This is a genomic window from Acinetobacter sp. BSP-28, assembly GCF_044130285.1.
Lineage (GTDB): Bacteria > Pseudomonadota > Gammaproteobacteria > Pseudomonadales > Moraxellaceae > Acinetobacter.
In genome coordinates, this window is the sequence record NZ_JBIQOB010000015.1 from 1 (window position 1) to 86,780 (window position 86,780).

At 42.0% G+C, this 86,780-nt stretch carries 88 protein-coding genes and 1 rRNA gene; 36 read left to right on the top strand and 53 right to left on the bottom strand.

What is annotated here, in order from left to right; translation table 11 throughout:
- The 5 genes from ACE01R_RS11660 to ACE01R_RS11680 form a co-directional block, all read right to left on the bottom strand.
- Positions 1–251, bottom strand: a 251-nt coding sequence (locus tag ACE01R_RS11660) for a GTP-binding protein (protein ID WP_395549464.1), incomplete at its 3' end; no start/stop codon positions are given.
- A gap of 96 nt (positions 252–347) precedes the next feature.
- Positions 348–2,483: an elongation factor G gene (fusA, locus tag ACE01R_RS11665; protein ID WP_395551357.1), complete on the bottom strand. Its 2,136-nt coding sequence runs from the start codon at positions 2,481–2,483 to the stop codon at positions 348–350.
- 130 nt (positions 2,484–2,613) lie between these two features.
- On the bottom strand, positions 2,614–3,084 hold the full coding sequence (gene rpsG, locus ACE01R_RS11670) for a 30S ribosomal protein S7 (protein ID WP_016657334.1): 471 nt from the start codon (positions 3,082–3,084) through the stop codon (positions 2,614–2,616).
- Between the two features lie 178 nt (positions 3,085–3,262).
- Positions 3,263–3,637 (bottom strand): 30S ribosomal protein S12, encoded by a 375-nt coding sequence (rpsL, locus tag ACE01R_RS11675; protein ID WP_004648013.1) that lies wholly within the window; start codon positions 3,635–3,637, stop codon positions 3,263–3,265.
- 178 nt (positions 3,638–3,815) lie between these two features.
- Complete coding sequence (locus ACE01R_RS11680; protein WP_395551358.1) at positions 3,816–5,243, bottom strand: EcsC family protein; 1,428 nt, start codon at positions 5,241–5,243, stop codon at positions 3,816–3,818.
- A 281-nt stretch (positions 5,244–5,524) separates the two neighbouring features.
- Between ACE01R_RS11680 and ACE01R_RS11685 the strand changes: the two genes are divergently transcribed.
- Both ACE01R_RS11685 and hemJ read left to right on the top strand, forming a co-directional pair.
- Positions 5,525–6,754: a beta-ketoacyl synthase N-terminal-like domain-containing protein gene (locus tag ACE01R_RS11685; RefSeq protein WP_395551359.1), complete on the top strand. Its 1,230-nt coding sequence runs from the start codon at positions 5,525–5,527 to the stop codon at positions 6,752–6,754.
- Between the two features lie 70 nt (positions 6,755–6,824).
- A complete protein-coding gene (gene hemJ / locus ACE01R_RS11690) occupies positions 6,825–7,277 on the top strand; it encodes a protoporphyrinogen oxidase HemJ (protein WP_395551360.1) in 453 nt (150 codons plus the stop codon).
- Between the two features lie 63 nt (positions 7,278–7,340).
- On the opposite strand, the gene ACE01R_RS11695 is transcribed toward hemJ, so the two are convergent.
- The 4 genes from ACE01R_RS11695 to ACE01R_RS11710 all read right to left on the bottom strand — a co-directional run bounded on the left by ACE01R_RS11695 (position 7,341) and on the right by ACE01R_RS11710 (position 11,741).
- Positions 7,341–8,798 (bottom strand): amino acid permease, encoded by a 1,458-nt coding sequence (locus ACE01R_RS11695; protein ID WP_395551361.1) that lies wholly within the window; start codon positions 8,796–8,798, stop codon positions 7,341–7,343.
- Between the two features lie 138 nt (positions 8,799–8,936).
- On the bottom strand, positions 8,937–9,296 hold the full coding sequence (locus tag ACE01R_RS11700) for a RidA family protein (protein ID WP_395551362.1): 360 nt from the start codon (positions 9,294–9,296) through the stop codon (positions 8,937–8,939).
- Positions 9,297–9,347: 51 nt separating this feature from the next.
- The gene (alr, locus tag ACE01R_RS11705) at positions 9,348–10,445 is read right to left on the bottom strand and encodes an alanine racemase (RefSeq protein WP_395551363.1); all 1,098 of its coding nucleotides are present in this window, start codon (positions 10,443–10,445) and stop codon (positions 9,348–9,350) included.
- 36 nt (positions 10,446–10,481) lie between these two features.
- The gene (locus ACE01R_RS11710; RefSeq protein ID WP_395551364.1) at positions 10,482–11,741 is read right to left on the bottom strand and encodes a D-amino acid dehydrogenase; all 1,260 of its coding nucleotides are present in this window, start codon (positions 11,739–11,741) and stop codon (positions 10,482–10,484) included.
- 137 nt (positions 11,742–11,878) lie between these two features.
- On the opposite strand from ACE01R_RS11710, the gene ACE01R_RS11715 reads away from it, so the two are divergent.
- Positions 11,879–12,343: an Lrp/AsnC ligand binding domain-containing protein gene (locus ACE01R_RS11715; protein WP_086197651.1), complete on the top strand. Its 465-nt coding sequence runs from the start codon at positions 11,879–11,881 to the stop codon at positions 12,341–12,343.
- A gap of 59 nt (positions 12,344–12,402) precedes the next feature.
- On the opposite strand, the gene ACE01R_RS11720 is transcribed toward ACE01R_RS11715, so the two are convergent.
- Positions 12,403–13,047 carry an HAD-IA family hydrolase gene (locus tag ACE01R_RS11720; RefSeq protein WP_395551365.1) on the bottom strand — a complete coding sequence of 215 codons (645 nt, stop codon included), beginning with the start codon at positions 13,045–13,047 and terminating at the stop codon, positions 12,403–12,405.
- A gap of 101 nt (positions 13,048–13,148) precedes the next feature.
- Between ACE01R_RS11720 and ACE01R_RS11725 the strand changes: the two genes are divergently transcribed.
- Positions 13,149–13,916, top strand: coding sequence for a hydroxymethylpyrimidine/phosphomethylpyrimidine kinase (locus tag ACE01R_RS11725; RefSeq protein WP_395551366.1), 768 nt, complete (start codon positions 13,149–13,151; stop codon positions 13,914–13,916).
- A 157-nt stretch (positions 13,917–14,073) separates the two neighbouring features.
- Here ACE01R_RS11725 and ACE01R_RS11730 read toward each other — a convergent pair whose 3' ends face one another.
- The 20 genes from ACE01R_RS11730 to acnD all read right to left on the bottom strand — a co-directional run bounded on the left by ACE01R_RS11730 (position 14,074) and on the right by acnD (position 29,282).
- Positions 14,074–14,409, bottom strand: a complete 336-nt coding sequence (locus ACE01R_RS11730) for a YegP family protein (protein WP_395551367.1) — start codon at positions 14,407–14,409, stop codon at positions 14,074–14,076.
- Between the two features lie 280 nt (positions 14,410–14,689).
- Positions 14,690–15,052, bottom strand: coding sequence for a 5-carboxymethyl-2-hydroxymuconate Delta-isomerase (locus ACE01R_RS11735; protein WP_395551368.1), 363 nt, complete (start codon positions 15,050–15,052; stop codon positions 14,690–14,692).
- Between the two features lie 192 nt (positions 15,053–15,244).
- Positions 15,245–15,586: a zinc ribbon domain-containing protein YjdM gene (locus ACE01R_RS11740; RefSeq protein ID WP_086197656.1), complete on the bottom strand. Its 342-nt coding sequence runs from the start codon at positions 15,584–15,586 to the stop codon at positions 15,245–15,247.
- 95 nt (positions 15,587–15,681) lie between these two features.
- Entirely contained in the window at positions 15,682–16,029 is a 348-nt protein-coding gene (locus ACE01R_RS11745) for a DUF488 domain-containing protein (RefSeq protein WP_395551369.1), read from the bottom strand.
- A 10-nt stretch (positions 16,030–16,039) separates the two neighbouring features.
- Positions 16,040–16,492, bottom strand: a complete 453-nt coding sequence (locus ACE01R_RS11750; protein ID WP_395551370.1) for an SRPBCC family protein — start codon at positions 16,490–16,492, stop codon at positions 16,040–16,042.
- Between the two features lie 219 nt (positions 16,493–16,711).
- Positions 16,712–17,092 carry a ribonuclease E inhibitor RraB gene (locus ACE01R_RS11755; protein WP_395551371.1) on the bottom strand — a complete coding sequence of 127 codons (381 nt, stop codon included), beginning with the start codon at positions 17,090–17,092 and terminating at the stop codon, positions 16,712–16,714.
- A 152-nt stretch (positions 17,093–17,244) separates the two neighbouring features.
- On the bottom strand, positions 17,245–18,198 hold the full coding sequence (locus ACE01R_RS11760; RefSeq protein ID WP_395551372.1) for a DUF4041 domain-containing protein: 954 nt from the start codon (positions 18,196–18,198) through the stop codon (positions 17,245–17,247).
- Positions 18,199–18,421: 223 nt separating this feature from the next.
- Positions 18,422–19,087 (bottom strand): RluA family pseudouridine synthase, encoded by a 666-nt coding sequence (locus tag ACE01R_RS11765; protein ID WP_395551373.1) that lies wholly within the window; start codon positions 19,085–19,087, stop codon positions 18,422–18,424.
- Between the two features lie 78 nt (positions 19,088–19,165).
- Positions 19,166–19,612 (bottom strand): hypothetical protein, encoded by a 447-nt coding sequence (locus ACE01R_RS11770; protein ID WP_395551378.1) that lies wholly within the window; start codon positions 19,610–19,612, stop codon positions 19,166–19,168.
- Positions 19,613–20,213: 601 nt separating this feature from the next.
- Entirely contained in the window at positions 20,214–20,927 is a 714-nt protein-coding gene (locus tag ACE01R_RS11775; protein WP_395551391.1) for an SIMPL domain-containing protein, read from the bottom strand.
- A gap of 120 nt (positions 20,928–21,047) precedes the next feature.
- Positions 21,048–21,296, bottom strand: a complete 249-nt coding sequence (locus ACE01R_RS11780) for a DUF6868 family protein (RefSeq protein ID WP_395551458.1) — start codon at positions 21,294–21,296, stop codon at positions 21,048–21,050.
- 538 nt (positions 21,297–21,834) lie between these two features.
- A complete protein-coding gene (locus ACE01R_RS11785; protein WP_395551392.1) occupies positions 21,835–22,536 on the bottom strand; it encodes a DUF1003 domain-containing protein in 702 nt (233 codons plus the stop codon).
- A gap of 277 nt (positions 22,537–22,813) precedes the next feature.
- A complete protein-coding gene (locus ACE01R_RS11790; protein WP_395551459.1) occupies positions 22,814–23,035 on the bottom strand; it encodes a hypothetical protein in 222 nt (73 codons plus the stop codon).
- 268 nt (positions 23,036–23,303) lie between these two features.
- A complete protein-coding gene (locus ACE01R_RS11795) occupies positions 23,304–23,510 on the bottom strand; it encodes a hypothetical protein (protein ID WP_395551393.1) in 207 nt (68 codons plus the stop codon).
- 191 nt (positions 23,511–23,701) lie between these two features.
- Positions 23,702–24,280 (bottom strand): DUF4126 domain-containing protein, encoded by a 579-nt coding sequence (locus tag ACE01R_RS11800; protein ID WP_395551394.1) that lies wholly within the window; start codon positions 24,278–24,280, stop codon positions 23,702–23,704.
- Positions 24,281–24,391: 111 nt separating this feature from the next.
- On the bottom strand, positions 24,392–24,991 hold the full coding sequence (locus ACE01R_RS11805; protein ID WP_395551395.1) for a hypothetical protein: 600 nt from the start codon (positions 24,989–24,991) through the stop codon (positions 24,392–24,394).
- Positions 24,992–25,140: 149 nt separating this feature from the next.
- On the bottom strand, positions 25,141–25,284 hold the full coding sequence (locus ACE01R_RS11810) for a zinc ribbon-containing protein (protein ID WP_395551396.1): 144 nt from the start codon (positions 25,282–25,284) through the stop codon (positions 25,141–25,143).
- A gap of 105 nt (positions 25,285–25,389) precedes the next feature.
- Complete coding sequence (locus ACE01R_RS11815; RefSeq protein WP_395551397.1) at positions 25,390–26,271, bottom strand: hypothetical protein; 882 nt, start codon at positions 26,269–26,271, stop codon at positions 25,390–25,392.
- A gap of 21 nt (positions 26,272–26,292) precedes the next feature.
- The gene (locus tag ACE01R_RS11820) at positions 26,293–26,511 is read right to left on the bottom strand and encodes a hypothetical protein (RefSeq protein WP_395551398.1); all 219 of its coding nucleotides are present in this window, start codon (positions 26,509–26,511) and stop codon (positions 26,293–26,295) included.
- A 152-nt stretch (positions 26,512–26,663) separates the two neighbouring features.
- The gene (acnD, locus tag ACE01R_RS11825; protein WP_395551399.1) at positions 26,664–29,282 is read right to left on the bottom strand and encodes a Fe/S-dependent 2-methylisocitrate dehydratase AcnD; all 2,619 of its coding nucleotides are present in this window, start codon (positions 29,280–29,282) and stop codon (positions 26,664–26,666) included.
- Positions 29,283–29,809: 527 nt separating this feature from the next.
- Between acnD and ACE01R_RS11830 the strand changes: the two genes are divergently transcribed.
- Together ACE01R_RS11830 and ACE01R_RS11835 are read left to right on the top strand one after the other, a co-directional pair.
- Positions 29,810–31,945, top strand: coding sequence for a multicopper oxidase family protein (locus tag ACE01R_RS11830; protein WP_395551400.1), 2,136 nt, complete (start codon positions 29,810–29,812; stop codon positions 31,943–31,945).
- 122 nt (positions 31,946–32,067) lie between these two features.
- A complete protein-coding gene (locus ACE01R_RS11835; RefSeq protein ID WP_395551401.1) occupies positions 32,068–32,793 on the top strand; it encodes a YgfZ/GcvT domain-containing protein in 726 nt (241 codons plus the stop codon).
- A 152-nt stretch (positions 32,794–32,945) separates the two neighbouring features.
- On the opposite strand, the gene ACE01R_RS11840 is transcribed toward ACE01R_RS11835, so the two are convergent.
- Entirely contained in the window at positions 32,946–33,191 is a 246-nt protein-coding gene (locus ACE01R_RS11840) for a hypothetical protein (RefSeq protein ID WP_395551402.1), read from the bottom strand.
- 342 nt (positions 33,192–33,533) lie between these two features.
- Here ACE01R_RS11840 and ACE01R_RS11845 point away from each other — a divergent pair, with 342 nt between their 5' ends.
- Positions 33,534–34,343 (top strand): tetratricopeptide repeat protein, encoded by an 810-nt coding sequence (locus ACE01R_RS11845; RefSeq protein ID WP_395551403.1) that lies wholly within the window; start codon positions 33,534–33,536, stop codon positions 34,341–34,343.
- A gap of 68 nt (positions 34,344–34,411) precedes the next feature.
- On the opposite strand, the gene ACE01R_RS11850 is transcribed toward ACE01R_RS11845, so the two are convergent.
- From ACE01R_RS11850 to ACE01R_RS11865, 4 genes are all read right to left on the bottom strand, one after another.
- The gene (locus ACE01R_RS11850) at positions 34,412–35,338 is read right to left on the bottom strand and encodes an AEC family transporter (protein WP_395551404.1); all 927 of its coding nucleotides are present in this window, start codon (positions 35,336–35,338) and stop codon (positions 34,412–34,414) included.
- A 103-nt stretch (positions 35,339–35,441) separates the two neighbouring features.
- Entirely contained in the window at positions 35,442–36,551 is a 1,110-nt protein-coding gene (locus tag ACE01R_RS11855; protein WP_395551413.1) for an NADH:flavin oxidoreductase/NADH oxidase, read from the bottom strand.
- A 16-nt stretch (positions 36,552–36,567) separates the two neighbouring features.
- On the bottom strand, positions 36,568–38,673 hold the full coding sequence (locus ACE01R_RS11860) for a TonB-dependent receptor domain-containing protein (RefSeq protein ID WP_395551414.1): 2,106 nt from the start codon (positions 38,671–38,673) through the stop codon (positions 36,568–36,570).
- Between the two features lie 26 nt (positions 38,674–38,699).
- Positions 38,700–39,959 (bottom strand): carbohydrate porin, encoded by a 1,260-nt coding sequence (locus ACE01R_RS11865; RefSeq protein ID WP_395551415.1) that lies wholly within the window; start codon positions 39,957–39,959, stop codon positions 38,700–38,702.
- A gap of 405 nt (positions 39,960–40,364) precedes the next feature.
- On the opposite strand from ACE01R_RS11865, the gene mutM reads away from it, so the two are divergent.
- On the top strand, positions 40,365–41,219 hold the full coding sequence (mutM, locus tag ACE01R_RS11870; protein WP_395551416.1) for a bifunctional DNA-formamidopyrimidine glycosylase/DNA-(apurinic or apyrimidinic site) lyase: 855 nt from the start codon (positions 40,365–40,367) through the stop codon (positions 41,217–41,219).
- The gene (locus ACE01R_RS11875) at positions 41,216–41,497 is read left to right on the top strand and encodes a peptidylprolyl isomerase (protein WP_180044018.1); all 282 of its coding nucleotides are present in this window, start codon (positions 41,216–41,218) and stop codon (positions 41,495–41,497) included. The genes mutM and ACE01R_RS11875 overlap by 4 nt, the downstream gene beginning before the upstream one ends.
- A gap of 143 nt (positions 41,498–41,640) precedes the next feature.
- On the opposite strand, the gene mscL is transcribed toward ACE01R_RS11875, so the two are convergent.
- Both mscL and typA read right to left on the bottom strand, forming a co-directional pair.
- Positions 41,641–42,078 carry a large conductance mechanosensitive channel protein MscL gene (gene mscL / locus ACE01R_RS11880; protein WP_395551417.1) on the bottom strand — a complete coding sequence of 146 codons (438 nt, stop codon included), beginning with the start codon at positions 42,076–42,078 and terminating at the stop codon, positions 41,641–41,643.
- 208 nt (positions 42,079–42,286) lie between these two features.
- Positions 42,287–44,119, bottom strand: coding sequence for a translational GTPase TypA (typA, locus tag ACE01R_RS11885; protein WP_395551418.1), 1,833 nt, complete (start codon positions 44,117–44,119; stop codon positions 42,287–42,289).
- A gap of 173 nt (positions 44,120–44,292) precedes the next feature.
- Here typA and ACE01R_RS11890 point away from each other — a divergent pair, with 173 nt between their 5' ends.
- From ACE01R_RS11890 to ACE01R_RS11900, 3 genes are all read left to right on the top strand, one after another.
- The gene (locus ACE01R_RS11890; RefSeq protein WP_395551419.1) at positions 44,293–45,663 is read left to right on the top strand and encodes a uracil-xanthine permease family protein; all 1,371 of its coding nucleotides are present in this window, start codon (positions 44,293–44,295) and stop codon (positions 45,661–45,663) included.
- 65 nt (positions 45,664–45,728) lie between these two features.
- Positions 45,729–46,754, top strand: a complete 1,026-nt coding sequence (locus ACE01R_RS11895; RefSeq protein WP_395551420.1) for a methyltransferase — start codon at positions 45,729–45,731, stop codon at positions 46,752–46,754.
- Positions 46,755–46,763: 9 nt separating this feature from the next.
- Positions 46,764–48,224, top strand: a complete 1,461-nt coding sequence (locus ACE01R_RS11900) for an amino acid permease (RefSeq protein WP_395551421.1) — start codon at positions 46,764–46,766, stop codon at positions 48,222–48,224.
- Between the two features lie 50 nt (positions 48,225–48,274).
- Here the strand turns inward: ACE01R_RS11900 and ACE01R_RS11905 are convergent, their stop codons facing one another.
- Positions 48,275–49,114, bottom strand: a complete 840-nt coding sequence (locus ACE01R_RS11905) for an alpha/beta fold hydrolase (protein ID WP_395551422.1) — start codon at positions 49,112–49,114, stop codon at positions 48,275–48,277.
- Positions 49,115–49,258: 144 nt separating this feature from the next.
- A complete protein-coding gene (gene omp38, locus ACE01R_RS11910; RefSeq protein WP_395551423.1) occupies positions 49,259–50,323 on the bottom strand; it encodes an outer membrane protein Omp38 in 1,065 nt (354 codons plus the stop codon).
- Positions 50,324–50,698: 375 nt separating this feature from the next.
- Between omp38 and ACE01R_RS11915 the strand changes: the two genes are divergently transcribed.
- The 3 genes from ACE01R_RS11915 (at position 50,699) to ACE01R_RS11925 (ending at position 53,140) form a co-directional block, all read left to right on the top strand.
- Positions 50,699–51,220 (top strand): GspH/FimT family pseudopilin, encoded by a 522-nt coding sequence (locus ACE01R_RS11915; protein ID WP_395551424.1) that lies wholly within the window; start codon positions 50,699–50,701, stop codon positions 51,218–51,220.
- A 114-nt stretch (positions 51,221–51,334) separates the two neighbouring features.
- Positions 51,335–52,510 (top strand): thiolase family protein, encoded by a 1,176-nt coding sequence (locus tag ACE01R_RS11920; protein WP_395551425.1) that lies wholly within the window; start codon positions 51,335–51,337, stop codon positions 52,508–52,510.
- Between the two features lie 180 nt (positions 52,511–52,690).
- The gene (locus ACE01R_RS11925) at positions 52,691–53,140 is read left to right on the top strand and encodes a VOC family protein (protein ID WP_395551426.1); all 450 of its coding nucleotides are present in this window, start codon (positions 52,691–52,693) and stop codon (positions 53,138–53,140) included.
- Positions 53,141–53,201: 61 nt separating this feature from the next.
- Here the strand turns inward: ACE01R_RS11925 and ACE01R_RS11930 are convergent, their stop codons facing one another.
- The 5 genes from ACE01R_RS11930 to ACE01R_RS11950 all read right to left on the bottom strand — a co-directional run bounded on the left by ACE01R_RS11930 (position 53,202) and on the right by ACE01R_RS11950 (position 60,669).
- Positions 53,202–53,687, bottom strand: a complete 486-nt coding sequence (locus ACE01R_RS11930; protein ID WP_395551427.1) for a DUF934 domain-containing protein — start codon at positions 53,685–53,687, stop codon at positions 53,202–53,204.
- A complete protein-coding gene (locus ACE01R_RS11935; RefSeq protein WP_395551428.1) occupies positions 53,680–55,323 on the bottom strand; it encodes a nitrite/sulfite reductase in 1,644 nt (547 codons plus the stop codon). The genes ACE01R_RS11930 and ACE01R_RS11935 overlap by 8 nt, the downstream gene beginning before the upstream one ends.
- A gap of 282 nt (positions 55,324–55,605) precedes the next feature.
- Positions 55,606–58,008, bottom strand: coding sequence for a glucose/quinate/shikimate family membrane-bound PQQ-dependent dehydrogenase (locus tag ACE01R_RS11940; protein ID WP_395551429.1), 2,403 nt, complete (start codon positions 58,006–58,008; stop codon positions 55,606–55,608).
- 142 nt (positions 58,009–58,150) lie between these two features.
- Positions 58,151–59,395 carry a carbohydrate porin gene (locus ACE01R_RS11945; protein ID WP_395551460.1) on the bottom strand — a complete coding sequence of 415 codons (1,245 nt, stop codon included), beginning with the start codon at positions 59,393–59,395 and terminating at the stop codon, positions 58,151–58,153.
- Positions 59,396–59,550: 155 nt separating this feature from the next.
- A complete protein-coding gene (locus ACE01R_RS11950; protein ID WP_395551430.1) occupies positions 59,551–60,669 on the bottom strand; it encodes a CaiB/BaiF CoA transferase family protein in 1,119 nt (372 codons plus the stop codon).
- A gap of 241 nt (positions 60,670–60,910) precedes the next feature.
- On the opposite strand from ACE01R_RS11950, the gene ACE01R_RS11955 reads away from it, so the two are divergent.
- The 4 genes from ACE01R_RS11955 (at position 60,911) to ACE01R_RS11970 (ending at position 65,874) form a co-directional block, all read left to right on the top strand.
- Positions 60,911–61,921 (top strand): AraC family transcriptional regulator, encoded by a 1,011-nt coding sequence (locus ACE01R_RS11955; RefSeq protein WP_395551461.1) that lies wholly within the window; start codon positions 60,911–60,913, stop codon positions 61,919–61,921.
- A 169-nt stretch (positions 61,922–62,090) separates the two neighbouring features.
- Entirely contained in the window at positions 62,091–63,296 is a 1,206-nt protein-coding gene (locus ACE01R_RS11960) for an acetyl-CoA C-acetyltransferase (RefSeq protein WP_395551431.1), read from the top strand.
- 11 nt (positions 63,297–63,307) lie between these two features.
- On the top strand, positions 63,308–65,440 hold the full coding sequence (locus ACE01R_RS11965; RefSeq protein ID WP_395551432.1) for a 3-hydroxyacyl-CoA dehydrogenase NAD-binding domain-containing protein: 2,133 nt from the start codon (positions 63,308–63,310) through the stop codon (positions 65,438–65,440).
- A 158-nt stretch (positions 65,441–65,598) separates the two neighbouring features.
- The gene (locus tag ACE01R_RS11970) at positions 65,599–65,874 is read left to right on the top strand and encodes a hypothetical protein (RefSeq protein ID WP_395551433.1); all 276 of its coding nucleotides are present in this window, start codon (positions 65,599–65,601) and stop codon (positions 65,872–65,874) included.
- 67 nt (positions 65,875–65,941) lie between these two features.
- Here ACE01R_RS11970 and ACE01R_RS11975 read toward each other — a convergent pair whose 3' ends face one another.
- The gene (locus ACE01R_RS11975) at positions 65,942–66,367 is read right to left on the bottom strand and encodes a GNAT family N-acetyltransferase (RefSeq protein ID WP_395551434.1); all 426 of its coding nucleotides are present in this window, start codon (positions 66,365–66,367) and stop codon (positions 65,942–65,944) included.
- A gap of 54 nt (positions 66,368–66,421) precedes the next feature.
- The gene (locus ACE01R_RS11980; protein ID WP_395551435.1) at positions 66,422–67,645 is read right to left on the bottom strand and encodes a class I SAM-dependent methyltransferase; all 1,224 of its coding nucleotides are present in this window, start codon (positions 67,643–67,645) and stop codon (positions 66,422–66,424) included.
- Between the two features lie 102 nt (positions 67,646–67,747).
- Between ACE01R_RS11980 and ACE01R_RS11985 the strand changes: the two genes are divergently transcribed.
- Together ACE01R_RS11985 and ACE01R_RS11990 are read left to right on the top strand one after the other, a co-directional pair.
- Positions 67,748–68,389, top strand: coding sequence for a hemolysin III family protein (locus ACE01R_RS11985; RefSeq protein WP_395551436.1), 642 nt, complete (start codon positions 67,748–67,750; stop codon positions 68,387–68,389).
- A gap of 144 nt (positions 68,390–68,533) precedes the next feature.
- Positions 68,534–69,850: an MFS transporter gene (locus ACE01R_RS11990; RefSeq protein ID WP_395551437.1), complete on the top strand. Its 1,317-nt coding sequence runs from the start codon at positions 68,534–68,536 to the stop codon at positions 69,848–69,850.
- Positions 69,851–69,900: 50 nt separating this feature from the next.
- Here the strand turns inward: ACE01R_RS11990 and ACE01R_RS11995 are convergent, their stop codons facing one another.
- Together ACE01R_RS11995 and ACE01R_RS12000 are read right to left on the bottom strand one after the other, a co-directional pair.
- Positions 69,901–70,245 (bottom strand): hypothetical protein, encoded by a 345-nt coding sequence (locus ACE01R_RS11995; protein ID WP_395551438.1) that lies wholly within the window; start codon positions 70,243–70,245, stop codon positions 69,901–69,903.
- Between the two features lie 78 nt (positions 70,246–70,323).
- Positions 70,324–71,334, bottom strand: coding sequence for a metallophosphoesterase (locus tag ACE01R_RS12000; RefSeq protein ID WP_395551439.1), 1,011 nt, complete (start codon positions 71,332–71,334; stop codon positions 70,324–70,326).
- Between the two features lie 111 nt (positions 71,335–71,445).
- On the opposite strand from ACE01R_RS12000, the gene ACE01R_RS12005 reads away from it, so the two are divergent.
- On the top strand, positions 71,446–73,080 hold the full coding sequence (locus ACE01R_RS12005) for a phospholipase D family protein (protein ID WP_395551440.1): 1,635 nt from the start codon (positions 71,446–71,448) through the stop codon (positions 73,078–73,080).
- Between the two features lie 4 nt (positions 73,081–73,084).
- On the opposite strand, the gene ACE01R_RS12010 is transcribed toward ACE01R_RS12005, so the two are convergent.
- Positions 73,085–73,918, bottom strand: coding sequence for a lysophospholipid acyltransferase family protein (locus ACE01R_RS12010; protein WP_395551441.1), 834 nt, complete (start codon positions 73,916–73,918; stop codon positions 73,085–73,087).
- Between the two features lie 375 nt (positions 73,919–74,293).
- Between ACE01R_RS12010 and hflX the strand changes: the two genes are divergently transcribed.
- From hflX to ACE01R_RS12055, 9 genes are all read left to right on the top strand, one after another.
- Positions 74,294–75,625, top strand: coding sequence for a ribosome rescue GTPase HflX (gene hflX / locus ACE01R_RS12015; RefSeq protein ID WP_395551442.1), 1,332 nt, complete (start codon positions 74,294–74,296; stop codon positions 75,623–75,625).
- 43 nt (positions 75,626–75,668) lie between these two features.
- Positions 75,669–76,040, top strand: a complete 372-nt coding sequence (locus ACE01R_RS12020; protein WP_395551443.1) for a hypothetical protein — start codon at positions 75,669–75,671, stop codon at positions 76,038–76,040.
- Between the two features lie 9 nt (positions 76,041–76,049).
- Entirely contained in the window at positions 76,050–76,724 is a 675-nt protein-coding gene (locus ACE01R_RS12025; RefSeq protein ID WP_395551444.1) for an LrgB family protein, read from the top strand.
- Positions 76,725–76,812: 88 nt separating this feature from the next.
- Entirely contained in the window at positions 76,813–77,259 is a 447-nt protein-coding gene (locus ACE01R_RS12030) for a DUF2147 domain-containing protein (RefSeq protein WP_395551445.1), read from the top strand.
- A gap of 161 nt (positions 77,260–77,420) precedes the next feature.
- Complete coding sequence (locus ACE01R_RS12035) at positions 77,421–77,867, top strand: DUF2147 domain-containing protein (protein ID WP_395551446.1); 447 nt, start codon at positions 77,421–77,423, stop codon at positions 77,865–77,867.
- A 150-nt stretch (positions 77,868–78,017) separates the two neighbouring features.
- Positions 78,018–78,467 carry a DUF2147 domain-containing protein gene (locus tag ACE01R_RS12040; protein ID WP_395551447.1) on the top strand — a complete coding sequence of 150 codons (450 nt, stop codon included), beginning with the start codon at positions 78,018–78,020 and terminating at the stop codon, positions 78,465–78,467.
- Positions 78,468–78,629: 162 nt separating this feature from the next.
- Positions 78,630–79,079, top strand: a complete 450-nt coding sequence (locus ACE01R_RS12045; RefSeq protein WP_395551448.1) for a DUF2147 domain-containing protein — start codon at positions 78,630–78,632, stop codon at positions 79,077–79,079.
- Positions 79,080–79,239: 160 nt separating this feature from the next.
- Complete coding sequence (locus tag ACE01R_RS12050) at positions 79,240–79,689, top strand: DUF2147 domain-containing protein (RefSeq protein WP_395551449.1); 450 nt, start codon at positions 79,240–79,242, stop codon at positions 79,687–79,689.
- Between the two features lie 156 nt (positions 79,690–79,845).
- The gene (locus ACE01R_RS12055) at positions 79,846–80,295 is read left to right on the top strand and encodes a DUF2147 domain-containing protein (protein WP_395551450.1); all 450 of its coding nucleotides are present in this window, start codon (positions 79,846–79,848) and stop codon (positions 80,293–80,295) included.
- Positions 80,296–80,354: 59 nt separating this feature from the next.
- Here ACE01R_RS12055 and ACE01R_RS12060 read toward each other — a convergent pair whose 3' ends face one another.
- Genes ACE01R_RS12060 through pdxA form a run of 3 tightly spaced genes read right to left on the bottom strand, consistent with a single transcriptional unit; the run spans position 80,355 to position 83,015 of the window.
- Entirely contained in the window at positions 80,355–81,203 is an 849-nt protein-coding gene (locus tag ACE01R_RS12060; protein WP_395551451.1) for a symmetrical bis(5'-nucleosyl)-tetraphosphatase, read from the bottom strand.
- A complete protein-coding gene (gene rsmA, locus ACE01R_RS12065; RefSeq protein WP_395551452.1) occupies positions 81,204–82,016 on the bottom strand; it encodes a 16S rRNA (adenine(1518)-N(6)/adenine(1519)-N(6))-dimethyltransferase RsmA in 813 nt (270 codons plus the stop codon).
- Between the two features lie 30 nt (positions 82,017–82,046).
- Complete coding sequence (pdxA, locus tag ACE01R_RS12070) at positions 82,047–83,015, bottom strand: 4-hydroxythreonine-4-phosphate dehydrogenase PdxA (RefSeq protein WP_395551453.1); 969 nt, start codon at positions 83,013–83,015, stop codon at positions 82,047–82,049.
- A gap of 478 nt (positions 83,016–83,493) precedes the next feature.
- Here pdxA and rplM point away from each other — a divergent pair, with 478 nt between their 5' ends.
- From rplM to ACE01R_RS12095, 5 genes are all read left to right on the top strand, one after another.
- Entirely contained in the window at positions 83,494–83,922 is a 429-nt protein-coding gene (rplM, locus tag ACE01R_RS12075) for a 50S ribosomal protein L13 (RefSeq protein ID WP_004811299.1), read from the top strand.
- A 12-nt stretch (positions 83,923–83,934) separates the two neighbouring features.
- Positions 83,935–84,321: a 30S ribosomal protein S9 gene (gene rpsI / locus ACE01R_RS12080; RefSeq protein ID WP_395551454.1), complete on the top strand. Its 387-nt coding sequence runs from the start codon at positions 83,935–83,937 to the stop codon at positions 84,319–84,321.
- Positions 84,322–84,660: 339 nt separating this feature from the next.
- Entirely contained in the window at positions 84,661–85,311 is a 651-nt protein-coding gene (locus ACE01R_RS12085; protein ID WP_395551455.1) for a glutathione S-transferase N-terminal domain-containing protein, read from the top strand.
- Between the two features lie 12 nt (positions 85,312–85,323).
- A complete protein-coding gene (locus ACE01R_RS12090; RefSeq protein WP_395551456.1) occupies positions 85,324–85,755 on the top strand; it encodes a ClpXP protease specificity-enhancing factor in 432 nt (143 codons plus the stop codon).
- Positions 85,756–85,774: 19 nt separating this feature from the next.
- Complete coding sequence (locus ACE01R_RS12095; protein ID WP_395551457.1) at positions 85,775–86,431, top strand: hypothetical protein; 657 nt, start codon at positions 85,775–85,777, stop codon at positions 86,429–86,431.
- A gap of 238 nt (positions 86,432–86,669) precedes the next feature.
- Here ACE01R_RS12095 and rrf read toward each other — a convergent pair.
- Positions 86,670–86,780, bottom strand: a 5S ribosomal RNA gene (gene rrf, locus ACE01R_RS12100); the annotation flags it as partial.

Consider the following 86,780-nt stretch of genomic DNA (forward strand, 5'->3'; position numbering starts at 1 on the left):
CCTGGGCAGTCTACGTGAGCGTAGTGACGAATTGGAGAATCGTATTCTACGTGTGAAGTATTAATTGTAATACCACGTGCTTTTTCTTCTGGTGCAGAGTCAATTGCTGCGTAATCTTTAGCTTCACCGCCGTAAGTTTTTGCACAGATTGTTGCAATTGCAGCAGTTAAAGTAGTTTTACCATGGTCGACGTGACCAATTGTGCCCACGTTTACGTGTGGTTTGTTACGTTCGAACTTAGCCTTAGCCATGAGATCTTCCTTATTAAAATACTTATGGAGGGTTAGCTCCATAAGTGATTTTGGTTTTTAACTATGAATTAGTTTGGGCTTATAGTAATCGAAAGATTACTCGTCGTCACCTTTTTTACCGCCAGTTTGGAACTTAGAAATGATGCCTTCAGCCACGTTACGTGGAGTCTCAGCATATTTAGAAAATTCCATAGAGTAAGTCGCACGACCTTGAGACATAGAACGCATTTGAGTCGCGTAACCAAACATCTCAGCCAATGGAACTTCAGCACGGATTGCTTTAGTACCACCAGGTAAATCGTCCATACCTTGAACCATACCACGACGACGGTTTAAGTCACCCATGATATCGCCCATGTAGTCTTCTGGAGTTTCTACTTCAACTTTCATGATTGGTTCAAGCAAGATAGGATCTGCTTTCATGAAACCATCACGGAAGGCATAAGAACCTGCCATTTTGAACGATAATTCGTCAGAATCGACATCGTGGTAAGAACCGTCGAACAATGTCGCTTTAATGCCTACAACTGGGTAACCAGCCAAGACACCATTCTTCATACGTTCTTGAATACCTTTGTCAACCGCACCAAAGAATTCTTTAGGTACTACACCGCCTACTACTTCTTCAGCGAATTCGTATTCTTTACCAGCGTCAGTATCCATCGGTTCTAAACGTACATATACGTGACCGAATTTACCTTTACCACCAGTTTGACGTACGAACTTACCTTCTTGCTCAACAGTCTTTTTGATTGTTTCGCGGTAAGCTACCATTGGTTTACCAATGTTCGCTTCAACGTTGAATTCACGTTTCATACGGTCAACAAGAATGTCAAGGTGAAGCTCACCCATACCCGCAATAATAGTTTGACCAGATTCTTCGTCTGTGCGAACACGGAACGATGGATCTTCTTTCGCCAAACGGCCTAAAGCGATAGACATTTTTTCTTGGTCAGCTTTTGTCTTAGGCTCTACAGCTAAAGAAATTACTGGCTCAGGGAATTCCATACGCTCTAGAGTGATGATGTTTTTCTCATCACAAAGTGTATCACCAGTAGTAACGTCTTTAAGACCTACACATGCAGCGATATCACCAGCGCGGATTTCTTCAACGTCTTGACGTTCGTTCGCGTGCATTTGCACGATACGGCCGATACGTTCACGTTTAGATTTAACTGGGTTATATACTGGGTCGCCTTGTTTAAGAACACCAGAGTAAACACGTACGAAAGTTAAGTTACCTACGAATTTGTCGTTCATGATTTTGAACGCAAGTGCAGAGAACGGAGCTTCGTCAGATGCTTCACGAACAGCTTTAGTTTCAGCTTTATCGTCAAGTACACCTTCAATCGCTTTAACTTCAGTCGGTGATGGTAAGAATTCAATTACAGCATCCAACATACGTTGAACACCTTTGTTTTTGAACGCAGAACCACAAAGCATTGGTTGAATTTCACAAGCCAAAGTTTGTTGACGAAGACCAGCAACGATTTGCTCTTTAGTCAAATCGCCATTGTTCAAATATTCGTCCATCAATTCTTCAGAAGCTTCAGCCGCAGCTTCAACCATGTTAGTACGCCATTCTTCAGCAGTAGCAACTAGGTCAGCAGGGATATCGCCATATTCGAATTGCATACCTTGAGATGCATCATCCCAAATGATTGCTTTCATTTCGATAAGGTCAACAACACCTTGGAAGTTATCTTCAGCACCAACTGGGATAACTACAGGTACAGGGTGTGCACCAAGGCGAGTTTTCATTTGTTCAACAACACGGAAGAAGTTTGCACCTGTACGGTCCATCTTGTTCACGAATGCTAAACGAGGTACTTCGTATTTGTTTGCTTGACGCCATACAGTTTCAGACTGAGGTTGAACACCACCTACAGCACAGTAAACCATACACGCACCGTCAAGAACACGCATAGAACGTTCAACTTCGATTGTGAAGTCTACGTGTCCCGGGGTGTCAATTACGTTAATACGGTGTTCTGGGAATTGTTTACCCATACCAGACCAGAAACAAGTTGTAGCAGCAGAAGTAATGGTAATACCACGCTCTTGCTCTTGTTCCATCCAGTCCATAGTTGCTGCACCATCATGTACTTCACCTAGTTTGTGAGATACACCTGTGTAGAACAAGATACGTTCTGAAGTGGTCGTTTTACCAGCATCGATGTGAGCTGAGATACCAATGTTACGGTAACGAGAAATTGGGGTTTGACGAGCCATGATTTCTTGCATTCCTAAATTTTGTTGTTTAAAACAGGACGCTTTAAGTTGCTAGCAACTTAAAGCGCTTTGATGAAATATTGGTGACAACCAATACGTCACCCTCCTGAGTAAGGCCTGTTTTATCCGCTTAGAAACGGTAGTGAGAGAAGGCTTTGTTGGCTTCAGCCATACGGTGCACATCTTCACGTTTTTTAATCGCTGAACCCTTACCTTCAGCTGCATCAAGCAACTCGCCAGCAAGACGTAAAGCCATTGTTTTTTCAGAACGCTTAGCAGCAGCATCTACTAACCAACGCATAGCTAGGGCAGTACGACGGGATGGGCGTACTTCCATAGGCACTTGATAAGTAGCACCACCAACACGGCGTGCTTTTACTTCAACCATAGGACGAACTTTTTCAAGAGTAGTCTCGAAAAATTCAACTGGGTCTACTTTATTTTTTTCTTGAACGCGGTCTAAAGCACCGTAAACGATACTTTCAGCAATAGATTTTTTACCATCTTGCATTACGTGGTTCATGAATTTAGCGATTGTTTGGCTGCCGAACTTAGGATCCGGAAGGATTTCACGGGCAGCGACTACGCGACGTCTTGGCATTTTAATACACCTATAAATATGACACTTCAGGTTTATCCAGCATGAGTACAAAGTGTCATGTACATTCGCTGGCCTTACTACACGTCGCTTGAATTTCACAAAATTAAATGCAGAAATCAGACAAGCGAGACGATAAAGGATTGCGGTTCTACGTTCTTAAGAAGCTAATCTAAAAAGATTATTTCTTAGGACGTTTAGTACCGTATTTAGAACGAGACTGGTTACGATCTTTAACACCAGCGCAGTCTAAAGAACCACGAACGGTATGGTAACGTACACCTGGTAAGTCTTTAACACGACCACCACGGATAAGCACAACACTGTGCTCTTGTAGGTTATGGCCTTCACCACCGATATAGCTTGATACTTCAAAACCAGAAGTTAAGCGAACACGGCAAACTTTACGCATTGCTGAGTTAGGTTTTTTAGGTGTAGTTGTGTAAACACGTGTACAAACACCACGACGTTGTGGACAAGCCTTCAACGCAGGAACTTTTGATTTTTCAATCAAAGTCGTACGACCCTTACGGATCAACTGATTTGTTGTTGCCATTTGGCAATTCTCCCGTTAATAAAAAGCCTCAAAAAAATACCACTTTTTGAGGGCACACAATTGTAAGCGAAGATAGTAAAATGGTCAATATTCGAGGCCATGTCAAATATTGACCACTTACCTGTATATTGGTCAGTAGACGCTTTTTTAAAGACGCAATTCCAGACTTTTATGCACTCTATTTTGTAACTTTTTTCTTCGTTGGTTTAGGTGCTTCATTTTGTTCGGATTGCGAAGCAGCAAGTTGCGTACGGTCTGCTTCAATTCCCTCAACATCTGCCTGCGCATATTCATCTATTTCCGATTCATCAAACGGTATGGCGGGTTTTTGCGGTTCAACCTGTGCATGAGGCTCAACCATGTGTTCAGCCAGGTACCCCAATCCTTGTTCTACCCGCTGACCTTTGCGATCGTCATCCACAATGACATCATCTGCTTTCTTTTTAATGGTCACTTTAGCAATAGTGCCATGTCCTTCCACTGGAATGTCCTGATCAAGCTTAAGCTCGCCGGAACTTAGGTCGTTTTTAGTAAAGGAGTTTAATAATCTTGGCGTTGCCTGTGCCAACAATTCCAGGGATTTTTCATAAGCCGCAATAGGAGATAATTCTACCCCTTGATGCTGCTGCAAATAACTTCTGGCATGGGAAAATATTTGCTGGGCCTTTTGGTTGACATCTTCAACCAGTTTCCAGCTATAGGCTGCACCTATACCCGCTCCGGCAATAGGCGTTAATTTACTGATCAATGAAAGGTTTGGGAGGTGATTCAACCAGTTCCATTTCATGTCGCCATTTTCATTGACCAGCCATTTTTTCAGTGGCTCGCTATCATTGCTGGAACCCAGCATGTTTTGTAATTGTGCAGTGTCATTGGTTTGCAGCATATTAGACACGATTTTCAGTGCCATCAATACACTCTGTTTTTCCGCAATCTGGCCCAAGTCGATTTGTTTAAACACAAACTGGACAATATCCTGTTCGGTGTCTTTATTCAGCTCAAAGCCATAGGCACGCCCGACCTGATAAATCATGCGTAAAGACATCAGCAGTGACAAAGGTACGTCAATCGCTGAACCGACCACGCCTGTAGCACCCGTAACAGCACCCTGTATAGAAGCAAGCCATTTATTTTGTTCAGCCAGAGCCTGGCTTAGTCGTTTGGAGCGATCGACATCTTGAGTCAGTTCTTGCAAATCTTTTGCTCCTGCCTGATCCAGCACAGTATCTACAGAACTCAGATTTGAAGTGAAATGATTTAGATGTTCAAAAAAATAGTCCGACAACTTGTCTGAAAAATCCGGCGAAACAAAAGTAGCCACACGATTCACTTTACTATACTGACGACCCAACAATTGTCTGGAGACATTGGGTAAATACTCGCGCATCATCTGTTGAGGATTATCATATTTTCTGGATTCAAATACGCTTTGAGAACGAGCACTTCCTTCAATGACATGACCATTACTCAAGGCCCCGGAAGCCTTACCAGCACGCTCGGCAGCCGCATGATTCAGTGCACTCATTCCTGTTACACTGATCTTTTTAGCCACTCCCAAAGCATTGGAAAAGAATCCACCTGAATGTTTATTATTGGTATCTGCCATTCTTTTACCCTCATCTTCTATTCTTACAATTATTGATAAATACTAGGTGTAGTCTAAGTTTATCTCAATATGAATGTGTATCTTTTAGTTAATCATTCCACATAAACATTACAGATACATACTGTCGAAATAGGCATAAAATTTGCCATAAGAATTCAAAAACCTTTCTGCTATCATGAATGCAATTCAAAGACACGAGTAATGCGCTGGATGGAGGTTTTTACTTTTCTCCCTGAATCAGCTGCCTTTACTCAAAATATCACCATATAAGGGATCTGTAGATGAAGCGTGTTGTAATCACTGGTATGGGTATCAACTCATGCATTGGTAATTCTTTAGAAGATGTCACTCATTCTTTACAAAACGGGATTTCTGGAACACGTTTTAACCCGACTTATGCAGAATTAAACTTTAAGAGCCATGTCAGTGCAGCCGCTGAACAAGAGTTTGATCACATTGACCGCAAATTGAAACGCTTCATGGGCGTTTGTGCCATGTATGCCTATAACTCAGCTTTAGCTGCAGTTGAACATGCCGGTTTAAACGTTGATGATTTAGCGGGTAACCCACGCTATGGTATTACTGGTGGTTCAGGTGGTGGTTCAACTGCCTCTGTGATTGAAATGAACGAACTATTGCACACCAAAGGTGCGCGTAAAGTCGGTCCTTTCTTTGTACCGCGCAACATGACCAACACCATTACTGCAAACGTAGGCGTTGCTTTTAAATTACAAGGTGTGGCACATACCATTACCAGTGCATGTGCAACTTCTGCCGATGCCATTGGTTATGCTTACAACCTGATCCAGTTAGGCAAACAAGATTTAATGCTTGCTGGTGGTGGTGAAGAAGATCACTGGTCACAAAGCCTGCTGTTTGATGCGATGGGCGCGCTTTGCTCTAAATACAATGACACACCAGAAACAGCTTCTCGCCCATACTCTGCTGACCGTGACGGTTTCGTAATTGCTGGTGGTGGCGGTTTCGTGGTGCTTGAATCACTTGAACATGCACAAGCACGTGGCGCAAATATTCTGGCTGAAGTTGTTGGCTATGCTGCAAACAGCGATGGTGCAGACATGGTTGCGCCAAGTGGTGAAGGTGCAACACGCTGTGTGCTTATGGCTTTAGAAGAAGCAAAACAGCACGGCGTAGATAAAATTGACTATGTCAATACGCATGGTACATCTACTCCAGCAGGTGACATCACAGAACTTAAAGCAATGGAACGCGCTTTTGGTGAAGGTCAGGTTCCTCCACTGAGCTCGACCAAGTCAATGACAGGTCACAGCCTGGGCGCTGCTGGTGTTCAGGAAGCAATTTATTCTGTCTTGATGATGCAAAATGACTTTATTGCACCAAACATCAACGTGACTGAACTGGATGAAGGCGCAAAACCATTTGATATCGTACTTGAAAAACGTGACGCAAAATTGAATACTGTGATGAGTAACAGTTTCGGTTTTGGCGGTGTAAATGCCTGTCTTGTTTTCAAAAAATGGGAAGGCTAAGCTAAGAATTGTTGATCATTCAGCAATGGATGATCAACTTCTGCCACACTGCCCTTAAAAGGGTGAATGGATGGATGCTCCTTCTGATGCTTTCTTGTGGGTAAAAGCATTACATATTATTGCAGTCGTTTGTTGGTTCGCGGCATTGTTCTACCTGCCACGTTTATATGTTTACCATGCCATGAGCGAAGATGTCGTCAGTCATCAACGTTTCGAAGTCATGGAGCGCAAATTGTACCGTGGCATCATGTGGCCAGCGATGGTCGCCACACTGATTACGGCACACTTCCTGGTCGATTGGGGTGATGCAACGCAACATTACCATGAAGCCCTCTGGTTCTACTTAAAAATCGGTTTAGTGGGACTGTTAGTAATTTATCATTTTATTTGCGGCTATTACCGCAAGAAACTGATTGGCAATGCGCATTACAAATCACATAAGTTCTGGCGCTTCTTTAATGAAATGCCAACCCTGATTCTCTTTGCAGTGGTGATTTTAGTAGTGGTTAAACCCACTTTCTAAGCATCAAAAAAAGCCCTCAATCGAGGGCTTTTTTATATCTGACAGAAACTATATGAGAGAAACTTAGTTCAACATTTCCTGATTGCGTTTTAGCATCTCTCGATGACGTTTCAGCATCCGCGGTTTATACAGTAACTGATAGGTTACTGCCAAAATAATTAACCAAATCGGACTGATCATCAGGGCACGTAAGGTATCGGCTTCCAAACTTAAAATAATCAAAGTAAAGAACAAGAACACCAATACCACATACGACATCCAGATTCCGCCCGGCATTTTAAAGTTTGACTTGGCATGCAACTCTGGGCGCAGTTTACGGTAACGGATATAGCACACCATAATGATGCTCCAGATACTGATAAACAAAATCACGCACAGTGAACTTGCCAAAGTAAAGGCTTCAACCGTATTCGGTACAAAGTATTGTAATGCTGCACCCGCCATAATAAAGGCACAAGAGAACAATAAACCTTTGGCAGGTACGGCACGCTTAGATAATTGTGCCAGGTTTTGCGGCGCCTGCCCCTCTCTCGCCAAGCCAAACAGCATGCGTGACGTTGAAAACACGCCACTGTTCATGGATGACATGACCGATGACAGCACCACCAGGTTCATGATAATGGCAGCTGCACCAATGCCTGCATGCATGAACAGCGACACAAACGGACTTTGATCCGCAGGAATCTGGTTCCAAGGCGTCACCGACATCACAATGAATAGCGACAACACATAGAACAGAATAATTCGGGTCGGAATGGCATTCACCGCTTTGGGCAAGTTCTTTTCAGGGTCTTGGGTTTCTGCCGCCATGGTTCCGATCAGTTCCACACCGACAAAAGCAAATAAGGCAATCTGGAAACCAGCCAGGAATCCGCTGCCACCTTGCGGGAACATGCCGCCATGCGACCAGACATTGCTAAAGCTGGCAAGCGAACCGCCCGGTGCATGAAAATGGTTAAACACCATAAAACCACCAATACCAATCAGCCCTAAAATGGCCAAAATCTTGATGAGGGCAAACCAGAATTCAATTTCGCCAAACAGACGTACGGCGAGCATATTAATGCCCAGCACCAGTAACACGCAGGCCACGCTAATCATGGCCTGTCCGGATGGGGTAAAGGCCATACCTTCAGGCAGCCAAAAGCTGAGATAGTTGATAATAGCAGCCAAATCCGCGATGCCGACCAGCACCCAGCCCAGCCAGTACGACCAGCCAATATAGTAACCTGCACCCGGACCAATCAGGTCATGTGCCATGTCGATAAAGGATTTGTAGTGCAGGTTGGAGAGTAAAATTTCACCCAATGCGCGCATCAGGAAAAAGAACATGGTACCAATGATCGTATAGATCAATAAAATTGAAGGGCCAGCCAGGGAGATGGTTTTGCCTGAACCCATAAACAAGCCTGTTCCAATTGCACCGCCAATAGCAATGAGTTGCAGGTGACGGTTGGACAGTTTTCGTTGTAATTCATGCGATGATGCCTTGGCATCGTCTGCTCGTGGTGTAGTGGTCATAACTGAACATCCTTTTAACATACGATTGCGTGTAAACCATGTGCTTTACATTGCCAGTCATCCCAACCAGCGACATTTACACGCTAGGCAGCAAATCGGTCGCAACCGCTTTGCTGCCATATGGGGAGATTTTTTACATTAAGGCTGTGCCGCCGTTACCGCAATTTCAATCAACCAGTCCGGATTGACTAAATCTGCCTGAATGGTGGCACGTGAAGGAGGAGTACAACCTTTCATCCAGTCAATCCAAATGGCATTGACGGTTGAAAAGTCAGGGAGATTTTTAATATAAAGCTGTGCAGACAGCAACCGGGATTTATCCGTTCCGGCCAAAGCCAGCAGTTCATCAATAGTGGCTAAAATTTCACGAGTTTGACCAGCCACATCATTATCGGTGTTTTTGGGTACTTGTCCAGAAAGATAAACCACCTGATTAAATACCGTCACGGCGCTCATGACTTCGTTGCTATTGAACTTTTCAATATCGCTATGGGACATATACATTTCCTTGTATCAATGAATTGAATAAATGATCTGATTTTCAAGAATTTAATCTTGAACAAAATTGACTCTGGCTGTGACTGCACACATCAACTCATAACCAATGGTGCCTGAACCGGCAGCGACCTCATCAATACTGAGCACAACACCTTGGGAAGATTTTCCCCACAGCACCACCTCACTGCCCACACCCGCATCATGTATAGTCGTTAAATCTACCGCAAGCATATCCATACTGACACGACCGACTAAATGGCTGCGCTGACCATTCACCAATATTGGCGTTCCGGTTTTGCTCAGACGCTGATAGCCGTCGGCATAACCGCAAGCTACGATGCCAATAGACATCTCCTGCTCAGCAACAAACCTCGAGCCATAACCTACACTATCCCCCGCTTTAAGCTGTTGAATGGCAATGATCTCACTACGCAGACTCATTGCAGGCTGCAAATTCCAGTCATCAATGCTATGTGCAGGGAAATCGGGAGAACTGCCGTACAGCATGATGCCGCTACGGATCACATCTGAATTTAAATCTGCATGGCGAAGAATGGCGGCACTGTTACATACGGAACATGCGCCCGGCAGATCCTGAATGACGGCATCGAAAATTTGACACTGATGTTCAATACCCGAACGGCCCAAACGATCCCCGTCTGCATCCGAGAAATGCATCATGTGAGTGATGCTTTGAACATTGGCCAGTTTGGATAAGTGCTGCCAAATGTCACGGTAATGTTCAGCAGCAAAACCTAAGCGATTCATACCACTGTTCATTTTTAAATAAAGATCAAACTGCGCTGCTCTGGGGAACCGTTCTAACCATTCAATTTGATATTCGCTATGAAGGGTAAAACTCAAATTCAGCTCATCACAATCAAATAGGTCTTGCTCGGAAAAAATGCCTTCGAGCAATAGGATAGGCCCTTTCCAGCCCAGTGCACGGATACGTCTGGCTTCGGCAATATCTAACAGGGCAAAACCGTCTGCTTGCTTAAATGCTTCATACACGCGTTCAATGCCATGACCATAGGCATTGGCTTTCACCACCGCATAGACTTGGCTATTCGGCATTTCGGTACGGGCAACATTTAAATTGTGCTGCAGTGACTGGCTATGAATCACCGCAGTAATGGGACGTGGCATGTTGTTCTTCCTTGAATCAATATGACCTAAAACAGATTAGGCTGCTGAAGGATAACGTTGGATCGATAGACCTTCGGTACTGATGTCTGGTTGATGATTCATGACCAGGTCGCTGATCAACTTGCCTGAACCGCAGGCCATGGTCCATCCCAGCGTGCCGTGACCGGTGTTAAGGAACAGGTTTTTGAAACGCGTTGCGCCTATAATCGGGGTAGAATCTGGCGTCATTGGACGCAAACCGGTCCAGAATGTCGCTTCTGCCAGGTTTCCACCCGGGAATAAATCTTTGGTGACCATTTCCAGAGTCGCACGGCGGTCCTGATTCAAACCATGGTTAAAACCACTCAGTTCAGCCATGCCACCCACACGGATACGCTGATCAAAACGGGTAATCGCAATCTTGTAAGTCTCATCCAGCACCGTAGACTGCGGTGCAAATGCAGGATCAACAATTGGAATAGTGAGTGAATAGCCTTTCACCGGATAAACTGGCAGGTTCAGGTTTAATGGTTTAAGGAAATCGCGTGAATAACTACCAAAGGCCAAGACATAACGGTCTGCAGTAAGGACTTGTCCATTTACCACCACGCCCTTGATGTCATCGCCTTCCACCACCAGTTTTTCAACATTTTGGTTGAACTTAAACTCTACACCCAGCTCTTTGGCCAAGTTTGCAAGCGCATTGGTAAATAGGTAGCAGTCGCCGGTTTCATCATTTGGCAGATGCAGGCCACCGACCAGTTTATCTTTGGCAAATTCCAAAGCAGGTTCCACTTTGGCCAGGTCATCTTTGAGCAAAAGTTCATGCTCGACACCACATTCTTTTAATACCTGAATGTCGCGTTGAACCATGTCTAATTGTGCTTCATTGCGGAAGACTTGCAAGGTGCCTTTAGAACGGTTTTCATAGTGAATACCAGTCTCTTTACGCAGCTCTCTGAGGCAGTCACGGCTATACTCGGCCACCCGGGTCATGCGTTCTTTATTAATCGCATAGCTTTGTGGATTACAGTTCTTGAGCATTTGCGCCATCCACTGTAATTGCCACATGCTGCCATCCATATTAATCGCTAAAGGAGCATGATGCTGAAACATCCATTTGACCGCTTTGAATGGAATACCTGGCGCCGCCCACGGAGTGGAATAACCCGGCGAAACTTGACCCGCATTGGCAAAACTGGTTTCTTCAGCAGGACCAGACTGACGGTCCAAGACAGTAACGGTTGCTCCCTGTTGTGCGAGGTAATACGCACTTGCAACACCAATGACACCACTACCCAAGACAATTACATGCATTGCTTATCCCTAACGCATACTAGTTTATTTCACTAGTATATTTTTTGATTGATAGTTTTTTTCACTGTTTTAAGCACTATAATCTAGGTAATTTGATAGTTTTGTCGCGAAAAAATTCTAAAAAAAGGAAAATCATAATGCGTAAATTAGACCGTATAGATCAGCAGATTTTGGATATTTTGCAGCGCGATGGACGGATTGCAATTAGCGAATTGGCATCTCGGGTCAACCTGTCCACCACCCCCTGTTCGGAACGGGTCAAACGTCTGGAACGCGATGGCATCATCATGGGTTATTACGCGCGGCTGAACCCGCAACTGGTCGATCGCAACTTGCTAGTGTTTTTAGAAATCAAACTTTCTGCCAAATCAGGCGATGTGTTCGATCAGGTTGCACGCGACTTGGTGGAAATTCCTGAAGTTCTGGAATGTCACCTGATTTCGGGTGAGTTTGATTATTTGGTGAAAGCACGCTTAAAGGAAATGAGTGCCTATCGACGTCTTTTAGGTGATCTACTTAAAAAGCTTCCTTCCTCCGCTTCCTCGCACAGTTACATCGTGATGGAAGAAGTGAAGGAAAGTTTTTATTTGGATCTTCGTTAAGTCTTAAAGTAGTTTCATTCAAGGTAGATCAGAGGAAGCCATCTGCTCTGGTTTAGCAGTTAAACAAATTGAAGTAATTCAGCAAAGTTTTTAATCCGTGCTTTAGGTTTTGCCTCAGTGAGCTCCGCATCAGAACCATAACCATACTCTACCGCGATGGTATCTATACCATTGCTGCGAGCGCCAAAAATGTCATGCTCACGGTCACCAACCATCACACATTCAGCCGGATTTAACTTTTCCTTTTCAAGAATATAGGCAATCAACTCGCCCTTGTTGGTACGCTCACCGTTCAGCTCACTGCCGTATGCATAGTTAAAATATTGCAGCAAATCAAAATGTTCTAAAATTTGCTTGGCATAGATTTGAGGTTTTGCCGTAGCCAAATACAAACGGAAACCTTTTTGCTGCAAGGTTTGCAAAGTTGCAGCTACATCTTCAAAAACATGATTTTCATACAAGCCGGTCACAGCAAAACGTTCCCGATAGCCCATCAAGGCCTGTTCAGCCAAAACATCATCCACTGCAACATTTAAAATTTTCGCCAAAGAAGCCTGTAAAGGTGGGCCAATAATCCAGTCAATGTTGACCTCATCGGCAATCGGATGTCCTACTTTTGTCAAACCATAACGTGCTGAGGTGGTAATCCCCACTTTCGGATCAGTTAATGTTCCATCTAAATCAATCAAAATATTCTTAATCACCAACCGACCCTTCAACCTAAATTTTTACTTAACAAATACTATCGAGACTTGGCTCAAAGTTGCCTATACTAACGCAAATTTTGTGATTTAAGGACATCATTGTGCGCCCTACTGTACTTTGCTTTTCTGGTTTAGATCCATCCGGTGGCGCTGGCTTGCAGGCAGATATTGAAGCGATAGGCCAAAGTGGTGCACATGCAGCAATTGCCTGTACTGCGCTCACCATTCAAAACTCGCAACAGGTGTTTGGCTTTGAAGCCACTTCAAAAGAATTACTGTTAGCTCAGGCGCATGCCGTGGTGGGTGACTTACCAATTAAATGTGTTAAATCAGGCATGTTAGGAACCACAGATAATATTGCAGCGCTGGCTGAATTTTTACGTGAACATCCTGAATATTTATATGTGCTCGATCCGGTACTGGTGGCCAATAGCGGTGGTTCACTTGGCGATCAGGAAACACTGGTCAAAGCCTTTGTCGAACTGATTCCGCTAGCGACTGTCCTGACGCCTAATACGGTTGAACTTCGTGCCTTAACCGGTCTTGAAGATATCGACCAGGCTACAGCAAAACTTTTTGCCATGGGTGCCAAAGCGGTTTTAGTTAAAGGCGGACATGAAGATACCCCGGACTATATCCGCAATGCCTTATATATAGATGGCAAACTGGTTTCCGAAACCCGATGTCCTCGCCTTGAAGGTGAATATCACGGTTCAGGTTGCTCATTGGCCAGTTTCATTGCCGGCCGTTTGGCACAAGGCGATGATTTAAAACAAGCGGTGAATCATGCAGAAACCTGGCTGTTTGGCGTGCTGAAAAAAGCGGAATCTCCAGTACCAAATGGGCAGCGCATTCCTAAGCGTTTTTAAATCAATATTTCGGATTAAACTGATCATCAGCTCAGTACCTGACTTGAGGATCAGTTCCCGCCCTGATTTTTTCCCTCTATTTTGATGCCGTCAGAAAAAATAAAGCATGTATCAATACATGCTTTAATCTGAACTTGAATAGCAACGTTGATCTGATTTATTCGATCAAATCTTTAATGGTGGTACTAGAACCATTATTTTTTACCGACTCAATTCCTTTCTCACGCGATTGCTCACTTGAATAAAATTGACTGGTGCCAATAATTTGATGATTCGCTGCTTTTAAATTGAAATAGGGCTTACCATTTTTCGCTTCCAGACGTTCATAGCGACTATCCTCAGGGCTATTTTTTTGCACCGATTCAATGCCATTCTGTGCAGAAGCTTTGGTCTTGTATAATTCACTGCTCAGAATTACTTCCCCATTGCCAGCTTTCAAAACAAAGCGATATTGTCCATCGCTCGCCTGACTGACTTCATACCATCCCGCCATATAAAATACTCCCTTTGTTATTGTAAAAGTTATAAAAGAATCGAATTGTAATGTTTAAAAAATATTCTATTTATATTAAATATAAATGACTTTTTGCTTTTTAAAAAGCACATTTTATGATCATTATTTAAATTTATATTTGAATGATTTATCGTCTTAAATGGCCGCTTGGCTCTTTTTATCTAAGTCCAGTTTCTTTCAAAGCGCCGAGACATACCTTCAAGAGAATAAATTGCCCATTTATTCTCCCCCACCAGTTGATTCAATAACCAGCAAAGCCCTAAACAATTTTTTTAGCGTAAGTGGCTTTCTGCATTTCCAATATTTCCACACAAATCTGTACATTTACCTGGCTTTGGGCAGGGGGGATATGCTGTTCGAGGGTATGTAGAATCACTTGAGCAATTTGCTGTTGTAACTCCACACTACGTCCGGTCAATAAAGAAACTTTTGCATGTACATACGCTTGTGTAGCATCTGCCAAACCAAGGACATAATCGTGCTGGCAAATGGCACGGCTTTTTAGCTCATTCGCAGCCCCCACATAAGCCCCTTCAACCAGAGCCTGGTTTAAAGCAAGCAATATTGGTTTTGCCTGAAAATTTTCTACATTGTCTGAATATTCAAGATGGATATGCGGCATAACAAAAATTCTTTAAGAGAAATGACTAGGGGTTATAGCATGATGCAGGTTCAATTATACAACTGACCTGTCAAGGTTGAATTAACCATGCCTGTTATAAAAGATCCATCCCAAGATAATACATATGAACATTACTTCATAAAAAAAAGCTCTGATATATAACCAGAGCTTTTTGGTTTTTACTGTAGTGAATTAAGCTTTTTTCACAAATTCAGATTTTAATTTCATTGCACCAAAGCCATCAACCTTACAGTCAAGATCATGACCATCGCTTGAGTCAGGCAATAAACGAATGTTCTTCGCCTTGGTTCCCACTTTAATCACAGATGAAGAACCTTTAATTTTCAAATCTTTAATCAGGGTAACAGTATCGCCATCCGCAAGGACATTGCCATTTGCGTCTTTAATAATTGTAGCCTGTTCAGCACTGCTTTCGCCCTCTTTCCATTCATGAGCACATTCTGGGCAAATCAGCAAATCGCCATCTTGATAAGCATATTCTGAATTACATTTGGGGCAATTTGGCAAAGACATAAAAAACCTCAAAAACTCTATTATAACATTTTATCAGCCCATCTCCTGCTAAAACCTTATTAATATTATGGAATAAAAGTGGTCAGCAGGTGATTTCAGCTTTCTTCTAAAACCTGTTTGAGTACAATTACATGGTTATAGTTCTCACTTTTTGCCGCAGTGATGAGGCTGATTTTCTCTTGTTCAGCCAACTGCCGGATTTGCTGTAGCAGCTCTGTCTGTGACTGCAGTTCAGCCCTATAACATTGCTGAAACTCTTCCCAATGTTCCGGGTCATGCGCATACCATTTTCGTAGTTCGGTCGATGGTGTGATTTCCTTGGGCCATAGATCAATTTTGGCATCTGCCTTTTTAAGGCCTCGGGGCCACAGCCGATCGACTAAAATCCTTTTGCCATCTGAAGCCAAAACTTCGGCATAGGCACGCTTGATTTGAATTTGCATTGCAAGACTGCTACTGATCTGGAATTTCAGGAGTAACCAATAAAGTCAGAAGTTGCAAGGATTCCTGCCATCCCAAATAGCATGCTTCCACAGGAATGACTTCTGGAATGCCCGATTGGGTAATATGCACTTCTGTTCCCACAGACACTGCTTTTAACTGAATAATCACTTCAATTTCACCCGGTAAATTCGGGTCATCAAACTGGTCGGTATAGCGCAAAAACTGATTTGGAATGATTTCATGATAGGTGCCACCAAAGGAGTGGCTAGAACCGGTAGAGAAATTGCTAAAGGACATTTTATAGGTTCCACCGACTTTAGCATCCAGATGATGGACCTTAGCGGTAAAACCATGTGGTGCCATCCATTTGACCAGAGCATCCGGATCAATAAATGCTTTAAATACCCGTTCTGGTGGTGCGGTAAATACTCGATGCAGTTTAACTGTATTACTTTCGCTCATTATATTTTCCTTTGCTTATTGTTGTTTTTTCCGGAATAAAATTTTAGCACCGTTCTTTTCTGCTTCGGTATAGCCTTAGTAATGACTTAATTATACTTTTTATAATGTAGCCCTAAGCGCTTACACCCTTAGGGCTACATTATCTTTCAGTCCTGCAATACAGGTTTTGCTTCAATCTGAAGGACGGCAAGATTTTTCAACAGGATTGAACTGTTTGAACTAACTTCTAATTTCGCCTTCAAAATCTTCATCATCATAAACATAGGCCATACAACCCCAGCCATCATATTCACCGCCATACTGTTCAGCAATGCTGCCAAACCACTCTTCAAGGTCGACAATGTCTGAATATTCAGGTTCCATATAGACATAAATCGTGATAATCCACTCGACCGTGTCGGCTTCTTCATCTTCAAACAGGCTAATTTTTTGTTCTTCTTTGAGCAGATAAAGTGCACATTTTTCTGCCTGTTCTTGAGTTTGAAAAGCAATGGAAAATTCAATTTCATGGGCTTCGGTCAGGTCGTCGCCATCTTCAGCCATTTGCCAAAGTACATTACCATTTTCATCATCGGGGAATTGTTCAAAATCGCGTGTCATGGAGCGTTTCCTTATTGTAATTAGGTATCAGCTATATCATGCTCTACAGATTAGCTCAAGTTTGTTTCAGTTTATCAATTTGACCACCGCAATCGTGCTGATGAACTATCCCTTTTTCTACAACTTTTTATTTTTCAGCAGATAAGCTGGTTTTAGCCTTCTACCATCTGCTCTTGCAATTCACCGACTTTAGTCTGCTGCTGTAACTTGAATGCTAATACCAGAGCTGCAAGCTTAAACTCTTCCAGACGTAACTTTAAAAATGATTCATGAATTCGCGCATGACTGAATGCTGTTCCATAATGATTAATCAGGATAAAGTCATCTTGCAGCGCCTGAACAAACGCTCCCAGAGTGTCGTGGTCTAATTGCGATAAATACAGATCGGCCTTACTGTTAAACACATGAGTAACTAAAGCGATGGCAGAAAGTCTTCGATTTTCCTCGACATAATCACATTGACCCACCGTGTTTGCTGCAATGGCATTTTTTATTTTACGGCGAACTTCTGTTAACTGCTGCACGGCATGAATTTCATCATAGCCCTCAATCAATTGATCCAAAAGTGTTTGTACGGGATATAAATATTGGATGCCATAACCATGAATCTTGTTTTCCAATGCTTTGGAAATTACCGCCAGGTTCTCTTGTTCTACCGCTTGATGATAAAAACCACCTAAGCGTTCTCTGGCTTGGGCTTCTATATTAAGCCGGCTATTTTTTTCCAGTTTTTCCAGATAATGCCGGGTGTTTTCAATCTCTACTGTCATTTTTTCCAGCAGAAACTCTGCTTCAATTTTAGTGGCTTCGACAAAGCTTTCGACCTGGTTTTTTCGCTCTGCAACGTAATGTTCAATATCTAAAACATCTTGATACTGGCTCAGCTTTTCAACCCTGTTTTTTAAATTGCCAATCTCTATACGATAGCTATTTAGTTGATGATGCAGCTCATCATTTTGCTGTTCATGCTCTGCCAGATTATTTCGCGTGCGATCCAGATTCAGCTGTAAAGATTCAAGGTTGAGCTGTTTTTTTCTTATTCGTATGATTGCCCGATAAAGCAATCCCACCAAAATGGTGGTGGTTAGGATATATAGATAAATCATTATTATTATCTCAAAGAAATGTTTCACAGTATTTATTATTAGGTTGTTTTTCAATCACTAGAAACAGGGATATTGTGTGCGACTTATCTCACTTTTTTATTATTCCAAGATTTCCATCATCATAAATCAGTTGGCTGACAAGAAGAAGATCGCCCTCCTGCCATATATGTAACTTATTATTAAAATTGTAAAATACTGAAAAGATTATTATTTAACATATTGATTAAAAAGGAACTTTTACCTTAACTTCCACATCTTCACCAGTCAATGGCTGTTTAAAAGCCAGATAGCTGGCATGTAAGGCCATACGTTTTAATGGACTTTGGTAGGGTTCCGGATGATACAGCTTATCACCCGTGATCGGATGTCCAATATATTGCATATGCACCCGCAGCTGATGTGATCGCCCTGTAATCGGTGTTAGTAATACCCGGGTGATATCTTCCGTTTCAGAATATTTCAGGGCCTGATATAGGGTCTTGGCGGGTTTTCCCAATTCAAAATGCACGATTTGACGCGGCCGGTTTTCCCAGTCGGTAATTAATGGCACTTCGACACTGCCCTCGGCTTCGAGTTTGCCTTGAACCAGAGCAATATAGTTTTTTTTGACCGTACGTGCCTGAAACATTTTACTGACTGCCACTTCCGCTTCCCGGTGTTTGGCAAACATCAAAATACCCGAGGTGGCCATATCCAAACGGTGGGTAATTTTAGCATTGGGATATTTTTCCAGTACGCGAAAATAGGCACTGTCATGGTGTTCAGGCAAACGCCCTGGAACAGACAACAACCCTGCCGGCTTTTCAATCACCACCAGATCTTCATCTTCATAGACGATGGCAAGCGGTTCCTGAGGTGGCATATAAACGAAGTTGTCGTTGATGGGCATGGCAATACGGCATGTGGGAGAATGGGCGCAAAATAACAATCTCTGCTAAAGCTGTCAATGCTGCCACATCCCGTCAAATTATGCCTGTTTCTGTTTTTCCCGGATGCTTTTATAGTTGTCCTTCAGGGTGTCTAGCTGACCGTTTAGAAAATGGTTGAGATATGCTTTAGCCTGATCGAGACTGAGCTGTTTAAAAGCCACATAATCCTTGTGCTTTAAAGTGATGAGACCAAATAGATTCTTTTGCGGAGTAACAATTTCAATATCACTTTCCAGCTTAAATGCCAGCTGATCAGAGGCCGAATAGGCATTTAAGCTGAGACGCAGGCATTGCTGGGTATCAGCATCGGTTACGGTAAACGAGGTAATGGCCCCATTCATTTCCAGTTGCGAAACCAGTTGGCGACGCCAGTTGATTGCATCGAATTGGCTTAATATTTCTGTACGTTCAAATAATCCTAAAGCTTCTGCATCCTGCTCACTCAAATGCTGTGGATGACGAATTTCCAATTCGAATTTTTTCATTTTTATTGGCTCATTTTAAAATGATCGAATTTCATTCTAGCAAGAGTTTTTTCAGCCGACTATTTTGTTTTTTTATGCAAAATCATTTTATATCAATTGATAAGTATAGTTTTAATGATGCAATGCACATTCAGCTAGGTAAAATTTGATGCAGATTAAATAAATGAAAAGAAAAAGAATTGTTATTTTTTATTGTTTGGAAAATTTTTTAGGGTGTTAGGGAAAACGTCGTGGTTTACTTCAACTATCACACTTTGTAAGTGATGACCTTATAGCCTATAAACTTATGATCTATAGCGTCCTAAGCCGAATCGAGACCTTTTGGGTAAGTACTGCACTCACGTTGTACGCAACTGGCAGCAAGCTACTCTTTTCGATCCCTTTCACACCCTTGAGATATATGTTAGCCAAAGACGGTCGGGATTAATTTCCTCAGATTTTTAATTTTCCATCATTTTTGGTAATTTTTTTCTTTAAATAGACTATTAAAAGAATTTTTTATCTTCAGGGTTAAAATACAGGTGTTTTATTGCATAAAAATCAGGATTACTGGAATTTATCTGCAAACCAGACCGTCTTTTTTCATTACGTGTTGCCCAATTTAATCCGCCAGATAATAATCCACCGTCGACACGACACGGACTTTCTTTAAATACGGGGTATTGCTGTCGCGATCTTCAATGCTAAATAGGCCCTGATTAGCTGCCTTGATTTTTCCTAAACGGCTTTTGGAATCTGCAGCAAATTTTTCTGCCACACTGCGGGCATTTTGGGTCGCCTGTTCAATCATGGCCGGTTTAATGTCATTGAGCTTGGTAAATAAATATTCGGTTCGTTGTCCCGAATCATCGCCACCAAAGGCGATGCCCTTTTTACCCAAAGCCACCAGACGGCTTTGTGCCGCCCGCACTGCATCAATTCTGTGGGTATAAACAGTAATGGTTTGATGCGCGGTATAACGTAGCGCGACATTGGCATCGCCGCCATATTGCTGTGCATATTTATCGGTTGTGACCGGAGCAGCAGTAGTAATTTCCTGCGCGCTAAAACCTTCGGCTTTTAAAAATGCCTGTATTTGCTGGGTTTGTATTTCCATAGTGTCATACAACTGGGTCAGGTCCTGACTGGCCGAGCTAAAACGGATCGGCCATACTGCCACATCGGCTTTCACCTCACGTTCAGATAGACCTTTAACCGAGACGATACGTTCATACTGCTTAATTTTGACTGCACTACTGCCCAGAATCCATCCCGCAATAATCATCCCCAGGCAAATGAAAGCACCTAAAATCAGTGCGGGTTTAAATTGATTCATGGTCCCGAATTCCTCTTTTGTCTGCTTTTCTATTAGGGTTGTACTGTTTTTATAAGTTTATAAACGGCTGTTTAAAGATGGTCTAACCACATTGAAACATTTTAAATCATTCTGTCTGGCTTAGGAATTTCGTATCAGATATAAGGCGAGAAACGGCACCAGATTAAGCAATAAAATGCCAATTTTATATATAGCCATGCCGCCATAATGAATGGCATCAAAAGTGTTATCTGAAAGCTGGAACCATTTGCCATGCACCTGTTTCATCCAGTGACGGGCAAAAATAAACACCAAAAACCAGATCATTAATATGATGTAATTAATGAGTAAAGAACAAAGTAAAAAACGACTCCAAAAATCATCATTTATCATATTTATGGCCTGCCGGATGCTCGCTTGTATTTTCTAAATTAGCAGACTTTATGAACTAAAATGAACAACTGATTTGTATCTGGTTTTTTGAATGTAAATTCGATTTTTTATATTTTTATTTGCTGGAGAATTTTTTAGGGGTCAGGGAAAACATGCTGTTTTACTTCAACAATTACAACTTTGTAAATTATAACCTTATGCCTATAAATTTGTAATCTATAGCGTCCTAAGCCGAATCAAGACCTTGTGGGTAAGTACTACACTCACGTTATACGCAACTGGCAGCAATCTACTCTTTTCGATCCCTTCACACCCTTGAGATATAGAATAGTCAAAGACATTCGGGATTAATTTCCAAAGATTTACTCATTTTTATCATTTTCAGAATATTTTCCCGCTTTATCCATATTTATAGAAATTTTTCCCAATCCACTGCAAAATATTGCTTTTTATTGCGTCAAAACCCTATAGATTGCAATTTTTTCTCCACTTCAATCCATTACAGCATTGAAGATTAGCCTTAGCTCATAGACGGCTATTTCTTCTTGGTCATTTCTGAAAGTAAATCCAGTTGTATTTCCTGAATTTTAGCCAGACGATCCCACTGATGCATTAAAAGATGATCGAGTTTTTCATGTAAATGTCGAATCTCCAGTTCAGCTTTTAAGTTGACCTGATAATCATTTTGCGAACGCAAACGGTCTTTGGCTTCCTGTCGGTTTTGGCTCATCATGATTACGGGCGCTTGAATGGCTGCCAAACATGACAACATTAAATTCAATAAAATAAATGGATATGGGTCGGCAGGATGTTTCACCATTACCACAGTATTGACCAAAATCCACAGGGCCAAGAAAATGGCAAAGCAGATCAGAAAAGTCCAACTTCCGCCAAAACTTGCAATTTTATCAGCCAGTTTTTCTCCAAAAGTCCAATTCTGATCGAGCTTGTTCTCTATATTTTTGCTGATCAGCTCATGTTGTTGCATACTGTTCAACACTTCATATTCCAGATCAGTGACTTCACCTTGTTCAGATTTCAATATGGACTGCACATACTGCATACGGTATTTGGTTAAATCGGCTTGGCAAATAAATTCGCCAGGTGACCAATCCGGAAAATCCTTTGAGATTTCCTCTGTAATGACTTTACGAATTGTTCCGATCGGGACTAGGCTTTTTTTAGGAAAGCTTTTCTTGCAGACCATACATGTTTGACATTCTGTTTTTCCATTCATGCCCCATACCCTCTGTTTAATTTATGCTTCAATATGCCGCGACGTGATGATAATTTCCACGCTCAAATGAACATTTATTCCTCATAGCATTTTGGCAGAGAAAGCTTAGTTTTAAATTAATTGCCTGAATATTTTTAGACTCATTTTAAAGTAATAACATACGCCAATTTAAAGATGAGTGTGCCCTACCCTATATGCCTATAGCAGCTAAACTATTATTTTTTAATTCAAAAACAAAGTCTTATTGAAAAACAAAAGCTGAAAATCTAGTGTCAGTTTATCGAACATAAAGTTGCTTAACATTGTGATTGATATAGGCATTTAAGCCATCGCCATATTGAGCCAGCTGTTTCATGTTTTCGATATGCTGATAGCCGGCACTGGCATAACTATAAGTATAAATTTTTGATTTTTTCTTAAATTGAACACGAATAAATTCCTTGCCAATTTCATAGTTGGCAACACCAGAGTCGTGGTTTAGATCAAGATAATGTTGCAATTGAACCATCCTAAACACGCTGAGCCTCGTATTTTAGATGGGGTTGTATTGAATAATTTTCAAACAGAACTCCATGATCAGCCTAGAGGAATAGGGAGATATGAATCCTCAGACTTGAGATTAAATCGGATTTAAAATCCCTATATTTCTAATATTCATTAAAAACTTCATTCTTGATTAAAATGTTAATCTTCAACGGCCAGATCAATAAGCAACCCAATAAAAAAACTCCACCAATCTGGCAGAGTTTTTACAGTTTAGCTTTGAGTTATTCCGTACAGCACTTACTGCAACCTTCCACCTTTTCTGTCGGCCAATTCATTCTTGCGCGTTTATAAGCCAGCTCGAAATTTGTAAAATAGCCAATCAAAATCTGGTCATCGCTTTTTGGCAGGTCTTCGCAGCCCAGTGTGGCATTATGGATGTAATGTATACCTTTAGCTGCAGGTTGTTCATCTACAATAAATTTGATCATTGATAGTTCCCCGAATAATTTTTATAAAGTTGAACCATTAATAAATCCATATAAAAGTTATGGATTTAATTCCATAATATAATTATGCCTTTATTGAGTAAAAATCAACCATTTTTTAAAACAAATTTTAGCGATTCATTTTTAAAAATATTTTCAAAAAATTACGTGAGGAACATCCAGGGAAGAAAAATTTATAAAGGAGAACGGCCTATATTATTTTGTTTCTTTAAACGTAGCCAACGCAGTACCCAAACCAATGCAATCAAGCCAACTATTACTACCAATACAGGAACAACGAACGACAAAATAGACAATACCAAAGCGCCTATCCATTCCCCTGTAGAAACTACAGGATTGGCTATTCCACCCGTAGTTGCAGTAGAAACCCCACGAACCGCCACCGTACTTAATTGAACTGCACTTGCTGTACCGCCACCAACAATAATCGCTGCCGCCCAACTGGCAAACTGTGACATTTCCCCGCTGCTGACAGCCATAGTCGCTAGCGTTCCTGCAATCATGGCGGCAGGCGTAGACACCGTGTCTAAGGCATTATCGATCCAAGGAATGTAATAGGCAGCAATTTCACAGACTGTTGCTACTGCAAGTCCGGCACATACGGCTGGCATAGCCAACCATTCAAAGCCTTTCATTGGTTCAAACCAGCCCATTAGGGAGGCAATACTCATCACCAGCAAAGGCACAAATACGCGAAAACCGCAGGCAGCACTTAGGCCCACACCGATACATAAACCAAGTATTGTTTCCATGCGCATATCCTTTTTTGGGTTGAATATATGGGGGTGCTTTAAAATGAAGGTAACAAAAGCCCTATGGATGAATAGGGCTTTTGTTAACTCATTAATGATCAATATAAAACACTAAACGATTTGCTCAACTTCAATTATATCTTTATTTGTCCAATCCCTAGGATGAGGCACAACAGCTAAAAAAACGTTTGCCTTTCCATCATCCATTAGTTTTTTAATTGTATCGGTTACCCAACTCTTCATGACGCTTTTATCACTATTGCTCATAATGAAGAGCTTATTTTCAGCTGCTCCTAGCGCAAGCTTATTTATATCTAATAGAAGTGGTCTAGATGTACCTGTTTGAAATTCACTTTCTACAAGCCATTTTGCATTCCTGATAGCTTTAAATTTAGCTTTCTTATGCGCTGATTCGAATTCAATCATCTGCGCGATTACAATATCAAATAAAAATTCGTTTAGACCAAATATTTTGCGATCTTCAAGATTCGCATTGTTGCGATAAAAAGCACAAAATTCTGGATCATTTGTCTTATTGGATTCTTTCGTAAGCTGTAATAACTGTGCAGCTAAATGTGCAATCCATTGTTTACTTCGGTCATTATGTTTTTTGCGTTCAATCATTTCAAGCTGACAGCTTTCCTCTGAATTGCATTGTTGTTTTGCATTTTTAAAAGCTATTTGTAAAATTCGTTCAAGATCTTTTATCATTCTTACAGACTATGAAATTATTATTGAAAACCAATATACCATTGAAATAATAAAACTTTATTTTTTAAATATTACTATAGATACAAAAAAGCCCTATGGAGTTATAGGGCTTATGTTCAAACAGAGGATAACTGTTTTATAGGTGCTGCTTAGGCAATTTTGTTGTTAAATTGATTGCCAAGGCATTTGGTACACGGTGGTAAACGATCAGTACCAATTTCTAAGTAGACGCGATGTCCGCATTGAACACAAAAATAGAAGCCTGTTCCGGGTTTAGAGCCAGCAGTAACCATCTTTGTTCTCCATGTGTTTTAGAAATGGTGCATCCAGTATAACCCTCTTGTGATGAATGTCTATTGGTCATTTCGACAAATGATGATGTCGTTTGGGCGAAGAAATTATCGCCGGTTATGTTCTGTTCTGATCGCAATATCAGGTATTGAATCTGCAGGGCTAATAACAGTCTGTATTTTCGCCCTATCCCCCAATCTTTTATTTAGCATATATGTAAATGATTTACCTGATTTTTTAGCTTCCATGTGTATTTCATAGAGTTCTTCTCCTGAAATTGGATTATCACTCATATCTACTATAGTAGAGAAATGATACGTTGCATCTTCTTCATTTTCTGAAGGAGATGCTAATTCAATAACTTTATCAGGATCTACACTCACTGCATCTTGCATACCAGAACCTGCAACTCCAAAATTTTGAACTACTCTAGAATTATCTCTTAATTTCAAAAGTTCTAGGTCTTCTTTTGAAAAGGGTACATGGAATTCATTAAAATTTATGAAGGGTCTTCCATCAATCCTCATCTGAAAATGGTAGTGTGGATATTCAATGTGTTTACCTTTATGCCCCTCAGCATCATTCTCTGAGCAATCAAATGTCCACTCTATATTTTTCCACCATATTGTCGATGATAGGATTTTTCGTTCTTTTTTTTCACTTTCAAGATCATTAATATTTGATAATAACTTTTCCTCATTTGCACACCATCTTAAAAAAGCAGCAATATTATGATAACCAAATTTTGTATAAATTAACTTAAAATCATTTTTCTTAAATTTACCTCGACGTAATAACCAGTGTAGACATGGCTGCTCTTTACTAATAGTTTTAAAGTCTTTACCACATAGATAACATTGTTCTTTCTTATAACCATCCTTAAAAGCAGCCACTTGGTGTATATGTTCTTCATGTTGTTTTTTATTGATTTCATCAATTTCAGTTGCTGTTAAATTATTAATCCAAGTCTCAAAGTTCCGCTTATTCATTATTCTTCTCTTATAGTAGAATTAATCATATTTAAATTTAACATTCAGATTAATATATGAATTTAACCCATCTCCTGATCTAGCTAAAATTTTCATCCTATCTACGTGAAACTTCCCAGCCTTCCTATAACTGTATTGATAAATTTTAGCCGTTCCTCTAAATTTCACCCTAATATGATTATCATCAATTTCGTAATGCGTCACGTTAGAATCATTATTAATATCTTTATAAATTTCCAAAAATCCCCCTTAATTAAATAAAAAACGCCCCAATTCACATTAGAGCGTTTTTTAAACAATATCAACAACTTTAATCCACCCCAACCCTCCTTTTAAAAAGGAGGGAGTTCCCCTCTTTTTCAAAGAGGGGCTAGGGGAGATTTTAAAAAAGATTAAGCCACATTCCCTTCCAAGAAGTCCTGTGCAAAGCGTTGCAATACACCACCCGCTTCATACACAGACACTTCTTCTTCGGTATCTAAACGGCAAGTTACAGGCACTTCTATAATCTGTTCTTTACCATCATCCGTTGAACGTTCAATCACCAAGGTCAGCGTCGAACGTGGTGCGATGTTACCAATCACGCTATACAGCTCAGTACCATCCAACTTTAAGGTTTTACGGTCTGTGCCCGGCTTAAACTCAAGCGGTAACACGCCCATACCCACAAGGTTAGTACGGTGAATACGCTCAAAACCTTCTGCAACAATCGCTTCAACACCAGCTAAACGCACACCTTTGGCAGCCCAGTCGCGGCTAGAACCCTGACCATAGTCTTTACCGGCAATGATAATTAACGGCTGTTTACGGTTCATGTAGGTTTCAATCGCTTCCCACATACGCATCACTTCGCCTTCCGGCTCCACACGCGCTTTCGAACCCTGCTTGATAGTACCATCAGCACGCACCACCATTTCATTAAACAGTTTCGGGTTGGCAAGTGTTGCACGCTGCGCAGTCAAATGGTCTCCGCGGTGAGTTGCGTATGAGTTAAAGTCTTCCTCAGGCAAGCCCATTTTGTGCAGATATTCACCCGCAGCCGAATCCATAATAATCGCATTTGATGGCGACAAATGGTCGGTAGTGATGTTATCCGGCAAGATTGCCAGTGGACGCATATTGGCCAATGTGCGCGGTGCAGCCAAAGCCCCTTCCCAATATGGCGGACGGCGGATATACGTACTTTGCGGACGCCAGTCATACAATGGACTTGCCGCTTTTTCACGCTCGCCCAAATCAAACATCGGGATATAGACTTTCTTAAACTGCTCTGGTTTTACCGCAACTTTTACCAGCGCATCAATTTCTTCATCTGAAGGCCAGATATCTTTCAGGTAAATCGGGTTGCCGTCTTTGTCCGTGCCTAGAGCATCTTTTTCGATGTCAAAACGGATGGTACCAGCAATGGCATAAGCAATGACTAATGGCGGAGAAGCCAAGAAGGCCTGTTTTGCATATGGATGGATACGACCATCGAAGTTACGGTTACCTGAAAGTACCGCAGTTGCATACAGGTCACGGTCGATAATTTCCTGCTGGATTTTTGGATCAAGCGCGCCTGACATGCCGTTACAGGTGGTACATGCATAAGCGACAATACCAAAGCCCAGTTTTTCCAGATCGTGCAATACGCCTGCTTCTTCCAAATATAAAGCCGCTGCTTTAGAACCCGGTGCAAAAGACGATTTCACCCAAGGCTTGCGGGTTAAACCCAGCTCATTGGCTTTACGTGCCAACAAACCTGCCGCTACGGTGTTACGCGGGTTAGAAGTATTGGTACAAGAGGTAATCGCCGCGATAATCACCGCACCATCTGGCATTAAGCCTTCTGCTTCTTGCGCGCGAGCGGCTTCTAAATTGCCTGCAATGCCTTTTTCTTTTAAGTCAGCAGTCGATACACGTGCATGCGGATTCGATGGCCCGGCAATGTTACGCGTCACAGTCGATAAATCGAAACGCAGTACACGTGGATATTCCGCCTGTGTCATGTCTGATGCCCAAAGACCAATTTCTTTGGCATATTGTTCAACCAGTTTCACCTGGTCTGCTTCACGACCTGTCAGCGTCAAATAATCAATGGTGTTCTGGTCAATGTAGAACATCGCCGCAGTTGCGCCATATTCTGGCGTCATGTTAGAGATGGTCGCGCGATCACCCACTGACATGCTGTCCGCACCTTCACCGAAGAATTCTAAATATGCACCCACGACACGTTCTTTACGCAAGAACTCAGTCAATGCCAACACGATATCGGTTGCAGTAATGCCCGGCTTGCGTTGACCTACAAGTTCTACACCAATGATGTCCGGCAGACGCATCCATGAAGCACGGCCCAGCATCACGTTTTCAGCTTCAAGACCACCGACACCGACAGAAATCACCCCTAAAGCATCGGTATGTGGGGTGTGTGAATCTGTACCCACACAAGTATCAGGGAATGCTACACCTTCACGTTTTTGAATCACCGGAGACATTTTTTCCAGGTTGATCTGGTGCATGATGCCGTTACCCGCAGGAATCACATCGACATTTTCAAACGCTGTTTTGGTCCATTCAATAAAATGGAAACGGTCTTCATTACGACGGTCTTCCACCGCGCGGTTTTTCTCAAATGCATCTGGATCGAAACCGCCATATTCCACGGCCAATGAGTGGTCCACGATGAGCTGGGTTGGCACAACCGGATTGACTTTAGACGGGTCACCGCCTTGGTCGGCAATCGCATCACGCAAGCCTGCAAGGTCAACCAGTGCAGTTTGCCCCAGGATGTCATGACACACCACACGTGCCGGATACCAAGGGAAATCATGATCTTGCTTACGTTCAATCAGCTGACGTAAAGACTGTTCCAGAATGGCAGGATCACAACGGCGTACCAGCTGCTCGGCAAGTACTTTTGAAGTATAGGGAAGTTTTGCATATGCACCTGGCTGAATATCTTCTACGGCTTGGCGTACGTCATAATATTCGAGCTGGGTACCCTGCAGTGGTTTACGGTAGTTGTTGTTCATAGCTTACCTGCCTCTTGAATCATTTTTTCTTTACTACGTAATTGTTGTTGCGAGTTACAATCGGTTCAACGGCATAGTACACCGCCGAAAAGCCATTTCCCAAATCTTTTATATTTCATATATTTATGTATAAAAACAGGTGTTTTAGAAACATATTGTTACATAACTTTTGGGATATTTGCTCTAATCGTGCTTTTTTTGGAAAAATAGCGGGAAATAGGCCTCATTCTTTAGTATTAGATGTGCCTAAGCGAATAAAAAACAACCTCGTACTGTTCGATTTATGTTGAAGTTACGGTATCTCTTCATCACTCAATAAATTAAGCTTTTCTAAATAATCATTTCTAAATAATTAAGCATTACAAATTACATAAACCTTACATCTAAATGCTTATATTTAATAAATATTTTGTAAACACCTTCTATTTTAGCCCTTTAGATTCTCATATAATCAAGCCTTTCTTAAAAATTTAAATGTTGTTCGATAAAAAATTCCATTACAAAAAAAAGAATGAAGGTGAAATAAAATGTTACAAATAGCCATTATTGGAGTCATAGCAGCGGTGTTAGCGCTATGGATACAAGGTTGGAATGACAATAACAATCCTTCCAACCCATCGCATCCCTCTAACCCGTCACATCCATCAGACCCATCGCATCCATCCAACCCATCACATCCATCTCACCCTAATCCCGAAGCATCTGATTCAGTGATTAGCAACCCACCCTTATTACAAAAAAATGCCAAGGGCAAACACGAACTTGTTGTTACTTATAAACTCAATAAGCTCTATAACCCCAATACGAAAGTATGGAATCCAGTTCTCTTGCGAGGCTATTTAACCAACCCCAGCTTATTGAATAAAAAACAAGAGGGTGATTACGTTAACGATCTCTTGGTGGGACCACAAATTCGTATCAAACAAGGTGAAACTCTGAATCTGAACGTAAATAACCAGCTTCCAGTCGAATCGGAAGAAACCTGTCCTCATCATGTAGAGAATATCAACAACCCAAATTGCTTCAATACCACCAACATTCATACGCATGGGTTCTGGGTCACCCCTCAAGGCAACGGTGATAATGTCTTCCTAAGAATTGCCCCACAAGAAAAATTTGATTATCAGTATAAAATTGAAAAAAACCATCCTGCTGGAACCTTTTGGTATCATGCTCACGTGCACGGCTCAACAGCGATTCAAGTTTCCAGCGGTATGGCTGGTCCACTCATTGTTGAAGGTTCAAGAGTGCCAAAATATAAACAAGGCAAAATCACCGAAACTGGAGATATGGATATTCTGTGGAAAGATAAAGCCAAAAACAGCAATTCGAATGAAAAAATCCTGTTATTTCAACAAATTCAATACAGATGCAACGATTCAGACGGTACCCTTACCAATCCCGATAATTGTGTAGGGATAGGGATACTGGAAGATTATGTTAATTCCGGTCTAAATTCTCCGGCCACGTGGGGAGCGGATAAATATCACACCTCCATCAATGGCAAAGTTTTAGGAGAGATGAAAGTAGTGCAGAATGAATTTAATCGTTGGCGCATGATTCATGGCGGTGTTCGAGATACCATCGGTTTAATGATTAAAGAACTTCCTGACTCTAAAAACTATACTGCCGAACAAACCATTCAGGCCTGTTCATCTTATCAAGAAAAAAACCAGAAAGAAGCGTTTGATCGCCTGAAAAGTTTACAGGTCAACACCATTGCTCAAGATGGTTTAACCATGAATCATGTACAAACCCGAACACTTTCTGTATTCCATCCAGGTTATCGTCAAGATGCCATGGTCGCCTTCCCGACCAGCAATAAATACTGTATTTATGACACAGTGTTAAATGTGGATGACCAAATCAATTCAGCATTACCAGACCAAATCCAGCCACAACTCGCACCGAATAACCCTTTAAACGCACAACTGATCGGATGGGTTAATGTCAAAGCCAGCAAGCAGTCAGCACAAACAGCAGCCCAGTTCCTGCAAGCACAGGCGAAAAAAATTGGTTTAAACAAAGAGATTCAAGCTCAGCTCTCACAACTGAATCTTTCAGCATTTGCGGATCATGCCTCACTGATGACCCCGGAAATCGATCAAGAGGTTGCGGCAAGACCAACTCAATTTAATTCATTTATTATCAGTGGCTTTGGCTCCCCTGGAGGCCCTAAATTTGGCTTCAGTCATGATATAAGCAACCCAACCAGGTCTCTTAGTTTTGGAGATCTGTTTGAAGGTCCGGGATCTATTAATGGCCATTATGTGCGTCAATTACAAGTTGGAGCAACAGATGAGTGGGAACTCAGAAGTATAGTCGGCGGGCATCCATTCCATATTCACGTCAACCCGTTCCAAATTGTCAAAATTTTAGATCCTGATGGTGTTGATGTCAGTGTTGCCGATAATGAGGTCAAAGATGAAACAGGTGGCGTGGTTGATGCCCAGTACCGTGGTTTAAAAGGTGTATTCAAAGACACTATCTTTGTGAAACCGGGCGGCTATCGTATCATCCTTAGATCACACTATAAAAAGTTTGAAGGTGATTTTGTTCAGCACTGCCATATTCTGGATCATGAAGATCAAGGTATGATGGAATTTGTCCGCATCTGTGGTGACAAGTTTGACTGTAATACTCCACCACCAGCACATCACTGACCTAAAGTACCCTCTTTAATCTTGCAAGCCCATAGCAATATGGGCTTTTTGTTTGCCTATCTGTCTTGCTTGCTGCAAAATATCTGCATTAATAATTTGTGAAATATAACCAGAGGCTGGTCATGGCAACGTCTACTGCTTTTACGCTATTCACTTTAAATGGTGTAGATGCGCAAAAATTCCTTCAAGGTCAGGTCACTTTAAATACTGAAGCTTTGGCAGAAAACCTGACTCGCTATACCGCGATCTGTAGTTTAAAAGGACGTATCCTGTTTGGCTTATGGCTGAAAAAAATCAATCCGGAAAGTTTCGAAATTGTGGTCACTGCCGATCAGGCCGAAGAATTCGCCAAACACATTAAAAAGTTTGGTGCTTTTTCGAAAATGAAACTGGAACAAGTCGGTCAAGTTTATCCTACCCTCAATGGCGCTAGCACTGACTTTTCCGCAAACGAAACCGATATCGCAGCTTGGCAGCTTCAAGCGATTGAAGCAGGTCAGGCCTGGATTGAAGCGAATACTTCCCAAGAATTCCAGCCGCAAGAACTGCGTTTGCATCAACGTGAAGGCGTACATTACGACAAGGGCTGTTATTTGGGTCAGGAAATTATTGCGCGTCTGTGGTTCAAGGCAAAACCAAAACACTGGTTGCATCTGGTTCAAGGTACAGGCGATGCCCCTGCTGCTGCAACCCAATTGAACAATGATGTTGAAGTGGTCAATAGTATTGCTGTGGATGGTGGCTATAAGGCATTGGTTGTGGCAAAACCTGCTGCGCTGGAAGAGTTGGGATTAAAAGTTCTAGCTTTGCCTGAAGCATTAAATGGTGACGTGGCACGTCCACAATAAATATTGAAACTTTAGTTATTTAAGCTTTAGATATTTGCTCATCATAAAGCCTCCATATTTGGAGGCTTTTATGCATTTAAAGTAATGCTGAACGGATTGAAATACTTAAACGGTGCATATCTACCAATTTGACTGGCCAGATCCGTCCAAGATTAAAAGCTATGAAACAGCTTGTTCATGTCTTTGCAAACATATTCTTTAAATGAATAATCACGCGCATGCTTGGCATCAAATTTTGCTTCAAGCTCACCTTTTTTAAAGATATAGACACGGTCATCTTTACTGACCAAATATTCAGCTCCCAGTTTCATCAGCAAAGCGTCAATTTTATCTTCTTCAGGAATATTGCTGTCCAGATTGACCCGATCATAGGCGCGTTTAATGGCTTTGATGAACATGCTTAGACTCACAAATAAATTCAGCCGCGATTTAAACAAAGATTGGCTTAAAAACAAAGTGCCGTTTCGCTACTGCATATTTTTATCTGTCTGTGCTTGATGGTTTTAAATTTTAAACTACAAAACCATTTATGCTCACATCACTTAAGGCTACTTTAATATTTTTAGTACCAAATTTATCCAGTAGTGATTATGTAAATATCTATGAAATCTTATTGCAATGCACAAATCATGTATTTACATTCACATAAATAAACTTATGATGTTGTATGAAGTGTTCCACATCCATTTTCAAACACATAAATGGAATTATGTGCATGTTTATAAAAGGTTTTTAAAAATATGAAAAAAATTATACTTGCGAGCCTTATCGCTTTGTCTTCAAATTTCGCGATGGCTGAAATGGCAACCAATTCGATTGATCCAGCATTTGCCAAAATAGAAACACTGGTCAAAGCCAACAATATGAAAGGTGCTTATCAGGAACTGGATAAATTAGCCCAAACAGGTAATGCACAGGCAATTTATAATTTGGCCTACCTGACCCAAACCGGTCAAGGAACCACCAAGGATGAGAAAAAAGCCATCAAGCTGTATCAAGAGTCGGCTAACAAAGGCTATCCGGTGGCCAATTATGTATTAGGTAAAAACTACATGACTGGTACTTTAGGTCTTTCCCAAGACACTAAAAAGGCCAAACAGTATTTAGAAAAAGCGTCTAAGCAAGGTTTTGATGATGCCAGTGTAGATTTAGCAGTGTTGTTGTTTTCTGAAGGCACACCAGCATCAGATAAACTGGCTTTGCAAAAATTAGATCCGCTGATCAAAAAAGGCAATTATCAGGCCATTCATGCCAAAGCTTTGTATGACATCAGTCTGGGTTTTAAAAACAAAAATGAAGCGCCAATTAAGCAAGGCTTAAAGAGCATTCAGGATCTGGCACAAAAAGGCTATATTCCTGCTTTAATGGCTGTGGGTAACATGTTTGCAAACGGTAAAATCGTTCCGCAAAACCTGCCTGAAGCGAAAAAGATTTTTGAGGCTTTAGCCAAAGAAAATATTCTGCAAGCGAAAGAATCTTTAGCTGTGGTGGATAAAATGATTGCTGAACAAGCCAAAAACCCGTCTAAAGCTGCTGAAAAGAAAAGCTAAAGCTTGAATATTAAAAAGGCCCCATCATCGGGGCTTTTTTGCGCTTAAGATGGCCAATATTTAAAACATCAAGCCCACCAAAGCGTAATTAAAACGCTGATCACCACAAAGCCCAAAATGGTACTCATCAACAAAGGGGTTAAAGTTTTTTCATTTAAACCATATGCTTGACCCAACATGCCAAAAATGGTCGGCATCGGTAAGGCTGCAATGATAGTTCCAGCATAGACCATTTCCTGACTGACATCGGTCAAATAAGTTAAGCCTAAAAACATCAGCAACGGCATGATCAGGTTACTGGAAATCACCAGATAAAAACTTTGTGTATTCACATATTTCAAGGTCAAGCCAACAATCCCGCCACCAATAGAAAACAGCGCCAAAGGTGAAGCGGTTTGCCCTAATAGCAACAAGACCTGATCCAGCTGTTTAGGAATGTGAATCTGGAAGATGGCACAGGCAATCCCCAGCATGACCCCCATAAACAAGGGATTTTTCAACAAAGTGACGAGTGTGCTCTGGATAATTTGGGAAAAATTGGCTTTTTGTGACGTTCCCAGTTCCGCCAAAATCAGTACAACTGGAATAAGCAGTACACTTTCAATGATCACCACCAAAGAGGTATAAGTCATCGCCTTTTGCCCCATCAGTAAGGACAATACTGCAGTACCAATCAATCCGGTATTCGACATTGCCGCACCCAGCGACAGAACCGCAGACTGCGAACGGTTATTTTTAAAATAATGGGAAACAATAAAAAATGCCGCAGCATATAAAATAAAAGTCACGCCGCTATAGACAAAAAAGTATTCGGGATACCAGATTTCATGCAAATCTTTTGCAGCCAAAGACTGGAAAAATAAAGCAGGTAGCGCAATTTTAATGACAAAAGCCCCAACAGCATTAACCTGTTCTTTGGTGAGTAGCTGGAATTTTACGGACAGATAACCTAAGGCCAAGAGGAAAAAGATAGGCACGATGACCGTAAAAACCATATTGAAATTATCCTTTGACTAAAAACCATCAAGCTAAAAAACCAAACTTGAAAGACCAAATTTGGTATCTGTTTTAAAGTTGATGGCTGAGAATGACGATTAATTAAAATGCAGTAAACAGCGCTTTTAATCCATGCGGCTGACAACGCAAATATTGCGGTGCGATTTGGATATTTTCACCCAATTCTGCTGCAGCATGCCATGGCCAACGAGGGTCGTACAGCATAGCACGGGCAAGGCCTATCGCATCTGCCTGCTCATAATGCAAAATTCCTTCGGCCTGCATCGCTTCGGTAATTAAACCCACAGCAATCACAGGAATGCTGACTACCTGCTTAACAGCATGGGCAAACGGAACCTGATAATTGGCTTCCAGATGGATATTCTGATCTTTATGTAAGCCACCACTCGACACATGAATATATGCCGCGCCGAGTTGTTCTAAAGCTTTGGACAGACCGATTGAAGACTCGATATCCCAGCTGTATTGTCCCTCCATCCAGTCCGTTGCAGAAATACGCACACCGATTGGATAACCTTCTGGTACTGCATTTTTCATGGCCTGTAACACTTCCAGCGTTAAGCGAATGCGGTTCTCGAAACTGCCACCATATTCGTCCTGACGTTGATTCGATAACGGCGACATAAATTGATGTAGCAGATAACCGTGGGCTGCATGTACTTCGATTAAATCAAAACCGGCATCCACGGCACGCTTGGCCGCTTCTGCAAAGTCTTGAATCACTGTCAGTATCTCATCCTGCGTCAATGCATGCGGTGCATGGTCTGCCGGATTAAACGGAATATCGCTTGCTGAAACGGTCTGCCAGCCCTGGGCATGATCAGGTGCCAGCTGCCCACGACCCGCCCAGGGTTTATCGGTAGAGGCTTTACGCCCGGCATGCGCCAGCTGAATCGCCATCGGCATTGGAGAGAGACTTTTTACCTTATTGAGCAAGCTCTTCATCTGATCACGCTGCGTATCATTCCACAGTCCCAAATCGGCATAACTGATCCGCCCTTCAGCTTGCACTGCTGTTGCTTCAACAATACATAAACCTGCACCGGACAAGGCATAGTTGGCCCATTGCTGCTCATGCCAGTACGTCACTTCTCCTTGTTCCGTTGCCGAATACTGGCACATTGGAGCAATCACAATTCTATTGCTCAGTTTTAATGAACCAAACTGAACTGGTTGAAATAATAACGCCACGCTTAGCTTCCCCTTATTAGAATACTTTACTCACAGTTAATCCTGCACTCCAGTTCAAACCATCCGCTGGTTCAAAGAAGCGCCCATTACCATCATTTACAATTACTGAGCCTACATAGTTTTTATCAAACAGATTATCTATCCGGGCAAAAGTCCGGACTTTCCAGTCGGCCTGTTTCCACACATAACCTGCATTGGCCGAAACGACGCTATAGCTTGGTGCAGCATCGCTATTTGCATCATCTACATAGACTTTATCCATATAGCGGACATCGACACCTGCATTAAAGCCGGTTTCCGGCTGCCAGCCTAAAGAAGCAAAAGCCTGATGTTTGCCGATGCCAGGAATCTTGCTGCCTTTCTGCACAGTACTGTCTGGAATCGCTGTGTCAAATGTAGCATCAATATAGCTGTAGCTGGCTTGCGCGCTTAAATCACGCCATAGATTTTTGTTCCAGGACAGCTCTAGCCCTTCACGCAAAGTTTTATCGGCATTTTTATAGGTCGCACGACCATCCACTGTTCCCGCAGAAACAATATCGTTTTGTGTTTTGCTTTGGAATACTGCTGCGGTGAAATTGCCCCACACATTTTGCGCTTTAACCCCCAGCTCATAATTATCACTGCTGGCAGGGCGTAGATTAAAATTCATGCCATCATTTGCAGAATAGGCCATTTCGGTAAAGGTCGGTGTTTCGAAACCTTTGGCATAGCTCACATACGCATTTAGATCAGAGCGAATCTCCCAGCTTAAAGCCGCTGAAGGCAGGACTTTGTCATAGTCGGTCTTGCCGCTATCGTCCCCATTGCCTGTGACAATATAGTGATCTTTGGACTCATAATGCACATTGCTATAACGCAGCCCCGCATCCAATGTCCAGCGTGGCACGAAATCCCAGGAAGCCTGCAAATAAGGGTCCAGATTCCACAGGATATTCTGTTCATCACGGCGTAGATTACCTTTTACGCCAAACTGCCCATTGGCATTAAAGTTTTCATACCCCTGACGGTCTTCATCCATATAGTCAAAGGCCAGACCCGCCGTTAGACGTGTATTTGGGAGCAAATCTTTGCCTGTCCAACGCAAATCTGTACCATAATAATCACGGCTAAAATCAATCACGCCGCCGGCATGACGCGGGTTATTTTGCGGTGCCCGAGGAATCGATTGATACTGGGTCACTTCACGGTGTCCCAGATAGGCCATGGCATACAGTTCATGCTGATCATTGACGGGTTTTGACCAGGTCAGACCGGTCTGGGTTTGATTAATCTCTTTACGCACATCGTATTGATTGGAAGCATCATTGACCTGTCTGGGATTGGCTTTCCACTGCTGACGGCTTAGGCCCTGCGGATCATCCGCGTTAATATCGACATGGTTCACAATCCAGTTGAGCTTGGAACCGTCATCCAGGTCCCAAATCAGTTTGGCATTACTCAAAACTTTTCGGGCAGCGCTATGGTCTCGATAACCATTAGTATCAAAGTAGGATGAGCTGACCACATAACTCGGTTCGCTGGCCTGATCTGCACCACCTTGCAACACCACATCGGCACGGCTTTTATGCTGACTGCCAGCTGAATAACCCAGTTCAATGGAATCTTTACCTTCGCCCTGTTTGGTCGTAGTCAAAATTGTACCGCCAGAGGAATTGCCATACAGGGCTGAAAATGGTCCACCCAGCACTTCAATATGATCCAGACTGCTTAAATCGATATTTGAAGTCTGGCCCTGCCCATCCGGCATGGTTGCTGGAATACCATCAACATATAAGCGGATACCACGCACACCAAAAGTTGAACGTGCGCCAAAACCGCGCATGGAAATCTGTAAATCCTGGGCGTAATTTTCGCGGTTATTCAGCTGTAAGCCCGGTACGCCTTTTAAAGTTTCAGAAAGATTTACACCGAGATTATTCGTATTGTTATTTTGTTCAATTCGATACACAGAAGCCGGTGTTTGCAACCAGTCAGTATCGGTACGTGTCGCTTCTATTTTCAGGGTAGGAAGCAAAACAGGTTCCGTAGAACCTGTTTCAGCATACAGGTTTTGGCAGATACATGCCGTTAAGCAAAGCAAACTCGTATGGAAGGACATCATAAGCTTTTTACTTTGCATGGGTCAGTACCTGCTTTTTTTTAAAGTTAGAACACTATTTTTGTTCCTAAACCCAACACAAATGCATCATCCACATTGTTGGTTGAACCGGGATTGATCACGTATTGCAAGTTTGGACGAATCATCAGCCATTTGGTTGGATTGTAGCTGTAGTTCAATTCCACATTATATTCCGCACTGGCATTAAATACAGGGTTTGTTACACGATCGTTCACATGTATACGGTTCACCGCCAGACCTAAAATATCATTCGGATGTGAATCAAACAGGCCGATATATTTCACACCCAGTTGTTGTGAATTATCCACCTTAGTGGTGGTACGGTCATGCCAGGTAAAGTTGGCAAAGCTATGCAAACCTTGCCGGCCACTGCCTGTAGAAGTTAATTGCTGTTCTACAGCCAACCAGCCACCATAGGTACGGTTTTTAGCATCAATTGTATTGGCAATATCTTTTTGATTCTTGGCATCATCTGCCGTGTTATAGATCCCACCGACACGGTAACTCCCCGGTAAGCCATTCACAAATGATTTAGGCTGCCATACCATTTCTACCGGAATGGTTACACCATCGGCATTGTCGGTATCCAGATTCCAGCCGTGACGTTCCAAAGCATTTTCAGGGTTGTATTCATAAACACCAACTTGGGTAAACACTTCAGGCGTTACCTGATATTTCACAAGGCCACCCCATTGTGAAACAGGCGTGTTCATCCACATGCTGCCTTGCCATTTGCCCATTTGCGCTGCACAAAATGCGGTGCTTTGAAAATCGCACGCCATCATGTTAAAGTCCATCCCCAGACCTAAACGACCGACTTTGACGCTCACGCCTTGCTCTTTAAAGTTCTTTTCAATCGACAGTTCACTTAAACGTGTCTTTTGATTACCACGACCATAGTTCGCTTGCACATTGGCCAACTGTGGGGCTGAACGATCCTGTAAATCATCCACAGTGGTACTTTGACCTTGACGCGCGCTCATTGCAGCACGAATCGTCACACCTTCCCAACCTGCCAGTTTTTCCATATCCAAGGTTGAACCTAACCAGAATTGGCTCGCTACAGTCGGCGCATTGCCCTCATCACGTCCACCATTGGCTAAATAGGCTGCATCAGCAGCAATATTGGCGTCAAATTTCACCCCTTTCCCAGCCAGTTCGGTACGCTTACCGTTCCAGTCCCCCAGCAAATACTGACCATTTGGGTCAAATGCTTCAGCGGCTTGAGTTTGGGTCATGGCAGCCAACATCAATGCAGGCAATAGAGCTAGACTAAATTTTTTCATGAGAGAACCAGAATATGGGAAGTTTTTAGGTAAAAATCAATTCATTAAATTGATATTATTACGTGAAAATTACCTAATTTACCCCTAGGGATGTCAGCCTTTTTTTTATTACCAATAAAATAAAAAGTTATAAATTAATATAAATGAATAACTATTAGTTTAATTAAAATTAAATATTTCATTATTTTTCAATTTATTAGACAAATTAGTTGCAAATAAAAATTAATTATTCTTAAAATTCAGTCTGAGCTAAAATTAGACCAATTGATATATTTTTACCCTATTTATAAAATTTAAACTGCTGAAATAAAAGCATCGTTTGATGCATGACAATGCCAAAGCAACACTTGTATTCCCTGACAGATAACCCGATATTAGCTCTATCTATACATTCCTGAACCCAACATGCCCGAATTACCTGAAGTCGAAACGACGAAAACAAGCTTGCTCTCCCTTTTAGAACAAACCGTGCTGAATGTTGAAGTTCGTCAATCCAGTTTGCGTTGGCCCATTCCGGACGACATTCAAAAACTCAGAGGTCAAAAATTACGGAAGCTTACACGTCGTTCCAAATATATTTTGGCTGAATTTGAACATGACAGCATGCTTTGGCATTTGGGAATGTCGGGTAGTTTCCGCTTGTGTGATCACTACACGGAATTGCGTAAGCATGATCATCTGATCATTCAATTTGAAGATATTGAACTCAGATATCACGACCCTCGCCGTTTTGGCTGTATTTTATGGCTGGATCAAAACTCGCAAAGCAAACTAATCGACACTTTAGGTCCAGAGCCTTTAAGCGAGGCATTTAATGCCGAATATCTGTTTCAGAAATTCAAAAAGAAAAATGTCGCTGCCAAAGTTGCCATTATGGACAACCATATTGTGGTAGGTGTAGGTAATATTTATGCTACTGAAAGCCTGTTCAACCTGGGCATTCACCCTGCTCAACCCGCTTCCAGTCTGAGTTTTCAGCAAATTGAACAATTGGTGGTAGAGGTCAAACGTATTTTAAAACAGGCTATTGATCTCGGTGGCTCGACCTTACGTGACTATAGCAATGCCATGGGTGAAAATGGCTATTTCCAGCAAACCCTGCTGGCCTATGGCCGTGCCGGTGAAATGTGTGTCAATTGCGAAACCACTTTGGAAAATTTAAAGCTCGGACAGCGTGCATCGGTGTTTTGTCCAGAGTGTCAGCCCTTAAAAAAAGTTAAAATAGCCCCTCAGAAAGCCATTAAAGGAAGCAAAGCATGAAATCTGCCATCGTTCGACATATCTTGGTCAAGGACAAAGTGCTTGCTGAACAGCTAAAAAAGAAAATTAAGGATGGGGCAGATTTTGCCAAAATTGCCAAACAGCATTCCACTTGCCCCTCGGGGAAAAAAGGCGGTGAACTTGGCGATATCAAAAAGGGTCAGTTAGTCGGCCCGATTGATAAAGCCGTATTTACTTTGCCTGAACGTGAACTACATGGCCCAATTAAAAGCCAGTTTGGCTGGCATTTACTGGAAATTAAGTTTCGGATGGATTAGTAGCCCTTTCGAGTTCCCTCTCCTTTTAGGAGGTGAGTAATATATTCCGCAAGGGGATCTAGCCCTCTCCTAAAAGGAGAGGGTATAAATAAGGAATAAAAAACGGCGCATTCAGCACCGTTTTTTTTATTTCAGAAAAGAAATTACAGTTGTGGGCGTTTTTTCAATTCATCACGAATTTCACGCAGCAATTCGATATCGGCCGGAGTGGTTGGTGTTTCCTCTACCGGTCCTTCCTGTTTACGCAAACGGTTCATGAATTTAACCAACAGGAATACGACCCAGGCCAAGATGAGGAAGTTAATTAAAATCGTTAAAAAGTTCCCGTAAGTCAGTACGTTCACACCCGCTTTCTGTAATTCATCTAAAGATTGCAAATTATTCGGGTTAGCACCTAATACAAAGAATTTCTGGGTAAAATCTACGCCGCCGCCAGTAATGACGGAAATTAAAGGCATAATAATGTCTTTAACCAATGAATCAATGATTTTACCAAAAGCGCCACCAATGATGACACCAATTGCTAAATCCATCATATTGCCTTTAATGGCAAATTCTTTAAATTCTTGAATAATACTCATATCTTCTCTCCAGTTTATCTTTAAAGCATTCTTTATTAATATATTTTGAGAACTGTATGATGCGGTAATGCATTTATAACAGGTCATAATTCCCTGTAATTTACTTGGAATTTAACATGTTGAACATATTGATTTTCTAATTATAAACAAAAAAAAATGCTATCACTGACGTGATAGCATTTTTTCAATTCTTAATTTAATTAAATAATTAAGAACGGTTACGTTTACGTTCGTTTTCAGTTAACCAACGCTTACGAATACGGATTGACTTAGGTGTTACTTCAACAAGCTCATCATCTTCAATGAATTCAAGCGCTTGTTCAAGCGTATATTCAATTGCAGGAACAAGAGTTAACGCATCATCAGTACCAGAAGCACGTACGTTAGTTAACTGTTTCGCTTTAGTTGGGTTAACAACCATATCGTCTGAACGAGAGTTAATACCCACGATCATACCTTCGTAAACTTCTAACTGAGGCTTAGCAAATAGACGACCACGGTCTTGCAAGCTGAACAATGCATAGCCCAGGCAAGTACCTTGAACCATAGAGATCAACACACCATTTTGACGTTTCGCAACAGTACCTTGTTTCATTGGACCGTAGTGAGAGAAGCTTGATGTCATGATCCCTGTACCAGAAGTCATGGTCAAGAACTCAGAACGGAAGCCAATCAAGCCACGTGAAGGAACAGTTGCTTCAATACGGATACGGCCTTTACCGTCAACTTCCATATTGGTCATTTCGCCTTTACGGTGACCCATTTGTTCCATTACAGCGCCTTGGTGCTGTTCTTCAACGTCAAAAGTTACGTTTTCATACGGTTCTTGCATTGCGCCATCAATCTCTTTCAAGATTACTTGCGGACGAGATACACCCATCTCGAAACCTTCACGGCGCATGTTTTCAATAAGAACTGAAAGGTGAAGTTCACCACGACCAGACACTTTGAAACGGTCAGGACTGTCAGTATCTTCAACACGAAGTGCTACGTTGTGAATCAATTCGCGGTCAAGACGTTCACGGATATTACGTGAAGTCACGAATTTACCTTCTTTACCAGCAAACGGTGAGTTGTTTACCTGGAACGTCATCGATACTGTAGGTTCATCTACAGACAATGGCGGTAAAGCTTCAACATTCTTAGGATCACAGATTGTGTCAGAGATATGAAGTTCATCAATACCCGTTACACAAACGATATCACCCGCTTGAGCAGACTCAACGTCAATACGTTCTAAACCGTGGTAACCCATGATTTTTAAGATACGACCGTTACGCGTCTTACCTTCTTTATCAATTACAGTTACAGGTGTGTTTAATTTTACTGAACCACGTTGGATACGACCAACACCGATTACACCTACGAAGCTGTTATAGTCCAAAGACGAAATTTGCATTTGGAATGGACCATCAACGTCAACTGCTGGTGGTTCAACGATGTCAACGATTGTTTGGAACAACGGAGTCATGTCTTCAGCAAGTTCTTCTGGAGAAGGACCAGCCACACCACGAAGACCAGAAGCATAAACAATTGGGAAGTCTAACTGTTCGTCAGTACCGCCTAAGTTATCAAACAAATCGAATACTTGGTCAATTACCCAATCAGGACGCGCGCTTGGCTTGTCCACTTTGTTAATAATTACGATTGGTTTCAAACCACGTGCGAACGCTTTTTGCGTTACGAAACGAGTTTGTGGCATTGGGCCTTCTTGTGAGTCAACAAGAAGAAGTACGCAGTCAACCATCGACATTACACGTTCAACTTCACCACCGAAGTCGGCGTGTCCCGGGGTGTCCACGATGTTGATACGGTATTCGGTATCAGTACGTTTATCTAACCATTTGATTGCAGTGTTTTTTGCAAGAATGGTAATACCACGTTCACTTTCAATAGCGCCTGAATCCATGACACGCTCGATCTCACCCGCGCGTTCACCCAAAGCACCTGATTGTTGTAAAAGTTTGTCGACTAGAGTCGTTTTACCATGGTCGACGTGCGCGATGATGGCAATATTACGGAGAGTTTTAATATCTGACATGTAAATTCGATACGCTTTAAATTTGAGGGCAAATTATACAGAAAAAAGTTAACTTTTAGTAGTGACAGTTTATTGACAGTTACAAGTTTTTTTGACTATTCATCCTTTTTTTGGTTTGTAAAGTCATGTAACTCGATTAGAATAACGCCAAATTGCTGCTGTACCTTTTTTACATGTCTGATTTAAAAAACTCTCCCGAACAACACGATCGTCTTGATTTGGTCTACGGATTAAACGATCGCCCTAAACCTTTTATCGCTTTCCTCGCTGCCCTGCAACATTTACTTGCGATTATTGTCCCGATTGTCACGCCCGGCCTCCTTATCTGTTTGGCTTTAGGTGTGTCAAAAGAAGACACCAATATGATTCTTTCCATGTCCTTGGTGATCTCGGGGATTGCAACCTTTTTACAATGCAAAAAAGTAGGCCCATTTGGTGCAGGCTTGCTGATTGTTCAAGGCACCAGCTTTAACTTTATTGGTCCTATTATCGGGATCGGTTCAGCCATGGTGGCTGCAGGCACGCCTGTAGAAGCAGTGATGGCGTCTATTTTTGGTGTGGTGATTGCGGGTTCATTTATTGAAATGGGCGTATCACGCATTCTGCCTTGGGTGAAAAAACTGATCACCCCACTGGTTACCGGTATTGTGGTTCTGCTGATTGGTTTAACCTTAATTAAGGAAGGTCTGATCAGTATGGGTGGCGGTTATCAGGCCATGGGCGATAAAACCTTTGCCAATGCCGATAACCTGATCATGTCATGTACGGTACTGGCGATTATTATTGTCTTGAACCGTATCCGTATTACCTGGATCAAGAGTTCAGCCATTCTGATTGCCCTGATTATTGGTTATGCCCTTGCCGGCTTTATGGGTCATCTTGATTTTTCAGGCTTAAAAGATGCGCCGATGGTTCAGATCCCAACACCAATGCATTTTGGATTAAGCTTCTCTTGGAGCCTGTTTATTCCAATGGCATTCATTTACCTGGTCACTTCTTTAGAAGCGATTGGTGATATCACCGCGACTTCGAAAATTTCCAACCAGCCAGTGGATGGTCCAGTATGGATGGAACGTATTAAAGGTGGTGTGCTTGTTAATGGTGCGAACTCTTTGCTCGCAGGCTTATTCAATACTTTCCCAAGTTCAGTGTTTGCACAAAACAATGGCGTGATTCAATTAACAGGTGTAGCCAGCCGTTATGTAGGTATCTGGATTGCAGCATTACTGGTAATTCTAGGCTTGCTGCCTGCAGTTGCTGGTGTGATTCAGGCTGTACCACAAGCTGTACTGGGTGGCGCGGTAATGGTGATGTTCGGCGCTGTGGCTGCTTCTGGTATTAATATTCTGTCAGGTATCCATCTTGACCGTCGTGCCTTGCTCATTATTGCGATTTCACTCGGCTTAGGTCTAGGTGTTGCACAAGTCCCACAAATTTTGGAACATCTTCCTGAATTATTCCGTAACATCTTTAGTTCAGGTGTGGCGACTGGCGGTATTGCCGCATTGCTCTTAAATATTATTCTTCCTGAATCGAAGAAATAATTTCATTTCAGCATCAACTCTGCCCAGCATTGTCTGGGCAGAGTTTTTCAATGGCGAGATAAAAAATGGATCCAAGAAGTGAAGTTGTCATTCGACAGCACGAATATCTTTCCGGACGTGTGCTTCTAGTCAATGCACCGACTGACGATTTGCTTTCCAATCTAGACCAAGACATCAGCCCTTGTTTGTGGACATGGAATTATAATGAATTTCAATATTTTCAGTCGCAACAGGCCAATGTCCATTTTGGCGTAGAGCTTCCTGAAAGTAATTTTGATCAGGCCATTATTTTTGTGCCGAAGTCTAAAGAACTTTTAAATTATGTCCTGCACAATGTGGTCAACCGCTTAGGTTTGGGAGCTTCAATTTTTCTGGTCGGTGAAAAGAAAGGCGGCGTTGAACGTGCTGCGAAACAGCTACAGCCTTATGGCAAAGCCATCAAACTGGATAGTGCTCGCCATTGTCAGCTCTGGCAAGTCAAGATTGAATCAACAGTTAAAGAAAAAGCGCTGGCAGATTGGGCACAACAGTATACGGTGGCAACACCTAAAGGTGATCTCACCATTTGTGCCCTGCCCGGCGTATTCAGTCAAAATCGCCTAGATGTCGGTACAGCGGTATTTTTACCGTTTTTATCACAAGTGACTTCAGGTAAAATTGCCGACTTTGGCTGTGGTGCCGGTATCATTAGTGCTTATCTGGCGAAACTGAATCCCAAGAACCGCATTTTTGCAATGGATGTCGATGCTTTTGCATTGGCCTCTACCCGCATGACTTTTGAAAAAAATAGCCTTTCTCCCGAACAGCTGGAAATTACCGCTGTGACGGGTATTGAAGATGCTCCACTTTTCTTGCATGCCATCGTCAGCAATCCGCCTTTCCATCAAGGTATTCAGACCAATTATGATGCCAGTGAAAACTTATGCAAAACTTCACGTCGTCATTTGAAATCCGGTGGTGAATTATGGATTGTGGCAAATCGCTTTTTAAATTATCCATTACTCATTGAACAAAGCTTTGGCAAATGTACAACCAAAGCAGATCAACAAGGCTTTAAAGTGCTGTTCGCTAGCACCGAAAAGAAATCTTAAGGAACAACGATGAGCGAAACTCAATCTGCACATTTAAAGCGTAAGCTGAGTGCACGTCATTTGAATATGATCGCCATTGGTGGTTCTATCGGCACAGGCTTATTCCTGGCTTCTGGTGCAACAATTGCCAATGCCGGTCCGGGCGGTGCTTTATTGGCTTACTGTCTGATCGGGATCATGATTTATTTCTTGATGACCAGTCTGGGTGAGCTTGCGACACATAATCCAACTTCGGGTGCCTTTTTTACCTATGGTACAAAATATGTAGAAGGTGGTTTTGGTTTCGCACTGGGATGGAACTATTGGTACAACTGGGCCATTACTGTAGCCTTTGAACTGGTTGCAGTTCAGTTCATTATGAAATTCTGGTTCCCCGATATTCCCGGTTTTTACTGGAGTGCCATTTTCCTTGCCATTATTTTTGCCATTAACTCACTCTCTGTAAAAGGCTTTGGTGAAAGTGAGTTTTTATTCTCCCTAGTTAAAGTTATTGCCATCATTGTCTTTATTATTATTGGTATGGTCATGATTGTAAAAATCATGATGACACCGGGCATGGTTACCTTCTCCAACTGGAGCAAAGGTGAAGCACCTTTTGTCGGCGGCTTCCAAGCGCTGATCGGGGTTGCCATGATTGCCGGATTCTCGTTCCAAGGCACCGAAATGGTCGGTGTTGCCGCAGGTGAATCCAAAAATCCCAAAAAGACCATTCCAATTGCGATTAAACAGATTTTCTGGCGAATTTTACTGTTCTATGTTGTGTGTATTTTCATTATCGGTACTTTGGTGGCCTATGATGATCCTCGCCTTTTACAAGCTGCATCGAGCGAAGACATTAGCCTGTCACCCTTTACCTTGTTATACGAACAGGCTGGATTTGCCTTTGCTGCCAGTTTGATGAATGCCGTGATTTTAACTGCCATTTTATCTGCAGGTAATTCAGGCATGTATTCTTCTACCCGTATGCTGTTTGATATGGCACGTAAAGGCAGTGCGCCAAAATTATTCGCACGTCTGGACCCACGTGGCGTACCGATGAATGCCCTCTATGCCACCACTGCAATTGCAGCACTCTGCTTCTTGACCACCTTTATAGGTGAACAACAAGTATTTAACTGGTTGTTAAATATGTCAGGCATGTGCGGCTTTATTGTCTGGCTGGGGATTGCTATTTCACACTACCGCTTCCGCAAAGGTTATCTGGTTCAAGGTTATAAACTGGAAGATTTAGCGTATACAGCCAAGTTCTTCCCGTTTGCACCTTGGTTTGCCTTCATTTTATGTACCATAGTGGTATTAGGCCAAAACTATCAGGCTGCCCTTAATGGTGACTGGTTAGGTGTACTTTCAACCTATATCAGTATTCCATTATTCCTGGTGATTTGGTTAGGATATAAGTGGAAAAACAAAACCAAGTTAGTTCCTTATCAAGACATGGATGTTAAACCCATGAATCCCAATCAGGACTAAATCTAGTATTCAAAAAAACAGCCTTCGGGCTGTTTTTTTATTTCTATTTTTTATAACAAGGAGTCTTCTGCTGCCAAAAATTGCTTTAAGGCAAAACTGACTTCATTTTTATGTGTGGTACATAAACCATGAGGAGCACCTTTAATTTGCTCTTCCACACCCCGCTGTAACAATTTTACCGCCTTCTGGCTGCAAATTTCCGGGGGAACAATTTCATCGGCAGTCCCATACAACACCAGGGTAGGAACCGTGATTTGTTTTAAATCTTCACTTAAATCTGTTTCTGAAAAAGCATGAATACAATCATAATGGGCCTTGATTGAACCTTGCATCGCAATACGCCAAAAATTTTGTATCACACCTTCCGAGGTTTTATTTAACAGTTTGTCATAGCCATAAAACTGTTTGGCAAAATCTAGATAAAAATCAGCTCTGTTATCCAGTAAATTTGCCCGCATTTCATCAAAAACATCTGGATCAACGCCATGTGGATTATCATCTCGCCAAATCAGTAAGGGAGTTACAGCCGCAATCAAGGCCAGTTTAGTGACCTGATGCTGTCCATATTTTGCCGTATACCGTGTGACGACTGCCCCACCGGTAGAATGTCCGACTAATGCAAATTTAGTTAATCGGAGGTGCTCAATGAGTTGGTGCATATCTTGTGCATATTGATCAATGTTGTGCCCTGCCCATGGCTGACTTGACCTTCCATGACCTCGTCGATCAAATGCAATCACCCGATAACCATGTTCAGCCAGAAATAACATCTGGTCTTCAAAAGCATCACTGGATAAAGGCCACCCATGGGAAAAGACTACAACGGGGCCATCGCCCCAATCCTTATAATAAATCGAGGTTCCATCTGCTGTCGTTAACATCTGTGTCATTTTTTCACCCTCTTTTTATTGTGTATATGGGTGTTTATTAGAACAAGATCAAAATAAAACTGTGTATTAAACAAGTTATGCTTATGTAGCGCATAAAAAAAGCAGCCTTACGGCTGCTTTTTCTTAAATCAGTTCAATAATAAATTATTGAGCTGCAGGAGCTTGTTCAGCTGGCTCTGCAACAACAGTACGGCTACCAGAAATAGTCGCGAATACACGACGGTTCATAGCACGGCCTTCTTTAGTGTTGTTGTCAGCAATCGGTTGATCCCAAGCGAAACCTTGAGTAGACAAACGAGCTGGATCTACATTGTATTCATTTACAAGTGAAGATTTAACAGAGTTAGCACGAGCTAAAGATAAACGTTCGTTCAATGCACGTGGACCAGTGTTATCTGTGTGACCTTCGATGCGAGCAGTAGCGTTTGGATATTCAACTAACTTCTCAGCAACTTTAGCGATTTCTGGTTTGTATTGGTCTTTGATGTTTGATTTGTTTGTATCAAAGAACACACGAAGTTCCATGTTAAGGTCTTCAGTCAACTCTTGTGGAGCTGGTTGAACTGGAGCTACAGGCTCAACTGGAGCAACTTCTACTACAGGAGCAGCAGGTTTCAAGTGACCGCCAAGAACTACGTTAAGACCAGCTAAAGCTGTATAGTTCCAGAAATCTTCGTCGATGTTATAAGTAGCACGAGCTTCAGTACGTAGAGATAAAGCATCGTTCAAGCGCCAGAAAGCACCTAGACCAGCGTTACCAAGAGTACCTTCTTCTTCAAGACCACGGGTATCGCGGCCAGCAGCGCTATCAAGCTCATATTTATAGTGACCAGCACCTAATAATACGTAAGGTTTGATTTTGCTGTCATAGTTCTTAGTGATCAAATCAGAAGTCGCATAGAAGTTACCATTGATTTGAGACTGTTTATAGTCAGCAGTACCGCCACCAACAAGATCAGAATCACCTTTCACTTGGTTGTATTCAGCTTCAAAGCCTAACCATGGAGTTAATTCAACACCAAGTGCTGCACCAACGAACAAATCGTCTTGAAGCTCTTGACCACCATTAGTTAAGTTGCCACGGCTGTTGTTGTGTTGAGTGTCTTGGAATGTATAACCAAGCATTAATGGAGTAACAGTTACGCCAGCGTTAGCAGCAGCTAAAGGTGCAGCAACGAGCATTGCTAAAGCAATACGACTCATTTTCATGGATTTATCCTCCAGAGATAACAATTGTTGTTCAAGCTTAAGCCTAGAATTTGACTATTCTGAGATAGGCTTTCTTATACCCCAGTTTTATTCTTAAGCCATTCACTGTGAATCATACAAACACTTTATTTTTTTTCCAAGTGCTTGATAATTTTAATCAAGTAAATTATTGACAAAATTACTTACAATTTCCGTTGTAATTCGGTAAATTTTTACTCAATTTATTCTTATGAATAGCTTATTGTCACTTGCAAATTATTTTAACAGCTTTCTTAAAAGTTGAGTAATAAATATTACCCGCAAAAAAAACAATTAAAAAACAAAACACTAATAACACAAATAATTTTAAAAAAATATATTACAGGATTACTTTAAATGCTTTTTCAACAAAAAAAGGGTTTTACATTAGTTGAACTCATCGTTACTTTGTCTATTTTTGCAATTCTGGCTACGATCGCTTTACCTTATTTTCAAGAAATAAAAGCCAAGCAGGAAGTCAACGCTACCACCAATAAATTGATTTCCACGATTCAATTAGCTAAATCTCAAGCTGCGCTCTATCATACCAATGTGGTGTTATGTCCAAGTCAGAATAAAGTAAATTGTCAAACAAACCAATGGACTACTGGTTTACTTGTTTTTCTCGATAGCAATAAAAATAGACAAATTGATACTGGCGAGAAAATTATCTATACAGAATCAACCAATTTAAAATATGGGCACTTAGACTGGAGAGGAACTTTGCATGTTCCCAGCTTAACGTTTCAAGCTGAAAATGGCCTTCCTATAGGTTCAAATGGTAGTTTTTATTACTGTTCAATATTTTCCGATCATCACCAGAAACTGATTCTTAGTGCCATGGGGCATATGCGGATAGAAAGCCTATCCATCTGCTGAAAACTTATCAGTCTAAAGACATAGCACAATCGCTCTTTATTCCGGCTCATTTTTTAATATACTGCTTAAGCTTGGAAAATAATTCCCTAAAAAGTAAATCTCGGAGAAAGAACAATGACAGACATCGTAATTGTAAATGGTGCACGTACTGCAATGGGCGGCTTTCAAGGTAGCTTAGCCAGCGTCACAGCCCCTGAACTTGGTGCAGCATCAATCAAAGAAGCGATTGCACGTGCAGGATTACAACCTACTGATGTCGAAGAAGTCATTATGGGCTGTGTGCTCCCTGCCGGCTTAAAACAAGGGCCAGCTCGCCAGGCAATGCGTCAAGCCGGGCTACCTGATTCCACTGGTGCAGTCACCATTAATAAGTTATGCGGTTCTGGCATGAAAGCAGTGATGCAAGCGGCTGACATGATTAAAGCGGGCTCTGCTGAAATTGTGGTTGCTGGCGGCATGGAATCGATGACCAATGCGCCTTATGTATTACCTAAAGCCCGTGGTGGTTTCCGTATGGGTCATGGTGAAATTAAAGACCATATGTTCCTGGATGGATTGGAAGATGCGGAAACCGGCCGCTTGATGGGTTCTTTTGCTCAAGACATGGCAAATACGCGTGGCTATACCCGTGAGCAAATGGATAATTTTGCGATTCGTTCCTTAGAGCGTGCACAAAAAGCGGTCAATGAAGGCTACTTTGCCGATGAAATCGTGCCAGTGACTGTCTCTACCCGTAAAGGCGATGTTGTGGTAGATAAAGATGAACAGCCTTTCAATGCGAACATTGCAAAAATCCCGTCACTCCGCCCTGCCTTTGCTAAAGACGGCACCATTACTGCTGCCAATGCCAGCTCAATTTCGGACGGTGCATCTGCACTAGTTTTAACTTCGAGTGATAATGCTGCAGCAAAAGGTCTAAAACCTCTGGCAAAAATTGTGGCCTATGCTTCAAATTCACAGCACCCTTCAGAATTTACCATTGCTCCAGTAGGTGCCATTCAGAAAGTTTTAAATAAAACTGGTTGGGATGCACAAGACGTCGATCTTTGGGAAATTAACGAAGCTTTTGCCATGGTGACCATGTGTCCTATGGATGACTTCAAACTTGATCCGGCTAAAGTCAACATCAACGGTGGTGCATGTGCACTCGGTCATCCTGTCGGTTCTACCGGTTCGCGCATTATCTTGACGCTAATCCATGCACTTAAACGCACTGGCGGCAAAAAAGGAATTGCTACCCTGTGTATTGGTGGTGGTGAAGCGACTGCTGTAGCGATTGAATTACTTTAATTTTTGAAGTCTGCCTTTGTTAAAGAGGGAGTCAGGTAATTCCCCTCTCTAACTCTCTCCCTAAGGGGAGAGAGAACAAAATCCCTCTTTTGAGGGATTTTTTATGCTTACACTTTTTCATCTTTTATTCTGCTTAAGCCTGTTAAATTAAAACCATCAAAACAACAACAAAGGCTTTCCATGCAACTCAATCATTATCTTAATTTCCAAGGTGAAACCGAAGCAGCATTTAACTTTTATCAATCTGTTTTTGGTGGTGAATTTTCAAATCTTACCCGTTATGGTGAAATGCCATCTGAAGAAGGCAACATGCTTTCTGAAGCAGATAAAAATCTTATTCTGCATGTCGCCTTACCGATTAATGCATTTACGGAATTGATGGGATCTGATACCAATGATCAATTCTGTGCGCAAAACAATACCGTTTTCACTCAAGGGAATAATCACTATATTTCAATTAATCTGAATGCTCATGAGCAAGATGAGGCTAAACGTCTGTTTAATACTTTATCTGTCAATGGACAAATAGAAATGCCCTTAGAAAAGACGTTCTGGGGTGCACTCTATGGCGCCTTTACCGATCAGTTTGGCATTAAATGGATGGTCAACTGTCAGCTTGAAACCATGTAAATATTCTAGAAAAAAAGCCTCCATATGGAGGCTTTTTTCAACTTGAGCTTAATGAATTAAATTAAGCACCAGTTTGATAATTGGCTTTTTCAACTGCAGTAGAAGCTTGATAAGGGTTGGTAAAATCGCCCAGACCTGCTGCCGCTTCCTGAATATCTTTACCTTCTTTAATCACGAAAGTATCAAAACCTGAACGCTTCATGTAGTTCAACACATCTTTGAATACATCACCAGTTGCGCGAAGTTCACCTTGGTAACCTTGACGACGAAGCAATGCTGCAAAAGAATAACCGCGGCCATCATTAAAACCAGCAAATTCAATAAAGATTGCATCTAACTGATCTAGCGGAAATTCATGGGTTTCAGGAGATGCATCTACAGTGATGTAAAGTGCTTTTTTACCTGAAATATTGGCAATCTGGTCTAACTGTTCAACCGTTAAAACTACATCACCTTGAGGTAATACACCATCTTCACCAATTAACTGGTAAGTATTGTCTGCAATCGTGCCATCTTTAGAGAGCACTTGTAGTGCGGTATTAAGCATATGCACGCTCCTTAAATGGTTGAATGCCAACACGGCGGTAAGTATCGATAAACTCTTCACCGTCGTTTCGAAGATCAAGATAGGTATTTAGAATTTCTTCAACCACATCAGGTACACGATCTGCTGCAAATGATGGCCCAAGAATGTCGCCAATTGATGCATCATGGTCTGCATTACCACCCAAAGTAATTTGGTAGAATTCAGCACCTTTTTTGTCAACACCCAAAATACCGATATTACCGACATGGTGGTGACCGCAGGCATTCATACAACCTGAAATGTTCAGATCCAGTTTACCCAGGTTGTAGATGGTATCCAGATCATCAAAACGGCGTGAAATCGCTTCTGAAATCGGAATAGATTTCGCATTGGCCAATGAACAGAAGTCACCGCCCGGACAGCAAATAATGTCAGTAATGAAACCAATATGCGCACGAGCCAGATTGTGCTGATCAAGGATCTGCCACAATTCAAACAGGTCTTTTTTCGGTACATCGACCAAAGCAATGTTTTGTTCGTGGGTGGTACGGAACTCGCCGAAGGTGTACTTGTCTGCAAGATCCGCAATCAGGTTCATCTCTTCAACAGTCATATCACCAGGAGCAATACCGGCACGTTTCAGAGAAATCGTGACGATACGATAACCTTTTACTTTATGTGCATTGGTGTTGATGTTGAACCACTGTTTGAACTTCGGATGCGCAGCAAACTGTTCAGTGAAATCTTCATCTGCATAATCTTGGTAATCAAATGGCGTGAAGTTCTCATCCATTTTCGCCAAAGTATCTGCATCAATTTTCAACGTTTTCACAGTATGCGCAAATTCAGCTTCAACTTTTTCTGCAAATACGGCTGGTGTTAACGCTTTTACTAAAATCTTGATACGGGCTTTATATTTGTTGTCACGACGACCATGCAAGTTATACACACGAAGCACTGCTTCCAAATATGCAATCAAGTCTTCACGTGGCAAGAAGTCACGAATAAAGCTACCAATCACCGGGGTACGGCCCAAGCCACCCCCCACTTTGATTTTATAGCCCATCTCGCCTGCTTCATTACGCACGATGTAAACACCGATATCGTGGAATGAAGTTGCCGCACGGTCGGTTTCTTCTAATGCAGAAACCGCGATTTTGAACTTACGTGGCAAGAAGGCAAATTCCGGGTGGAAGGTTGACCACTGACGGATCAATTCACAAGTCGGACGTGGGTCAGCCACTTCACCGGCAACCACACCTGCATACTGGTCAGTGGTAGTATTACGGATACAGTTACCAGATGTCTGGATTGCATGCATTTGTACAGATGCCAGTTCTTGCAGCATGTCCGGTACATTTTCTAGTGCAGGCCAGTTAAACTGAATGTTTTGACGTGTTGATACGTGTGCATAACCACGGTCATAGTCTTTGGCCAATTGCGCAATTTTACGCAGTTGTTTTGAATTCATCAGGCCGTAAGGGACTGCAATACGCAACATTGGCGCATAACGTTGTACATAAAGGCCGTTTTGCAGACGAAGCGGACGATATTCATCTTCCGTCAATTTACCGGCTAAATAACGTTCCGTTTGGTCACGGAATTGTGCAACACGTTCATTGACCAGTTGCTGGTCAAAATCAGTATATAAATACATGGCGTACAGCTAGTAGTTTCTATTATAACGGTGCACAGCATAACGAGATTTGATCTATCAACAAAATGCGTTTTTTACATATTTAATAGCGATTTTATTGATAAGTGTTGTTAAACTTCACTGATATAAAGACATACCCCCTATTAACACTACTTTTAAACTCATTCATCTTATTTTCACTTGTTTAGCACTTTTTCTGCTATTCCCTGCTTTTTCACAACAATTGTAGCGGCATAAAAAAGCCTGACGGATCAGGCTTTTTACTTCTAGTCTACGACCAAATCATTTTTTATCGGGTAAAGCATAAGCCACGATGGAATCACCCATCTTGGTGCCAAATGAACCATGACCACCCGCCATGATCACCACATATTGTTTACCGTTGCTTTCATAAGTCATTGGCGTTGCCTGACCACCTGCAGGTAGACGGCCTTTCCAAAGCTCATCACCATTGGTGACGTTAATGGCACGGATATAGTTATCCTGGGTCGCACCGACAAACATCAGATTACCCGCAGTAGAAATTGGACCACCCAGCATTGGTACCCCCATTTTAAATGGTGGTAATGGAATACCCGGCATACTGTCACGGATGGTACCTATACGACGTTTCCAGACCACTTCATGGGTGTTTAAATCGACACCCGCCACATAGCCCCAAGCCGGCTGTTTACACGGCAGGCCGAATGGAGAAAGGAATGCACTGATTTCAACTCCATAAGGCACACCATACATCGGTTGAACACCCTGTTCAGTACCCGCACCTTTGGCTGTTTGTTTACGGTTCGGATCTTCTGGGATCAGTTTAGACACAAATGGCAAGCCAATCGGGTTCATCACGGCAATTTGACGGTCTGGATTGACCGACATACCACCCCATTCAAACACGCCCAGGTTACCCGGGAACACCAAAGTGCCATTTTCTGAAGGCGGCGTATAAATTCCTTCATAGTTCAATTTTTTGAATGCTACACGGCAGATTAACTGGTCAAACATGGTGGCACCCCACATTTGTTTGTCGGTTAATTTTTCTTTCGGTGCCAGGTCAAAATCAGAGAACGGTTGCGTAGGAGAATAACGCTCACCTTTTGTTTGCGGACCGCGTTTCACGGTTTGTGGAACCGGTTTCTCCGTAATAGGAATGATAGCCGCACCAGTACGACGCTCCAGTACAAAGGCATTGCCTGTTTTGGTCAATACATAGATGGCAGGCACAATATTGCCTGATTTATCTTTAATGTCCACCAAAGTTGGCTGCGCTGGTACATCCATATCCCATAAGTCATGATAGGTGGTTTGGAAATTCCAGACCAGCTTCCCGGTAGAGGCGTTCAGCGCCAGTATGGAGTTGGCATAGCGTTCATCCAGTTCGGTACGGTGCCCGCCATAAATATCTGGCGTACCGACACCTGTAGGGACATACACAATATCCAGTGCAGCATCATAGGCTAAAGGTGCCCAGGCATTGGGTGAGTTATGAACAAATTTCTGACCTGGTGCAGGAATCGCATTTGGATCTTCCGCACCAGTATCGAATACCCAAAGCAGTTCACCAGTATTCACATCGTAACCACGTATCACCCCAGATGGCTCTTCAGTCGAATAGTTATCGGTGGTTGAACCGCCAATAATAATCGTTGTACCCGTAACGACCGGTGGAGATGTTGGGATATAACCGCCTGGATATGGAAATGGCATATCTTTTTGCAGATCGACTTCACCATTGTTACCAAAGTCAGTACAGACCTTACCCGTGTCAGCATTAATCGCGACAAGACGACCATCATTGACAGGCAAAATGACTTTCTTAGGGCACTCGGCTGAAGCCGTTTTATTGGCAGCCAGACTGGCTTCGAAACCTGCCGTATTGTTGGCATCGTAATAAGACACACCCCGGCAAGTTAAATGTTGATAGGTATTATCTGCTTTGAGTTTAGGATCAAAGTTCCATTTTTCTTTACCTGTAGATGGGTCTAAAGCGATTAAACGCTGGTGCATGGTACACAGATAAACATTATTCCCTACTTTAATAGGCGTTACCTGATTGGTTGTTTCACCAGAGTCATTTTCAGTTTTGCTTTCGCCAGTGTGATATTCCCAGGCAACTTGCAAGTCTTTTACGTTTTCAGAATTTATTTGTTTTAAGGGAGAATAACGCAAACCGGACTGGGTACGACCATAAGCAGGCCAGTCACCATCTGCAATGCCCGGAATGGGCTGTGATGTTGCAGGCTGTTTAGTGCTTAATTCACCGCGGATTTCCTGAGGGTCATTAAATACAGCATAGATCATGACAGCAATGGTGATTGCCAACACCCCTGTAAGAACAATTTTTGCACCTTTGCTATTTTCAAATCCTCGAGTCACTGCAGGAATAAGCAATAACAAACCAAATATACCCAGAATATCTAAACGAGGTGCCAGCGCAAAAAAGTCAGAACCAACCTCCCAAAGCCCCCAGATGACCGTACCTAATACCAGTACAGCATAAACAAGGAGCGCCGAGCTTTTTAATTTATGCAATAAAACCGCAGTAGCGATGAAGAATAGACCTGCGATGATGTAGTACCAAGACCCACCAAGCACTGCAAGATATATTCCTCCTATCAGCAGCACTAATCCGAAAATGATGGCCACAACAGCCAAAACCGTTTTTAGCCCTGAACCTGAAGATGGAGTACTCATATTGACCACCTGTTTTTAGGATTCTTTTAAAGCTCATATTGATAGTGAAATACGAGCACCTTTTTTTGTAGTTTTTGGATATTCAATACCTGAGCGGGAATAAAGCACTGCTTTATTGGGAAGATAAGGGATCAGCTAGAAACTAGAATGCTGTTTGTAGCTTAATACCGCCCACCCAGGCATTTTCGCCATTTTTATATGCGCCGACATGATGGATATATTGCACATTGGGTCGGATGGTTAGCCAGTTGGTTGCATGAATACCGTAATAAATTTCGGCATCGTATTCTTCGCTCTGTAGGCCACGAACATCTACACGATTATTAGTGATGTTCGCATCATTGACATCATCATTAATATTGATACGGGCGACACCAACCGCGATCTCATCCTGAGGACGAGAGTCCATTAAACCTTTATAAACCAAACCAATATTCTGCATGTCACTGACTGTGTTTGTGTCACTATCATGTACAGTTAAGTTTACAAAACCACTCAGGCCACGAGATACATCACCTTTATGTGCGGTCAATTGCTGTTTGGCGACAACCCAGCCGCCTTGTTTGTGGTCAGTTCGAGATGCATCTTTAATTTCTGCAGCATCCGCTGTGCTGTAGTAATAACCGGCACGGTATTCACCCGGAAGTCTTGCCGCACCGAGTTTCGGTGTCCAAACCACTTCAGCAGGAATGATTGCACCATGAGAACCATCAGTACTTAAATTAAAGCCTTTGCCTCTCTCAAGGTTTTCAGGGTTATATTCATAAGCCCCAACTTGGGCATACACTTCTGGAGTGAGGTTATATTTGACCCGTGCTGCCCATTGACTCACTGGCCAGTTGTACCACTGATCACCAACCCAGTTCCCGACTTGCGAGCCACAAAGCGCCAGATTCTGGAAATCGCAGTCAAAGCTGTTAAAGTCTTCACCTTCACCAAAGCGCCCCACTTTGATATCCAATTTTTGCTGCAGGAATTTTTTCTTGATCCAGAAGTCTGTTAAATGCCAGGTTTGACCACGGCCCCAAACTTCCTGCACCGAACTGAGATGACCATTTAACGCATCTGAAGTATTCGATAAATTACGGCCATTACGCTCAGTCACGGTTATTTGAGCTTCAGTGTCTTGCCAACCTAGAATTTTGTTTAAATCGAAGTGGACACCGATTGCAAACTGATCTGCATATTCAGTGCCATGACTGGAATGATGGTCTGAGTCCAGTAGAGTCGCCACTTCACCAGTATAATCCAGACTGAAATCATACCCTTTTTGCTGTAATGCTGTACGTTGACCGTTCCAGTCACCGAACATCCACTGGCTTTGTGAATCAAATGCATCGGCTGCATTTGCACTGTGTAATGCACCGCTTAAAGAGATCAGGCACACACTGACACCGAACGTGCTCCATAACTTCTTCACAGCTGCTCACCTTTATATTATTTTTTTCTAATATTGATGCTACTCCTGTTTTGTATTTAACATTGGGCGCAAATTGTGAATACATTGTTTTTCAATGTTAATATTTTTAATACCCCTTAAAGCTACCAGTTACCAGTGCCTAACCGCTGCCCGACATATAGATATTTTGTCTTGGAGCGAGAGAATTTAATTGGACAGGCCAGCTGTGTTTCTGTCTGTTGACTGTCTTGATCCAGCGGTACTTCAACTTTCCATTGCCGCTGTTGTGACAAAGTGGAATCTAAGGCTTCATCCAAAGTTAAAACCGGTTCTACACACACATCCTGATCAGCAAAGATCAGGTTCCATTCTGCAAAAGTTCTGGATTTAATTTTGTCCTGAATCGCCTGTTTCACCGCTTGCTGATCCGCCAGGTCAAATGAAGCGCCTTTTTCACGCAGTAAAGGAAGATCCAAAATTTGTGCCAAACCAGACATAAACTGTGGCTCTAAACTCCCAATCGATAAATAACGACCATCCTGAGTCTGATAATAGTCATAAAAGCTGCCGCCATTTAAATGCGACTGTTCCGGAAATTGTTTGGTCTTTCCTGCCAGTATTGCAGCCGCAGCCATATTGTTTAAAGTGGTTACACAATCCGTCATCGAAATATCAATATATTGTCCCAAACCACTTTGCTCACGCTCAACCACGGCGGCCAAAATCCCAATCACGGCATGTAAGGAACCTCCAGCCACATCGGCGACCTGAATCCCCAATGCCGGTGGTCCACCCGCTTGCCGCCCGCTATGTCCCGCAATTCCGGACAAAGCCAAATAGTTAATGTCATGTCCGGCTTTATCTTTATAACTTCCGGTCTGACCATAGCCAGTAATAGAGCAATAAATCAGTCGGGGGTTCAGCGCTGCAAGCGTGGCATAATCCAGACCCAGACGTTGCATCACCCCTGGCCTAAACTGCTCGACTACAATATCGTAGTCGACAATCTTCTGTTTAATCAGTTCAATGTTGTGCGGATCTTTTAAATCCAAGGCAATCGACTGCTTATTGCGATTGAGATAACTGTGCGCAGTTGCCTGACCATTGGCATAAGGCGGAAACAGCCGAATCAGGTCCGGTCGCGTAGGCGATTCAATATGGATTACTTCTGCACCGAGGTCTGCCAGATACAAAGTGGCAAATGGACCAGGAAGTAAAGTGGAGAAATCAAGTACTTTTAATCCTTGTAAAGATGTTGTCATATTCCATTTTTCTCGTTTTTAGTTGATTTTCTACCCATACTAGAAATATAAAAGCAACAAAACAATGTCATGTTCAGCCATTTACCTTGATCATTTCGGCAATTTAAGATGTAAATAAGGTAAAATAACTATTGTAAATAGCCAAGCAAACATTTTTTAGCGTCATTTAGGTCAACCAAAAGTGAATATAAAATTAGGTCAATTAGAAGTGAATAAAGAGAAAGAGACTGAAGCATTTAATATGAGTCGCGATACCATTAGTATCCACTTTGTCAATGCAGCTCTTACCGGCGTAAAACGTCTGGGTATGGACGTTGAGACTTTATTGTCACATGTGGGCATTGAAGCTGAATTATTACGTCAACCCAAAGCCCGTATTTCACCTGAACAATACACCCGATTTATTCAAATGCTGTGGATGGTGACTCAGGACGAGCATGTCGGCTTTGATATCCAGCCACGCCGTCTGGGCAGTTTCGCCATTATGTGTCAGTTGATTATTCATGCAAAAACGCTAGGCGATGCGCTTGAACTTTCTTCTCAGTTTTACAAACTGTTTGGTGATGATTGGTCGGTCGTTCTGGAACGTGACAAACATGAAGCCCGTCTGGTTCCGCTTATTCCAAAAAGTATGGATCCCGATCATTTCATTACCGAAAGCATGTTGATGATCTGGCATGGTTTGGCTTCCTGGCTGATTGAACGCCGCATTCCGCTTGAACGCGTTCATTTTGGCTACCCTCGCCCGAACCATGCCGATGAATATGATGCCCTGTTCTTTGCTCCGGTGATGCAGTTCGATGCACCACGGACTGAAATTACCTTTGCCGCAGACTATCTGGACCTTCCAATTCGTCAAAATGAAGAAACTTTGGAAGAATTCCTCAAAGCAGCGCCTGCACAGTTGCTGGTTAAATTCAAAAATACCAACTCGCTGACTTCACGTATTCGTGACGTCTTGAAGAGCCAGATTGGTGAGGAAATGCCAACCTTGAATGATGTGGCATCAATGTTATATCTATCTCCGCAAACTTTGCGTCGCCGTCTTGCTGCAGAAGGCAAAAGCTATCAGGGCGTGAAAGATGCCTTGCGCCGTGATGCGGCCATTCACCTGTTGCTTAATCCCGGTCTGACCCTGGAAGATGTCGCGCAGCAGGTCGGTTTCAGTGAAACCAGTACCTTCCACCGTGCCTTCAAAAAATGGACTGGCGTAACTCCAGGTTTATATCGTCAGTTGCATGGTTATCACTGATCATCCACTAACTCTTTTCAGTTTCTCTCTATGCCCAGATTTCGATCTGGGCTTTTTTTATTGACCAAAAACATCATCTGACCTGATCCGTTCTCGTCATTGCACTTCGAAAATTAATCATTACACTCAAAAAAGTATAAAAATTTTAAAGTCATAAAAGGGAAATGCCATGAGCGAGGCTTATATCATTGATGCCATTCGCACACCACGCGGAAAAGGAAAAAAAGATGGTTCACTGTATGAGGTGAAACCAATCACCCTACTCACCACATTGCTGAATGAATTAAAAGACCGTCATCAACTCGATACCTCTAAAGTCGATGACATTGTCCTAGGCTGTGTCACGCCAATTGGTGATCAAGGGGCCGACATTGCCAAAACGGCTGCCATTGCAGCGGGCTGGGATAATGATGTAGCCGGGGTACAGATCAACCGTTTTTGTGCATCGGGCCTGGAAGCCGTGAATCTGGCTGCGCAAAAAGTTCGCTCAGGCTGGGAAGATATTGTGGTTGCTGGTGGTGTCGAATCGATGTCCCGTGTCCCGATGGGTTCAGATGGCGGACCCTGGGCGCTGGATCCTGAAACCAATATGGCTTGTGATTTTATTCCGCAAGGCATTGGTGCCGACCTGATTGCTACCATTGATGGATACAGCCGTGCCAATGTAGATACTTTTGCAGAGCAGTCACAAAAGAAGGCCGCTGCCGCACAAGCCAATGGCTATTTCGACAAATCAGTTGTGTCGGTAAAAGATAAAGCCGGTGTGGTGATTTTGGATAAAGACGAATTCATCAAACCGACCACCACAGCAGAAAGCTTGGGCAAACTGAATCCAAGCTTCGCCATGATGGGTCAAATGGGTTTTGATGCTATTGCCCTGCAAAAATATCCAGAAGTAGGTGCTGTGAACCATGTACATCACGCAGGTAATTCATCAGGCATCGTCGATGGTGCTGCGGTGGTTCTGGTGGCTTCTGAAAAGGCGGTACGAGAACAAGGCTTAAAACCACGTGCCAAAGTATTGTCTACAGCACTGGTTGGCACTGATCCAACCATCATGTTGACCGGCCCTGCTCCGGCTGCACGTAAAGCCTTGGAAAAAGCAGGTTTAACCATTGATGACATCGACCTGTTTGAAGTGAATGAAGCCTTTGCAGCGGTGGTGATGCGTTTCATTACTGAACTCAATGTTAATCCAGCCAAGGTCAATGTCAACGGCGGTGCAATTGCAATGGGACATCCACTGGGTGCAACAGGTGCAATGATTTTGGGCACACTTTTGGATGAATTAGAACGTCAAGGTAAAAAACGTGGTCTGGCAACACTGTGTGTCGGTGGTGGTATGGGCATCGCAACGATTATTGAATTGGTATAAGGAGAAGAAAAATGAGCGCAATTCAATTTGAAAAAAATGCCGACAATATCGTCATTTTAACCTTAGATTCTCCAAACCAGTCTGCCAATACCATGAATGCAGATTTTCGTGAAGCTTTAGCCGAAACTGTAGAAAAGCTAAAAGCCGATGACAATATTGCAGGCATTATTTTCCGTTCCGCAAAAAAGACCTTCTTTGCTGGCGGTGATCTGGATGAGCTGATTCAGGCTACACCTGAACATGCCACCGAGTTCTTCAACATGATTGAAGATATGAAAGCCAAGCTGCGTTATATCGAAACCCGTGGCATTCCAGTTGTTGCAGCCTTGAATGGCACCGCACTCGGTGGCGGCTGGGAACTGGCATTGTGCTGTCATCATCGTATTGCTTTAAATGATGCCAAAGCCAAATTCGGCCTGCCTGAAGTGACGCTTGGTTTGTTACCAGGCGGTGGCGGCATTGTGCGCATGGTACGGTTACTTGGTTTGCAAAATGCACTTCCTTTGCTGATGGAAGGCAAACAGTTTGGTGTCGAGAAAGCCAAATCGTTAGGACTGATTTACGACACAGTAGATTCAGAACAGGAACTTTTAGACAAAGCCATTGCCTGGGTGAAAGCCAATCCGAAGTCTGTGCAACCTTTCGATGTGAAAGGCTACAAAATTCCAGGCGGTACACCATCTTCACCAGCCGTGGCACAAATGCTGGCGATTGCCCCTGCCATGCTGCGTGACAAGACCAAAGGCTGTTACCCTGCACCTGAAGCCATTATGGCGGCAGCGGTAGAAGGTGCTCAGGTCGATGTCGATACTGCACTGACCATTGAATCGCGTTACTTTACCTATCTCGCCACAGGTCAGATTTCCAAAAACATGATCGGTACTTTCTGGCACGGACTGAATGCGATTAAATCAGGTGCCAGTCGTCCTAAAGAGATTGCCAAATGGAAGGCCACTAAAGTCGGAGTTTTGGGTGCCGGTATGATGGGCGCAGGCATTGCCTATGCCACGGCAAGTAAAAGTATTCAAGTGATTCTAAAAGATGTCTCTCTAGAGGCTGCTGAAAAAGGCAAAGCCTATAGCCAAAAGCTTTTAGACAAGAAAGTCTCACAGGGTCGTTTAAGCACTGAGAAAAGAGATCAGGTTTTAGCACTGATTCAGGCAACGGCGGATGCAGCAGACTTACAAGGCTGTGACCTGATTATTGAAGCCGTTTTTGAAAATTCTGAGCTGAAAGCCAAAGTGACTCAGGAAGCGGAAAACTATCTGGTCAATGGTGGTGTGATGGCATCCAATACCTCAACCTTGCCTATCACAGAACTGGCTCTGGCTTCTAAAAATGCGGAGAATTTTATTGGCCTGCATTTCTTTAGTCCGGTTGATAAAATGCAGCTGGTTGAAATCATCAAAGGGCAAAATACATCCAGCGAAACCTTGGCCAAGGCCTATGATTTTGTGCAGCAAATTGGCAAAACTCCGATTGTGGTGAATGACAGCCGCGGTTTCTTTACCAGCCGTGTGTTTGGCACATTTGTTCAGGAAGGTCTGCGCCTGCTGGCTGAAGGGGTGCATCCTGCAAAAATTGAAATGGCTGCACTGAAAGCGGGTATGCCTGTTGGGCCTCTTGCTATTCAGGATGAAGTGTCTTTAACCTTATCTGAACATGTCGCCAATGAAGCGCGAAAGGCATTACAAGCCGAAGGCAAAGAGCTGCCTCACTCAGGCGTGGATGAGGTAATTCAGACCATGATTCACGAATTTAACCGCAAAGGTAAGGCTGCCGGTGCAGGTTTCTATGATTATCCGGAAGGTGACAAAAAGCATCTTTGGGATGGCCTGAAAAAATGGCAAAAAGACACGGATATTTCTGAACAGGAAATGATTGACCGCTTCCTGTTTGTACAATCGCTGGATACTTTACGCTGTTTGGAGGAAGGTGTACTGGAATCGACAGTCGATGGTAATGTCGGCTCGATTTTCGGAATTGGTTTTGCCCCTTGGACCGGTGGTGCTTTGCAATTTTTAAATCAATACGGTCTGGAAAAAACCCTGCTCCGTGCCAATACGCTTGAAGCTAAATATGGCGAACGCTTTAAGGCACCGCAGCTCTTGAAAGACAAGATTGCCCAAGGTGAAAAAATTTAAATTTCATCTTGCGAAAAAGAGAAGCGAAACGCTTCTCTTTTTTTACCTTGGAACATGCTGATTTTTTAAACGGCAGAATCTCATCTGCTTTTGCTGGCTTTTATGTTATAAAGTTACATAAGTTTTAAATTTTTTATTTATCCAGTGGGTAGCCCTTTATGACAAATAACTCTTCTCCTGAAAAATCACCTTGGGGTTGGAAAGCCGTTATTATTGTGTGTATTTTAGGTGCATTATTTATGGGCATCTTTTATCTTGCCGTGAGCAACGAACCAGACTACATGCCAAGTCAAAAACGTAATCAGACGCAGACTGCACACCCGCAGCAGCCTTCGGCTTCTGAACCTACTGCAGCTGAAATGAATATGACCGAACAAGAACATGCCAATATGGACAAAATGGATTCAGAAGCAAGTAGCACACACGGGCACTAAGCTGAACGCATAAAAAAGCGAGATTTCATATCTCGCTTTTTTACATCTAATTGAATAATTTCCTTGATTAATCCAGCTTTAAATACATATCAATATGCGCAATGCCGCAATCCAGATATTCATCACCTTCGGCAATAAAGCCCAGCCCTGCATAAAATGGCATGGCATGCACTTGTGAGGAAAGTTTTAAAAATTCACGCTTTTGTTTTTTAGCCTGCTCAATCATGTGTAGCATGATCATTTTACCCATGCCTAAACCACGATGTGATTTCAGCACGGCGACTCGTCCGACACTGTTATTTTGCAATAACCGTCCAGTCGCAACAGGCTGAGCTTGATCATAGATGACAAAATGCTGCGATATATCATCCTGATCATCCCATTCATCTACAACAGGAATATTTTGTTCCTGAATAAATACCTGCTCACGAATGAATTTGGCATCCTGTTGCAACTCATCCCAACTACCTGAACGTATCGTCAATTGTGTCATAAAAAAACAACTTCCAAAAAAGCGGTTTTAGCACCGCTTTATTCATCTCTTAAATTAGCACTTACAGCCAATATCCTGCTGATCCCACTGATCATTCAGCAGCAATTCCAGCGAGTGTTTGTGAATGCCATACATCTCTTTTAAGGCTTGAATCTGCGCCAAAACCTGCTTGTCAGGTTCGCTATAATCTTTGCGTTTGGTTGCCAGAATCATTTTATTTTTACTGGTGTGCTCCAGCGCCACAAATTCAAATACCTTGGTTTCATAACCATATGCTTTAAGCAATAAAGCTCGAATGGTATCAGTCAGCATTTCGGCTTGTTGTCCGGCATGAATGCCAAATTGCAACATCGGTTTCAGCACGTCAGGACTTTTCAGCTGTGGACGCAATTCTTTGTGACAACACGGCGCACACATAATCATTTGGGCATTCAAGCGGATACCGGTATGAATGGCAAAATCGGTTGCCACATCACAGGCATGCAGTGCAATCATCACATCCAGATGTTCCGGTTGATAGGTACGGACATCACCCTGGAAAAAATCCAGCTGTTTAAAATCCGATACGGTCGCAACCTGCTGGCAAAACTCTACCATTTTCGGATTTAACTCTACCCCAGTTACAAAAGGCAACTCTCCCTGTTTGGCCAGATAATCATATAGGGCAAAAGTCAGATAACCCTTCCCCGAACCAAAATCCACCACACGTAAGGCATGATCTTGCTTGCTCATCTGATCCAAAGCGCCAGAGAAGATTTCCACAAATTTATTAATCTGTTTCCACTTACGTGCCATGCTCGGAATAATCTGTGCTTTAGCATCCGTAATACCCAGCGGCTGTAAAAAATAACTGTCCTGATCGACATAGCGATGCTTGGCACGGTCATGACCTTGCTGGGTTTCTGCAGAATTCACTGTCGCGCTTGCCTTTTTGCTGCTGCTCAGCATGGCTTTCTTCTTGTTTTTTTTCAGTTGCAGTTCTTCACTCATGGTAAACAAATTGGCCTGTTTCGATTGCTCCAACAGTAACTGCACCAATGACACGGCTTCGGCTAAAGGGTAATTTTTAGTAACATCTTGAGTCTTATAACGATACAGACAACTAAGCACAGGCTGATTTTGTAATGAAATAACTCGCAAAGTTATTTTTTCCAAATGCTCTAGTTCACCTTTATACTGGCTAATAATCATTCGATCAAAACTATGTGTTTCAATGGCTTGCTGAAAAGCATCTAAGAATTTTTGTTCCTGAATAAAAGGAGAAGCCGGTTGAGACATACAAATCACTCGAATAAATTAAGCCATCAGTTTAAAACTTCTTACTTTAAAGGTAAAATTGCATTACTATACAAGTGTATTTTTAATTATAGAAAATAAATAATGACCACTTCTCAACTGCAGGCTTATGATCCACACGAAGAAAAAATTAATGCGATCAGTCATGCACTTGGCGCACTACTGGCGCTTATTGCCAGTATTTTTATGCTGATCAAAGGCAGCGATTTACCGCTCGGGCAATTTATCGGCTTGTGTGTTTATGCGCTGAGTATGATTTTACTCTTTTCTGCATCCAGCCTGTACCATTATGCCGAATCGCCACAACGTCGCGGCTGGTATAAAAAATTAGACCATACTGCTATTTATTATCTGATTGCAGGCACCTATACACCCTTCTTATCGATCGCCATCCCCACAGCAAAAGCTCAGTATCTTTTAATTGCATTATGGGTGATTGCAGTCATTGGTACACTATTCAAGTTAGTTTTCATTCATCGTTTCCAGAAAATTTCACTGATCGCCTATTTGGTCATGGGATGGCTGGCTTTACTGGTCATGGATGATATGCAACGCTTTTTAAGTGCCCAGGCTTTAACCTATTTGATCGTTGGCGGGCTTTCTTACACCGTTGGTGCATTGTTTTATGCTTTAAAAAGAGTAAGATATACCCACGCTATCTGGCATATTTTTGTACTGATAGGTGCAGGATCACATTTTCTGTCTATCTATCTTTACGTGATTTAACCCTCTCATTCTACATTTCAGTGACCCTGAGCAAGTTGAATAGAGAAGGTTCTTCGTTGTTTTTTTAAGAAATTACGCCTTTTTTAAAAAGATTACGCTTTTAAAACTAAGCTTTTTTTATTTTTAGTAAGTGTAAGGTCATCCATGGCGTCATCAGATTCTATTGCTGCTTCAGAAGAAGTTGCAACTAATTCAAAATTCCGCGTTCTTACTGCGAGTCTTGTAGGTACAACAATCGAGTTCTTCGATTTTTATATTTACGCTACAGCTGCAGTGATTATTTTCCCGCATCTGTTCTTTCCAGCAAGCACAGATCCAACCACTGCAACCATTCAGTCTTTAGCAACCTTTGCGATTGCCTTCATTGCGCGTCCTATTGGTGCTGCCTTGTTTGGACATTTGGGTGACCGGATTGGTCGTAAAGCAACCTTGGTCGCAGCCTTACTCACCATGGGTGTTTCGACCGTCTGTATCGGTTTACTGCCAACTTATGCACAAGTGGGTCTTGCTGCACCCTTATTGCTTGCACTTTGCCGTTTAGGTCAAGGTCTGGGCTTAGGTGGTGAATGGAGTGGTGCTGTTCTTCTTGCAACTGAAAATGCACCAGAAGGTAAACGTGCCTGGTACGGTATGTTCCCGCAACTCGGGGCACCGATCGGCTTTATCTTGGCCACAGGTTCTTTCATTACCCTTGGCGCAGTGATGTCTGAACAGGACTTTATGCAATGGGGCTGGCGTATTCCGTTTATCTCAAGTGCTTTACTGGTGATTATGGGTTTATGGATTCGCCTGAAACTCCATGAAACGCCAGCATTCCAGAAAGTATTGGACAAGCAGAAAGAAGTAAATATTCCTTTTAAAGAGGTGTTGACCAAACACTGGGGAATGCTGATTCTAGGTACCATCGCTGCCATCTGTACCTTCGTGGTGTTCTACTTGACCACAGTGTTCGCCTTAAATTGGGGTACCACTAAACTCGGTTACACACGTTCTGAATTTCTGGAACTGCAACTGGTTGCCACATTATGCTTTGCTGCATTCATTCCACTTTCTGCCGTTTTTGCAGAAAAATTTGGTCGCAAAGCCACTTCAATTGGCGTATGTATTGTTTCAGCATTGTTTGGCCTGGTGTTCTCAAGCATGCTTGAATCCGGCAGCACCTTAGTTGTGTTCTTATTCTTATGTACTGGTTTAGCGATCATGGGCTTAACTTATGGCCCGATTGGTACTGTACTGTCTGAAATTTTCCCGACTTCAGTACGTTATACCGGTTCAGCATTGACCTTTAACCTTGCAGGTATTTTTGGTGCTTCATTCGCTCCATTAATCGCAACTAAACTTGCAACCACTTATGGTTTATATGCGGTAGGTTATTACCTAACAGCTGCTTCTATTCTTTCACTGCTTGCGTTCTTAGCAATCCGTGAAACCAAAAATGATGACGTAAACAATCAGGTTTAATGTCATCAGAATAAAAAAACCAGCGTCATCACGCTGGTTTTTTTATGCCTTTACACTTGCTCATCACTTAGAATTTGTTGATAGATTTCTTCAAACTTGCTTCGCTCACCACCCGAAGTGTAATAACTCGAAATAATGGAGCTCACCAGTTGGCGGTATTTTTCCGTTCCATATAAGTGATCCAGTAAAGCTTCCACATTGTTGTCATTAAAGCCCAAATCACCAATCAGCTGCTGAAACTTTTGATAAAATCTGCTGGCAAATGCGGGTGTATTGACTACATCACTTTCAGCTTGCAAAAAGGCGTGTTGTAAAGCCATCAGACCCATTTCAAGCTGTGATGATTGCGCAGCAGTTAAATCAAAAAACTGTCCCACTTCCTGCGAAAAAGACATCTGCTTCTCCTCATTGTTGTTTTATTCATGGCTATTATTCTATCGCATGCCGAATAGAGGACAACCCATTAAGATAGTTTAAATCAGCTCAATAATGTCAATGGTGGGCGGTACGCGAAAACGAAATGGCACCCCGACCATGCCTGTGCCTACCGTCACAAAGACATCTGCATTTTCATGCTGATACAAACCTTTTTTATGTCCAAGAATGGATACTTTTTTCATGATGTAATTGGTCAGCCAAGGCAGTTCCACCTGTCCGCCATGGGTATGCCCCGAAAGCATAAGAGGACGTGTCGGTAATTGCGGTACCATATCCACCGTATCGGGGTTATGCGACAAAATCACCCAGGGTTTGTCTTGCGGCAAATCCGGCATATAACGCATATCGGTTTTTCCGGCCCATAAATCACCGACACCGAGCAATCTAAACTCATCAAATTCAACAATCTGGCCTTCAATATCAATCACGTTATTGACTTTTAACGCATGCCGCAACAGGTTTAGAATCGGCGGCCCGGGATACTGTTCATCATGATTGCCGTTTACAGAATACACTGGTGCATTGATGTTTTGCAAAATGGCCAGTTCATCGGCCAGTTTGTTTTCAGGTTCATAGGTCCAGTCCCCTGCAACCACCACCAAATCAGGATTCTGCTGATTAATTTTATCGACAATAATTTTCAGCTGACGTTCATGCCCGGAAAACAATCCAATATGTAAATCGGCAATCAAAGCCAGTTTGACCGGGCGCTGCAGGTTTTGTTCCGGATTGAGCTGGTATTGCAGGGTTTTAACCATGACATGCTGAGGTTCAATAAAGCGTGCATAAATCAGCACACAGCTTAGCAAGAAAATGAACACGGCTTGATGAATAGAGTAATAACCACTCCAGCCAGCAAACAGGCTAAAGAAAAATAAAGGGAAAAGTAAATAAGATAAATAAAAGGCCAATAAGTGTACAAAGGCTTTAAATGGATGAATGGTTTCTGTCCGCGTCTGGCTTAACCACGCCTGTGCGATGCCCCACACCGCGAGTACAGCGAAACTGATATAAAAATAAAAAGCAACTAAGTGCGAATCCCACATACTACCTTCTCTAATGATTACGATGATATTACATCATTCATCTATTCTGATATTTATCTTTTCACAGCTGACAATTATACTCAAACCAATTTTTGGTATTGTTTACACCCTATGACGCGATCCTCTCATCAGCTTACACACTTAAACAGTGGTAAATCACGTAGCGCGACTAGCTACAAAACCACAGTATTATTAAGTTGTAGTTTGCTACTCGGGATTCCGGCATGTTCTACCCTTCCCAAACAAATACCACAGCCAATTGAATATTCATTTGATACCAAAACTGAACATACCTCACTGGCTAAAATCATTTTGCCCTTAAGGGAGCAAAACCCCAATCTTACCGGTTATCATGTTTTATACGACCCGCTTGAAGCTTTGGCCGCACGTATCCATTTAATTGATAAAGCAGAAGAAACTTTAGATTTACAATACTACATTTGGGACAACGATAAAATTGGAGCGCTGGCCCTGCACTCCATCATTAAAGCAGCTGACCGAGGCGTAAAGGTCCGTTTATTGATGGATGACAACAATGCCAAAAAGATGGAAGGCATTTATCTGGCCCTTGATCAGCATCAAAATATTGATGTTCGCCTCTATAATCCTTACCGTTTTAGACATTACCGTGCCATGGACATGGTACTGGATTTAAAACGCATTAACCGTCGCATGCATAATAAAAGCTTTATTGCCGACAACCAGATTGCATTAATTGGCGGTCGCAATATGAGTAACCAGTATTATAACGTCAGTGACTATTATCAGTTTTCCGATGTCGATGTGATGCTGGTCGGCTCTGCATCCGATGAAATCATTCATTCCTTTGATGAATACTGGAATGATGATTACGCATTTCCAGTCAAGCAAATTGTCAATCCAAGACATTATTCCCTGCGTTTTGAAAGCCTGAAAAAACAACTTGAGGAACACTCGCAAAACATTACCGTACAGAATTATCTCGATTTAGCCACCCGATCGCATGCTTTTGAAAACTGGCTTAATAACAGTATTCAATTTGACTGGGTCAAAGCAGAAGTTGTCAGTGATTCACCGAGTAAAATCCGGGCAAAGGCCAAAAAAGAACAACATCTGAATTTTCAGCTGATTAATCGTTTAGAAAAACCCGAACACAGTGTCGATATTATTTCAGCTTATTTTGTCCCGGAAAAAAAAGGCGAAAAGATGCTGAGTGATCTGGCCCAGAACAATATTAACGTCCGGGTACTCACCAATTCCTTCAAAGCCAATGACGTAGCTTTGGTGCATGCTTTCTATGGCAAATATCGCAAGGATTTACTCCAGAATAATGTTCAGCTTTACGAGTTTCTGTCTGTTCCGGAAACTGAAAATTTGAATGCCAATACCAAGGAAATTGCAGAAAAAGCCAAAGTCAGCATCAAAGGTTTAAGCCGTTCCAGCCTGCATGCCAAACTGATGGCAATTGATGAAAAACAGGTTTTTATTGGTTCTTTTAATTTTGACCCGCGTTCTGCCTATTTAAATACAGAAATTGGAGTATTACTGGACAGCCCGAACCTGGCCAAAGCGGTCCACTTCACCATGGATCAGAACCTGTCTAAATATGCCTACAAACTGGTGCTAGATGCCAACAATAAAATCAACTGGCAAATTAAACGTCACGATGGCAGCATTAAAACTTATCAGAAAGAACCCAAGATGAAATGGTGGCAAAAAGCGGGGGTTAAAATGATTTCCTGGTTACCGGTAGAAGGCTTTATGTAAGCCTTCATGACTGCCTGGCTAAAAGTGTTGAAGGTGACGTCTTAAGTACTTTTTGCTGTAACCGTGCCAAACCTTCGATCATTTGCATGTGTACTTCCTGAGTTAAGCTTTCAATACTATGCCCTTGCACAGAAATCGCCGGCAATGCCATTAAATGTGCGGTGACTTTAGGCATTTCCAGCACTTTTTTGACATGATCGGTAAAGCTTATATCTCCCACGAACGGCGCTACCGTATCCAGTTGTCCATCCTGATTCACATAACAAATCAAGCAAATTTGCACCGAACGATTTGCTTCAATGGCTGCAGCTAAAATACGGCCATAGATTTTTTTAATTTTACTCCCATCCGAAGTGGTGGCTTCTGGAAAAAATAATACCGGAATATCCTGTTTTAAAAATGTGGTGATTTGCTCTTTAATTTTAATCGAATCACCAGAACCACGTTTAATAAATAATGTACCACCGCCTTTCGCCAGTTTTCCAAATAAAGGCCATTTTTCAATTTCAGCTTTGGCTAAAAAAAACACCCGGGCGCCCGAACCTAATACCGCAACATCCAGCCAGGAAATATGATTACTCACCCACAGCGCCGGTTCGCGCGGAATTACCCCATGTACCTGAATTTCAAGGTTAAATACCTTACATAACTGGCGGCAAAAATGCTGCACATATCGTGTATTACACGGATTATTCGGGTCTTTATATAAACGGTGGCGAAAAACCAGATAAAATCCTTGAATAATTGCCGCTAAACCAGCCAATAACTTTTTGCTATATAAGAAAAATTTAGCCACGCCATTTAACGATGAACTTTCAGTTACAGAGGATTGAGTCATAGATTGATCACTAATTACCAGCTACCGCGTTTAATCATTTATTTTCTGCCATTCTATACTGTTCATTTTAAACTTGCATTGATCATAAAAACCCAAATCCGCGATTCGCTTTGTAAAATCAGCAAATACAGGCAATAAATCATTTATTTTTATCACAAATAAACCGATTAAATCCTGCTCTGAAAATTAAAAACAAGACTCATATAAACATCCATTATTTGCTGCTTTTCATCACGCCCTCTTAAATATCCCCTCATAAAACACTTTATAGACTGAATATCTTGTTACGATGCTTTGCCAAGTTTTCGCTATTTTTCCCTCTCCCTGAGCTTTTTCTACTAAAATAAAATTTTAACGCAGTAGAGATCATCGTTAGTGGAATATTTTGAGCAACATCAGGGTGGTGAACGAACAATCTTAGTGAGTGTATCGGTACAGCTGTTAGATGACCTTGATGCAGAAGAATTTCGTTTACTGGCCGAATCTGCCGGTGCTGAAATTTTAGATCATATTACCGCTCAACGCATAAAACCTGATCCCAAACTGTTTATCGGCTCTGGCAAGGCAGAAGAAATTGCCGCGCTGGTACAAGAGCTTGAAGCCAGCCTGGTTATTTTCGATCATTCTCTGACACCAGCTCAAGCCCGTAATTTAGAAAAAATCATGCAGTGCCGTGTGGCGGATCGTACCGAACTGATTTTAGATATTTTTGCACAACGTGCACGCACCTATGAAGGCAAGTTACAAGTCGAATTGGCACAGTTACAGCACCTCTCCTCACGTCTAGTGCGTAGCCGCAGTAATCTCGACAGTCAAAAAGGCGGGATTGGCTTACGTGGCCCGGGTGAAACCCTGCTTGAAACAGACCGCCGCTTACTGCGTATTCGCATGGGACAACTCAAAACCAAACTGGAGAAAGTCCGCCAAACCCGTATGCAAGGTCGTGTTGCACGTCAAAAAGCCGCTGTACCGACCGTCTCTTTAGTCGGTTATACCAATGCCGGAAAATCCACTCTGTTTAATATTCTGGCCAAGAGCGATGTTTACGCGGCAGATCAGCTGTTTGCAACATTGGACCCCACACTGCGCCGTTTGGAATGGGATGGTATCGGACGTTTGGTTCTGGCGGATACAGTGGGTTTTGTGCGTAATCTCTCGCATTCTTTAGTCGAATCCTTTAAGGCAACTTTGGAAGAAACGCTGGAAGCTACATTGCTGCTGCATGTGATTGATTCCAGCAGCCCCGATATGCTGGAACAGATTGAAGCAGTAGAATCGGTACTCAAGGAAATTGGTGCCAATGTGCCAGTACTTCGCGTCTACAACAAAATTGATGTCAGCGGTGAAGATGCCAAAATTGTCTATGCCAAACCGCACATGCCCGATCGAGTGTATGTATCGGCACACTCTGGCCAGGGTTTAAACCTGCTACGTCAAGCGGTACAAGAATGTCTGATGGGGCAAATTCAAAGCTTCGAGCTGATGTTAAAGCCTGCCTATGGTAAATTGCGCACCCAACTCTATGCATTGAATGTCATTCAATCTGAAAATTATGATGATGTCGGTAATCTGCATTTGCTCGTGATCATGGCACCGCAAAAGCTTGAGCAGCTGATTAAACAGGCGCATTTGCCCATAGATGAAATTCTGGGGCACAAGGCTGCACAATTTAAACGGCCGCTTGAGGAATTTGAAATAAAAAGATAAATCGGTTAAAACGTGACAAGTGTAATTATAATTGTTGGTAAAAATGGACTGGATAAAAACAATCGACTGGCCAGCCTGGATTGGCACTGTGGCATTAATCATCTGCTTCCGTGAAGGAGCCGTATGGTTAACCACACAATTTCATCATCCTGAACTGGGTAATCTGGTGGGCTTGATCAGCCTATTGCTGACTTTATTTATCTGGAGAAATTTCAATAAATTACCAAACCGTTTAGTCGATACCAATAACAAGATCATGAAAGAAAGTGCCTTTGCCTTTTTACCAATTAGTGCTGGCTCACTGATTATGCTGACCCAGATGGGAAAAGAAATACCGGCTTTTCTGCTGGTGATGTTTATCAGTACGCTGATCCCACTCTGGATCTATGCAAAAATGTCCAAGCGCTGGTTATAGGGAAATTATATGTTCGCAGTACTCTCCGGTTTTATGATCACGCTGATCGCCTATCTTGTCGCAAAACCTGTTAATAAACGCCTGCCACAAGTTCCGGTCATTGTGATTGGGATGTTTTTGATTATTGGACTGTTGTTTATATTCGGGATTCGTTATGAATCTTATATGGCACAAGTCAATCCACTTTTTAATCGTCTTTTGGGCTATGTCACCGTTGCATTGGCCATTCCCCTAGCTGCCATGCGTTATGATGATTTGCCGCTGAAAGCCATGCTCGGAATTCTGATTTTTGCCAGTATCAGTGCGGTCGCACTACCGATGGGACTTGCCTATTTATTGCATATGACCGATTCAAGCATCATGGCATTTGCTACTCGTGCCGTGACCACACCGATTGCCATTAATATTGCCACCCTGCTCCATGCACCTATGAGTATGGTCATTCTTATTGTGATTTTATCTGGCGTGATTGGAGCAGCCTTTTCTCCATTGATCCTGCGTCATATTAACGATGAACGAGCTTCGGGTCTGGCTTTAGGTCTGGCTGCACATGCTATTGGAACAGCACAGGCATGGCAAAGAGGCAGCGTGGCAGGACGCTATGCTGCATTTGGCATGGCTGTAAATGCTGTATTTACCGCTATTTGGCTGCCAACGTTTATACTTTATTTGCAAAAAATGTGATTAATAAAGCATTAATGTTGATTTATATTGTTAAAAAATATACTGTTGGACAATGTTATTTTCTTAATTCATTAAAAGGAATTTGGTAATGAATCACATGAAAATTTTAGCGACTCTGGTTTTCTCTTCATTGACCAGTGTTGCTTTTGCAAATGATCTCAGTGGGACTTGGAAAAATATTGATGACAAAACAGGTTCATCAAAAGCCATTCTTGAAATTCGTCAGGAAAATAATGGCTCTTTTACCGCAAAAGTAGTTAAAGTGACTCCGCGTCCTGGCTATACTCCCAAAGAAATCTGTGTGAAATGCCCTGCACCTTATACCAATCAACCTATTCTTGGTATGGATGTTTTGAAGGGTTTAAAACATGCAGGGAATTCTACTTATACCGGCGGTAAAATTATTGATCCTTTAACAGGCAATATTTACAGTATGAAAGCAAAATTAAGTGCCAATGGAAAACGTTTGACCCTGCGTGGTTATGTCGGTGTTTCTGCTTTAGGACGCAGCCAGACCTGGATTAGAAACGACTAAATATGACAAAAAGCCGTACTATGTGGCTTTTTTATTCACTGTTTTTTAAATAATTCACATTATTCTTCATTTTCATGACCCACTATATTGACTAATTTATAACCTACAACTATATCTCTATAAAGATAAGAAAAAAATTTTCCACACTCACAGGAATTGATATGAAGAAAAATATATTTTTTGCTGCTTTTGTTAGTGTAGTTTTTAGTGGGAATCTATTGGCAAACGATCTTACCGGAACCTGGAAAACCATTGACGATAAAACAGGCTCGGCAAAAGCAATTCTTGAAATGCGCCAAGAAAGCAATGGGACTTATACCGCGAAAATTATAAAAGTCACTCCTCGACCGGGTTATACACCTAAAGAAACCTGTGTCAATTGTCCAGCACCTTATACCGATAAACCCATCTTAGGCTTAGATATTTTAACGGGATTAAAACCTAGCGGTGATAATCAGTTTATCAATGCCAAAGTTCTTGATCCGCTTAACGGTAAAATCTATAGCGGCAAAGCAAAGTTAAGCTCGAATGGTAAACGTCTCACGCTACGCGGTTATGTCGGGGTGTCCGCACTTGGTCGTAGCCAGACATGGATTAAACAAGATTAAATTATGCAGATTACAGGTCAGCATAGATGGGGAGCATGGTACGAATGAGCACTTAAAAATTTTATCCTAAAGAACTGCTCAATTTCGTATTGCTTCCCCCACTTTAAATAAGTCATCAGGATGGTTGACTTATATAGATGAGGAAATCTTATGAAAAAAATAGCAATCACTACTACATTTTTTTTAGCACTATTCAGCAGTTTTTCAGTTTTTGCTCAAGAGATAATGGGTACATGGATACAAATTGATGATAAAACAGGTTCACCTAAAGCACTGATTGAAATTCAAAAACAAAGCGATGGATCATATTCCGGAAAAATTATCAAAGTAACGCCACGCCCAGGGTATACCCCCCGAGAAACATGTTTCCAATGTCCACCCCCTTATACCAATCAACCTATATTAGGCTTAGAAGTTTTTAAAGGATTACACCATGTCAATGGAAATAATTATGCAAATGGTCGTGTACTTGACCCTTTAACAGGGAGAATATATGGCTTGAAAGGACGAATGACACCCAACGGGAAACGCCTTATATTACGCGGGTACGTAGGAATTTCGGCTTTGGGTCGAACTCAAACCTGGATTAGAAACGACTAAATATGACAAAAAGCCACACTATGTGGCTTTTTTATTCACTGATATACAAATAAATCACATTATTTTTCATTTTGATGACACGCTATATTGACTAATTTACAAACACTTATAATATGATTTTATAGATTAAAAAAATTATTCACTACAACCGCAGGAAATTATATGAAAAAGAATATCTTACTTGCTGCTCTTGCCAGTTTAATTTTTAGTGGGAATGTATTGGCACAAGATCTATCGGGCACATGGCAACAAATTGATGACAAAACCGGTTCACCTAAAGCAATTATTGAAATTCGTAAAGATGCGAATGATACCTATGCGGGTAAAATTGTAAAAGTAACCCCTCGTCCAGGTTATACACCTCAAAAATCTTGCAACAAATGTCCTGCACCCTATACCAATCAACCCATTTTAGGTATGGATGTACTCACCGGATTAAAGCATGTAGAAGGCACCAATAACTATGAGAAAGGCCGTGTCATCGATCCTTTAGCAGGCAAAATTTATGATGCCAAAGTTCGGCTGAATGCGAACGGAAAACGTCTTACCTTACGTGGTTACATCGGTATCTCTGCACTGGGCCGCAGTCAAACATGGCTTCGTCTGGATTAAGAAGAAAAATTTAAATGAGATAAAAAGCCATACGTTGATATAACTGTTATATTTGAAAATTTAGAGCCATTGATATTTTATAAATGGATTGAATAATTATCCAAGGCACTAAATATATTTAGAAGAGTAAAAAATACTTCCCATCATCAAAGGAATTGATATGAACAAAAATATTATGCTAGCTACATTCATCAGCGTATTTTTCAGTGGAAATGTATTTGCACAGGATATATCCGGGACTTGGCAACAGATTGATGATAAAACTGGTTCACCTAAAGCCATTATCGAAATTCGCAAAGAAGCCAATAATACTTACACAGGGAAAATTGCCAAAATTACCCCACGCCCAGGATATACTCCCCGTGAAAAATGTAATAACTGTCCAGCACCCTATACCAATCAGGCTATTTTAGGTATGGATATTCTAAAAGGCTTAAAACATGTACCTGATAGCACTAACTATGAAAAAGGTCGTATCATCGATCCGCTTGCAGGCAAAATTTACGATGCAAAAATGAGGCTCAGCTCTAATGGCAAACGCCTGACCTTGCGTGCTTATATGGGCATTTCAGCTCTAGGCCGCAGTCAAACCTGGCTTCGTCTGGATTAACTCTAATTGATCACCCTAAAAAGCCACTCTCTACAGTCAGTGGCTTTTTTTTATAACTGACTAATTTTTTTAGTTTTCAATAGAATATTGACTAATCACATAATACATCTAATATACTAAGCCATCAAAAAATAAACGAATATGTGAGGGTCTTATATGCAAAAAAATCTATGGCTTGCCACTTTAGCAGCTGCACTTTTTAGTGGAAATGTTTTCGCCGAGGATATCTCCGGAACATGGCAACAGATTGACGATAAGACCGGTGCAGCTAAAGCCATTATTAAAATTAATAAAGAAACTAATAATACGTTTACCGGGAAAATCGTTAAGGTAACTCCGCGTCCGGGTTATACTGCACGAGAAACATGTAATAAATGCCCTGCGCCCTATACCAACCAGCCAATTTTGGGTATGGAAATTCTCAAAGGTTTAAAACATGTGCCTGGTAGCAATATCTATGAAAAAGGTCGTGTTATTGATCCGCTTGCAGGTAAAGTCTATGATGCCAAAGTCAAACTCAATGCGACAGGTAAACGTTTAACACTGCGAGCTTCTATCGGTGTTTCAGCCTTGGGTCGTAATCAGACCTGGATTAGACTTGACTAAATAAATACCAATAAAAAAGCCACATCATGTGGCTTTTTTATTTTTGATTAGCTTGATGTTTACATCACAGGATTATCCACTTTAAACAATTGCTGATCTTCTAATCGATAAGCAATTAGCTGATGTCCCCAAACACAACCACCATCCACATTCTGAATCTGTGACGTAATGGTTTTACCGCGCAAGGCTGCCCAGTGTCCAAAAATCAACTGATGGGTTTGAGCCGCTTGTGACTCAAATTCAAACCACGGTTTAAAATCGTCAGGCATGGGATCATCGAGGGAATCTTTAAAGCTGAATTCCATTTGCCCATCTGCATTGGTTAAACGCATACGGGTCAAGTAGTTAGTAATGCAACGTAAACGGGCATGACCCTGCAAATCATCCGACCAAAAATTTGGCTCTTTGCCATACATGTTAGCCAAGAAAGCATCGACCACGTCAAAGTCATCATGGCCAATTACTGCCTCAACTTCTTTCGCTAAAGCCGCTGTTTGTTCTGCTGTCCAATTCAGCGGGATACCTGCATGGGTCAACACCGTATGTTCATTCGGAAATAAACATAAAGGCTGTTTACGCAGCCATTCGATCAAGTCATCACTTTCCAAAGCATGAATGACATCATCAATATTGTCTTTGGGATTAATCTCTTTAGTCCCACGTGCCACAGCCAGCAAGTTAAGGTCATGATTACCTAAAACCGTTGCAGCAACGCCATTGTCGACCATCTTCTTGATAAAGCGTAAAGCCCCAATCGAATTTTCACCCCGTGCAACCAAGTCACCCGCAAACCAAAGAAAATCCTGATCTGCATCAAACTGAATCGTTTTAAGTAATATTTTCAAAGCTTCAAAACAGCCTTGAACATCACCAATCACATAATTGTATCGAATACTCGAAGCTGCCACTTAATCCACCATTTGATCTGCTAATGCAACAAATTGAGCCAGCGTTAAAGTTTCTGGACGTGCCATCGGATCAACACCTGCCTTTTCAAAACCGTCTTCCGCCAGCATGCCTTTTAGACTATTACGTAAGGTTTTACGACGTTGAGTAAAGACATGTGATACCAGACGGGCTAGGGCTTTTTCATTTTTTGCCACAATCGGTTTGACATCGTATGGCTCTAGACGAAAAACGGCAGAAGTGACTTTAGGTGGTGGGTTAAATGAGCCTGGCGGTACTTCAAACAGGAAAGTCGGTTTGCAGTAATACTGGATCATCACCGACAAACGACCATATTCTTTGGTGTTTGGTGCTGCGGTAATCCGGTCGACCACTTCTTTTTGCAGCATGAAGTGCATGTCTTTGACTTTGTGACCAAATTCCAAGAGATGGAATAACAGTGGTGTTGAAATGTTATAAGGTAAGTTACCGACCACACGTAGCGGACGACCTTCCTGAAATAATTCAGTAAAGTCGTATTTCAAGGCATCGGTTTCAACAATCGTTAAACGCTCAGGATGCGGTACACGACCCGGTAAGCCTGCTGCCAAGTCACGGTCCAGTTCAACCACAGTTAAGGCATCACACTCCCCAATTAAAGGTGAAGTCAATGCAGCCAAACCTGGGCCAATTTCTACAATATTGTCGCCCGAACGTGGGTTCACCGAACGTACAATTTTCGCAATGACACGTTGGTCATGTAAGAAGTTTTGCCCAAAACGCTTACGCGTGTGATGCCCTTCGTCTTTGGGGTTTAAGGCATTAATCTGATACATAAACATTTCCAACGTGTAATAAAGACAAGATCATTGACGCGCAAGTTCAAGCGCCAAATCCACAGCCACATGTAAGCTCGAGCTTTTTGCTAGACCTGTACCTGCAAGGGAGAGTGCTGTGCCATGATCGACAGATGTACGGATAAACGGTAAGCCCAAAGTAATATTGATGGCTTCACCAAAACCTTGCGATTTTAACACAGGTAAGCCCTGATCGTGATACATTGCCAAAACTGCATCGGCATCTTTTAAATTTTCAGGGGTAAATAAGGTATCCGCAGGTAGACTCAGGCTCATATTCACACCTTGTGCCCTATAACTTTCAAGCACAGGATTAATCACCTCAATTTCTTCCCTGCCCAAATAACCGTCTTCCCCTGCATGCGGGTTGAGACCGCACACGAGAATGTTTGGATCATCAATTTTGAATTTGGTTTTCAGATCGTGAATTAAGATATCAATCACCTGATGCAAACGCTCAGAAGTGATAGCATCCGGTACATCACGTAAAGCCAGATGCGTAGTCGCCAAAGCCACACGCAAGGTTTTGGTGGCGAGCATCATCACCACGCGATCAACACCGGCAAACTCCTGGTAATACTCGGTATGGCCACTAAAATGGATACCTGCTTCATTGATAATTGACTTTTGCACCGGTGCAGTTGCAACACCGACACTTTTGCCCGACATTGCATAATCAGCAGAACGACGTAATTGTTCTAATACATAGTCAGAATTTTGCGCATTGAGTTGACCTAGAATAACTTCCGCATTTAAAGGTACATGCTCCACATAGAGTTGTCCCGGAGCTGAAGATTCTGGCTGTCCTTGATACTCAACCAATTCGACAGGAACATTTAATTTTTCTGCTCGCTGTTTTAATAGATTGATATCAGCCAATACCACAATGGGACGCTCATCAATACGATTGGCCAAACTTAAACAAATATCTGGACCAATACCTGCGGGTTCACCACTGGTGACATATAAAGGAAGCATAATTCATCCAAGTTAGCTCGATGCTAAACATTATACGCGATTGATAAATAAGAAGGCTGAACAGGGATGAAACAAATGGTAGACAAAATATCCTAATCAAATAAAACTATTTCTTTAACAAATCTTTAAATGGCTGATACTTTGAGGATCTAAATGTTATTGATTATTCAAAAATTAAAATTCCTTTTTATAGACAATCAAACCATTCTAAAATTTTGCAGCCCATATTTATAATAATTTTTAGGTCATATAGCCAACAGCATGTATTTAAGACTGTATTTATACTATTTTTAACTTCATTGACCGACGGTCGGTTTTAGCTGTTTCAATACTTCCATTTTCATTATTGTTCTTTTAAAATATAGCGCTTGAAATTTTATATTTTCATTGTGATTCTCCTGTCTTTCAGGTAGAATTCGGTCTCCTTTTGTTTGGACAGATTCCACCGTCCAAACCAACTATAATAGGTAGTGGTTTAATGAAAACTCTCAGCGCTAAGCCAGCTGAAGTTCAACACGACTGGTACGTTGTTGATGCTTCTGGCAAAACTTTAGGTCGTCTTGCGACTGAAATCGCTCGTCGTTTACGCGGTAAGCATAAAACTTCTTATACTCCTCACGTTGACACTGGCGATTACATCGTTGTGATCAATGCTGAACAAGTTCAAGTGACTGGTAAAAAATCACTTGATAAGAAATATTATCGCCATACTGGTTTCCCTGGTGGTATTCGTGAAACTAATTTCGAGAAATTAGTTGCTCACAAACCAGAAGAAATTTTCCAACGCGCTGTTAAAGGCATGTTGCCAAAAGGTCCTCTTGGTTATGCAATGATCAAAAAAATGAAAGTGTACGCTGGTACTGAGCATCCACATACTGCTCAACAGCCACAAGTTTTGGACATCTAAGGGATACAGCACATGGCTACTAACTATGGTACAGGTCGCCGTAAGACCGCAACTGCACGTGTTTTCCTATCAGCTGGTACTGGTAAACTCGTAATCAACAACCGTTCTTTAGAACAGTATTTCGGTCGTGAAACTGCTCGTATGGTTGTTCGTCAACCTTTAGAGCTTTTAGAAGCTACTGAAAAATTTGACCTTTACATCACTGTTGCTGGTGGTGGTATCGGTGGTCAAGCTGGCGCTATCCGTCACGGTATTACTCGTGCATTGATCGCTGCTGACGAATCTGTTAAACCTGCTCTTCGTCAAGCTGGTTTCGTTACTCGTGATGCTCGTGAAGTTGAACGTAAGAAACTTGGTTTACGTAAAGCTCGTAAACGTCCTCAATTCTCTAAACGTTAATTCATTTACCGAATCGGACAAAAAACCCTGGAATTTCCAGGGTTTTTTTATGGACAGGAATTTAAGTCATGATTCATCACGGATCTAAGCCTTACTATTGTTCGTGAACATATTTACCCCATACTCCTTCATGGCACCAGAACGATTTACTGAGATAATAGTTTGCGACACCTATAAAAATAAACAATAAAACAATCGCCAGCTTGATCAGCATATTCTTTTCCTCCAGTTGTTTTTCTTATAATCTATCCTGCTTCAGTCTGATTCACCTTTTATGCATCGTGCTTTTTAGGTTGAATTTTAGTATCCTATCCTATTCATTTATCACTGCTTCGGATTATGTCAATCGAAAATGCACCTCTACAAGGAATCACGCTTTACAGTCATGCGGATGACTTTCGCTCACACTGGATACGCTATGTACTTGCAGAGAAGCAAATCAAATATAATCTAATTATTGTAGACGAAGATGATGAAGACCTCGCTAGTCTAAATCCTTATAACCAGCTCCCGATGATGATTGAGAATGAGCTTAAGCTCTTCAATAGTGGCATCATTTCCGAATATCTGGATGACCGCTACCGTCAAAGCAAACTCTATGCTGATGCTCCAATGCCACGAGCAGAACAACGTCAATATATCTGGCGTTTTGAACAGGACTGGTTAAAACTGGCGGATATCATGCTGCGTCATCCAGATACCCTGAATGAAAAAGACAAAGCGAAAGCTCAAAAGCAACTCAGGGATACCCTGATTTCCCTTACGCCATTATTTCAGCATTTTCCCTATTTTATGTCTGAAAATTTTACAATTTTAGATTGTATGCTGGCACCCATTTTTATACGGTTAAAGGCCATGGGCATCGAATTGCCTAAACAGCATTGCCGTCCTATTCACTTATATTGTCAACGAATTTTTAGTCGACCTGCATTTGTCAAATCTTTAACCATGCAGGAAAAAAACCGCTACAGCGAATTTTTAGCAAATTAATCGAGCAAAACCATGTCTGAACAAGAATTGAATCTCACCCCTACCCGACCTTATTTAGCACGCGCTATCTATGAATGGATTTGTGACAATAACCTGACCCCATATTTATTGGTTGATGCGACTCAGCCCAACACCATGGTACCGGAACAATTCATTCAAGATGGCCAGATCGTTTTAAATATCGTCCCTCACGCTGTTCACAAGTTAACGATGAGTAATGATGCAATCACCTTCTCTGCACGCTTTGGTGGCGTTTCACGTGACATCTATGTACCCTTAAATGCAGTACTGGGTCTGTATGCACGCGAAAATGGACAAGGTTTATTCTTCGATCCAAGTGAATATGAAGGTACCCAAATTGCTGAAGATACTTTAAAATCAACACCAACTTCAGAAGAAACTGAACAACCTAAGAAAAAACCAAGCCTACGGTTATTAGATTAAAATAATATGGAGCAAGTGAATGGCTTTTGATTTAGTACAATATTTTGCTGAGCAGATTAACAATCAAAAGCCTCAGCTTCTCGAACACTATTCTAGAGAAGATCGAAAAACTCATCTGTTAGAAAATAATGCACTGGTATTAGGTAAACTCATTTCACTTTGGCGAACCAATGATAAAAAAGTTTATCAGGAAATTTCCTCACCAGATGATCTGTTTATTCAAGAGATTGCACGTCATCTTACGACTTCTTCTAAAAATCAGTCTACGTTACCTAAAAAAGAATTAGAACAAACTGTAACGGAAATCTTAACATTTCAATTAGCAGAGCTCAAACAACTCAATGATATCGGAAACCTGAATATCAGAGGATTACATGAACTGATTTTAGGACAGATTGAACACTTATCAGGACAGGCTCCTGATTGGGTTTGGTCAACAAACGATCTAACAGAGTTAAAAGGCTCTAAACCGATTGAGCAAGAAGAGATATCATTAGACTCAACAATGAAGGAGTTTAATCAAATGGTCAGCCAACAACATTCACATGACGAAGCAAACATTAGCCATGAAGTGGCAAATATCCCAGCTCCAGCATGGTCTAAAATTTTAGAACCGATCGTTGCTTTGGTTATTCTGTGGATTCTATATAATGCAGCAACATATATGTTTAATTAAGATTATTCAGTGAGCTATTTAAAAAAATCGCCGCTTTGGCGATTTTTTTTTAATAAATCGTAATAATTTAGAGCTAACCAAGCCTTCAATAAATATTCTGCGCCATATTTTATTTTCTATTCTTTAATTATCTTTGATATCACTTTTACCAAATTAAACTTTTCAAACCACATTTTAATAAATCCCCCACATAAAAAAACACCCCCAGTCGTTTGACTGAGGGTGTTTTCGAATAATGAGCTGGCGATGACTTACTCTCACATGGGTAATCCCACACTACCATCAGCGCTAAGAGGTTTCACTTCTGAGTTCGGGAAGGGATCAGGTGGTTCACTCTTGCTATGGTCGC

Bases quoted from the DNA above. Each gene is read 5' to 3' on its own strand.
- fusA (WP_395551357.1), bottom strand. From the start codon at position 2,483: ATGGCTCGTCAAACCCCAATTTCTCGTTACCGTAACATTGGTATCTCA.
- rpsG (WP_016657334.1), bottom strand. From the start codon at position 3,084: ATGCCAAGACGTCGCGTAGTCGCTGCCCGTGAAATCCTTCCGGATCCT.
- rpsL (WP_004648013.1), bottom strand. From the start codon at position 3,637: ATGGCAACAACAAATCAGTTGATCCGTAAGGGTCGTACGACTTTGATT.
- ACE01R_RS11680 (WP_395551358.1), bottom strand. From the start codon at position 5,243: ATGGCAGATACCAATAATAAACATTCAGGTGGATTCTTTTCCAATGCT.
- ACE01R_RS11685 (WP_395551359.1), top strand. From the start codon at position 5,525: ATGAAGCGTGTTGTAATCACTGGTATGGGTATCAACTCATGCATTGGT.
- hemJ (WP_395551360.1), top strand. From the start codon at position 6,825: ATGGATGCTCCTTCTGATGCTTTCTTGTGGGTAAAAGCATTACATATT.
- ACE01R_RS11695 (WP_395551361.1), bottom strand. From the start codon at position 8,798: ATGACCACTACACCACGAGCAGACGATGCCAAGGCATCATCGCATGAA.
- ACE01R_RS11700 (WP_395551362.1), bottom strand. From the start codon at position 9,296: ATGTCCCATAGCGATATTGAAAAGTTCAATAGCAACGAAGTCATGAGC.
- alr (WP_395551363.1), bottom strand. From the start codon at position 10,445: ATGCCACGTCCCATTACTGCGGTGATTCATAGCCAGTCACTGCAGCAC.
- ACE01R_RS11710 (WP_395551364.1), bottom strand. From the start codon at position 11,741: ATGCATGTAATTGTCTTGGGTAGTGGTGTCATTGGTGTTGCAAGTGCG.
- ACE01R_RS11715 (WP_086197651.1), top strand. From the start codon at position 11,879: ATGCGTAAATTAGACCGTATAGATCAGCAGATTTTGGATATTTTGCAG.
- ACE01R_RS11730 (WP_395551367.1), bottom strand. From the start codon at position 14,409: ATGGCGGGATGGTATGAAGTCAGTCAGGCGAGCGATGGACAATATCGC.
- ACE01R_RS11735 (WP_395551368.1), bottom strand. From the start codon at position 15,052: ATGCCGCATATCCATCTTGAATATTCAGACAATGTAGAAAATTTTCAG.
- ACE01R_RS11740 (WP_086197656.1), bottom strand. From the start codon at position 15,586: ATGTCTTTGCCAAATTGCCCCAAATGTAATTCAGAATATGCTTATCAA.
- ACE01R_RS11745 (WP_395551369.1), bottom strand. From the start codon at position 16,029: ATGCAAATTCAAATCAAGCGTGCCTATGCCGAAGTTTTGGCTTCAGAT.
- ACE01R_RS11750 (WP_395551370.1), bottom strand. From the start codon at position 16,492: ATGAGCGAAAGTAATACAGTTAAACTGCATCGAGTATTTACCGCACCA.
- ACE01R_RS11755 (WP_395551371.1), bottom strand. From the start codon at position 17,092: ATGACACGCGATTTTGAACAATTCCCCGATGATGAAAATGGTAATGTA.
- ACE01R_RS11760 (WP_395551372.1), bottom strand. From the start codon at position 18,198: ATGATTTATCTATATATCCTAACCACCACCATTTTGGTGGGATTGCTT.
- ACE01R_RS11765 (WP_395551373.1), bottom strand. From the start codon at position 19,087: ATGCCCATCAACGACAACTTCGTTTATATGCCACCTCAGGAACCGCTT.
- ACE01R_RS11770 (WP_395551378.1), bottom strand. From the start codon at position 19,612: ATGAAAAAATTCGAATTGGAAATTCGTCATCCACAGCATTTGAGTGAG.
- ACE01R_RS11775 (WP_395551391.1), bottom strand. From the start codon at position 20,927: ATGAATCAATTTAAACCCGCACTGATTTTAGGTGCTTTCATTTGCCTG.
- ACE01R_RS11785 (WP_395551392.1), bottom strand. From the start codon at position 22,536: ATGAATGGAAAAACAGAATGTCAAACATGTATGGTCTGCAAGAAAAGC.
- ACE01R_RS11795 (WP_395551393.1), bottom strand. From the start codon at position 23,510: ATGATCAAATTTATTGTAGATGAACAACCTGCAGCTAAAGGTATACAT.
- ACE01R_RS11800 (WP_395551394.1), bottom strand. From the start codon at position 24,280: ATGGAAACAATACTTGGTTTATGTATCGGTGTGGGCCTAAGTGCTGCC.
- ACE01R_RS11805 (WP_395551395.1), bottom strand. From the start codon at position 24,991: ATGATAAAAGATCTTGAACGAATTTTACAAATAGCTTTTAAAAATGCA.
- ACE01R_RS11810 (WP_395551396.1), bottom strand. From the start codon at position 25,284: ATGGTTACTGCTGGCTCTAAACCCGGAACAGGCTTCTATTTTTGTGTT.
- ACE01R_RS11815 (WP_395551397.1), bottom strand. From the start codon at position 26,271: ATGAATAAGCGGAACTTTGAGACTTGGATTAATAATTTAACAGCAACT.
- acnD (WP_395551399.1), bottom strand. From the start codon at position 29,282: ATGAACAACAACTACCGTAAACCACTGCAGGGTACCCAGCTCGAATAT.
- ACE01R_RS11830 (WP_395551400.1), top strand. From the start codon at position 29,810: ATGTTACAAATAGCCATTATTGGAGTCATAGCAGCGGTGTTAGCGCTA.
- ACE01R_RS11835 (WP_395551401.1), top strand. From the start codon at position 32,068: ATGGCAACGTCTACTGCTTTTACGCTATTCACTTTAAATGGTGTAGAT.
- ACE01R_RS11840 (WP_395551402.1), bottom strand. From the start codon at position 33,191: ATGTTCATCAAAGCCATTAAACGCGCCTATGATCGGGTCAATCTGGAC.
- ACE01R_RS11845 (WP_395551403.1), top strand. From the start codon at position 33,534: ATGAAAAAAATTATACTTGCGAGCCTTATCGCTTTGTCTTCAAATTTC.
- ACE01R_RS11850 (WP_395551404.1), bottom strand. From the start codon at position 35,338: ATGGTTTTTACGGTCATCGTGCCTATCTTTTTCCTCTTGGCCTTAGGT.
- ACE01R_RS11860 (WP_395551414.1), bottom strand. From the start codon at position 38,673: ATGCAAAGTAAAAAGCTTATGATGTCCTTCCATACGAGTTTGCTTTGC.
- ACE01R_RS11865 (WP_395551415.1), bottom strand. From the start codon at position 39,959: ATGAAAAAATTTAGTCTAGCTCTATTGCCTGCATTGATGTTGGCTGCC.
- mutM (WP_395551416.1), top strand. From the start codon at position 40,365: ATGCCCGAATTACCTGAAGTCGAAACGACGAAAACAAGCTTGCTCTCC.
- ACE01R_RS11875 (WP_180044018.1), top strand. From the start codon at position 41,216: ATGAAATCTGCCATCGTTCGACATATCTTGGTCAAGGACAAAGTGCTT.
- mscL (WP_395551417.1), bottom strand. From the start codon at position 42,078: ATGAGTATTATTCAAGAATTTAAAGAATTTGCCATTAAAGGCAATATG.
- typA (WP_395551418.1), bottom strand. From the start codon at position 44,119: ATGTCAGATATTAAAACTCTCCGTAATATTGCCATCATCGCGCACGTC.
- ACE01R_RS11890 (WP_395551419.1), top strand. From the start codon at position 44,293: ATGTCTGATTTAAAAAACTCTCCCGAACAACACGATCGTCTTGATTTG.
- ACE01R_RS11895 (WP_395551420.1), top strand. From the start codon at position 45,729: ATGGATCCAAGAAGTGAAGTTGTCATTCGACAGCACGAATATCTTTCC.
- ACE01R_RS11900 (WP_395551421.1), top strand. From the start codon at position 46,764: ATGAGCGAAACTCAATCTGCACATTTAAAGCGTAAGCTGAGTGCACGT.
- ACE01R_RS11905 (WP_395551422.1), bottom strand. From the start codon at position 49,114: ATGACACAGATGTTAACGACAGCAGATGGAACCTCGATTTATTATAAG.
- omp38 (WP_395551423.1), bottom strand. From the start codon at position 50,323: ATGAAAATGAGTCGTATTGCTTTAGCAATGCTCGTTGCTGCACCTTTA.
- ACE01R_RS11915 (WP_395551424.1), top strand. From the start codon at position 50,699: ATGCTTTTTCAACAAAAAAAGGGTTTTACATTAGTTGAACTCATCGTT.
- ACE01R_RS11920 (WP_395551425.1), top strand. From the start codon at position 51,335: ATGACAGACATCGTAATTGTAAATGGTGCACGTACTGCAATGGGCGGC.
- ACE01R_RS11925 (WP_395551426.1), top strand. From the start codon at position 52,691: ATGCAACTCAATCATTATCTTAATTTCCAAGGTGAAACCGAAGCAGCA.
- ACE01R_RS11930 (WP_395551427.1), bottom strand. From the start codon at position 53,687: ATGCTTAATACCGCACTACAAGTGCTCTCTAAAGATGGCACGATTGCA.
- ACE01R_RS11935 (WP_395551428.1), bottom strand. From the start codon at position 55,323: ATGTATTTATATACTGATTTTGACCAGCAACTGGTCAATGAACGTGTT.
- ACE01R_RS11940 (WP_395551429.1), bottom strand. From the start codon at position 58,008: ATGAGTACTCCATCTTCAGGTTCAGGGCTAAAAACGGTTTTGGCTGTT.
- ACE01R_RS11950 (WP_395551430.1), bottom strand. From the start codon at position 60,669: ATGACAACATCTTTACAAGGATTAAAAGTACTTGATTTCTCCACTTTA.
- ACE01R_RS11955 (WP_395551461.1), top strand. From the start codon at position 60,911: ATGAGTCGCGATACCATTAGTATCCACTTTGTCAATGCAGCTCTTACC.
- ACE01R_RS11960 (WP_395551431.1), top strand. From the start codon at position 62,091: ATGAGCGAGGCTTATATCATTGATGCCATTCGCACACCACGCGGAAAA.
- ACE01R_RS11965 (WP_395551432.1), top strand. From the start codon at position 63,308: ATGAGCGCAATTCAATTTGAAAAAAATGCCGACAATATCGTCATTTTA.
- ACE01R_RS11970 (WP_395551433.1), top strand. From the start codon at position 65,599: ATGACAAATAACTCTTCTCCTGAAAAATCACCTTGGGGTTGGAAAGCC.
- ACE01R_RS11975 (WP_395551434.1), bottom strand. From the start codon at position 66,367: ATGACACAATTGACGATACGTTCAGGTAGTTGGGATGAGTTGCAACAG.
- ACE01R_RS11980 (WP_395551435.1), bottom strand. From the start codon at position 67,645: ATGTCTCAACCGGCTTCTCCTTTTATTCAGGAACAAAAATTCTTAGAT.
- ACE01R_RS11985 (WP_395551436.1), top strand. From the start codon at position 67,748: ATGACCACTTCTCAACTGCAGGCTTATGATCCACACGAAGAAAAAATT.
- ACE01R_RS11990 (WP_395551437.1), top strand. From the start codon at position 68,534: ATGGCGTCATCAGATTCTATTGCTGCTTCAGAAGAAGTTGCAACTAAT.
- ACE01R_RS11995 (WP_395551438.1), bottom strand. From the start codon at position 70,245: ATGTCTTTTTCGCAGGAAGTGGGACAGTTTTTTGATTTAACTGCTGCG.
- ACE01R_RS12000 (WP_395551439.1), bottom strand. From the start codon at position 71,334: ATGTGGGATTCGCACTTAGTTGCTTTTTATTTTTATATCAGTTTCGCT.
- ACE01R_RS12005 (WP_395551440.1), top strand. From the start codon at position 71,446: ATGACGCGATCCTCTCATCAGCTTACACACTTAAACAGTGGTAAATCA.
- ACE01R_RS12010 (WP_395551441.1), bottom strand. From the start codon at position 73,918: ATGACTCAATCCTCTGTAACTGAAAGTTCATCGTTAAATGGCGTGGCT.
- ACE01R_RS12020 (WP_395551443.1), top strand. From the start codon at position 75,669: ATGGACTGGATAAAAACAATCGACTGGCCAGCCTGGATTGGCACTGTG.
- ACE01R_RS12025 (WP_395551444.1), top strand. From the start codon at position 76,050: ATGTTCGCAGTACTCTCCGGTTTTATGATCACGCTGATCGCCTATCTT.
- ACE01R_RS12030 (WP_395551445.1), top strand. From the start codon at position 76,813: ATGAATCACATGAAAATTTTAGCGACTCTGGTTTTCTCTTCATTGACC.
- ACE01R_RS12035 (WP_395551446.1), top strand. From the start codon at position 77,421: ATGAAGAAAAATATATTTTTTGCTGCTTTTGTTAGTGTAGTTTTTAGT.
- ACE01R_RS12040 (WP_395551447.1), top strand. From the start codon at position 78,018: ATGAAAAAAATAGCAATCACTACTACATTTTTTTTAGCACTATTCAGC.
- ACE01R_RS12045 (WP_395551448.1), top strand. From the start codon at position 78,630: ATGAAAAAGAATATCTTACTTGCTGCTCTTGCCAGTTTAATTTTTAGT.
- ACE01R_RS12050 (WP_395551449.1), top strand. From the start codon at position 79,240: ATGAACAAAAATATTATGCTAGCTACATTCATCAGCGTATTTTTCAGT.
- ACE01R_RS12055 (WP_395551450.1), top strand. From the start codon at position 79,846: ATGCAAAAAAATCTATGGCTTGCCACTTTAGCAGCTGCACTTTTTAGT.
- rsmA (WP_395551452.1), bottom strand. From the start codon at position 82,016: ATGTATCAGATTAATGCCTTAAACCCCAAAGACGAAGGGCATCACACG.
- pdxA (WP_395551453.1), bottom strand. From the start codon at position 83,015: ATGCTTCCTTTATATGTCACCAGTGGTGAACCCGCAGGTATTGGTCCA.
- rplM (WP_004811299.1), top strand. From the start codon at position 83,494: ATGAAAACTCTCAGCGCTAAGCCAGCTGAAGTTCAACACGACTGGTAC.
- rpsI (WP_395551454.1), top strand. From the start codon at position 83,935: ATGGCTACTAACTATGGTACAGGTCGCCGTAAGACCGCAACTGCACGT.
- ACE01R_RS12085 (WP_395551455.1), top strand. From the start codon at position 84,661: ATGTCAATCGAAAATGCACCTCTACAAGGAATCACGCTTTACAGTCAT.
- ACE01R_RS12090 (WP_395551456.1), top strand. From the start codon at position 85,324: ATGTCTGAACAAGAATTGAATCTCACCCCTACCCGACCTTATTTAGCA.
- ACE01R_RS12095 (WP_395551457.1), top strand. From the start codon at position 85,775: ATGGCTTTTGATTTAGTACAATATTTTGCTGAGCAGATTAACAATCAA.